116 protein-coding genes, 1 tRNA gene, 1 other RNA gene and 1 riboswitch (2 of these 119 cut by a window edge) are annotated in these 115,343 nt (G+C 39.7%); of the genes, 35 read left to right on the forward strand and 83 right to left on the reverse strand.

Annotated features, from left to right (window positions below):
- The 3 genes in view from MKY07_RS16045 to MKY07_RS16055 are tightly spaced (each overlapping or abutting the next) and all read right to left on the reverse strand, a layout consistent with a single transcriptional unit that may run on beyond the window.
- A protein-coding gene (locus MKY07_RS16045; protein ID WP_339263128.1) for a type I restriction endonuclease subunit R crosses the window boundary here: on the reverse strand, positions 1-613 show its 5' end (the start). The gene continues 2,489 nt to the left of window position 1, outside the view; 613 of the gene's 3,102 nt are visible here — the first part of the coding sequence; its start codon is at positions 611-613; the stop codon falls past the left edge of the window.
- Positions 610-1,815, reverse strand: coding sequence for a restriction endonuclease subunit S (locus tag MKY07_RS16050; protein WP_339263130.1), 1,206 nt, complete (start codon positions 1,813-1,815; stop codon positions 610-612). The genes MKY07_RS16045 and MKY07_RS16050 overlap by 4 nt, the downstream gene beginning before the upstream one ends.
- Positions 1,805-3,325 carry a class I SAM-dependent DNA methyltransferase gene (locus MKY07_RS16055; RefSeq protein ID WP_339263131.1) on the reverse strand — a complete coding sequence of 507 codons (1,521 nt, stop codon included), beginning with the start codon at positions 3,323-3,325 and terminating at the stop codon, positions 1,805-1,807. The genes MKY07_RS16050 and MKY07_RS16055 overlap by 11 nt, the downstream gene beginning before the upstream one ends.
- A gap of 119 nt (positions 3,326-3,444) precedes the next feature.
- On the opposite strand from MKY07_RS16055, the gene MKY07_RS16060 reads away from it, so the two are divergent.
- Positions 3,445-4,332, forward strand: a complete 888-nt coding sequence (locus MKY07_RS16060; protein ID WP_339263133.1) for an ATP-binding protein — start codon at positions 3,445-3,447, stop codon at positions 4,330-4,332.
- Positions 4,333-4,390: 58 nt separating this feature from the next.
- Here the strand turns inward: MKY07_RS16060 and MKY07_RS16065 are convergent, their stop codons facing one another.
- From MKY07_RS16065 to MKY07_RS16075, 3 genes are all read right to left on the reverse strand, one after another.
- The gene (locus MKY07_RS16065; RefSeq protein WP_339263135.1) at positions 4,391-5,230 is read right to left on the reverse strand and encodes a GIY-YIG nuclease family protein; all 840 of its coding nucleotides are present in this window, start codon (positions 5,228-5,230) and stop codon (positions 4,391-4,393) included.
- 18 nt (positions 5,231-5,248) lie between these two features.
- Positions 5,249-6,637: a reverse transcriptase domain-containing protein gene (locus MKY07_RS16070; RefSeq protein ID WP_339263137.1), complete on the reverse strand. Its 1,389-nt coding sequence runs from the start codon at positions 6,635-6,637 to the stop codon at positions 5,249-5,251.
- Between the two features lie 378 nt (positions 6,638-7,015).
- Positions 7,016-7,900, reverse strand: a complete 885-nt coding sequence (locus MKY07_RS16075; protein ID WP_339263139.1) for an HNH endonuclease — start codon at positions 7,898-7,900, stop codon at positions 7,016-7,018.
- 299 nt (positions 7,901-8,199) lie between these two features.
- Here MKY07_RS16075 and MKY07_RS16080 point away from each other — a divergent pair, with 299 nt between their 5' ends.
- From MKY07_RS16080 to MKY07_RS16110, 7 genes are all read left to right on the forward strand, one after another.
- On the forward strand, positions 8,200-9,555 hold the full coding sequence (locus tag MKY07_RS16080) for a helix-turn-helix transcriptional regulator (protein WP_339263141.1): 1,356 nt from the start codon (positions 8,200-8,202) through the stop codon (positions 9,553-9,555).
- A gap of 251 nt (positions 9,556-9,806) precedes the next feature.
- On the forward strand, positions 9,807-10,124 hold the full coding sequence (locus tag MKY07_RS16085; protein WP_339263143.1) for a hypothetical protein: 318 nt from the start codon (positions 9,807-9,809) through the stop codon (positions 10,122-10,124).
- Positions 10,124-11,194 carry a cell division protein FtsK gene (locus MKY07_RS16090; protein ID WP_339263145.1) on the forward strand — a complete coding sequence of 357 codons (1,071 nt, stop codon included), beginning with the start codon at positions 10,124-10,126 and terminating at the stop codon, positions 11,192-11,194. The genes MKY07_RS16085 and MKY07_RS16090 overlap by 1 nt, the downstream gene beginning before the upstream one ends.
- Entirely contained in the window at positions 11,191-11,799 is a 609-nt protein-coding gene (locus MKY07_RS16095) for a hypothetical protein (protein WP_339263147.1), read from the forward strand. The genes MKY07_RS16090 and MKY07_RS16095 overlap by 4 nt, the downstream gene beginning before the upstream one ends.
- 292 nt (positions 11,800-12,091) lie before the next feature.
- A complete protein-coding gene (locus MKY07_RS16100) occupies positions 12,092-13,240 on the forward strand; it encodes a Rep family protein (protein ID WP_339263149.1) in 1,149 nt (382 codons plus the stop codon).
- A 40-nt stretch (positions 13,241-13,280) separates the two neighbouring features.
- Positions 13,281-13,472, forward strand: a complete 192-nt coding sequence (locus MKY07_RS16105; protein ID WP_038188781.1) for a hypothetical protein — start codon at positions 13,281-13,283, stop codon at positions 13,470-13,472.
- A 106-nt stretch (positions 13,473-13,578) separates the two neighbouring features.
- A complete protein-coding gene (locus tag MKY07_RS16110) occupies positions 13,579-14,745 on the forward strand; it encodes a site-specific integrase (RefSeq protein WP_339263152.1) in 1,167 nt (388 codons plus the stop codon).
- A gap of 134 nt (positions 14,746-14,879) precedes the next feature.
- Here the strand turns inward: MKY07_RS16110 and ssrA are convergent.
- The 9 genes from ssrA to MKY07_RS16155 form a co-directional block, all read right to left on the reverse strand.
- Positions 14,880-15,236, reverse strand: a transfer-messenger RNA (tmRNA) gene (gene ssrA / locus MKY07_RS16115).
- Between the two features lie 159 nt (positions 15,237-15,395).
- Entirely contained in the window at positions 15,396-15,740 is a 345-nt protein-coding gene (locus MKY07_RS16120) for an AraC family transcriptional regulator (RefSeq protein WP_339263154.1), read from the reverse strand.
- A 224-nt stretch (positions 15,741-15,964) separates the two neighbouring features.
- Entirely contained in the window at positions 15,965-16,429 is a 465-nt protein-coding gene (smpB, locus tag MKY07_RS16125; protein ID WP_339263156.1) for an SsrA-binding protein SmpB, read from the reverse strand.
- A gap of 69 nt (positions 16,430-16,498) precedes the next feature.
- Complete coding sequence (gene rnr, locus MKY07_RS16130) at positions 16,499-18,907, reverse strand: ribonuclease R (RefSeq protein ID WP_339263157.1); 2,409 nt, start codon at positions 18,905-18,907, stop codon at positions 16,499-16,501.
- Positions 18,908-19,138: 231 nt separating this feature from the next.
- A complete protein-coding gene (locus MKY07_RS16135) occupies positions 19,139-19,885 on the reverse strand; it encodes a carboxylesterase (RefSeq protein ID WP_339263159.1) in 747 nt (248 codons plus the stop codon).
- Between the two features lie 321 nt (positions 19,886-20,206).
- Positions 20,207-20,869: a hypothetical protein gene (locus MKY07_RS16140; RefSeq protein ID WP_339263161.1), complete on the reverse strand. Its 663-nt coding sequence runs from the start codon at positions 20,867-20,869 to the stop codon at positions 20,207-20,209.
- Between the two features lie 27 nt (positions 20,870-20,896).
- Positions 20,897-21,511: a signal peptidase I gene (locus MKY07_RS16145; protein WP_339263162.1), complete on the reverse strand. Its 615-nt coding sequence runs from the start codon at positions 21,509-21,511 to the stop codon at positions 20,897-20,899.
- A 108-nt stretch (positions 21,512-21,619) separates the two neighbouring features.
- On the reverse strand, positions 21,620-22,339 hold the full coding sequence (locus MKY07_RS16150) for a hypothetical protein (RefSeq protein ID WP_339263163.1): 720 nt from the start codon (positions 22,337-22,339) through the stop codon (positions 21,620-21,622).
- Positions 22,340-22,608: 269 nt separating this feature from the next.
- Entirely contained in the window at positions 22,609-23,211 is a 603-nt protein-coding gene (locus MKY07_RS16155; protein WP_339263164.1) for a TasA family protein, read from the reverse strand.
- A 760-nt stretch (positions 23,212-23,971) separates the two neighbouring features.
- A riboswitch (cyclic di-GMP riboswitch) is annotated at positions 23,972-24,054 on the forward strand.
- Between the two features lie 55 nt (positions 24,055-24,109).
- Between MKY07_RS16155 and MKY07_RS16160 the strand changes: the two genes are divergently transcribed.
- A complete protein-coding gene (locus MKY07_RS16160) occupies positions 24,110-24,763 on the forward strand; it encodes a response regulator transcription factor (protein WP_339263165.1) in 654 nt (217 codons plus the stop codon).
- 157 nt (positions 24,764-24,920) lie between these two features.
- Here the strand turns inward: MKY07_RS16160 and secG are convergent, their stop codons facing one another.
- The 4 genes from secG to MKY07_RS16180 form a co-directional block, all read right to left on the reverse strand.
- On the reverse strand, positions 24,921-25,148 hold the full coding sequence (gene secG / locus MKY07_RS16165) for a preprotein translocase subunit SecG (protein ID WP_008408959.1): 228 nt from the start codon (positions 25,146-25,148) through the stop codon (positions 24,921-24,923).
- Between the two features lie 114 nt (positions 25,149-25,262).
- Positions 25,263-26,108, reverse strand: a complete 846-nt coding sequence (locus MKY07_RS16170) for an ABC transporter ATP-binding protein (RefSeq protein WP_339263166.1) — start codon at positions 26,106-26,108, stop codon at positions 25,263-25,265.
- Entirely contained in the window at positions 26,105-27,106 is a 1,002-nt protein-coding gene (locus tag MKY07_RS16175; protein ID WP_339263167.1) for an iron ABC transporter permease, read from the reverse strand. The genes MKY07_RS16170 and MKY07_RS16175 overlap by 4 nt, the downstream gene beginning before the upstream one ends.
- A 14-nt stretch (positions 27,107-27,120) precedes the next feature.
- Positions 27,121-28,251, reverse strand: a complete 1,131-nt coding sequence (locus MKY07_RS16180; RefSeq protein ID WP_339263168.1) for an ABC transporter substrate-binding protein — start codon at positions 28,249-28,251, stop codon at positions 27,121-27,123.
- A gap of 178 nt (positions 28,252-28,429) precedes the next feature.
- Between MKY07_RS16180 and MKY07_RS16185 the strand changes: the two genes are divergently transcribed.
- Positions 28,430-29,074: a phosphate starvation-inducible protein PhoH gene (locus MKY07_RS16185; RefSeq protein ID WP_339263169.1), complete on the forward strand. Its 645-nt coding sequence runs from the start codon at positions 28,430-28,432 to the stop codon at positions 29,072-29,074.
- Positions 29,071-29,682: a hypothetical protein gene (locus tag MKY07_RS16190; RefSeq protein WP_339263170.1), complete on the forward strand. Its 612-nt coding sequence runs from the start codon at positions 29,071-29,073 to the stop codon at positions 29,680-29,682. Before MKY07_RS16185 ends, MKY07_RS16190 begins: the two co-directional genes overlap by 4 nt.
- A gap of 58 nt (positions 29,683-29,740) precedes the next feature.
- Here MKY07_RS16190 and MKY07_RS16195 read toward each other — a convergent pair whose 3' ends face one another.
- The gene (locus tag MKY07_RS16195) at positions 29,741-29,962 is read right to left on the reverse strand and encodes a hypothetical protein (RefSeq protein WP_339263171.1); all 222 of its coding nucleotides are present in this window, start codon (positions 29,960-29,962) and stop codon (positions 29,741-29,743) included.
- A 188-nt stretch (positions 29,963-30,150) separates the two neighbouring features.
- Here MKY07_RS16195 and MKY07_RS16200 point away from each other — a divergent pair, with 188 nt between their 5' ends.
- The 6 genes from MKY07_RS16200 to MKY07_RS16225 all read left to right on the forward strand — a co-directional run bounded on the left by MKY07_RS16200 (position 30,151) and on the right by MKY07_RS16225 (position 34,382).
- The gene (locus MKY07_RS16200) at positions 30,151-31,080 is read left to right on the forward strand and encodes a nuclease-related domain-containing protein (protein ID WP_339263172.1); all 930 of its coding nucleotides are present in this window, start codon (positions 30,151-30,153) and stop codon (positions 31,078-31,080) included.
- A 25-nt stretch (positions 31,081-31,105) separates the two neighbouring features.
- The gene (locus tag MKY07_RS16205) at positions 31,106-31,396 is read left to right on the forward strand and encodes a transposase (RefSeq protein WP_339263173.1); all 291 of its coding nucleotides are present in this window, start codon (positions 31,106-31,108) and stop codon (positions 31,394-31,396) included.
- A 274-nt stretch (positions 31,397-31,670) separates the two neighbouring features.
- Entirely contained in the window at positions 31,671-31,973 is a 303-nt protein-coding gene (locus MKY07_RS16210) for a transposase (protein WP_065217046.1), read from the forward strand.
- The gene (locus MKY07_RS16215) at positions 31,970-32,860 is read left to right on the forward strand and encodes an IS3 family transposase (protein WP_156732622.1); all 891 of its coding nucleotides are present in this window, start codon (positions 31,970-31,972) and stop codon (positions 32,858-32,860) included. Before MKY07_RS16210 ends, MKY07_RS16215 begins: the two co-directional genes overlap by 4 nt.
- Before the next feature lie 332 nt (positions 32,861-33,192).
- A complete protein-coding gene (locus MKY07_RS16220; protein ID WP_065217046.1) occupies positions 33,193-33,495 on the forward strand; it encodes a transposase in 303 nt (100 codons plus the stop codon).
- Positions 33,492-34,382 (forward strand): IS3 family transposase, encoded by an 891-nt coding sequence (locus MKY07_RS16225; RefSeq protein WP_156732622.1) that lies wholly within the window; start codon positions 33,492-33,494, stop codon positions 34,380-34,382. The genes MKY07_RS16220 and MKY07_RS16225 overlap by 4 nt, the downstream gene beginning before the upstream one ends.
- Before the next feature lie 299 nt (positions 34,383-34,681).
- Here the strand turns inward: MKY07_RS16225 and MKY07_RS16230 are convergent, their stop codons facing one another.
- From MKY07_RS16230 to MKY07_RS16280, 11 genes are all read right to left on the reverse strand, one after another.
- On the reverse strand, positions 34,682-36,097 hold the full coding sequence (locus MKY07_RS16230) for a DHA2 family efflux MFS transporter permease subunit (RefSeq protein WP_339263174.1): 1,416 nt from the start codon (positions 36,095-36,097) through the stop codon (positions 34,682-34,684).
- A gap of 463 nt (positions 36,098-36,560) precedes the next feature.
- A complete protein-coding gene (locus MKY07_RS16235; protein WP_014822799.1) occupies positions 36,561-37,145 on the reverse strand; it encodes a TetR/AcrR family transcriptional regulator in 585 nt (194 codons plus the stop codon).
- Between the two features lie 569 nt (positions 37,146-37,714).
- The gene (gene eno, locus MKY07_RS16240; RefSeq protein WP_339263175.1) at positions 37,715-39,007 is read right to left on the reverse strand and encodes a phosphopyruvate hydratase; all 1,293 of its coding nucleotides are present in this window, start codon (positions 39,005-39,007) and stop codon (positions 37,715-37,717) included.
- A 76-nt stretch (positions 39,008-39,083) separates the two neighbouring features.
- Complete coding sequence (gpmI, locus tag MKY07_RS16245; RefSeq protein ID WP_339263176.1) at positions 39,084-40,625, reverse strand: 2,3-bisphosphoglycerate-independent phosphoglycerate mutase; 1,542 nt, start codon at positions 40,623-40,625, stop codon at positions 39,084-39,086.
- On the reverse strand, positions 40,618-41,379 hold the full coding sequence (gene tpiA, locus MKY07_RS16250; protein WP_339263177.1) for a triose-phosphate isomerase: 762 nt from the start codon (positions 41,377-41,379) through the stop codon (positions 40,618-40,620). Before tpiA ends, gpmI begins: the two co-directional genes overlap by 8 nt.
- A 185-nt stretch (positions 41,380-41,564) precedes the next feature.
- On the reverse strand, positions 41,565-42,749 hold the full coding sequence (locus tag MKY07_RS16255; RefSeq protein WP_087618268.1) for a phosphoglycerate kinase: 1,185 nt from the start codon (positions 42,747-42,749) through the stop codon (positions 41,565-41,567).
- A gap of 285 nt (positions 42,750-43,034) precedes the next feature.
- Positions 43,035-44,048: a type I glyceraldehyde-3-phosphate dehydrogenase gene (gap, locus tag MKY07_RS16260; protein WP_014822795.1), complete on the reverse strand. Its 1,014-nt coding sequence runs from the start codon at positions 44,046-44,048 to the stop codon at positions 43,035-43,037.
- Between the two features lie 66 nt (positions 44,049-44,114).
- Positions 44,115-45,176 carry a sugar-binding domain-containing protein gene (locus tag MKY07_RS16265; protein ID WP_339263178.1) on the reverse strand — a complete coding sequence of 354 codons (1,062 nt, stop codon included), beginning with the start codon at positions 45,174-45,176 and terminating at the stop codon, positions 44,115-44,117.
- A gap of 138 nt (positions 45,177-45,314) precedes the next feature.
- On the reverse strand, positions 45,315-45,548 hold the full coding sequence (locus tag MKY07_RS16270) for a glutaredoxin family protein (protein WP_014822793.1): 234 nt from the start codon (positions 45,546-45,548) through the stop codon (positions 45,315-45,317).
- Between the two features lie 406 nt (positions 45,549-45,954).
- Positions 45,955-46,716, reverse strand: coding sequence for a TPM domain-containing protein (locus MKY07_RS16275; protein WP_339264664.1), 762 nt, complete (start codon positions 46,714-46,716; stop codon positions 45,955-45,957).
- A gap of 69 nt (positions 46,717-46,785) precedes the next feature.
- Complete coding sequence (locus MKY07_RS16280) at positions 46,786-47,376, reverse strand: LemA family protein (protein ID WP_014822790.1); 591 nt, start codon at positions 47,374-47,376, stop codon at positions 46,786-46,788.
- A gap of 97 nt (positions 47,377-47,473) precedes the next feature.
- On the opposite strand from MKY07_RS16280, the gene MKY07_RS16285 reads away from it, so the two are divergent.
- From MKY07_RS16285 to MKY07_RS16295, 3 genes are all read left to right on the forward strand, one after another.
- Positions 47,474-48,085 (forward strand): spore coat protein, encoded by a 612-nt coding sequence (locus tag MKY07_RS16285; RefSeq protein WP_008406368.1) that lies wholly within the window; start codon positions 47,474-47,476, stop codon positions 48,083-48,085.
- A gap of 146 nt (positions 48,086-48,231) precedes the next feature.
- Complete coding sequence (locus MKY07_RS16290; RefSeq protein WP_008406370.1) at positions 48,232-48,408, forward strand: hypothetical protein; 177 nt, start codon at positions 48,232-48,234, stop codon at positions 48,406-48,408.
- Positions 48,409-48,595: 187 nt separating this feature from the next.
- Positions 48,596-49,282 carry an HAD family hydrolase gene (locus tag MKY07_RS16295; protein ID WP_339263179.1) on the forward strand — a complete coding sequence of 229 codons (687 nt, stop codon included), beginning with the start codon at positions 48,596-48,598 and terminating at the stop codon, positions 49,280-49,282.
- 277 nt (positions 49,283-49,559) lie between these two features.
- Here the strand turns inward: MKY07_RS16295 and MKY07_RS16300 are convergent, their stop codons facing one another.
- The 9 genes from MKY07_RS16300 to MKY07_RS16340 form a co-directional block, all read right to left on the reverse strand.
- A complete protein-coding gene (locus tag MKY07_RS16300) occupies positions 49,560-50,015 on the reverse strand; it encodes a hypothetical protein (protein WP_008406374.1) in 456 nt (151 codons plus the stop codon).
- A gap of 234 nt (positions 50,016-50,249) precedes the next feature.
- Positions 50,250-50,462 (reverse strand): hypothetical protein, encoded by a 213-nt coding sequence (locus tag MKY07_RS16305; RefSeq protein WP_008406375.1) that lies wholly within the window; start codon positions 50,460-50,462, stop codon positions 50,250-50,252.
- 20 nt (positions 50,463-50,482) lie between these two features.
- Positions 50,483-51,964: an NCS1 family transporter gene (locus MKY07_RS16310; RefSeq protein ID WP_065216741.1), complete on the reverse strand. Its 1,482-nt coding sequence runs from the start codon at positions 51,962-51,964 to the stop codon at positions 50,483-50,485.
- Between the two features lie 125 nt (positions 51,965-52,089).
- A complete protein-coding gene (preA, locus tag MKY07_RS16315) occupies positions 52,090-53,373 on the reverse strand; it encodes an NAD-dependent dihydropyrimidine dehydrogenase subunit PreA (protein ID WP_065216740.1) in 1,284 nt (427 codons plus the stop codon).
- An 11-nt stretch (positions 53,374-53,384) separates the two neighbouring features.
- On the reverse strand, positions 53,385-54,722 hold the full coding sequence (locus tag MKY07_RS16320) for an NAD(P)-dependent oxidoreductase (RefSeq protein ID WP_008406380.1): 1,338 nt from the start codon (positions 54,720-54,722) through the stop codon (positions 53,385-53,387).
- A 267-nt stretch (positions 54,723-54,989) separates the two neighbouring features.
- Positions 54,990-56,387 (reverse strand): dihydropyrimidinase, encoded by a 1,398-nt coding sequence (gene hydA, locus MKY07_RS16325; RefSeq protein WP_065216739.1) that lies wholly within the window; start codon positions 56,385-56,387, stop codon positions 54,990-54,992.
- An 824-nt stretch (positions 56,388-57,211) separates the two neighbouring features.
- A complete protein-coding gene (locus MKY07_RS16330) occupies positions 57,212-58,729 on the reverse strand; it encodes a CoA-acylating methylmalonate-semialdehyde dehydrogenase (protein ID WP_339263180.1) in 1,518 nt (505 codons plus the stop codon).
- A gap of 15 nt (positions 58,730-58,744) precedes the next feature.
- Positions 58,745-60,100, reverse strand: coding sequence for an aspartate aminotransferase family protein (locus MKY07_RS16335; protein ID WP_065216737.1), 1,356 nt, complete (start codon positions 60,098-60,100; stop codon positions 58,745-58,747).
- 198 nt (positions 60,101-60,298) lie between these two features.
- Complete coding sequence (locus MKY07_RS16340) at positions 60,299-61,837, reverse strand: PucR family transcriptional regulator ligand-binding domain-containing protein (protein WP_339263181.1); 1,539 nt, start codon at positions 61,835-61,837, stop codon at positions 60,299-60,301.
- 124 nt (positions 61,838-61,961) lie between these two features.
- Between MKY07_RS16340 and MKY07_RS16345 the strand changes: the two genes are divergently transcribed.
- Both MKY07_RS16345 and MKY07_RS16350 read left to right on the forward strand, forming a co-directional pair.
- Complete coding sequence (locus tag MKY07_RS16345; RefSeq protein ID WP_339263182.1) at positions 61,962-63,209, forward strand: Zn-dependent hydrolase; 1,248 nt, start codon at positions 61,962-61,964, stop codon at positions 63,207-63,209.
- An 88-nt stretch (positions 63,210-63,297) separates the two neighbouring features.
- The gene (locus MKY07_RS16350; RefSeq protein ID WP_306341334.1) at positions 63,298-63,558 is read left to right on the forward strand and encodes a phospholipase A2 family protein; all 261 of its coding nucleotides are present in this window, start codon (positions 63,298-63,300) and stop codon (positions 63,556-63,558) included.
- A gap of 290 nt (positions 63,559-63,848) precedes the next feature.
- Here MKY07_RS16350 and MKY07_RS16355 read toward each other — a convergent pair whose 3' ends face one another.
- The 5 genes from MKY07_RS16355 to MKY07_RS16375 all read right to left on the reverse strand — a co-directional run bounded on the left by MKY07_RS16355 (position 63,849) and on the right by MKY07_RS16375 (position 68,039).
- Complete coding sequence (locus tag MKY07_RS16355) at positions 63,849-64,643, reverse strand: basic amino acid ABC transporter substrate-binding protein (RefSeq protein WP_339263183.1); 795 nt, start codon at positions 64,641-64,643, stop codon at positions 63,849-63,851.
- A gap of 346 nt (positions 64,644-64,989) precedes the next feature.
- Positions 64,990-65,712 carry an amino acid ABC transporter ATP-binding protein gene (locus tag MKY07_RS16360; protein WP_339263184.1) on the reverse strand — a complete coding sequence of 241 codons (723 nt, stop codon included), beginning with the start codon at positions 65,710-65,712 and terminating at the stop codon, positions 64,990-64,992.
- Complete coding sequence (locus MKY07_RS16365) at positions 65,713-66,414, reverse strand: amino acid ABC transporter permease (RefSeq protein WP_008406394.1); 702 nt, start codon at positions 66,412-66,414, stop codon at positions 65,713-65,715.
- A gap of 30 nt (positions 66,415-66,444) precedes the next feature.
- Positions 66,445-67,224: a basic amino acid ABC transporter substrate-binding protein gene (locus MKY07_RS16370; protein WP_065216733.1), complete on the reverse strand. Its 780-nt coding sequence runs from the start codon at positions 67,222-67,224 to the stop codon at positions 66,445-66,447.
- Positions 67,225-67,967: 743 nt separating this feature from the next.
- Positions 67,968-68,039, reverse strand: a tRNA-Arg gene (locus MKY07_RS16375).
- A 187-nt stretch (positions 68,040-68,226) separates the two neighbouring features.
- Between MKY07_RS16375 and clpP the strand changes: the two genes are divergently transcribed.
- Positions 68,227-68,817, forward strand: a complete 591-nt coding sequence (gene clpP / locus MKY07_RS16380) for an ATP-dependent Clp endopeptidase proteolytic subunit ClpP (protein ID WP_008406397.1) — start codon at positions 68,227-68,229, stop codon at positions 68,815-68,817.
- Between the two features lie 101 nt (positions 68,818-68,918).
- Here the strand turns inward: clpP and MKY07_RS16385 are convergent, their stop codons facing one another.
- The 21 genes from MKY07_RS16385 to MKY07_RS16485 all read right to left on the reverse strand — a co-directional run bounded on the left by MKY07_RS16385 (position 68,919) and on the right by MKY07_RS16485 (position 87,889).
- The gene (locus tag MKY07_RS16385; RefSeq protein WP_008406398.1) at positions 68,919-69,176 is read right to left on the reverse strand and encodes an HPr family phosphocarrier protein; all 258 of its coding nucleotides are present in this window, start codon (positions 69,174-69,176) and stop codon (positions 68,919-68,921) included.
- Positions 69,177-69,330: 154 nt separating this feature from the next.
- A complete protein-coding gene (gene whiA / locus MKY07_RS16390; protein WP_008406400.1) occupies positions 69,331-70,272 on the reverse strand; it encodes a DNA-binding protein WhiA in 942 nt (313 codons plus the stop codon).
- Positions 70,273-70,322: 50 nt separating this feature from the next.
- On the reverse strand, positions 70,323-71,300 hold the full coding sequence (locus tag MKY07_RS16395) for a YvcK family protein (protein ID WP_339263185.1): 978 nt from the start codon (positions 71,298-71,300) through the stop codon (positions 70,323-70,325).
- A 4-nt stretch (positions 71,301-71,304) separates the two neighbouring features.
- A complete protein-coding gene (gene rapZ, locus MKY07_RS16400) occupies positions 71,305-72,186 on the reverse strand; it encodes an RNase adapter RapZ (protein WP_008406403.1) in 882 nt (293 codons plus the stop codon).
- Between the two features lie 14 nt (positions 72,187-72,200).
- Positions 72,201-72,671 carry an 8-oxo-dGTP diphosphatase gene (locus MKY07_RS16405; RefSeq protein ID WP_008406405.1) on the reverse strand — a complete coding sequence of 157 codons (471 nt, stop codon included), beginning with the start codon at positions 72,669-72,671 and terminating at the stop codon, positions 72,201-72,203.
- Positions 72,672-73,001: 330 nt separating this feature from the next.
- Entirely contained in the window at positions 73,002-73,946 is a 945-nt protein-coding gene (gene trxB / locus MKY07_RS16410) for a thioredoxin-disulfide reductase (protein ID WP_339263186.1), read from the reverse strand.
- A 76-nt stretch (positions 73,947-74,022) separates the two neighbouring features.
- Entirely contained in the window at positions 74,023-75,549 is a 1,527-nt protein-coding gene (locus MKY07_RS16415; protein WP_339263187.1) for a tetratricopeptide repeat protein, read from the reverse strand.
- A gap of 185 nt (positions 75,550-75,734) precedes the next feature.
- The gene (gene hisIE / locus MKY07_RS16420; RefSeq protein WP_008406412.1) at positions 75,735-76,352 is read right to left on the reverse strand and encodes a bifunctional phosphoribosyl-AMP cyclohydrolase/phosphoribosyl-ATP diphosphatase HisIE; all 618 of its coding nucleotides are present in this window, start codon (positions 76,350-76,352) and stop codon (positions 75,735-75,737) included.
- Positions 76,349-77,107 carry an imidazole glycerol phosphate synthase subunit HisF gene (gene hisF / locus MKY07_RS16425; RefSeq protein ID WP_065216730.1) on the reverse strand — a complete coding sequence of 253 codons (759 nt, stop codon included), beginning with the start codon at positions 77,105-77,107 and terminating at the stop codon, positions 76,349-76,351. The genes hisIE and hisF overlap by 4 nt, the downstream gene beginning before the upstream one ends.
- Positions 77,101-77,721 (reverse strand): imidazole glycerol phosphate synthase subunit HisH, encoded by a 621-nt coding sequence (gene hisH, locus MKY07_RS16430; protein WP_008406415.1) that lies wholly within the window; start codon positions 77,719-77,721, stop codon positions 77,101-77,103. Before hisH ends, hisF begins: the two co-directional genes overlap by 7 nt.
- Positions 77,718-78,311 carry an imidazoleglycerol-phosphate dehydratase HisB gene (gene hisB, locus MKY07_RS16435; protein WP_008406417.1) on the reverse strand — a complete coding sequence of 198 codons (594 nt, stop codon included), beginning with the start codon at positions 78,309-78,311 and terminating at the stop codon, positions 77,718-77,720. The genes hisH and hisB overlap by 4 nt, the downstream gene beginning before the upstream one ends.
- On the reverse strand, positions 78,311-79,591 hold the full coding sequence (gene hisD, locus MKY07_RS16440; RefSeq protein WP_339263188.1) for a histidinol dehydrogenase: 1,281 nt from the start codon (positions 79,589-79,591) through the stop codon (positions 78,311-78,313). The genes hisB and hisD overlap by 1 nt, the downstream gene beginning before the upstream one ends.
- Positions 79,592-79,605: 14 nt before the next feature.
- Positions 79,606-80,229, reverse strand: a complete 624-nt coding sequence (gene hisG / locus MKY07_RS16445) for an ATP phosphoribosyltransferase (protein WP_008406420.1) — start codon at positions 80,227-80,229, stop codon at positions 79,606-79,608.
- A gap of 4 nt (positions 80,230-80,233) precedes the next feature.
- Entirely contained in the window at positions 80,234-81,394 is a 1,161-nt protein-coding gene (locus MKY07_RS16450) for an ATP phosphoribosyltransferase regulatory subunit (RefSeq protein ID WP_339263189.1), read from the reverse strand.
- A gap of 566 nt (positions 81,395-81,960) precedes the next feature.
- A complete protein-coding gene (locus MKY07_RS16455) occupies positions 81,961-82,491 on the reverse strand; it encodes an acyltransferase (protein ID WP_087618296.1) in 531 nt (176 codons plus the stop codon).
- Between the two features lie 2 nt (positions 82,492-82,493).
- A complete protein-coding gene (ppaX, locus tag MKY07_RS16460) occupies positions 82,494-83,135 on the reverse strand; it encodes a pyrophosphatase PpaX (protein WP_014822764.1) in 642 nt (213 codons plus the stop codon).
- Between the two features lie 182 nt (positions 83,136-83,317).
- A complete protein-coding gene (lgt, locus tag MKY07_RS16465; protein WP_339263190.1) occupies positions 83,318-84,199 on the reverse strand; it encodes a prolipoprotein diacylglyceryl transferase in 882 nt (293 codons plus the stop codon).
- A gap of 23 nt (positions 84,200-84,222) precedes the next feature.
- Positions 84,223-85,161, reverse strand: a complete 939-nt coding sequence (hprK, locus tag MKY07_RS16470) for an HPr(Ser) kinase/phosphatase (protein WP_008406426.1) — start codon at positions 85,159-85,161, stop codon at positions 84,223-84,225.
- Between the two features lie 172 nt (positions 85,162-85,333).
- Complete coding sequence (gene cccB / locus MKY07_RS16475) at positions 85,334-85,645, reverse strand: cytochrome c551 (RefSeq protein WP_014822762.1); 312 nt, start codon at positions 85,643-85,645, stop codon at positions 85,334-85,336.
- Positions 85,646-85,696: 51 nt separating this feature from the next.
- Entirely contained in the window at positions 85,697-86,551 is an 855-nt protein-coding gene (locus MKY07_RS16480) for a YitT family protein (protein ID WP_014822761.1), read from the reverse strand.
- 99 nt (positions 86,552-86,650) lie between these two features.
- Complete coding sequence (locus MKY07_RS16485) at positions 86,651-87,889, reverse strand: HDOD domain-containing protein (protein ID WP_339263191.1); 1,239 nt, start codon at positions 87,887-87,889, stop codon at positions 86,651-86,653.
- 119 nt (positions 87,890-88,008) lie between these two features.
- Between MKY07_RS16485 and MKY07_RS16490 the strand changes: the two genes are divergently transcribed.
- Complete coding sequence (locus tag MKY07_RS16490) at positions 88,009-88,785, forward strand: enoyl-CoA hydratase-related protein (protein WP_339263192.1); 777 nt, start codon at positions 88,009-88,011, stop codon at positions 88,783-88,785.
- Between the two features lie 50 nt (positions 88,786-88,835).
- Here MKY07_RS16490 and MKY07_RS16495 read toward each other — a convergent pair whose 3' ends face one another.
- The 7 genes from MKY07_RS16495 to MKY07_RS16525 form a co-directional block, all read right to left on the reverse strand.
- Positions 88,836-90,809: a S9 family peptidase gene (locus MKY07_RS16495; RefSeq protein WP_339263193.1), complete on the reverse strand. Its 1,974-nt coding sequence runs from the start codon at positions 90,807-90,809 to the stop codon at positions 88,836-88,838.
- Between the two features lie 491 nt (positions 90,810-91,300).
- Complete coding sequence (locus MKY07_RS16500; protein ID WP_339263194.1) at positions 91,301-92,851, reverse strand: fatty acid--CoA ligase family protein; 1,551 nt, start codon at positions 92,849-92,851, stop codon at positions 91,301-91,303.
- Positions 92,852-92,989: 138 nt separating this feature from the next.
- Entirely contained in the window at positions 92,990-94,924 is a 1,935-nt protein-coding gene (locus tag MKY07_RS16505) for an ABC transporter permease (protein WP_014822756.1), read from the reverse strand.
- The gene (locus MKY07_RS16510) at positions 94,896-95,669 is read right to left on the reverse strand and encodes an ABC transporter ATP-binding protein (RefSeq protein ID WP_014822755.1); all 774 of its coding nucleotides are present in this window, start codon (positions 95,667-95,669) and stop codon (positions 94,896-94,898) included. Before MKY07_RS16510 ends, MKY07_RS16505 begins: the two co-directional genes overlap by 29 nt.
- Positions 95,670-95,717: 48 nt before the next feature.
- Entirely contained in the window at positions 95,718-96,701 is a 984-nt protein-coding gene (locus MKY07_RS16515) for a sensor histidine kinase (protein ID WP_008406437.1), read from the reverse strand.
- On the reverse strand, positions 96,701-97,405 hold the full coding sequence (locus MKY07_RS16520; RefSeq protein ID WP_008406439.1) for a response regulator transcription factor: 705 nt from the start codon (positions 97,403-97,405) through the stop codon (positions 96,701-96,703). Before MKY07_RS16520 ends, MKY07_RS16515 begins: the two co-directional genes overlap by 1 nt.
- 157 nt (positions 97,406-97,562) lie before the next feature.
- Entirely contained in the window at positions 97,563-98,555 is a 993-nt protein-coding gene (locus MKY07_RS16525; RefSeq protein ID WP_339263195.1) for a lipoate--protein ligase, read from the reverse strand.
- A 139-nt stretch (positions 98,556-98,694) separates the two neighbouring features.
- Between MKY07_RS16525 and yhfH the strand changes: the two genes are divergently transcribed.
- A complete protein-coding gene (yhfH, locus tag MKY07_RS16530; RefSeq protein WP_008406441.1) occupies positions 98,695-98,820 on the forward strand; it encodes a protein YhfH in 126 nt (41 codons plus the stop codon).
- A gap of 303 nt (positions 98,821-99,123) precedes the next feature.
- On the opposite strand, the gene MKY07_RS16535 is transcribed toward yhfH, so the two are convergent.
- The 6 genes from MKY07_RS16535 to hemE form a co-directional block, all read right to left on the reverse strand.
- The gene (locus MKY07_RS16535; protein ID WP_339263196.1) at positions 99,124-101,310 is read right to left on the reverse strand and encodes a YhgE/Pip domain-containing protein; all 2,187 of its coding nucleotides are present in this window, start codon (positions 101,308-101,310) and stop codon (positions 99,124-99,126) included.
- A gap of 88 nt (positions 101,311-101,398) precedes the next feature.
- The gene (locus MKY07_RS16540) at positions 101,399-101,974 is read right to left on the reverse strand and encodes a TetR/AcrR family transcriptional regulator (RefSeq protein WP_339263197.1); all 576 of its coding nucleotides are present in this window, start codon (positions 101,972-101,974) and stop codon (positions 101,399-101,401) included.
- Positions 101,975-102,060: 86 nt separating this feature from the next.
- On the reverse strand, positions 102,061-102,543 hold the full coding sequence (locus MKY07_RS16545) for a FixH family protein (RefSeq protein WP_339263198.1): 483 nt from the start codon (positions 102,541-102,543) through the stop codon (positions 102,061-102,063).
- 204 nt (positions 102,544-102,747) lie between these two features.
- Positions 102,748-104,181 (reverse strand): protoporphyrinogen oxidase, encoded by a 1,434-nt coding sequence (hemY, locus tag MKY07_RS16550; RefSeq protein WP_339263199.1) that lies wholly within the window; start codon positions 104,179-104,181, stop codon positions 102,748-102,750.
- A gap of 12 nt (positions 104,182-104,193) precedes the next feature.
- Positions 104,194-105,126: a ferrochelatase gene (gene hemH / locus MKY07_RS16555; protein ID WP_008406448.1), complete on the reverse strand. Its 933-nt coding sequence runs from the start codon at positions 105,124-105,126 to the stop codon at positions 104,194-104,196.
- Between the two features lie 166 nt (positions 105,127-105,292).
- On the reverse strand, positions 105,293-106,345 hold the full coding sequence (hemE, locus tag MKY07_RS16560; RefSeq protein WP_339263200.1) for a uroporphyrinogen decarboxylase: 1,053 nt from the start codon (positions 106,343-106,345) through the stop codon (positions 105,293-105,295).
- A gap of 211 nt (positions 106,346-106,556) precedes the next feature.
- On the opposite strand from hemE, the gene MKY07_RS16565 reads away from it, so the two are divergent.
- The 3 genes from MKY07_RS16565 to MKY07_RS16575 all read left to right on the forward strand — a co-directional run bounded on the left by MKY07_RS16565 (position 106,557) and on the right by MKY07_RS16575 (position 108,261).
- Entirely contained in the window at positions 106,557-107,063 is a 507-nt protein-coding gene (locus MKY07_RS16565) for a Target of RNAIII-activating protein (RefSeq protein ID WP_339263201.1), read from the forward strand.
- Positions 107,064-107,185: 122 nt separating this feature from the next.
- Complete coding sequence (locus tag MKY07_RS16570) at positions 107,186-107,737, forward strand: chromate transporter (RefSeq protein ID WP_014822747.1); 552 nt, start codon at positions 107,186-107,188, stop codon at positions 107,735-107,737.
- Positions 107,734-108,261: a chromate transporter gene (locus MKY07_RS16575; RefSeq protein WP_014822746.1), complete on the forward strand. Its 528-nt coding sequence runs from the start codon at positions 107,734-107,736 to the stop codon at positions 108,259-108,261. The genes MKY07_RS16570 and MKY07_RS16575 overlap by 4 nt, the downstream gene beginning before the upstream one ends.
- Before the next feature lie 64 nt (positions 108,262-108,325).
- On the opposite strand, the gene MKY07_RS16580 is transcribed toward MKY07_RS16575, so the two are convergent.
- Together MKY07_RS16580 and MKY07_RS16585 are read right to left on the reverse strand one after the other, a co-directional pair.
- Positions 108,326-109,504 carry an ABC transporter permease gene (locus tag MKY07_RS16580; RefSeq protein WP_339263202.1) on the reverse strand — a complete coding sequence of 393 codons (1,179 nt, stop codon included), beginning with the start codon at positions 109,502-109,504 and terminating at the stop codon, positions 108,326-108,328.
- Positions 109,488-110,237, reverse strand: a complete 750-nt coding sequence (locus MKY07_RS16585; RefSeq protein WP_339263203.1) for an ABC transporter ATP-binding protein — start codon at positions 110,235-110,237, stop codon at positions 109,488-109,490. Before MKY07_RS16585 ends, MKY07_RS16580 begins: the two co-directional genes overlap by 17 nt.
- A gap of 357 nt (positions 110,238-110,594) precedes the next feature.
- Between MKY07_RS16585 and MKY07_RS16590 the strand changes: the two genes are divergently transcribed.
- From MKY07_RS16590 to MKY07_RS16610, 5 genes are all read left to right on the forward strand, one after another.
- Complete coding sequence (locus tag MKY07_RS16590; RefSeq protein ID WP_148271492.1) at positions 110,595-111,053, forward strand: HIT family protein; 459 nt, start codon at positions 110,595-110,597, stop codon at positions 111,051-111,053.
- Positions 111,054-111,233: 180 nt separating this feature from the next.
- Positions 111,234-111,602, forward strand: coding sequence for a YtxH domain-containing protein (locus MKY07_RS16595; protein WP_008406460.1), 369 nt, complete (start codon positions 111,234-111,236; stop codon positions 111,600-111,602).
- A gap of 184 nt (positions 111,603-111,786) precedes the next feature.
- Positions 111,787-112,350 (forward strand): HTH-type transcriptional regulator Hpr, encoded by a 564-nt coding sequence (locus tag MKY07_RS16600; RefSeq protein ID WP_173364531.1) that lies wholly within the window; start codon positions 111,787-111,789, stop codon positions 112,348-112,350.
- Between the two features lie 139 nt (positions 112,351-112,489).
- Complete coding sequence (locus MKY07_RS16605; protein WP_008406463.1) at positions 112,490-113,029, forward strand: DUF3267 domain-containing protein; 540 nt, start codon at positions 112,490-112,492, stop codon at positions 113,027-113,029.
- Between the two features lie 33 nt (positions 113,030-113,062).
- Positions 113,063-113,248, forward strand: coding sequence for a hypothetical protein (locus MKY07_RS16610; RefSeq protein WP_008406465.1), 186 nt, complete (start codon positions 113,063-113,065; stop codon positions 113,246-113,248).
- Between the two features lie 93 nt (positions 113,249-113,341).
- Here the strand turns inward: MKY07_RS16610 and MKY07_RS16615 are convergent, their stop codons facing one another.
- Positions 113,342-113,446 carry a YjcZ family sporulation protein gene (locus MKY07_RS16615; RefSeq protein WP_081483416.1) on the reverse strand — a complete coding sequence of 35 codons (105 nt, stop codon included), beginning with the start codon at positions 113,444-113,446 and terminating at the stop codon, positions 113,342-113,344.
- 147 nt (positions 113,447-113,593) lie between these two features.
- Between MKY07_RS16615 and MKY07_RS16620 the strand changes: the two genes are divergently transcribed.
- Entirely contained in the window at positions 113,594-114,442 is an 849-nt protein-coding gene (locus tag MKY07_RS16620) for a peptidylprolyl isomerase (RefSeq protein ID WP_014822742.1), read from the forward strand.
- 195 nt (positions 114,443-114,637) lie between these two features.
- Here MKY07_RS16620 and MKY07_RS16625 read toward each other — a convergent pair whose 3' ends face one another.
- Positions 114,638-114,973: a zinc ribbon domain-containing protein YjdM gene (locus MKY07_RS16625; protein WP_065216708.1), complete on the reverse strand. Its 336-nt coding sequence runs from the start codon at positions 114,971-114,973 to the stop codon at positions 114,638-114,640.
- A gap of 250 nt (positions 114,974-115,223) precedes the next feature.
- On the opposite strand from MKY07_RS16625, the gene serC reads away from it, so the two are divergent.
- Positions 115,224-115,343 carry the start of a 3-phosphoserine/phosphohydroxythreonine transaminase gene (gene serC / locus MKY07_RS16630; protein ID WP_339263204.1) on the forward strand. 978 nt of this gene lie beyond the right edge of the window, so the window shows 120 of its 1,098 coding nt (coding positions 1-120); its start codon is at positions 115,224-115,226; its stop codon lies off the right edge, out of view.

The raw sequence follows: 115,343 nt of genomic DNA on the forward strand, positions 1-115,343 counted from the left end.
CACGCGCATTCACACCATCGCTCGTTACTAAAAATGCATTGTAGCGGAACAGTGTTGGAATTGTTTGCTTGTACGTTTGTAGTTGGTTATAGCCTTCTGAAATACCTGTATTTTCATTTGTAGCATTCTTTAGCTCAATAACGACTATAGGTAAACCATTAACAAAGACCAATACATCCGGTCGCTTATTTTGATTGCCTTGTATAACAGTAAACTGATTCACCGCTACAAAATCATTATTATTGTAATTTTCAAAATCAAAAATCCATACTTTGACCGTGGGATTGTAGCCATCCTTACCTTGTAGCTGAATGTCTACACCATCCGTCACCATTTGATGAAACTTTTGATTGTTTACAACTAAATCAGGCGATTCATTTGCTTCAATACGTTGTACAGCTAAATCAATTGCTTCGCGCGGTACTCCCTTATTAATACGAATCAAAGACTCACGTAAACGCTCTGTTAACACCACATCATGGTAACTATCACGCTCTGGATAGTCTCCGTCATGCGCAATATCTGGTCCAGCCAAGATGGAATAATCCATCTCAGCCAGCCATTCAAGTGTAGCTTCTTCTAAATCCGATTCTAAATATTTAAATTCACTCATGAAGGCTCAACCACACTTTCATCTGGGATTTCGATTTCGCCTGATAGGAGCCTTGGGAGTAGCGAGTCTCTTAGTGAAACTAGATTTCCTATCTCTAACTCTAAATTTTTAATTTGTTCAAATAGGGGAAGAGCTATATCATGAAATCTATCGACTATTTCATTTTCAGGTAAAATTATTTGAATAGCCTTTAAACCACTTCCCGAAATTTCTTTAAATGTAGAACCACCAGCATTCGCTTCGATTATTGGTAAAATTTCTTTTAATTTAAAGTAAATAAAGTATTCCGAATAGCTTTTGTTAGGAACAATGGATTTAAATCCTTGATTCGTAGTCACATCAGTACCAGCGAAAGCAATGTATCCAATTGGCGCTCTAGAACTTAATAACACAGTTCCCTTTTGCATCAATTTCGCACTACTTTTAGCTAGTCCTAATTGAGAAATGTCCAGATTTCCTTTATAAATGAATTTTGATTTATTTGAAGATAAATCTTTCGGTGTAATCCATGGAATCCCATCAACCATGTAATATTCCTCTTGTTTTTTAGATGGTGTTCCTCCACCAACTATTTCACCTAGTTCATTTACCGTAGCTACAGACCATCCTTTAGGAATCTCTCCTAACTCACTTTCAACCATTTCACCACCACTTGAACGATATGGTAAGCCTTGGTCATTTGGGAATCCAAAGTCGATAAACCATCTTTTAAAAAGAATCGACATCTGTTCTTCTAAATTTCTAATAATAGAATTATTATTATCAATTTTAGACTCAAATAAATCTAAAGTTGAAACAATTTTGTTTTGAATATTTAATGGAGGTACTATGCTTTCTAAACTATAAAAATCTTCTCTACTTGTTGAAGGTATTGCCGAGCCACTATCCATTGAATTAATATCTTTTTGTAAAAGTTCATAAAAAGCCCACTTCAAGTTCATTTTTACCTTAGGTACTAAATAAAATGCAGTATCTATTACATAAAAAGGGTCTTTTGTAAAGTGTACACCTCTATAAGCACCCTTTCTTCCAATAATCACAGATGGACCTTCAGCTAAAGCTTTGTTAGTATATCCAATCGGACCATTAGTTCCAAATACTCTTATACCTGTTAATTGTTCTTTATATCCTTTGAGAGCCTTTCCATATTTCAATTCTGAAATTTCTCCCCAACTACATTTTTGCCATTTATCAGATACCATATCCAATCCCCCCAAGTGCTTGGCGAATTTGGTCTTCTAGCTCTTTTGATTTTTCAAATTGCTCAGCTAGTTCAGTAGTTAAGCGTGTCATTTTTTCTTCAAATGGTTCCGCGTCTTCTTCTACTTCCTCTAAGCCTACATAGCGTCCCGGTGTTAAAATGTAATCATTTTTTCGTACTTCATCTAAAGTTGCTGCTTTACAGAAGCCTAGAACATCTTCGTATTCACCTTCAGCAGTTCCTCGCCATGTATGGAACGCATGTGTAATTTGTTGAATATCTAGATCAGAGAATTCTTTATGCGTACGGTCTGCCATAAAACCTAATTTGCGTGCATCGATAAAGAGAATTTCGTTTTTACGATCACGTTTACCTGTTTTAGATTTATCCCTCGACATAAACCAAATACATACAGGAATTTGCGTTGAGTAGAAGAGTTGTCCCGGTAACGTAACGATACATTCAACTAAATCTGCTTCAATTAAATTTTTACGGATTTCGCCTTCATTATTTGCATTAGAAGACATTGAACCATTTGCTAAAACAAAGCCTGCTGTTCCTGCTGGAGCAAGTTTTGAAACCATATGTTGAATCCAAGCATAGTTGGCATTACTTTCTGGTGGAGTACCATATTGCCAACGCATATCATCTTTTAAACGGTCGCCACCCCATGATTTAATATTGAATGGAGGGTTTGCCATGATAAAATCCGCTTTTAATCCCTTATGTAAATCGTTATGGAATGTATCTGCATTTTGCGCCCCTAAGTTTCCATCAATCCCGCGAATCGCTAAGTTCATTTTACAAAGCTTCCATGTTGTTGGGTTAGATTCCTGACCGTATACAGCAATATCTCCAAGTTTCCCTTGATGCTCTTCAACGAATTTTTCGGATTGTACAAACATACCGCCCGAACCACATGCTGGGTCATAAATACGCCCTTTATAAGGCTGTAGCATTTCGACGATTAAATTTACAACAGAATTGGGTGTATAGAATTCTCCCCCACCCTTACCTTCTGAAGCAGCAAATTTCGTTAAGAAGTATTCATAGACACGACCTAAAATATCCTTCGAACGGCTTTCTTTATCGCCGACTTTAAATGAGAAGAGGTCAATCGTTTCACCTAAGCGTGTTTTATCTAATTCTGGGCGTGCATAGTTCTTAGGTAAAACGCCTGTTAATGAAGGGTTTTCCTTTTCAATCGCAATCATTGCTTTATCGATGTATTGACCGATTTCTGGTTTCTTTGCGTTATCTTTAATGAACGACCAACGTGCTTCTTGTGGTACGAAGAAAATATTTTCCGCTGCGTATTCATCACGGTCTTCTTCATCTGCCCATTCATCTTCTTTTAATTGTGAATAAAGCTCCTCAAATGCGTCCGATACGTATTTTAAGAAAAGTAGTCCTAACACTACGTTTTTATATTCACCTGAATCCATCGAGCCACGCAGACGGTCTGCCATTTGCCATAGCTTTTCTTCAAAGCCTAAGTTTGCTGTTGCCATATAATCACTCCCGATAATAGTTGCCTAATATTTACAATCCATATTTATTTTTATTATACTTCATATTATATAGGAAAAACGGATTATATCTAATATTATTTAGGAAGTGAGTGGTAGTAATGAATAGTAAAATATTCGAGGAATTAATACATTTGGTTGAGGGAGAAACTATAGATTTCAAATCGACTTTTTATCATCCAAATGATTTCAAAAGTTTGCTTATTGATGTAATATCTTTCGCAAATAGTCATACAAAAGGGCCTAAATATATAATTTGTGGTGTTAAGGAAGAAAACAGTACAAAAAAATTAATTGGTCTCGAATCATATATAGATCAATCCAACATCGAGCAATTGATTTTTGAAAATATTGAACCCGTATTAAATATTAAATTGCACTCAGTTTTCTATCAGGAAAAGAAATTCCAATTATTAGAAATCATCCCAAATAGCAGGCCATATTTATTAAAAAAGAAATATAAAAATACATTAGAAAAGGGTTTTATGAAAATTCGTAGAGGCGCTACAAATGATTTCATTACCCGAGCCGATTTAGATAAAATGTATAACGCTGGATTAGTTGAACTAAAAATTTTGGATGGAGAACTTTATGCTACTAAACCTTCAACTGGATGTGCTCAAATTAGATGCAAACTAAGTAATTATTCAAATAAACCACTCACGATTACATGGGGCTGTTTAGAGATTTATGAAGAGGATCAATTACTCACCTCACATCGTCTATTCGGAACAGAAGGAAATATTGTAGGTGCCGATTATCAATTAAAGATTCCAGCTAATGATGAAATAATAACTTACTTCGAATTCAGTTTCACATCGTCTCAGTGTTTTACTTTAGGTGTCGATGAAGATGGTATAACAAAAAAGAAACTTATATATAAACTTACTTTTTCCGATGCTAATGATAATGAATACAACTCATCATATGACAATGGATTTTTACTTGTACAAGGGGATTACCTTTGGAAGGTAAAACTTAAAAAGTAAAACTTAAAAGTAAAACTCAATAAAAACAGCCCAGGTGAACAGGGCTGTTAATTTTTTTTTATGGTAAATCTTTTAATGTCCTGCCATTTCTATCCTTCCACTCCGTCAAACCATTTGCACTTCTCCCCATTACAATTGCAGCTGCTAATGATGGACTAGAAAATAATAAATCTGCCATTACCTCATACTCTCCATATATTAATTGAACTTTCATTGAATTTATTAAATCTTCTCGTTTTACATTTAATCGATCAGAAAAAGAGTCTACAGTGCTATTGGCAATTTTTGAACCTTTTAGAACTACAAATCCTTCTTGTGTTTGAATCCCTTTCGCTTTTGCACCACGAGCTGCATTTATATACCAAACCTCACTATTAGTTGAATCCAAGTTATCTTTAATCAGTTCAAATAATTTATGACCTAATGTATTTACCATCATTACAAGGTTACTAATAAACTCATCCATTTCTGCGCGATCTGCTTCTGATATAGAAGGCATCGGTGGGATGTTACCGTTCAATACGTCATAACGATTTGCAGCTTTAGCTTTTTCATATAATTTATTTTCAATATACTTTATATGAGCTTTATTTAAGTTCTCATCCTTACTAATAAACACAATGACTTCATTCCAAAAATCCTTTTCACGCAAATGACTCTGTAGGCGGGTATATACTTCTTCCGCTTCCCCAATATATACAGCTTCTTTATCATCATCATTTCTACCGAATAGCATATAGACGCCAGTAGAATTTAGGTTAGGTCGATCACCACATTTTTTCACTTCAGTTCTAGGAATTCTATATGCTAATCCTGTCCAGTTAGACAATTCACATGTTAGTCTACCGCTTGGATCTCCATCTATTAGAAACATCTTAATTGTTTTTCCGAAAGTCATTTTCTTTCTCCTTTTACATTATTCATCTAGTCTCTTATGTATCTTCCGCCAATGCCGCTTAGTCTGCTTTTTTATATTAGATTTACAAGGCAGCTTACCCATCATGTTATGTGCGTTTTTTGCATATGTGTAAAAATTTCCATAGCCCTTATATTTATGACCTAAGTGCGTATATAAATCATAAAGTTTTCTTTTAGGTCCAGGACGTTTTGTAGCATAAGCTACTCGATTACTTGTCTTCACCTTTTTATATGCACGAGAATAGTATTTAAATAAACTTTTTTCTCGTAAATTAATTACATTTTTATGTACGACAAACCCTAAATATTCTAGTGCGCTAATCTCCATGTTTTCATTAAAAATTGTTTGATCTTTATACAAGCGTAATTCCGTCTTCTTATTCTGAATAATTAGGCCATCTGCTTTATAACGATCAATCCGGTTCATTAATTCATTCGTTAATTCCTCTAATAACTCTACGGTAGCGTTAGCTGTTGGAATGACAATAATAAGATCATCACAATATCTTCTATATAAAGCATCTGGAAGTTTATCTTTTGTCCATTCTAGTACCTCTTTATCAAAATCAATTAAATGTACGTTTGAACAAACTGCACTCATTCCAGATCCTTGAGGTATACCATACGATTTCTCATTCACTTTAATTTTTCCTTGTTTAAATTGCCTAAATTCAGCTGGTTCCATAAGTTGAGGCAATCGAGAGCGGATTTTTTTCAGTTTCTTTTTACCGTACTTATCAAGTAAAAATTCTTCAATATCCTCTTTCTCTACATAAGAGTAACGAGTGATATTTTTATAAATTTTGTACCAATCTTTCGGCAATTCTTCTACATTTAATACACGCTTAATTTTTTGCTTGAGTGTTTTATGGTCGATATTATCAAAAAAGCTGGTAAAGTCTAAAGCTATCACTATTGCTTGATCTTGCTGCAAAAGAAAATCAAACACCTCATAAGCAAAATCAATATTATTTTTACCGCGCTTATTATTTCGATAGGCAACGGCTATATCATTAATACCATTCTCTGAAGCATAATTGTTATAAGCATTATTCAGTAAATTTCCATAATACTTATAAATGTAACTATCTTTATGAGCAGCGTAATAAATTTCACGTTCCTTCTTCACTTTTTCCTTTACATTTTTCCCAACCGGTGTTTTTTCCGTTACATATTTTTTAAATTCAATTATAAAATGAATAGACGGCAAAAAAGCATACGAAGCTACCCAAGTCGGATCTTGGATTTTAGCTTGCATATGCTCATTATTTTTAATATCTACACATTTATCAAAATGTAGATATTTCTTTTTTTTATATTTTGACCAATTAATTTCAGAAGAGCTAGAGAGGCCATGTAATCCTCGTGGTCCATTACTTCTGTTCATAACAGATCAACCTCCTAGCATAATTTTTTCGGGGTTCATCCAGATGGAAAAAGTGCCCTTTGACCACTAGTCCCTTTATAGGACTTCTTAAACATTTGGTATAATTACCGTAAGGAGGCAATTGTAACCATGATTAGTTTATTCAATGTGGAAGGCCAAGCTTTAGTAGCGTTGATCCTCGACATCTGGTGGTTTAGCCAGTTTATGAACGATCAGAAACTTGCTAAACATCGAAACTAATTGCTCTCACAACCAATTTTGGAGACAAGTTAATTGTAATTAAAACCTCAGAAAAATGCAAATATAAGGAATTTAAATGGGTATATTACTACATTTAATTCAGATTAAAGCTATAGTTTAAATGAAAAAACTATTAATTTAATTTAATTTTTGGTAATGCTCCTTCATATAACCTAATTGCTTTTTATTCAACTTAACTCGCAACCCTTCATGAATATTCAAAAACACTCGAGCTGTTTCAGCTAATGTTTGCGATATCACAATCTTTCCTTGTATATCAAACGAAATTAAATGTTTATCAAATAATGCATCATGATTTGGACAAAGTAATAACCCATTATTCACGTCAAGACGCTCCTCATTTGTAGAAGTGCTCCATGGTTTAATATGACTAGCTATCAAAACTCGTGGATCAGTTACACCACATAAGGCACATTTACATTCACGATCCAAAAGTATTTTTTTAAACTTCCCCTGACCTATGCGCCCTTTGATTAGGCGTTCTTTTTCAGTTTGCTGTATTGGTAGATTTTCAAATTGCTGAATTTCATTAAATTCTTCTTCTAGTTCTAGCTTATCATTCCTAGCAGATGGTAATTTTGTAAACTTTGCTTTACTATCCTTTAAGCTCAGTGGGAAAATCCATACAAGACGCTGCCTTCCATCTTGATCCTTTTGCTGCCCTTGATAAGGCTCGCCCGCAAGCTCTACCTGTCCTCGATATGTATATTCTCTTGGCTTCATTACCTCAAAAAAATGAACCTCAACGGCATTAATGTCTGATTCAGCTAATGTTAAGTTTTGCCCGCTCATTTTCTGATCACCAATCTGTCCCATACCCGTGTAGTGATAAATATCTCCCACAACCTTATCATCATACAGTTTCGTCTTATCCGATATAAGCGTCAACGTATTCGTACGATTCGACTTACGCATTCCCCCCTGTGGCGCACATAAAAACACCTCACAAAGTTGCTGATTATTTACAACTTCATTGATTACTAACTGACGAGTCAATGTCATAGAATTACCTCCCAAAATATTATTTATTGTTATTATTAAATTCATTGTACTATGATGGTAAACATAGAACCAAGGTGTCAGATGATAAGTCTCCCTAACTGCGCAGGACAAAATAACCCAATATAAACCATTAATAACATTCAATGTTAAGATATATTTATTTCAAGTATAATTAATCAACTAGGAATAGATCCAGATTTAAAGATTGATAAAGAGAAATCACTTCGTCCAGCTAGTGATGACATCAAGCTTACTGAGTTGTGGAGTAGCGTATAAATTATTAGAAAGTTGGTATAAATTTGATTGATTTGGAAGCATATTTAGTTCCTAAAATTGCAGAGCGATGCAAAAAATTAAGAGTAGATTTAGGTCTTCCTATGGAAAGAATATCTGACAGAAGTACGATAAGTCGTATCGAAAGAGGTAAAGTTCGTGGTAATTTCATCACAGAAACAGTTCTTTTAGACTATACTAATGTTTTTGATAAAGCTCCAGAAGAGATTATTTTCGGAAATTCAGATGAATTTGAAGAAACTTTAGAATGGCTTTTTACAAATTTGTTTAAACTAATTAATCATAAAGATTTAACTACTGATTTAGACTTGTATGAAGATAAAGATAATATTGATATCGAGTCTCAAAAAGCTATGTTATCAATGGCAGAAACTTTTGCTGAATATAATATAAAGCGATATAACTTTCTAAAATCTGATGAGATTTATATGGATAATGTAAGTAAAAAGTTTGATTATCCGTTATGGATAGGTGGGAAATTCGTCAATATCGAGAGAGATTTTAGAATAAATCCAATAAATGAAGAAACTGTAATCGATCTTTTTGATATGAGAGACAAAATGTGGTTGATGTGTAGAAAGAAGCTTATAAGTTCATTCAGAGCTGAGATAATTGATAAAATTTTCATTAAATTTGACTATTCTAAGATTAATTCTGAAGTTAGACAGTGGATTTTGGGGCAATTTAATAAAGGTATTATTCCTGATGTTGTAGCAAAATTAAAGAGTAATACGATTTTCAAAATCGGATTCATGGTGAAAAATTTAATTGATGAATTCCTAGATGAAGATTTAGCAATATCATTTCAAAATACGATTCCATTGCAGATGACAAAAGCTGAACACTACAAAATAAACATTAGTAGTGTTGATTTAAGAGGATTATCGGAAGCTGAAAGAATTGAAAGAGCTGAAATAATATCAGTAGTTATGAAAACATTACAAAAAGGAGATATTCCAGATGCTAAGTTATTACTCTATGGCATTACCTTTAGTGAAGTACCTGAAACTATTTCAATTAAAGAAGTCGAAATTGATGATGTTATAAATCGTGCAGTTAATAACAGGGGTATTGGAAGGACTCTTAAGAATCCACGGATGTTTGAAGAAAGTCCTATTTTTGAGACATCAGATTATAATTCTCAGGAAGAGGTGATGGCTGCTATGGAGGATTGGTATAATGATAAACACTTTAAAAATCAAAACATTCCAGGGTATTTGACTAATAATAGCCAAATAGTTCAACGCTTGCAAGAACGTATGAATAAAGATATTCATGAATCAATTGATAGATTTATCGATATTCAAAATAATCTTTTGAAACTGTTGACTGATGAGGAACTAATACATTTTTCTAAATAAGTGATTATTAAGAGCAGAAAAAATTCTGCTCTTTTTTTATTGAATATTTTGTTGGTAGTCATGTTGGCAAAATAATATGAAAATACCCACATAACTGCAACCTAATAAGAAGAAAACTTTTATAAGATTGAATCTATCAAAGTTCAGCAAAGCTTTGATAGTTTGAATATCTAAACAAGTTGCAAATTGTTTAGATAGCAGAGGAAGAAGTTGCTGCTTCTTAACCCTATTTTATAAAGGAGGTTTTCATAATGAAAACAGGATTTATTCAATCGAATCAGTATACAGAATCAGTAGCTCGCAAATTTATTGCAACAAATGTCCCGACGAAATGTGCAACAACTTTTATTGAAACGCAGTACGAATACGTGGATAAGCAACGAACAGAAAATATTAAAGGTTACAAGTTATGGTTTGTACAAGATGGACTCAATCCTTTCACAGTCAAATTCACGAAAAAACCTGACTTACCACCGTTTCTTTCAATAATAGAATTCGAAAATCTTCAAGGCATTGAAATTCGTTCAAATGTGTATTTTAAAGCAGATGGCTTGAAAGTAGTTAAATGATGGATAAGCCTTACATTGAAAAGTATTTGAATCAGAGTTTAAATATGGCTCTTGCGATGAATGGAGAATCAACATACACTAATTCATTTTATGTAGAAGTTCGGGAGGACGGATTTTTATTCGTCCCTCGTACTCCTGCGGGTTATCTAATTGATGATGATTTATACCAAAAGATTTTTATTATTGCAAATGCGAGTCTTTATCCAAGGTATACACTTTTAAAACAAAATTCAGCTTATTTTATTCCTCTAGATACGGATGATATTCATGTACAGCGTGCATTGTTCTTCCCTTGGTTTATAGGGATTAGTGAAAGATTAGTTTTATCAGATTTGATGAGGTTGTTGAAAGAAAATAAATCTAACCAAATTCCAATTATGAAAAATCTAAAAATAAATTTCAACAAAGTGACTGGGATAATTATTTCAGGAAATTCGGGGAGTGGTAAGTCATATTTTTTAACTTATTTACTTGAGATACTGAACGAAATGTCTGAACTAATAATTATTGATCCAAAGTTTGATACCCCATCCAGATGGGCTAGAAATCATAATATCGCGGTAATTCACCCTGAAAATAACCGTTCGAAAAGTGATTTTGTTAGTCAAGTCAATGAATCTCTAAGTTCTGTGCTAAACATTATTTATCAGCGACAAGAAATATTATACGAAAACCCTGCATATGAGTTTGAACATTTGACCGTAGTTATTGATGAAGTTTTAGCATTATCAGAAGGAGTGAACAAACAAATTAAAGATTCCTTTATGTCATTGCTTAGTTCTATTGCCTTACTAGGGCGTTCAACACGGTGTCATTTAATATTAGTATCGCAGCGTTTTGATTTTAATGCGGTTCCTGTAAGTGTACGAGAACAAGCAAATGTTCTAGTTCAGATTGGTAATATTAGCAGCAAGACAACCCAATTCTTGTTTCCGGATTTAAATCCTGAGGGTATTGTAATTCCCATAGGGAAAGGAACGGGATTAATACAAGTCATTGATGATGAACATCCTTATCAAGTTTTACCGCTGCTCACACCTACTTTTTATACGGAAAGAGGTATTTTGTGATGAAAAAATCATACTTGATGAAAATCTATAACTTAATACAGTTTCTAGGGACTTTCTTCCTCTTGAGTATTATATTTACGTTAATAATTAAACTCTTACGAAAAAATTTAATTAACTTAGGCGAAAGTTTACCATTACCCGATCAAATTTTCCAATTCATTGAACAAATTTTAAGGATACTAAATATAACTAACTTCTTGATCCCTAGTTTAATATTTGTTCTTCTTCTACAAGAAATTTCCCTAAGATTGATTAATGATTCATTAATCAATCTAGGAAAATCAATTATAGGTACATTTAGGTTTAGGAAATTCTTAAAACAATACCAAAAAGCTCCGGTGAATGATTCAGATAACTATATGTTACCCAAAAATGAAGTTATTTTAAAGTTCAATAAAGCGGTAAGAAAATCCGTAATTGATTTAACTAATAAACAGTTGAAACTATTAATAAAAATTCCTAAAGAGGCACAGTCTCAAAAAATTCTTAAAGAGTATGAGGGGCAAATAAAAGAGCATATTTCAAGTTTGTACCCTGAGTACATTATTTCAACTTTTGAACGTAATAAATTAAGTTTATGGCTCATTGGTACAAAAAGAAAATAAATTCGTGGTGCTTTGGCTCGGAACGAAAAGCCAAAAAAGCACCACAAAAGATAAATTATCAAATTTAATAGCCAAATATATAAAGAAATCTATATTTAACGCGGTGGTAGGGCTTGTTATACCACCGCTTAGTAGATAGCCAAAAATTCTAGCAAAACCAATGATGTCGGCAATTCACAGTCTTTTTATTCATATTTAATGATAGCTAAAATTTATCAAGAAGTGTTATTTAATCTGACAAAATAACATTTAAGGGAGGTAGTCAAATGGGTAGCCCAAAGCAATTAATGTAATGTATCAGCAACAACTTTCACATTTGCCATCGTCTATTAAACGGAAGACACTAAATAGTATAGTAAAAACTTTGGTGGAACGTTTGGAACCTTTAAAAATTGCTGCAATTATACATGATAAAGATGTGAATGAAGAAGGCGACTCGATTGAAAAACACGTTCATGTAGTTTTACAGTTTGAAAACCAAAGGAGTTTAGAAAGACTTGCAAAGGTTTTAAACGAACCACAAATATCATCCTTTCAACAGTGGAGAGGAAATGTTAACAATGCTTACTCTTACCTTGTTCATCAAACAAAAGAAGCAAAAGGAAAATATCAATATCAGCTAGAGGAAGTAAAAGCTAATTTTGATTATCCTGCATTGATGAGTGATATAACCAAAAAAATTGAACAGAAAAATAAAATGAAAGATAGTGAAATTATTAAAAGTTTGCTTGATCAATTAGGAGCTGGCGAACTATCAAAAGATGAAGCTATCTTAAATTTGACAGGTTCACAATTTGCTAAGGCAAAAAAGCAGATCAATGATGTCTATCAGCAGGTACAAGAACAAAAATCTAAAGTTTGGTTAGAAGAGCAGAAAAGTAAAAATGAACCGATAACGGTTATATGGATATATGGTAGTTCTGGAACTGGAAAAACAGCTCTAGCTAAAAAATATGCAGATGAACAAAATGTAAAATATTTCATTACAGGTTCATCCAGGGATAGTTTTCAACATTATGATGGCGAACATCTTGTGATTTTGGATGAGTTGAGACCAACTACTTTTAATTATGATGATTTATTGAAAATGCTTGATCCTTTTGGAGAAAACCCCAAAGCTCCAAGCCGTTTTTTTGATAAATCTCTAATGATTGATATATTCATCATCACTTCTCCATATAGCCCAAAACAATTTTATGATGAAATTTTCAGACATAAAAAAACGGTTGATTCATTTGGACAACTTCAGAGAAGAATTACTTTCGTTCAATTTATCACTCAAGATTATTTTGAAATGCAAAATTATAATGACTTAGAGAAAAAATATATTTCTGTTGAAGATACTATACAAAAAAATTATTTACTTGAAAAACTTAAAAAGAAATACAATACCAATGGTAGACAAACTTATGACAAATTCAATCAGTTATTAACTAAATAGTACCTAAAATACTATAAATTAAACGCTAGGAGTGGACTAATTGAATCAAGGATATGAATTCACCTTTCCAAAGGAATGGTTCTCGTTAAAAGAAGCAGCTATTTACGCTGGCGTCTCATACAATACATTCAAAAAATTTCGTTTACTTGGCTTAAAAGTATGCGAAATTGAGGGCATAAAACGAGTAGCAAAAAAAGAAATCGATCGCTTTTTAGAAGAATACAGCTCTTAATCAAGTTCTACAAGAGGATTTTTCCCCAGTTAAATTATATATTATAACTGTGAGGATTAATCCTCTCTTTTTATCTTGCCCCCGCAACGATATTAGGAGGATCAATATGAAAAAAAATAATTCTTCACCTATCAAAAGTTATCAAAATAAAGATGGTAAAACATTATATATGTTTCGCGTATTTTTAGGAACAGATGAACTAACAGGAAAAGCTAAAAACACTACACGCCGTGGTTTTAAAACAAAAAAAGAAGCAGAGCTCGCTTTAGCACGTATTAAACTTCAAGTATCTGAAGGAACATTCAAACAAAAGAGCGCAGAAACCTACCAGGAAGTTTACGATCTTTGGATTAACCAATATGAAAAAACTGTAGAAGAAAGTACGTTTGTAAAAACAGCTGGCTACTTCAAAAATCATATCTTACCTGCTATGGGCAATTATCGTATCGAAAAAATCACAATTGCTATTTGCCAAAAACACTACAATGAATGGGCTGCAAAGGTTCAAAAGGCGCGTACAATTAAATCCTACGCAAAAAAAGTTTTAGACTTTGCTATTGTACATGGCTTTATTCAAACGAACCCATTTACTCATGTTGAGACCAAAGTAAAGAAAGCCTTTACTGAAAGTGTAGAAGAAGGCAGCGAAAACTTTTATATAAAAGAAGAGCTAATTACATTTCTGGATAAGGCGAACGAGCATCTTAATTTCAAAGCATATGCTCTACTACGTTTGATTGCATATACCGGGATGCGAAAAAGCGAAGCATTAGCATTAACATGGAATGATGTAAACTTTGTAGAAAGTGAGCTTACAGTTAATAAAGCTATCGGGCGTGGCAAACAAACAAAGCTTTATTTGAAAACAACTAAAACTGGCAAGCCACGTACAATTAAACTAGATGAAACAACTTTATCGATCTTGAAAGAATGGAATAAGCTCCAAAAGCAGCAATATATTCAACTAGGTATTAATACACTGAAGAAAAATCAGTTGATGTTTAGTAATACAAAAAATGAATTTATCCAACCAGTACAAGTTCAAAAATGGATGTATAGCGTTCAAAATAAATATACGTTAAAGCATGTATCGCCACATGGCCTACGCCATACGCACTGCTCACTTCTATTCGAAGCTGGTGCAAGTATTAAAGAAGTTCAAGATCGACTTGGCCATACTGATGTAAAGACTACTTTAGACATTTATACACATGTCACAAAGAAAGCGAAAGAAGGCGCTATACAAAAGTTCGTGGATTATTTAGAAGGTTGAGTCACTGACTATTTTTTGACTATAAATTGACTATTTTTAAATGACATTCAATGAAATCCATTGACACTAAAAAAGTGCCAAAACCCTTAGTATTAAAGGATTTTGACACTTATTGAAATCGTTTGATTTCTAAAAAATGGAGACGGTGGGAGTCGAACCCACGTCCAGAAGCTCCAATACGCCGGCTTCTACGCGTGTAGTTTGTCTACTTGCAATTCGCGAGTTCTTATGCCGACAAACAGGCGTCCGAATCGCTAACCTGGGAATCTCTTACCGTTGACTCAGGTGGTGCCAACGATCGTATCCCACTTAAGTTGAACCCAGCGTAGTCTACATGGGCGATAGACAGGCTGAGTGCTACGCGCTATTAAGCTGCGAAAGCGAAGTTTTGTTGTTTGCCAGTTATTATATAACTTCCGTTGTTGACGAAGACGAGACCTCCGACGCGCGACCAGAGCTTGAACCACCCCTGTCGAATCCGTAACGTCCCCGAGTAGTAGTAAACCCGAGTTAAGTTCGGAAAAGAGCGAAATGCTCTTTAAAACGTGTACCGTATGAGTAGATACACACTGGCTAGTACAGTCAATTATATGACAAACTGGCTGAGCTTGCAAGTAATTCTGCTTCTCTCGTACACTGCCAATATTTTCTTAACCTTGTTTATGCAGCTGGTTGCGGTAGTCTACCGGTGTGACACCGTGGAATCGCTTGAACAGTTGGGTAAATTCAAAGTAACCGTTCATGCCGATCATTTTTGAAATTTCCTTGAAGTCCATTTCCGTATCTTCCAGTAACCCTTCCGCTTTGTGTAAACGAACCTTCGTAATATATTCATTTACCGGCATGCCGACTTGCTGCTGGAAAATCATATTATAATTCGGATACTCGTCGGCAATTACTTCTTCGACTAATGCTAAACATTGCCCATGTACACTATACTTTTCAACTAAAATAACAACTTTATCAACTAATTCTGCGTTGCGTAATCCATTCACTTGTGGAAATCCCCCTACGTATGCTATTGCCATTGACTAAAACACCCCAAATTCTGTTATCTCAACCTTACGTCTACATCATCTTACATTTGTACCCCCATTTTTTAGATTGAAAACCACTATTTTTGCCCGAAAAAAAGAGATGTGTTAAAAAATAAACAAATTCGTTTAACACATCTCTTTTGGTTAATTTATTAATGCCGCTTAAAACAACGGATTTCCGGTTATTGCTGGCGTTCCTTGAAAGCACGTTCCATGTCACGCTTCGCTTCTTTTTTCTTCATATCATGACGTTTATCGTAATCTTTCTTACCTTTTGCAAGACCGATTAGTAACTTCGCATAGCCGTCCTTAATATACATTTTCAGCGGAACAATTGTATAGCCGTCACGCTTTACGGCACCGACTAATTCACTGATTTGCTTTTTATGTAAGAGCAGCTTGCGTTCGCGTAATGGGTCATGATTGTAGCGGTTCCCTTGGTCGAATGGCGAAATATGCATATTTTTTACCCATGCTTCTCCGCCCATCACACTAATATACGCTTCCTTCAGCTGGACACGGGCACCACGTACGGATTTAATCTCCGTTCCTGTCAGTACCAACCCGGCTTCAATTGTTTCTTCTATGAAGTAGTCATGGCTCGCTTTTTTGTTTTGAGCTAAAACTTTACCTGCGCCTTTTGCCATTCGCTTTACACCTCTATTTTAAAGGTTAAGAGCTATGATGCCGAAATTGCATCATAGCTTCACACCTTACTATTTCTTTTTACTTTTTTTCTTTTTGCCTTTTGCAATGCCTTCGTAAAACTTCGGCTTATCGCCCGATTTACCTTCTTTACGGCGCCCGCGTGGATCACGGTCAGATGTGCCTGAACGTTTTGCTTTTTCAGGGCGTTCCTTGCTTCCACCACGTGATTTGCGGTCACGTTTTTCGCCTGTACGCTCATCATCTTTTTTACGGCCTTCTCGGCGACCTGCATGAATCACTTTCGATGTTTGACGACGAGCTGGACGTGGACTGCTCACCATATCGACGATTTCAAAATCAACCGAAGATTCCTCGATCACGACATTCGCCACACGGATTTTCACTTCATCCCCGATGCGGAACTGGCGACCAGTACGCTCACCGATCATCATCATATGACGGTCTTCAAAGCGGTAGTAGTCGTCCGTCATATTCGAAATATGCACAAGACCTTCCACCGTATTTTCAAGCTCTACGAAAATACCGAAGTTCGTAATCGATGACACGATCCCTTCGAACTCTTCCCCGATTTTATCGGACATAAACTGCGCTTTTTTCAGTGCATCTGTATCACGCTCTGCTTCAACGGCACGACGCTCACGGCCAGATGTATGATCCGCAATTTCATCCATTACCGCGCTCCACTGTACAACCGTTTCCTTCGATGTATCGCCATTCACTAAATACGTACGAATTAAACGATGGACGATTAAATCCGGATAACGACGGATCGGTGATGTAAAGTGTGTATAAAACTCTGTCGATAAACCGAAGTGGCCTAACGACTCGGCGTAATATTTCGCCTGTTGCATCGAACGCAGCAACATCGTTGAAATAACCGGCTCTTCCGGCAAGCCTTCAATCGAACGAATGACTTCCTGCAATGCTTTCGGATGTACCGAATTTCCAGTACCTTTGATCATAATACCAAAATTTGTAACAAATTCAAAGAAGCGTTGTAATTTTTCAGGCTTCGGATCTTCGTGAATACGGTAGATGAACGGCAGCTCCATCCAGTGGAAATGCTCGGCAATCGTTTCGTTCGCTGCAAGCATGAACTCCTCGATCAGACGCTCCGCAACTGTACGTTCGCGTAACACGATGTCAGTCGGCCAACCGTCTTCATTCACTAATACTTTCGATTCCTTGAAGTCAAAGTCAATCGCACCGCGCGCCATACGTTTGTTGCGTAGGATTTGCGCTAAATCGGCCATATCTCTGAACATCGGCACTAAATTTTCATAGCGCTCCATTAATTCCGGGTTTTCGTCCGGATTTTCTAAAATGTTATAAACATCCGAATACGTCATACGCTCCGTCGTTTTAATCACACTTTGGAAAATTTCATGCTTCACAACGTGCCCAGCCTGGTCAATCGTCATTTCACATGACAATGTTAAACGGTCCACCTGTGGATTCAATGAGCAGATTCCGTTTGATAAACGGTGCGGAATCATCGGAATTACGCGGTCCGTTAAGTAAACAGATGTCGCGCGTTCATACGCTTCCTGATCGAGTACAGAGCCTTGTGTCACATAATAACTAACATCGGCAATGTGTACACCTAGTTTGTATGTGCCATTGTCATTTTTGACAACGTTAACAGCATCATCCAAGTCTTTCGCATCGGCACCATCGATTGTCACAATGACTTCATTGCGTAGGTCACGACGACCGACTAAGTCCTGTTCGGTAATTTCATCCGGTACGTCGATTGCCGCTTGGACAACCTCTTCCGGGAATTCTGGCGGAATATCGTATTTATACAGGATCGATAAAATGTCCACACCCGGATCATTTTTATGACCTAAAATTTTCGTGATCATCCCTGTCGCAGATTTCGTTGCATCTGGCCAGTGCGTTACTTCTACAACGACTTTATGTCCGTCGACCGCACCCAGTGCATCCTCTTTTGCGATAAAGATATCCATATTCAATTTCTTATCATCTGTAACGACAAAACCAAAACCGCGATTCGCCTGGTATGTACCGACAAATGATGTTTTGCTGCGTTCGACGATTTTAACAACCGTCCCTTCACGGCGGTCACCTGATTGTTCCTTTAATACACGTACGAGCACGGTATCTTCATTTAAAGCACCATTAACTTCGTGTGCCGGGATGAAAATATCGTCCATGCCTTGTTCTTCCGGTGCGACGAACCCGAATCCTTTCGCGTTTCCGATAAAGCGGCCGCGCAGTAAGTTCATGCGTTCCGGTAAACCGTAGCGATTTGAACGGGAGCGCACGATTTGTCCCTGTGCTTCCATTTTTACGAGTGTTTTGACTAATTCACGGAAATCATCCGCTTCTTCTAATTCTAGTGCATCTTCAATTTCCGATACGGTCATCGGTTTATAGCCATCGTCCTTCATCATATCGAGGACGCGCTGTTGTAATTCATTTTGTTGTGTCATGTATTATTTCCCTCCTTTGAACAGAAAATAAAGTTTCTTACGATCTTGGCTCTTGGAATTAACTTTTCGTTTAGCGATTTCCGTTTCGGCGGACGCTTTCCGGGGGCGTGGCCTTACACGAACGTCTCAGGCGTCACGCTTATCCCCCAGGAGTGGCCGCCTACACTCCAATCCACTAGAAATTAATCCAATTTACAATGTTTCGTAAAAAACAAAAATTTATTCACACCATTAGACTATCCAATCTAACGAATTTAAAAACGTGAGAACTTCTTCATGAAGCTGGTCTTTTTCTTTGTCGAGTGTGATGACGTGGCCCGAATGCTCATACCAGCTGATTTTTTTGTCGATCGATTCGACGGTATCATAAATAATATTGGCTGAATCGGGGTTGATGACTTTGTCGTTGCGCGATTGGATCACCAAAATCGGCGCATACAGTAAGTCGATCGTCTCTCGTACATCGTAAATTAATTGCTGCAGTTCTGGCAGTGATGCCATTCCCTGCTGCTTGATTGCTTCAATCTCTAATTTAATTTCCTGTTCATTTTTACCTTGTTGTTTTTTATATTGTTTTGCATATTCAAGTACGCCTTCAAACATAATGTCTGTCGTGCGCATCGTCATCGGCGAGCACATTGTGACAACGCCTTTCACCGGATGACTTGTCGCAAGCTTGAGTGAAAATACGCCACCGAGCGATAGTCCTGCAACGGCGATTTCTTCATAGCCTGCCTCTTTTAATTGAGTATACCCGTTTTTTACATCTTGCCACCATTCTTCGGGATTTGAGACAATGAGTTCTTCTGGCGGAACACCATGTCCTTTATAATGTGGGGCAAGCGATGTGTAGCCGTGCTTTTCCAAAAAGCGTCCAAGCATCCGCACATCTGCCGAACTTCCTGTAAAACCATGTAATAATAGTACCGCTCTCGGCCCTGCCTGAAAGAAGAACGGTGAAGACAAAGCTGATTTCATACTGATTGCTCCCGTCTTGTTCCATAATATGAAAGATCCGATTCAATCACACCATTGAATCGTGGAAAACTTTTCATTTCTTTCTTCTATTATACTGTGTTTGGGCCCACACTAAAAGAAAAAGCCCAACCTAGCATTAAATGCTTGGTTAGGCGTTTAATTTCAATCCATTAGAATTTCGTAATAGCGAGCGGTACCCCATAGAAAATAACAAAAAGAGCTATTCTTTTCACATTTAGATGACCTACTTTAAAAAGCGAAAAAGCCACTAAGGTAATAATATCACTCCTCAGCAGCTTTTCAAAACTCTAATGTATATAATTATTGGACAAATCTCATCTTTCTGTAATAAATGGTGATGACCATGACAATCCCGCCTACTACAAGAGCCCCGCAGAGCAATATATAATATATTAGGTTTGTCGTACCATCAGGCAAACCTGGACCTCCTGACATTGGACTTCCTAAGCTGGAAATCTGCCCTATAATTTCTTCCTGAACCGGCTCGCTTTCATCTCCTTCAGCTGTAAAAGTGAAAGCAAATGAAGATTGAAGTGCTTGAAATTCATTTCCGAGATGTTCCGGAAAGCGAATCGTTACTTCCAGATTTTCTTCGTTGCCAGTTGTCAGTTTTCTGATCGGCAATGATTTAAAGTTAGCTAATTTATCTTGATACAGTTCTTCGTTACCAGCTTTGATCTCCAGCAGCAGTTCATTAAACAGCTTTTCATCTCCGCTATTTTGTAACTGCATTTGATAGTCGAAGTCTTTATTTCCGATATTCTTTACTGTAATTGTCCTAGGCGCCCAATCACCCGGCTTCATATTACTAACTTCAAATAGAGTATCTGTCGGTGTGATACTGATGTCTATTTCTTTAACTTCCGTAACATCTTCACCCTCTGCATATACGCTAGTTACGGGAGACAACGATACCCAACTAAACAGTAAAAGAAGCGGTAAAATTTGAAACAGTTTTTTCATAAAATGCCTCCATATCCTTGCATCGATTCAAGATGTACTTTTCCCAGTATCTTCTGCAATTACCTCAGCTTGTTTTCTTTGAGGGATTTCGATTAAAGATATAGCTTTCCAAAGTGTAAATGCTGAGTATAAAAGTAAAAGTAGGCCTGGAACGATCAATAAAAATGCACCGTTTTTCGAAGAAGCAAAGTTATTGAAGTACCCTACATACGGCATTGTGAAGCCAGTGTATTGAGCCACAACATTCTCCGCCATAACCGGATTCATATCTTCCGCATTGTTGTTATCGCCTTTTGTACGGTAAAGTACAGAGTCTCCATTTTTAACTACTTCCGTAATGCGGTGAGTAATTAACATATCTTCTGCTTCCTGGAAAGTGATGACATCGCCTTCTTTATAGTTAGTTTTATCTTCCGCAATTTTAACAGCGATAATGGAACCTGTTTGAATTCCTGGTTCCATGGATCCCGAAAGTACTGTTTTTAATTGGTACCCGAAAAATTGTGGTTCTCCACCCGATGCTTTTGAAACAACTACGATGAAAGCTAAGCTAATTAGTAACGTCATTAAAATAGCTGTAATAATATTATTTACCCATTTCATTATTTTCCCATTTGCTGTTTTTTTCTTTGTACTTCTCACTCGTACCACCCTTTTCATTATATTTGTTATTTAATATTTCACTATCGCTGTTTTAGTCGACACCAATTTTTACAGTTCTAGCATTTAGGAACTCTCATCGGATTTGTTCTAATCGTTGCTTTTCGGTGGATTTGGACCTTCAATGTTCGGTTTCTGCCCTTCATTCTCTTTACTTTCATCCGCACCTGTCTTAGCCCCGACTTCTTTATTCACTGCTTTTTCTTCAGTGATTGATTCGTTTTGCGGTTTGGCTTCCTTTTCTTTTTCAGTAGCCGGTGTTTCTGTGTTTTCCGGTGCGTTTTCTATTTCATTTTCTTTTTCTTTTTCAGTAGCCGGTGTTTTTACTTCTTCGGCTGTTTTTTCTTTTTCTGCCTTTTCTTTATCAACAGCAGGCTCTTTAATATCCTCTGCTGCCTTTTCCTCTTTATCTTTTTCAGTTGCTGGTACTTCCGCATCTTCTGCAGCTTTTTCTTCATCTTCATCTTTACAATCGATTGTTACTTTTTCAGTTGATTCAGGTGCATCTATTTTCTTACAATCCACTTCTTTAGATTTATCTGTTTCAACTTCTCCCTCTGTTGCATCACTTAAATCTCCGCAATCAACCTCAACTTCCTCACCGGTTACTGGATCTTTCACAGTAACTACTGTAGCATCGGTAGCTTTAACCTCAGAAGTTGGCGAAGATTCCTCGCCCGGTACTTTAGCAGTCGAATCTTCCATACCGCAGGCAATCACCGGAATTTCGGGAATCTCCCAGATGTCGGCAGTAATGGTTCCTGTAAGTACAGACTGGCTACTGAAATTCGCGGAGGTGTCGGACGACATATAAGCGACACCAAAAATAGCTAAATAACAAATGAGTGTAATTTTTAAATAGAGGATAAGATCACGCTTTTTTTTCTTATATCTGCCTCTAGGTCTAGGGTTCAATCCGATACCGCCTTTCTGATTTCTAAGATTGGAATTTCCTTAAATATATTCCTCAAAACACAAAAACAATTTATACGTTGAGAAATATATATAAGGAAAAGTCCCGACGGATTGTTACATAAAATAAGGGAGGAGAAGGGTCTCCTCCCTAGAATCTATTTCTATTATTTTAAAGTTCCAGCTGTTTGTTTTGCATCAAATGTCCATTCAAGTTGTAAAGAATCGCCTTGGAAGACATTTTGATCTGCGCCATTGTCAACAAATTCGAACTTGACAGTAAGTGTATCAGTAGTACCTGCCTTTAGACCGCTATTTTCTGCACCAAAAATCCACGCCAATAAATCTCTCTCAGTAGCATCATATTCTTTAAGTTGTTTTAAAGTAGTATTTTTAATAACTTCATTCCCTTTATCATTATTTACAAGGAATTGAACTTTAATATGCTCACCTAAGTCTGCTCCTGCATTATTATTATTTGCATCATTAGTTGTATATTCTGAAGTTAATAACACTTTCGATACATCAAGGCTACCAGTGTTATTAAGTTTAAATGTACGTATCATTGTATCACCAGGTTTAATATTAGTTACATCGATGATTGCGTTAGCTGCATTTGTACCTGCTACATTAATATCTAATGTACCTGCAGCGAATTTACTAACATTTGTTTCTACATCATTGAAATATGCATAAGTTCCCCCGCCGATCATGCTTACAGCTAGTGCTCCAGTTGCGATACCCATTGCTAGTTTCTTTTTGATACTCATTTTAAATTCCTCCAATTAGTTTTTAGTTTTTTTTTGCCTCTTCCCTGGATCGTATAAGAAAGTCATCTTTCTCGACGTTGGGTACGAGTTTTCTTACAGATTGATAAATTGCACCAAATTCATAGTATTGCAACTAAATGAATGTCTTCCCCCTTTGTACTTCACTTTTCGACTATGAAAGTGGAACTAGCTTCAGTATAGACAGAACCAAAAATTTCCTCTCCCCTCCAACGGGTGATTTTTGGCAATTTGGCATTCTACTTTCGAACTTATCCCATGGTATACTTTCGTGTTATTCCATATACTACCAATTGGTTATGTAACTACTATAACCATTGAAATAACAACGATTCTTTATGGTCATATGTAAAAATATTGCTTTGAATCTGTCACTCTCATTCATAACTTGGCATCCTGTCACTTATATTTTAAGCTTCTTGTAATTTGACACATAGTCCATATGACTTGCTCCCCACTATATCTTTTTACAGTTAATTCCAACAAAAACAGATATGAAACGACGAAATAAACAATAAGATTCCAAAGAAAGTGCTTATGTACAATTACAATTTGACAAAAAATACCTTTAATTCAAAGTATAATTAAAATTAGTTTTTTACATTTTATATTTGGATTCAGGGTCACTTTGAAATTAATTTCAAATATTTTATCCGTAGTAAATTCCACAGAAAAAAATTTGAGAATCCCACCATCTGATTATCCTTCTAATAGACACACTACTTAATTACTGAAAAACGTTTTACTATGGGAGACTTTGAAGTACATCCTTTAATTGGGCACCTTGGATGTATGGAGTCAGTGGTGCAACCGGCCTCACAACATTTGAAAACATTTGTTAAGAGCACTCTTTTTATTTGAGTGAGGAGGCAGTTTATTGATGAAAATTTTATTAGTAGATGATCAAGCAATCATCCGTAGAGGATTAATTTCCATTTTATCGTCGGATGATAAATCGGAAATTATCGGAGAAGCCAGCAATACACAAGAAGCTCTTGAATTGCTTCAAAAAGAAACGCCGGATTTGGCTATTATTGATTTTCAAATAGGAGACGAATGTGGATTAACATTGATTAATGAAGCAAGGAGATTAGGTTGCACTAGCAAATTCGCGATTCTTACCTTTTCAAAAGATTACGAATTATTTCAACGTGCAATGGCAATGGATGTGGTTGGATACATTTCACTTAATTCACACCCCGAAGAACTTATTTATGCCATTCAAATTATTAAAAAGGGACGGAAATATTATGATCCCGACTTAATAGATAAGCTCATACAAACACAAAAGGAGTCTTCAATAGATGATAGCCGTCTTGCGCTCCTCACGACTAAGGAAAAAGAAGTAATGCAAAAACTGGGGATGGGCTATTCTAATAAACAAATTGCTCACAGTCTTTATATTTCGGAAAATACCGTAAAAAAACATGTAAGCCAAGTATTATCAAAATTGGAGCTCGGTGATCGTACGCAAGTTGCGCTCTTTGCAAACGAAACAGGAATGGTTCAATTTAAACAAAATGTTTTAGTTTAAATTTTTGACCTAATTGATTAATATAGCATTTCTTATTAATTACTGAAATTTCAAATACTCTAAAATTCCACTATGTAAAAAAACTGACAAATTATTGGTCCAAAAGAAAAAGCCTAACCTCGCACTATGCTTGGTTAGGCGTTTAATTTTCGTTCAATTAGAATTTCGTAATCGCTAAAGCTAATACGAAGAATGCAACAGAAAGAACGATTGTTGTGCGGTGAAGGACTAGATCCATTCCGCGAGCTTTCTGCTTACCGAATAGTTGCTCAGCTCCACCAGAGATGGCACCTGATAAACCAGCGCTTTTACCTGATTGTAATAATACAACAACGATTAAGGCTATCGCTACGATAATAAGTAATACTGTAAATAACGTATGCATTTGCTCCACCTCCTAAGTATGGACGTCACAATACAAATTAGTATATCAAAATGAGGGAGCCATTACAATATTTCTTGGAAATGAACATCATATTTTATCCAACATTCCCCATTCTTATTCAAAACTGTTAAAGCGGCATTCGCTTATATCTCGTTTTGCTGCCAATGCAAGTGGTACCATCGTTTCAAATAGAAGATCCTCTTCTTCAAAGATCAATTTGCGCAGGTCTATATTGAAGTATTCCTTCATCCGCGATTCGGTCATCACTTCATGAACCGCACCGATGACCGCCTTTTTCTCCTTCGCGATCATCAATACTTGATCCGCCAAATAAAACGCATGGTTCGGATAGTGCGTGTTGATAATACATGAAATCCTATGCTCTTTCGCCAGGCGTTTTAATGTTTCCAAAATGACAACCTGCTTTTGCACATCCAAATGCGATTCCGGTTCATCCAGTATTAAAATTTCCGGATTTGATACAAGCGTTCTTGCGATTAACGCCAACTGCAGTTCCCCGCCGCTCACTTCATTGCACGACTTTTTCGCCAAGTGCACAATGCCGACTTCATTTAATGCTTCGTGCGCCTTTTCGTAATCTTCCTTGCGCGGCTTTGACAATGAACCGATATACGGCGCACGTCCCATCACCACCAAGTCTTCAATCGAAAAGCCGAATACCATTTTATGCGCCTGCGGAACATAGCCGATTTTCTTCCAAAGCTCTTTTTGCGAAACTTTTGCAAGCGGTACATTATCGATCAACGTTTCGCCGACACGCCAGTCCTGCAAGCCGGTAATGCATTTTAACAGCGTTGTTTTTCCTGCGCCGTTCGGACCGAGAATCGCCATAATCTGGCCTGGTTCCAGTGTAAAGCTAATATTCGATTCATAAATGAACGGCTTTACTTCCTTCTTTTTCGCATAGCAGAAGTTGCCTTCTCGTACTTCTATTTTCATGACCAGCTACCTCCTGTACGACGTAAAAGATATGCAATGAACGGTGCTCCGACAATTGCCGTCAAGATCGACAACGGGATTTCCGCTGCTGTTATCGAACGGGCCAATGTATCGATAATAAGTAAATACGCGCCGCCCAGTGCAATCGACATCGGCAGTACGCGTTCATTGTTGCTGCCGACAAACATCCTTGCGATATGCGGGATGATTAAGCCGACCCAGCCGACAATCCCTGCAACTGCAACGGCTGCCGCTGTACAAAGTGTCGCCCCTGCAATGACAAGCCACTTCATGCGCACAACATTAATTCCTAATGACTTCGCCTCATCATCCGGCAATGTTAGTAAATTGATACGCCAGCGCAGTGCCAGCAAAATGAGCATTCCGACTAGAATAATTGGTCCCGCTGTCCATAAGTCGCGATAAGAGGCCGTTCCCAAACTTCCCATTAGCCAATACGTAATCGCAGGTAGTTTTTCTTCCGGGTCGGCCACAAATTTCGTTAACGAGATCAGCGCATTAAACAATGCACTCGTCACTACCCCTGCGAGAACAAGCATAAAGATCGGCATATTGCGTCCAGAACCGCCGATCATATACGTAAATGCGATGGCCGCTAATCCAAAGACCAGTGCAAAACCTTGTGTCACATAACCATTGCCAAACAGTAAAATTCCGATAGAAGCACCAAAACCGGCACCCGCGGCGACCCCTAAAATATCCGCGCTTACTAAAGGATTGGCGAACATCCCCTGGAATGCAGCACCTGAAATGGAAAGCCCCGCACCGATCAATAGCGCGAGGATAATACGCGGCAGTCGGACGGTCATGACTACGTTATATTCCATTTGTGTCCACGTTTCTGCTATCGGAAAAATATGCGAACCGAGGATTTTGACCACTGTTACAAAATCGACTTCAAACCGGCCGATGCCAAGCGAAGCGATCGCAAGTACAAGCGGCAATACCCACAGTAAAATACTTTTCCACTTTTTCATGACAGTCCCTCGTTCTAATACTTCGCAGCGTCAGAAGATGGGTGTAGAATTTGCTCTACTTCTTCGTCCGTTACGTCATATCCGTAAAAGTCTTTGTAGTAATTTTTAATCTCAGCATTCATATCATAGTCGAATAGCTCAGGCTGGTTGTTGCTTGCCAGCCATTTCAGCATTAGCGGTGCATCGCCACTTGGCGGGAACCAGCGATAAATCCCCAGTGGAATTTTGTACACTTGCTTATTTTTCACCGCTTCCACTTCACTCCAGTCCTGACCTGGAATCGTGTTGTTATATAAATCTTCCGGCTGGATTTCCGTAAAGTTCGTTAAGTAGATGATTTCCGGATTCCAATTGTAGATTTGCTCCATGTTCACATCTTTGCGTCCTGTCACATCGTTTTCCGCAACGTCATTTGCTCCCGTTGCGTTCAGCCATTGATTGCCGAAGAAGTTTTTGCCGCCTACCGTAATCGCCTGCTCGGATAACTGATACATCATTAATGCATTCGGCTTTTGTTCTTTCGTTAGGCCGTCGATCTTTTCGTAAATTTCGTTTTGCACAGCTGTACCGATTTCAATGAATTTGTCCGCACGCCCTGTTGTGCTCGCAATTTCCCCCGTCAGCTTTAGCCAGCTGTTGAATGTCGCAAGGGGCTCTGCTGCCGCTGCGTCGATTGCTTTAATCGCGACTGTGTTGATCCCCGCATTACGTGCCTGCTCAATTGATTTTTCATCCGTTGCAATTTCAAAGAACACATCCGGGTTGATTTTCATTAATTCCTCGACGTTCATTTCCCCATTTTGGACGAATGACGTATCCGCGTTCAAAATGTCCGGTGCCATTTTCGATAAAATCGAGTTTTCCGCAGCATTGTAAGAGTTCGGATGCATTCCCACGATTTCTTTTGCTGAATTTGTTGCGACATACCATGTATGGAAGTACGGTAAAATCCCGCCCGATACAATCGAGTTCACTTCAGCGGGAATCGTTACTTCTGTACCTGCCTGATCGATGACAATTTTCTCTTCTGCAGTCGTTTGTACTTCTCCGCCTGAAGTTGAAGTTGTTGCCTCTTTATCTGAACATGCTGCTAGCGCCATTGCTGCGAGTGCCAGCGTTGTCAAAATTGCCTTACGTCCTGCCATTGTTTTCTCTCCTTAGATATCATCCGTTTTCACGAAATTATTATTTTAATAAAATATTATTTGATTTCTCAACAAGATTGAGTATAATTGATAATGATTTTCAATGTCAATGAGAATTCGGTTCTCAAATGAGAATTTGTATCAATTAATTAAATTTACAGGATTAAAGGAGATTTTTATGTCTGAATATAAAATTGTAAAACTAGACGGTGGACATGCATTCAGCCTAGAGGGACGTGCCATGAACGTCTCTAATGAACCAATAGACCATGTAACATTCCTCGACCAGTATGAAATTTCGACTGCCGACCTTTCCGAGTACAATGTGATGGTCGTAACGGACTTTATCGATCAAGAACATCTTTATGAGAACAAACAAGTCATTGAAAACTTCTTGAATGAAGGGAAAATTATTATTTCCAACACACATATTTTCCGTCCTTGGCTGCCAGGTGCCGGTCTGTTTATGCCAAAGGAAATTAAGTCACATGCTGATTATGTAATGGAGCCTGCAGCGGAAGGTACATTTTATGACGGGGTTGATATGATGGAGCTTACATACCGTAAAGGCGTTTCCGGCTTCTATGCACGCGGGTCTCATCCGGTTGTCAACAAGGAATCGGAAATCGTGCTGCAATATAAGGACGGCACACCAATCGTCTTCATCGACCGCACGGCAACAAAAGGAACGGTTGTCGCAGCATCTTGCCGTGATTTCCTGACATACGCAACAGGTGAAAACTCGACACAGCTGATCGCACCGCAGTTTTTATCTTGGCTCAATCAAGAATTACTACGTTTGAAAGAAGGATCTGAAGCATGAGAAAAATAGCTGTTTTATATAGTGGTCACGCACCTCATTACGTGACATTCAATACACCGAAATTCAAGCAGTATTTCGAGAAAATCATCTATTTACCGCGCTTTGTCGAAGAAGATTTAGAAGATATGGACGTACTGATCGTGCCTTCTCAATTGCACAACAAATTATTGTTGGAAGCAGCACCGGCAATCCGACGCTTTGCGGATAACGGCGGTGTTGTCGTAGCATTCGGGCCTCAGCCATGGCAATGGATTCCAGGGCAAAACTGGGAAACACGCCCGACAAACTTCTGGTGGTGGCTTGAAAAGGATGCGGACAGCGGTTTACGCATGGTCGCACCGGAGTACCCGTTATTCCGTGACGGTTTCCTGGATGAAGCGGCATGTACATGGCATCAGCACGGCGTCTTCCACTTACAGGACGGCATGCAGTCACTGATTGATATGAAGGATGGAGGTTCATTACTGTATGTCGACAAAGTCAGCTCAAAAGGAACTTGGATTGTAACAACACTTGATCCGGACTTCCATTTCGGGTCGTACTTCATGCCGGCAACGGAGAAATTCATGGACGGCTTCTTCCCCTGGTTAGCCTTCGGGGAAATCTGAGGAATTGAAAAAAGCATGGCACCCGCAATTGAATGCGTGCACCATGCTTTTTTATTTATTAGTCGTTGCTGTTGTCATCTTTGTTGTCGTCTGTATTGTCATCTAAGTTGTCATCAGTGTTGTCGTTGTCGTCGCCGTCAACGTCTAACTCGACATTTGTATCGTCATTGTTGTCTTCCATTAGACCGTCATCCGTACCGTCGTCAACATTGTTGTCGATGTTCGTATCATCTTCATCATTACAAGCTGCAAGTGATAATGATAGTAACAACGTCATCATCAGAGTAGGTGTCTTTTTAAGTTTCATAAGTTTCATATTGTAATAGCCTCCTTTGGTGTATGCTTTATGATTCCCCGATTTATAAAAGAAAAACATTTTTAGTAATTTTCTTCGCAAAAAGATATTTTTAGGCATTGTATTTTCTTCTCGATTTACATTCGCTATAGTAAAATGAGGAGGTGAAAATCGTGCAGCAATCAAGGCATTATTTATTCGTCAAAACATTGTTGAATCGCATGAAAATGGATGATTTGGATGCACCGGCAATCGAGCAGGAATTTTACCGATTGGAAGCCGGCTTATCAGGAGAACAAAAGCTGAAACGACTGCTCTCGGACTATTATTTTAAATCCGCTTCCCATATTTTTTATAATTTCGAGTGCATTAATTCAAAAGGTTTTACCCATCAAATGGACGCTTTGCTCATTACGCCGCATTTTGTCGTCGTCATGGAAGTAAAACAAATCTCCGATACCCTTTTCTACAAACCGGTCCTCCATGAATTTTCCCGTGTTCAGGAGAATGTCAGCGAAAACTTCCCCAACCCGTTTGACCAAGCATATCGTCACCAGCTTTTTTTGGAGCATCAATTTAAAGCGTGGCAACTTTCCATCCCCGTTCACCACATCGTCGTACTCGCCAATCACCGCGCCACACTTGACCATTCGCTCACCAATTTCCCGATTATGCATATGAGCGGCATCCCGAGATTCATCGAAAAACTGTATAGACAGCACCCGAATCCCCGTGCGAATATTACTTTTCTGCAAAACCATTTAGAACAGCTTTACGAACAGCTTCCCCCTCGCCGTACGATTGAAAGACACCGGTTACGCAATGGCGTTCTCTGTAAGGCATGCGATTATGTCAATGAAATGCATTATCGGCAAGGCTATTTTATTTGTCTGGTGTGCGGAGGGAAAAGTAAAAAAGCGTTGTACGAAACTTTTCTGCAATATCGTATTTTAGTCGGCCCCCGCATAACGAATAAAGAGTTCCGGGAGTTTTTTAATATTCCGTGTATCCATATAGCTTCGAAACTGTTGGCGAAAGCCGGCCTGGAAAAGCACGGGGTGAATAAAGGAGCGTATTATTTGATTCCGGAGAAGTTTGAGTAAATACTTATAAAAGGATGGGACACATATGAATGAAAAACAAAATCGTAAGCGTGTAGATGCACAAACAAAAGAGATCATTATTAAATCTGTTACAGAAGATGGCGCAAAAGTAGCTGATATTGCCGGTCGATATGATGTAGGCCCTTCCACGATTCATCGGTGGGTGAAAGAACACCGCGAGTCACTGACAGGCTTGGTTTCCGAGAGTGAAGCAGAAAAGATAAAAGCAGCATATGAAAAGAAAATACGTGCGCTGGAAGAAGAGAATGAGATTTTGAGGAAAGCGATCCATGTATTTTCGGATATTGAACGATGAGTTACGAGAGGCAGCCCCCACATTCGTTGCGTGGATGTGGGGGGCTTGTGTAATTTTCTAATATATCCGAATAAGTTCTAATATAAATTTATTTGTTCTAATAAATGGCTGATTTTCTAATAAGTGTTCTAGATGTTCAAATAAAGTATCTGCATCTTCTAATATCCCGCCGCCATTTTCTAATAAGCCACTCGATTGTGAGGTTAGTATAAAAAATGGACACGTCTTAAGAGACACTTTAAGATTAAGATATCTAAAAAAGGACGTGGAACCGATGAAAGAAAAACAAACTCGTAAACGATTAGACACACAAACAAAAGAATACATTTTAAAGTCTGTTTTAGAAGATGGCGCAAAAGTTTCAGATCTGGCATTTAAGTTTGAAATTGGATCTTCAACGATCCATAAATGGATTAAAGATTATCGTGAATCGAAAAATCAGGATGTCACACGTTACTTTACTTCTAGCGAAGTAGATAAGTTGCAGGCAGCGTTTGATAAGAAGTTACGTGATTTGGAAGAAGAGAATGAAATTCTAAAAAAGGCTATGCACATCTTCGCGAAAAACCCCGAGTGATTTATGCATTCATTGAAAAGCATAAAAACGACTTTGGCATTGCGATGATGTGTAAAGTATTGATGGTTTCAAAAAGCGGTTATTATGATTGGCGTAAAAAACAGATACAGCCCTTATCGGAAAAAGAAGTACGTGATACAGAAATTGCCCATCAGATTCATCGATCGTATGCGAGGAGTTTTGGTACATACGGTAGCCCTCGAATTGCGCAAGACTTAGCGAGTTTAGGGTATGTCTGTTCGCAAAAGAAAATTGCGAATATGATGCGAAACCTTGGGTTAAGTGCCGTAATCCCGAAAACTGTTCAACGAACAACGGATTCCAATCACCATCAATTTATTTATCCGAATCTAGTCAAACGCCAATTTCAAGTAAAAGAGAAAAATAAAGTATGGGTCGCAGATATAACTTATATCCGAACACTGGAGGGGTGGGTGTATCTTGCGTCAATCATGGATTTATATTCTCGTAAAATCGTCGGCTGGGCCATCGCAGATCATATGGAAGAAACATTAGTAGATCAAGCCTTGAAGCATGCTTTAGCAGTTCGAAAACCCGAAAAAGGATTAGTTCATCATTCAGATCGAGGTGCACAATATTGTGCCACAAGCTATACAAGAACTTTAAAAGAACATGGGATTAAAATTAGCATGAGTCGTAAAGGAGATCCCTATGACAATGCGTGTATTGAATCCTTCCACGCCACAATCAAAAAAGAATGGATCTATCGTCACCGTTTCGAATCCAAAAAAGAAGCAAGAAAGAGCGTGGAGTCATATATCGTAAACTTTTACAATGAACGACGACGTCATTCAACAATCGGTTATTTATCACCAAACCAATTTGAGAGAAATCAACAGGAGCCCGTTTGTCAAAATGCCTCATAAAGTTCTCTTACAGGGTTTTCATCCCTCCATGCCCAGGTCTGGGCATGGAGGGATGAAAAGCAGAGCAACCGAAGGGCGGTAGCAAAAAAAGTCTCTTAACGTTTGTCCGAAATATTGACGGAAGACCAATTGTTCTAATAAAATCAAATCTGCCTTTCTCCCCGCCTATTGCCACCGACAATTCACCCTCTCCTACACCTCAAATTCAAGGAACTTCTAATATCCATCCCACTTGTTCTAATATCCCCCGGCTTTCTGAGGTTAGTATAAAAAATGGACACGTCTTAAGAGACACTTTAAGATTAAGATATCTAAAAAAGGACGTGGAACCGATGAAAGAAAAACAAACTCGTAAACGATTAGACACACAAACAAAAGAATACATTTTAAAGTCTGTTTTAGAAGATGGCGCAAAAGTTTCAGATCTGGCATTTAAGTTTGAAATTGGATCTTCAACGATCCATAAATGGATTAAAGATTATCGTGAATCGAAAAATCAGGATGTCACACGTTACTTTACTTCTAGCGAAGTAGATAAGTTGCAGGCAGCGTTTGATAAGAAGTTACGTGATTTGGAAGAAGAGAATGAAATTCTAAAAAAGGCTATGCACATCTTCGCGAAAAACCCCGAGTGATTTATGCATTCATTGAAAAGCATAAAAACGACTTTGGCATTGCGATGATGTGTAAAGTATTGATGGTTTCAAAAAGCGGTTATTATGATTGGCGTAAAAAACAGATACAGCCCTTATCGGAAAAAGAAGTACGTGATACAGAAATTGCCCATCAGATTCATCGATCGTATGCGAGGAGTTTTGGTACATACGGTAGCCCTCGAATTGCGCAAGACTTAGCGAGTTTAGGGTATGTCTGTTCGCAAAAGAAAATTGCGAATATGATGCGAAACCTTGGGTTAAGTGCCGTAATCCCGAAAACTGTTCAACGAACAACGGATTCCAATCACCATCAATTTATTTATCCGAATCTAGTCAAACGCCAATTTCAAGTAAAAGAGAAAAATAAAGTATGGGTCGCAGATATAACTTATATCCGAACACTGGAGGGGTGGGTGTATCTTGCGTCAATCATGGATTTATATTCTCGTAAAATCGTCGGCTGGGCCATCGCAGATCATATGGAAGAAACATTAGTAGATCAAGCCTTGAAGCATGCTTTAGCAGTTCGAAAACCCGAAAAAGGATTAGTTCATCATTCAGATCGAGGTGCACAATATTGTGCCACAAGCTATACAAGAACTTTAAAAGAACATGGGATTAAAATTAGCATGAGTCGTAAAGGAGATCCCTATGACAATGCGTGTATTGAATCCTTCCACGCCACAATCAAAAAAGAATGGATCTATCGTCACCGTTTCGAATCCAAAAAAGAAGCAAGAAAGAGCGTGGAGTCATATATCGTAAACTTTTACAATGAACGACGACGTCATTCAACAATCGGTTATTTATCACCAAACCAATTTGAGAGAAATCAACAGGAGCCCGTTTGTCAAAATGCCTCATAAAGTTCTCTTACAGGGTTTTCATCCCTCCATGCCCAGGTCTGGGCATGGAGGGATGAAAAGCAGAGCAACCGAAGGGCGGTAGCAAAAAAAGTCTCTTAACGTTTGTCCGAAATATTGACGGAAGACCATTTCTTCTAATAACCGGCTACATTGTTCTAATAAAATGCAGGCACGTCACGAAAATTCTACTATCAGCGTCCTCCAGCTCCGCCCAAACAAAAAAACAGCACCGGCAATTCCCGATGCTGTCCCATAAACGATTCACTACAAATGTGAGCAGTTCATTCGTAGCTATTAAATTAATTCCCAACCGGCTTGCTGTTCTTCACGAAGAATGAACCAACCAGACCTAATACTGCAACGACGGTCACGACGATGAACGCTGAGTGTACACCGTGTGCTAAAAATTCTGCCGGTAAGGCGTTGCTGAATTTTTCGATGTAGTTTTGCTGACCGATTGTGAACATTGTAATGGCAACCGCAGTACCTGAAGCACCCGCGATTTGCGTTAGGGTGTTCAATGCCGCTGAACCGTCAGCAAATTTATGTGGTGCCAACGAGTTCATCGCATTTGTTTGTGCCGGCATGATTGTCATCGATACCCCGACAAAGAATACACATAAGTTAACGATAATGATCCAAGTTGCTGTTGTTGCCGAAATCGTCGTTAAGAACACGATCATTGACACTAAAATCAGTGTAAAGCCGATCCGTGTGAAGATTTTTGCTCCGACTTTATCGAAGTTTGTCCCAACGATCGGTGACATGATGATATTTAAGATATTACCTGGCAACATACATAAACCTGCAGTTAAAGCTGCGAAACCTAATACTGTTTTCAGGAACATCGGCACTAAGATCGCCACTGAAAGAATCATGAACATTGTCGCAACCATCAATGCGACACCTAAAGAGAACATTGGTGATTTGAATACCGATAAGTCGATCATTGGCTCATCCATTTTTGTTTGGCGAATGCCGAAGACGACTAATAATACGAAACCAACGACAAGTGGTACCCAAACGATTGGTTTTGTAATCGATTGCTCCGCTAACGTTGCCAACGCGAATACAACACCACCGAAACCGAATGTAGAAGCGATTAATGATAGTAAATCAATTTTTGGACGTGTTACGTTGGATACATTGTCCACTTTAGAAAGTGCTAAAACGATTACAACGGCATACACAACGACCATGATCCAGAAAATATATCTCCAGCTTAATGAAGATACGATCAAACCTGCAATTGATGGGCCTAATGCCGGACCTGCCGTTAAAATAATCCCGACGATTCCCATGACGGCACCGCGCTTTTGCACCGGGAAAATCAGCATTACAACACTGAACATTAACGGTAGAATAATCCCTGTTGCAAGTGCTTGTACGAAACGACCTGCCAGTAATACCGCAAAGTTCGGTGCTATCGCGCCTAATAACGAACCGATTACTGCGAATACAACGGCGGCCACTACTAACTGACGTGTTGTAAACCAGCGTACTAAATAAGATGATAATGGAACTAATACGGCCAATACTAATAAGTAACCCGTTGTTAACCATGCCGCTGATGCTGCTGATACACCGAAGTCATCCATAATATTTGTTAACGCCATGTTTAATGCCGTTTCACCAAATAAACCAACGAATGTACTAATCATCAGAACAGCTGCCATGCCTTTTGGGCTTTTCACATTGAATATAGGTGCTTCCATTTTTTTCTTCCTCCAATTTTATAAGACTCATTTATGAAAGATGATAATTGCTGCGTATCATGCATTTTGCTGTTATAGAACGATTCTTCAAACAGCACGCTTTAAAATATATCAAATTTTTTCATGGAAATTCAATCACTCAAGAGAAAAATATTAGACCGGTCATTATAATTGTGAACATCAATTATCCATTTTTAACCTAAACTGGGCCTATCTTTCGTAGACATTTTTTAACAAATTTTTATGAAAACGATTGCACTTTTTTCAATAAATTATAGAGAGATACAACAAGAACGTTGCTACATCAACATTTGCAAGCAATTTCAACTCCATTGCTATGAAAAACAATAAATTTGCAAGAGTTTTCCACACACTTATATCGAAAATCAGGCTAATTGTGAACAACTTTTATTTGCGACAACAACAAAAAGGCCTGTCCAGAAATCCTATTCCGGACAAGCCTTTACTTATACTGTGCAAGCAACGCAGGGATGACTTTGCTTATATTTAATAACGGTTCATTCGATCGCTGGGACAATGACAGTGTAACCGCCCCTTCTATCATCGCACTTACCGCTTTACTAAGTGTGACTGCCGCTTCATCACTAAACCCGTTGGCAATCAATTTTGTATAGTAGATTGATTCCCAGTACTTATACGTATCGCCACAAACTTTCCGCAAACGCTCATTCATAAAGGCCGATTCCGCCGCAAGCAGCCCGAATGGCATCATCGTATAGGAATGCTCCTCCAGTCCATTTTCCACATCAAATAAGTCGGCCATCGCCAAAATATGGGCATTCAGTGCTGCTCCTACATCCACGAACTCATTCATATAATGCTGAATAACCGCGCCGATCCGCCGTTTTGACAGTACGATCGCTTCTTCCGCAAGCTGCTCTTTCCCCTCAGGAAAATAGTGATAAAGCGACCCTTTTGGTGATCCCGATTCGCTTATAATCTGATTCAAGCCGGTCCCATGGAAACCTTGAAAGTAAAACAACCGCGTAGCTGTTTCCAAAATCTTTTCCTTCGTTTGATTAGACATATCGTTCTCCCACCTTCTATAACAACTGGTCTAATTGATACCGGTCAAATTTGAATAGCTTAAACATATCACAAATTCTACCGCTTATATAATAACCTGATGCCAACGTTCACAAATTTTCAATAACTCCAAGGAATGTGTTGCCCCCGGATCTTCTAATATATCCTAAAATATTCTAATATAAATTTATTTGTTCTAATATGTTGCCGATTTTCTAATATAAGTGCCCAATGTGCTAATAAGTCCTCCGAAAGTTCTAATAAAGCTTCTACATGTTCTAATATCCCATCAACACTTTCCAATAAACCACTCAATTGTTCTAATAAAATCAAAGCTCGGCTTCTTCTCCGCGAATTTTAACTTCCTACACCGGCAAATTCAGCTTCCCTCCCCCTCCAATTCACAGAACTTCTAATATCCGAACCGTTTCTTCTAATATCAACTAAAAATCTTCTAATAACCCACCCTAATTTTCTAATAAAACCCACGCCCCTACCCGCTATCCCAGTAACACCACCCACTACACAAAAAAGCACCCGCCAAAAAGCGAGTGCTCGATCATCAAACAGTTATTTAATATTGTAGAAAGATTTTAGCCCTTCAAAACGGCTAGTTGCGCCTAATTGGTCTTCGATGCGTAGTAATTGGTTGTACTTCGCAACGCGGTCCGTACGAGATGGTGCACCTGTTTTGATTTGGCCTGCATTTGTTGCAACAGCAATGTCAGCGATTGTGTTGTCTTCTGATTCGCCTGAACGGTGAGAGATTACTGCTGTGTAGCCAGCGCGTTTCGCCATTTCAATTGCTTCAAATGTTTCTGTTAAAGTACCGATTTGGTTTACTTTGATTAAGATTGAGTTGCCAACGCCTTCTTCAATCCCGCGAGATAATTTCGTTGTGTTTGTTACGAATAGATCGTCACCAACTAATTGTACGCGGTCACCGATACGCTCTGTTAATAGCTTGTGGCCAGCCCAGTCGTTTTCATCTAAACCGTCTTCGATTGAGATGATTGGGTATTTAGAAGTTAACTCTTCGTACCAAGCAACCATTTCTTCAGACGTTTTTTCTACGCCTTCACCAGCTAAAACGTATTTGCCTGTTTCTTTGTTGTAAAGCTCTGAAGACGCAACGTCCATTGCTAAGCGGATTTCTTCGCCCATTTTGTAGCCGGCTTTTTCAACTGCTTCGATGATCACCGTGATTGCTTCTTCGTTTGAACCTAAGTTTGGAGCGAATCCGCCTTCGTCACCTACAGCTGTGTTGTGGCCTTTTTCTTTCAATACTGTTTTTAAGTTATGGAAGATTTCTGCACCCATACGTAATGCTTCTTTGAATGATTTAGCACCTACTGGCATTACCATGAATTCTTGAATGTCCACGTTGTTGTCCGCGTGTGCACCACCGTTTAAGATGTTCATCATTGGTACTGGTAATTGCTTCGAATTGAAGCCTCCTAAGTATTGGTATAAAGGAATGTCTAAGTAGTCAGCTGCTGCGTGCGCTACTGCCATTGACACACCTAAAATTGCGTTTGCACCTAATTTACCTTTGTTTTCTGTTCCATCAAGTTCGATTAACGCTTGGTCGATCACAACTTGGTCCAATACAGAATATTGACCTTCAAGTTCTTCCGCGATAATTGTGTTGACGTTTTCTACCGCTTTTTCAACACCTTTACCTAAGTAACGGCCTTTGTCTCCATCGCGTAATTCCACTGCTTCATATTCACCAGTTGAAGCACCAGATGGCACGATAGCACGGCCGAATGCGCCTGATTCTGTGAATACTTCTACTTCTACTGTTGGGTTACCGCGAGAATCTAATACTTCACGAGCATATACTTGAGTAATGAATGGCATAATAAAAAACTCCTCTATTGATAAATTTAGTAGGTGCTTGCACAAGGACAAGCTATATAATTAACCGCGCGATCAATTACTGTTCGCTTGGCATAACTAACGATTTCCCTGTCATCTCTGCAGGCTGGGCAATATTAAGTAATTCAAGCATTGTCGGTGCTAAATCGGCTAGGATGCCGTCTTCATACAGCATGACACCAGGCTTTGTGACAATCACCGGCACCGGGTTTGTCGTATGTGCTGTCATCGGCTTGTCATCCAGTGTCACCACTTCATCCGAGTTGCCATGGTCAGCTGTAATGATCGCATAACCGCCTTTAGCAGTAATTGCATCAACGACTTTACCTAGGCACTCATCCACTGTTTCGATTGCTTTAATTGTTGGTTCAAGCATTCCGGAATGTCCGACCATATCCGGGTTTGCAAAGTTTAAAATAATCGCATCGAACTTTTCTCCTGCAATAGCTTCCAATAAAGAATCGGTCACTTCATACGCACTCATTTCAGGCTTCAAGTCGTAAGTCGCCACTTTTGGAGAGGCGATTAATATACGCTCCTCGCCAGCAAATGTCTCTTCACGGCCACCGCTCATAAAGAACGTGACATGCGGATATTTTTCCGTTTCCGCAATGCGAAGCTGTGTTTTGCCAGCCTTTGAAATAACCTCACCGACCGTATTGACTAAATTGTCATTTTCGTATGCTACATCTGCTACGACATCATCACTGTAATGTGTAAACGTAACAAATTTCAGATTCGTCGGATGATTTTCAGAGCGTGGCATAGCGTCAAATTTTTCATTCGTCATTAAAGACGATAATTGAATCGCACGGTCCGGACGGAAGTTGAAGAAAATGACCGCATCGTTCGTGCTGATCGTTGCGGCAGGTCGTCCTTCTTCAGTCACGACAAACGGCACAACGAATTCATCAGTCAATTCACGTTCATAAGAAGACTCAACACCTGCTGTTGCGGAAGAGGCAGTTTGTCCAATTCCGTCAACTAATGCATTGTACGTTAAACCGACACGTTCCCAGCGACGGTCACGGTCCATTGCATAGTAACGGCCATGAATCGATGCGAACTTCCCAATCCCGATTTCTTTCATCTGTTTTTCTGTTTCCAAAATATATTCAAGTGCTGTCGTTGGACCGACATCGCGGCCATCCAGGAAGCCGTGAACATATACTTGTTCAAGACCATTTGCTTTAGCCAATTTCAATAAGGCAAATAGATGCTCATAGTGACTATGAACACCGCCATCTGATAGAAGACCCATCAAATGGAGCTTCGAACCATGTGCTTTTGCATGTTCAACAGCCGCAAGAAACGATTCATTGCGGAAGAAATCCCCATCACGAATCGATTTGTGAATACGTGTCAGGGACTGGTATACAATGCGTCCAGCCCCGATATTCAAGTGTCCAACTTCAGAGTTCCCCATTTGGCCTTCCGGTAGACCTACTGCTTCACCACTTGCTATTAAAGTTGCATGTGGGTAGGCTTGCCAGTAACGGTCGAAATTCGGTTTATTTGCTTGTGCTACGGCATTACCTTTTACTTCATCACGAAAGGCAAAGCCGTCTAAAATAATTAATGCTACGGGTTGTTTAGGCATTTGCTGCCGCCTCCAATAATTTCATGAATGATGCTGGTTGTAGGCTTGCTCCTCCTACTAATGCGCCATCGATATGTTCTTGTGATAAAAGCTCTTCAATGTTCTCAGGCTTTACACTGCCACCGTATTGAATGCGCACTTTTTCAGCTGTATCTTTTCCGTATAATGTTTCAACCGCCAGACGGATTGCACAGCATACTGTATTCGCATCTTCTGCAGTAGCTGTTTTCCCTGTTCCGATTGCCCAGATTGGTTCATACGCAATGACCATATGCTCAACTTCAATTGGAGCAAAGTCTTTTAACGCTTTTGTAATTTGGCGTGCTACTTTTGCTTCGGTTTGACCCGCTTCACGCTCTTCCAATGTTTCGCCGCAGCAAATAATCGGTACAATACCGTAATTAAGAGCAGCACGGACTTTTTTGTTGATCGCTTCGTCTGTTTCGTTGAATAGCTCACGACGCTCCGAATGCCCTAAAATGACATAATCGACATTGACATTCGAAAGCATTTTCGGGCTGATCTCGCCTGTAAATGCTCCTTCGTCTTCAAAGTGCATGTTTTGCGCGCCAATTGCCAGGTTTGAATCTTCTGCCCCTACGACAAGTGTCGGTAAATATAATGCAGGTGCACAGATGACCGCATCGACTTTATCCGGAGAAGGAACCTCTTGTTGGATTTCTTCGATAAAATCAACTGCCTCATCAAAGGACTTATACATTTTCCAGTTTCCTGCTATGATCGGTTTTCTCATTCAAAACCCTCCGTTTTTAAAAGATTCTGTTCAATCGTGCCGTTGTTTTCCGCTACGGCGGACGCTTTCCCCGGGCGCGGCTCAAGCCTATAGTCTCGAGCATCGCGCCTTTCCCGGTGGAGTCGCCGCCTTCGCTCCAAACAACTAACATCCTGTAGTCACAGATAATTTATCCTATTAATGATTTATTTATCGTTTAACGCAACAATTCCCGGTAATTCTTTACCCTCCATTAACTCTAATGAAGCACCGCCGCCTGTTGAAATATGGTCCATTTTCGAAGCGACTTCGAATTTTTCTACCGCTGCAGCTGAGTCACCGCCGCCGATAATTGTGTAGCCGTCTGTTGTTGCCATTGCATCCGCTACTGTTTTCGTACCGTTTGCGAATTTTTCCATTTCGAATACACCCATTGGTCCGTTCCAAATGATTAATTTTGATTGCTTAATTACTTCTGCATAGTTTTCAGCCGTTTTCGGTCCGATATCCAGTCCCATCCAATCAGATGGAATTGCATCGATTGCCACAACTTGAGTTTCCGCATCTTTAGAAAACTCGTTTGCTACGACAGCATCGACCGGCATATGCAGCTGTACACCTTTTTCTTTCGCTTGTTCGATAAAGCCTTTTGCCAGCTCGATTTTATCTTCTTCCAGCAATGACTTCCCGATATCATGACCCATCGCTTTTACGAACGTAAATACTAAACCGCCGCCGATAATCAGGTGATCCACTTTATCCAACAGGTTTTCAATAACCCCGATTTTATCTTTAACTTTCGCTCCACCAATAATCGCTGTGAACGGGCGCTCCGGATTGGATAAAGCTTTCCCTAATACGTCCAGTTCTTTTTCCATTAATAGACCTGATACAGCCGGTACATGTTTTGCAATGCCCTCTGTTGAAGCATGTGCACGGTGAGCTGCACCAAACGCATCATTTACATAAAGATCCGCTAATTTCGCAAACTCTTTTGCCAATGCTTCGTCGTTTTTCTCTTCGCCTTTATGGAAACGAACATTTTCAAGCAGGATAATTTCGCCGTCTTGCATATTGTTAACCGCTGCTTCTACATCTGAACCAATTGATTCATCCAATTTTTTGACTGGCTTGTCCATTAATTCCGAAAGACGCTCGCCGACTGCTGTTAAGCGCATGTCCTCATTCACTTCGCCTTTTGGACGGCCAAGATGTGAAGCTAAAATTACTTTTGCTCCAGCGTTTACTAATTGTTCAATTGTTGGAATAGCTGCACGAATACGCGTTTCGTCGGTAATGCGGCCCTCATCCATCGGCACATTAAAATCGACACGCACAAATACGCGTTTTCCTTTTACATCTACATCGTTCATTGATTTCTTTAAAAACATACTGAACATCCTCCTTCATACTCGTTCGTCAATTATTGTGGATTGTATACTCGTTAGTTAAGATAGTAACAAAATTCGATAAGGCTGTCTTGGTATCGCCTCTGTTTTGTAAATTTTCCTTATATCCGAAAAAAGAGCGGTCCGGGTGAGTCCCTGCCGCTCTTTTACCCTTATTTATTATAAGGTTTACCTGTATTAAAGGCTATACTTTTTATGCCCATTTCCTTTTAATATGTCACACTTTTTCTTTAATTTCGAAAAAGTATGTCACATTTTATCGAAATATTATGCTTTTTCGATTCCTTGTTTAGCGATATATAAAGCTAAATCCATTAAACGAGTAGAGTAGCCGATTTCGTTATCATACCAAGAAACAACTTTCGCCATACGACCTTCCATTACCATTGTTGATAAACCATCAATTGTAGATGAAGCCGGGTTACCATTGTAGTCGATAGATACTAACGGTAATTCGTTGTATGCAAGAATGCCTTTTAAATCGCCTTCAGATGCTTCTTTTAATGCTGCGTTAATTGAATCTGTTGTTACGTCTTTATCCAATTCAACAACTAAGTCAACACATGAAACGTTTGGTGTTGGAACACGCATTGAGAAACCGTCCAGTTTGCCTTTTAATTGTGGCAATACTTTCGATACTGCGATTGCTGCACCTGTAGTTGTCGGAATCATTGATACCGCGCCTGCACGTGCACGACGTGGGTCAGAGTGCGGGAAGTCAAGGATACGTTGGTCATTTGTATATGAGTGAATTGTTGTCATCATACCGCGTTTGATGCCGAACTTTTCATCCAACACTTTTGCAAGTGGTGCTAAACAGTTTGTCGTACAAGAAGCATTTGAAATAACATCTTGTGCTGGGTCGTAATCTTCGTGGTTAACGCCCATTACATATGTTGGCATATCGCCTTTTGCTGGTGCAGAAAGGATTGCTTTTTTCGCGCCGGCTTCGATATGTTTCGATACTTCTTCCATTGAACGCCATCTACCTGTACATTCTAAAACTACATCTACACCAAGTTCACCCCATGGTAATTGTGCAGGATCTTTTTCTGATAGCACTTGAATGCGTTTGCCGTTTACGATAAATGCATCTTCTTCCGCTTGAACGTCTGCATCATACACTCCATGTACTGAGTCGTATTTTAATAAATGTGCAAGTTGTTTCGCATCAGTTAAATCATTTACTGCAACTACTTCAAATTCCTCGTGCTTCATTGCTTCACGGAATACTAAACGTCCGATTCGTCCAAAACCATTGATTGCTAATTGTAATGCCATGTGTAATTCCTCCAATAACTTTATTATTAAAATAGTATGGGTAAAATCATACTTTTAAAAACATATTTAATTTTTAAGGATTGTACTTGCAGTTTGCTCATCTGTAATCAAAATCGTTTGCGGTGCAGCGTTTTTAAAATACGCCTGAATCGCTGCAGCCTTATTTCTGCCTGCCGCAATGGCAAGAACATGTTGCGCTTTGTTAACTTGATGACGCTGAATTCCAATTGTCCTCAGATGATGGACAATGTCGCCATCTGCATTGAAATAGTAGCCAAATGCTTCGGCAACCGCGCCTTTTTCTTCAAGTATTTGCTGCTCCTGCTGTGAGCTTTTACGACGAAGTGCCATTTCCTGTGCTGCACCGATTCCGTGAATCACGATATCCACCTGTTCATAAAGTGTAATCATCTCCCGGATAATCGGTTCATCCTTCATCGCTTCATATGCCTGCTCACTTAAATGCTCCGGCAAAAACAATGTGCGGTATGTTGCCCCGCATCTTTTTGAAAACTTCGAAACAATTGTATTCGCCTGGAATGTCATCTCATCGCCCATACCACCGCGTGCCGCAATAAAGTTTGCGTCGCTCAGTACCAGGACATCCGATAAATATTCCTTCATCGAAGCAACACTGCTGCCGCCTGTCACCGCAATTTTCGCTTTTGCAGGTGCAATCTGCTGTAGTACTTGTGCCGCAACTTTACCGAGCTGCTGCTTTACCGTTTCATCCTGTTCGGCATCACCTGGCACAATGATGACACGTGCGATGCCAAAGATGTTTGTAAGCTGCTGTTCCATTGCTACAATACCGGAAAGCTCACGATACAGTTCGTAAAGCTGCTCTATTACTTCATACCCTTTTGGCGTGCAAATCATGCCTTTTTTTTGAATCAAGATCAATTGCTGCTCGCTCAGGACCGTTGTTTCATTACGGATATCACGCTCTGTCATCTGAAGCTGTTCTCCTAAAGCACGTCTGCCAATCGGGCTAAATGTCGCAATTGCTTGTAAAACTCGAAACCTCTTTTGAAAAAGAGCATCAATTTCAGGCATTAGTTTACGCTCAGCTGCAAAAAATGAAATATCCGTCAAAAAACCACCTACCTGATTTATCTTGTTGGACAATATATGTCCCACATAAATATTTTATGTCCCACATGGGGTAAAAAAAAGAATTTCTGATTTCATTATAGATCGTCTCGGAGTGATTTGCAACTTTTATGACGGAATTATTCGCAAAAAATAGCGAACAGGCACCGATGGCTAGTCCACCAGTGCCTCATACAATGTCGCATAATCGAGCTGTCCGTATTGCACAACATCCCCGTTATACTCAACAACAGGAATCATGAGCATATACTTTTCATGCGCTTCATCATCTTCTTCTATATTATAATGCTCAATCGTAAAGTCGATGTCTTCCTGCACAATTTTTAACGTATGGAGTCCTTCAATGCAAAGTCCGCAGTCCGGTTTTGAATAAAATTTGATGATCATTGGCAGTTCCTCCCTTTTTTTATTATTATAGCTGATGATGGTGGGGATGGCGGGGATTTTATTAGAAGATTTTTTGATTTATTGGAACATCCGGGTGGCATATTAGAAGTTCTCGCTTACTTAATTAGAAAATGCGGACCTCTTTTTCATCGCCTACTTTTATTAGAACTTCCCCAGCTATATTAGAACATCTGACAACTTATTAGAAGTTCTTGAATGCTTATTAGAAGATCCAGACCACTTATTTGAACATCGGCCACTTATATTAGAAGTTTCGTGTTTTATTAGAACTTTTACTGGTTTATTAGAACATCGCGCCAACTTATTAGAAGTTCTCGCTTACTTAATTGCACCAAAAAAGCATCCCACCCGCAAAGAGTGAGATGCCTGATGCCTTGCCTTAAACCTAGAACTTCCTGCCCGCGCCTCCGCCGAACGAGCCGCCTCCACCGAAGCCGCCAAAGCCGCCCGATGAACCGCCGCCACCGCCGAAGCCACCTCCAAAACCACCGAAACCGCCACTACGGTATACCCTGCGTGCTGTGCGTCGGCGTCCACCTGGGCCACCGCCACCACCAAACTTCGTAATGATGAAGTAAATAATAATGATCATTATAATGAAACCGATTGAAATCCCATCATCATCATTTGATGCAACAGGCTGTACTAGATCCGCGCCGCCTGCTTCACCACCCATTTCTTCATAAAACGCGGAGAAGATACTGGCAAACGCATTCGTATAATCACCTTCAGCTAGATATGGAAGCATATACGTATCGATCATGCCGCCGAGCTTTCCGTCCGGATATTCTCCTTCCAGTCCACCACCGACCGTAATCCACACATCATTTTGCCCCGGCCCTTGCTCAGTTGTTGCAAAAATAAGCATGCCGTTATCAAGCGCTTCATCACCGATTCCCCAGCTGCGCATCGTTTCCGTACCAAACTCAAACGCATCCATTCCATCGATCGTATCAATCGTCATCATAACAATGACATTTCCCGTTGAACCTTCGAGCGCTTTTGCCGATTGAATCAAGTTTTGTTCCACATCATCGGACAAAACGTTGGCGTAATCATAAACGTAAGAATTGTAGGCCGGTTTATCCGGTATGGCTGCCATCGCCTGGATTGGTACGAGCATTACCCATATTAAAAGCGATACCATTAGTCTCACATACAGTCCCCCTTTTCAGAAGCTTCGGTCATGCCGAAAAGCTCCTCATGACTCCCATCTTTAATCGCCAAAATCGACAGCCGGTGCTTCTTCCACACCTTCTTTAATTTCGAAGTAGTCTTTTTGTTCAAAGCTGAACATACCCGCGATTAAGTTTCCTGGAAAGCGGCGAACATCATTATTAAACTGCTGAACCGTGTCATTATAATCTTTCCGCGCTACCGTTAGACGATTTTCCGTCCCTGCCAATTCATCCATTAACCTCGTAAATTGTACATCCGCTTTTAAATTCGGATAGTTTTCAACTACAACGAGTAAACGGGACAATGCAGAAGATAGCTCATTATTAGCATCCGCCGTTTCTTCTACTGTATTGGCATTCCCGTATTGTGTTCGGGCATCTGCAATCTGTGTGAAAATTTCTTCCTCATGTTCGGCATAGCCTTTAACCGTATTTACTAAGTTCGGCACTAAATCAAATCGACGCTGCAGCTGGTTTTCGACTTGCGCCCATGCTGCGTCCACCGTTTCTTCACCTGTTACCAGTTTATTGTATTTTGGCACGACAAGCATTGCCGCAATGACGATCAATGCAACAATTGCAATAAGGGCGACCAATACCGCACTGCCTCGTTCATTTTTTTTAAACATTTGCCCCATCCTCTCTTTTTTAAAATTAGCGTATAAAATTACGGTTCGTTTCCACAATAAGAGCGTACGAAATTTCTTACTATGGAGGTTTTTATTAATGTATACCCAATCATCTCAATCTCAAGACAATCAAATGCCCCTTTCAACAAATCATGGTGCCCATGAACTTCTGGATGTTCATGAAGTACTAAGCGCTATGATCGGCGGATTAAACCAATATGTTTTACTTCGCGACCAAGTTCAAGATAGCGAGCTTCTATCTATTATGGATCGCCAGTATGCGTTTATGCTTGATGAGTATAATATTACTGTGGAGGCCTTTAAAACAGGTCATGATCCAAAACATCCTACACGCACCTACAATATGAATATGGGCAACGATACTATTTACGGCTTAAAACCAGGTGAGCCGAAAAAGCCGATCACTTCGGCAAGTGAAATTAATGATGGCATTATTTCAGGTTTCTTGCTCAGCTGCCATAAAGCTGGGGCTACAGGAAAAACAGGTGCTGCTTTAGAAAGCACAAACCCGGTAGTACGTCGCGTGCTACAAGATTCAGTACCAAACTGCATTGAAATGGCCTATGAAATTTCATTGTACCAAAACAAAAAAGGCTATTATCAAGTGCCACAACTATCTCCACAGGACATGAGCGCAATGCTCAATATGTATGGCAAAGCAGATCAAGCGAAAAACATGCCTAACTAGTATGCCCAATAAACTATACGAACGAATCATTGTATAGTTTCAATTTTTAAATAATTCATCCAATATTTACAACAAATATTTCAGGTGGATATACAAACAATAAGAACGGTGCTCGTTTCACCTACTACGATGAAGGAGGGGCTTTTATGAAAAATATTCGTGAAGGTTTAATTCCGACTGTACTTGGATCAGCTGTCACTGCAACGGGGTACGCAATGAAACAAAAAATCGGTACGAACAAGATGCTTGCCAATACCATTTTCGGTTTCGGCCTTGCCCATATTGTATTAGGAGCAATTGACCTTGTAGAACATCGTAAGTAAGAGCAGGATATCCTGCTTAGAAAAAAGCTGGCTTAAAGAATCTTTACGGTTCTTTATGGCCGGCTTTTTTACTTTTTTCTCTCCCTTTATTGAATTCCGCAACATACGAAGATACTTTCATTCAATCGTGATATTATTTACATAAATTGTTTTGCGCGTAGAAATCTACCTAAGGGGGAACTGTAAAATGTTTAAAGCTGCATTATTTGATTTAGATGGAACGTTATTGAATCGTGATCAATCGGTTGAGCTTTTTATAAACGAGCAATATGAAAGATTGTATGAGTTACTTTCTCATATCCCAAAAGAGCAATATATTTCAAGGTTTATTGAATTAGACAATCATGGATATGTTTGGAAGGATAAAGTATACCAACAACTGATCGATGAATTTAAAATATCTTCAATAACTTGGAAAGAACTTCTCGAAGATTATATTGGAGAATTCAATCATCATTGTGTAGCATTTCCTCATATTCATGAAATGTTGGAGGAGCTAAAAAACAATAAAATCGCTTTAGGCATGATTACAAATGGATACGGTCAGTTCCAGATGGCTAACATGAAAGCTTTGGACATCGAGAAATATTTTGACGTAATATTAGTATCCGAGTGGGAAGGTATTAAGAAGCCTAATCCCCAAATCTTTATGAATGCATTAAAAAAATTAAACGTGGACCCTTCAGAAAGTGTATTTATTGGTGACCACCCTGAAAATGATGTGAAAGCTGCCCAAAACGTAGGAATGAAGGGAATTTGGAAAAAAGATAATCAATGGACTTGTGTAGAAGCAGATGCAATAATTGAAGATTATTTAGAACTTCCTTTGATGTTGAAGAAACTAGATTTTAGCATACATAGTCATACAAAATAACATCCCTTAACAAATGCTTGAAAACATACTAAAAAAAGCACAAACGCTGTTATATCAGTGTTTGTGCTAAATGTTATTAAATCTTATTAATTCACCTTTTATTTAATCCGCGCTAAGGCGGGATTTCCATCGAAATTTCCAAGAGAACTCGCTCTATACACCCCAGTATATTTTCTATAATCGCTCCTTTTCAAGTGATATATAGTAAAATAGAAATCACTGTTCGCCAGCACACCCCCTGAATGTTAAGCTAAAGGTCAACCCCCTTCAGCCCGATTTAATCCATGTTATAACCACACTCCTCGCAAAACTTTTTCGGTTCATCGTAGCATTCATTGCAGTTGGCGCAATTATATATATATGACGCCGTAATATCATCAATCGTTTGCTTTGCTTTATAGTCGGGCACTAATTCCTCCTCTTCGACACCCGCTAATTTACTAAGTTCATTTAATTCTTCAATATCTTTTTCCAGCTGCGCAATCGCGTTTTCTTTCGCCTCAATTTGTGCGAGCTGATAATTCACCATGCTGACCGAAAACAGGCTGTTGCGGTTCAAATTGACGATTTCCCCGATTTGCTGTTTCAGTATTTTGATTTCTTCTTCAATTCCATTGATTTGTTTTCGCAGTTTGGACCGGTCGACCGCAAAAGACGTTTTACTGCTAAGCGTTGTCACCTTCTTGTTGACTTTCTTCCTCCATTTCTGAAATGTGCCTTTCCCTTCACCCATAAAAACCCTCCACTTCAATCAGAAATTTTTCTGGATTCAACTGGTGCATCCACTTGTTCTTCTTCACAATATGTATTTCCATGTCGAAATATGCCTTTGTTATAAAATGAAATTTCAGTCAGTGTGGATTTTTGATCCCCCACGGAGTAGAAGGAACTCAAGCTAACTACCCGTTCCCCGTAAAATAATAAAAGGCGCATCCCGTAAAGAAATGCGCCCGCCTGATTCAAATTTTCAACTGCTTATTTGTTCCAATAATTTACTGGAGAAATATTTCCGCGTATCTGCCATTTTAATATGCAGTAAACGCTCTTCAAGGCTTACCGGATGGATAAACGTAACGAAAGCCCCTTCCAGATTTTCATCGATCGTTTTAATCATATAATTTTCAGCAAGCAGTTCATCAATTTGCTGAATTTCTTTTTCTACAAACTGAAATTCTGACATGATTGCACCTCGTTTACAATTTAATCTGTGGAAGCTGTTTGTTGAACACCAATCGGTTCTGGAACAGCGTCAATTTCCCAGCTGCGTCCTGCTGTAATACCTAAATATTCATCATCGCTCGGATTCACGATTTCAGCTTGCGGATACTTTTTGAACCACCAGTATTTCGCCAGCACATAATAGATTGCCGCCCCTACAAAGAAGCCGACGAGCGAAGAAAATGAAGGCCAAATATTCGCGATCAGACCGCCAAGCACCCAAGCAATAATACCCGCTACATTGACACCTTTTAAATAGCGATATTGCCCTTCCACCTCATAAAGGTCCTTTACATTTACTCGTCGCTTACGGAGCAAGTAATAGTCAGCAAATAAAATACCGACAATGGAAGAAAGGATTCCGCCGACAACGAGCAGAACGCTATTTAAAATATCGAACAAACTCCACGGCTGTACAATCGTGCCGACAATACCGGCAATGACTACACCAATCCAGAACGGTACTTTCGGTCCGCCGATATTCGAGAAAATCGTTGCGGCCGGAATAACGTTGGCGGACGTATTTGTCGACCACTGTGCAAGTACGATCATCGATAACAGCATCACTAGGACAATACCGCCCGCCGCTTGCTGTAGTGCGTTGATTGGATCACCTGAGCCAGTCGCCATATAACATACCGCACCAATGACGATCATCAGTGTATTGAAAATTGGCTGAACGACAAGGGAACCAAGTAACTGTGTTTTATTTCGTTTGAACCAGTTACGCTCATTTTTCGGTGCTTTGAAGTGACGGGAAAGCGTTGGCATATCCGCAGCAAGCGTTGCCCAGAAGCCCATAATTGCCGTAGCAACTACCATGAATGCCGTAAACTGTTCAAAACCAGTTTGTGGTGCTTCCACCCAAGACCATACCGCTTTTCCTTGCTCTTTCGCTTCAGCAGATAATTGCAAATACATCCAAATTGAAATAAAGATAATAATCGGTGCAGCGAAATCTGCGAAACGTTCAATCGATTTAATCCCTAGAGACACATTGAACAATTGCAATGTCGCAAATACAAGGAAGCAAATAAACCAGTTATCAAAGCCGAACATAACATTCAGAATGCCGTTAATCGCCAAAGCCCCGAAATACGTGTTAATCCCGAACCAGCACGACGCTGTAAACGCACGGGCAAATGACGGAAAGTGCGTACCGATCGTTCCGAATGGGGCACGCATATAAACAGGAAACGATAATCCGTGTTCAACACCGATATCCCCGATGACGACCATGAAAATCCCGATTAAAATCGAGCCAACCAGTGTCGCCAGGATGAGCATCGGCATACTTAAATTAACAATCCCTCCTGCACCAATCGCAAATGCGGCGAGTACGATGGCCATCCCTACCCAGATGACGCCAAAGCCCATCATACTAATACTGCGATTCTCATATGTGACAGGAAGTAAGTCTGGTGATTTTAAATAGTTACTACTTGTGCTTTTTCTGTCTGACATCGCTACACCTCTCTTTATTCAATTTTTGGTCCTACAGGAAATGGGTCAGTCAGCCGTTGTCGCAAGATGCGACGCTGTTAGGCTGACATCCATTCCTTTAAAAATCAGTGATATCCGCCAAAACCCTACCTCGCAATACTTGAACTGCTTGGAGCAAAACCTGCAATTAATGTCTGTCTTTCATTCCACGTCATCGGCGGCTGTGTAGGAATAAGTTCCTTCATCGTAATCGCACCTTCAGCCGGACAAACGATCGAACATAAATTACAGCCAACGCAGTCTTCCTCACGCACTTTCAGCATTGGACGGCCATCTTCTGTATACAGATCGATACATTGATGGGACGTATCTTCACAGGCAATATGGCATTTATTACAGTTAATGCAAACATCATTATTGATCTCTGCAACAACTTTATAATTTAAGTCCAAATCTCCCCAATCCGAATATTTCGGTACTGTTTTCCCAACAAGATCCATGACCGATGCTAAGCCTTTATCGTCTAAATAGTTGTTTAAACCATCAATCATATCTTCAACAATGCCAAAGCCATGATGCATTGCCGCTGTACAAACTTGCACACTCGTCGACCCCATTAAGATGAACTCAGCAGCGTCCTGCCAGTTCGAAATACCGCCGATTCCGGAAATCGGTAAATTGATATACGGACTTCTTGCACATTCACCAACCATGTTCAGAGCAATTGGCTTAACGGCCGGTCCGCAATAACCGCCGTGCGCCCCTTTATTGCCAACATGCGGAATCGTGTTCCAAGAGTTCAGATCAACACCAGCCAAACTATTGATCGTGTTGATCATACTAATCGCATCAGCACCGCCGCGCACTGCCGCTTCAGCCGTTACAGTAATATCCGTAATATTCGGTGTCAGTTTGACGATGACTGGTACTTCAGCATATTCTTTCGCCCAATAAGTCTGCTTTTCCACCAGTTCAGGCACTTGACCCGAAGCGGCTCCCATGCCACGTTCCGCCATACCATGTGGGCAGCCGAAGTTTAATTCGAAGCCATCTACCCCAACATCCTGTACTCTTTTCACAATTTCATGCCATTTTTCTGCTTTCGGCTCCACCATTAACGATGCGATGATCGTATGATTCGGGAACCGCTTTTTCGTTTCATAAATTTCCTGTAAGTTCACTTCGAGCGGTCGGTCAGTGATGAGCTCAATATTGTTGAAACCCGCCACCTTTTGCCCATTGAAACTGACAGCAGCAAAACGTGAAGAAACGTTTAAAATAGGATCCCCCAACGTTTTCCACACAGCGCCGCCCCACCCCGCTTCAAATGCACGCTGCACTTGATAGCCGGAGTTTGTCGGTGGTGCCGATGCCAACCAAAAAGGATTCGGTGACTTAATACCAGCAAAATCTATTCGTAAATCTGCCATTTCAATTCCCCCTATGCAATTTCTGAATTTGCGTTTAGTTCATAATGAATCGCGTAAGCCGAATCTTTGCCTTGCTGCGCCGCTGATACAACTGTCGCCTCACCGTATCCGTTGCCGTAAATCGCATCACCGCAAGCGTAAATTTTCGGGTTCGATGTCTTCAGGCTATTATGATCTACATCAATCACACCACGTGTATTTGCCAACCCTAAATGCTCAATCAGCTCATACTGTTTCGTTTGACCAATCGCCCGAATCACCGCATCCGCCTCAATGACAAATTCAGAACCAGGAATCTCCATTAATGTCCCTTTTCCATTTTCGATGTCCGTCAGTTTCATTTTGATGCATTCCATTCCGATCACTTTCCCATTATCATCGCCAATAATGCGCTTCGGTAATGTCAGCCATCTGAATTCAACACCGTCCTGTTTCGCAAAATCAAACTCAAAATCGTACGCCGTCATTTCGTTTGATGTACGACGGTAAACGATTTGTACTTGTTCAGCACCCAATCTTACAGAACATGTCGCTGCATCAATCGCCGTATTACCGGCACCGATAACTAGCACTTTTTTGCCTAGCACCCGATCTGTGAATGAAGATTTTGATTCCTTCACAAAATCAATTGCATCATACACGCCGTCCAAGTTTTCGCCCTCAACGCCAAGCATCGGTACTTTGCCCATACCAACCGCCACAATGATGCGGTCATAATTTGCAAGCAGTTCATCTACCAGTACATCTTCGCCGATTTTCGTGCTCGTTTTAATTTCAACGCCGAGGTTTTGTACTTGCTGCACTTCCCACTCCACAACATCCTGCGGTAAGCGGAATGAAACGATCCCGTAATAATTCAGGCCGCCTGCTTTTTCATCTGCTTCGTAAATCGTCACACCGTACCCAAGCAATGCCAGTTCACGAGCAGCAGATAACCCTGCCGGCCCGCTTCCGATAATCGCGACTTTCTTGCCGTTTGCCGGTTGTGGTGTAAACAGATTGACATTCGATTCGCGCAGCCAATCCGTTGCATAGCGCTGTAGATGACCAATTTGAATCGGTTTTTCCTCACTGTTCAACACGCAAGCCCCCTCACAAAGCTCAATCGTTGGACAAACACGTGCACAGCTTGCGCCTACGGGATTTGACTCCATAATGACACGAGCTGAACCTTTCATATTATTCGAAGCAATCTTCTTAATAAAGCTTGGAATATTAATGCTCGTTGGACATGCCTTCACACAAGGTGGATCGTAGCAATACAAACAACGATTCGCTTCAACAGTTGCCGCGTATGTTGTTAAGCCACCAAATATTTCTTCAAAGTTTTTCGCTAAACTATTGCTCATTTCATAACAACCCTCTCCAGTTTGATTTGTTATTACTTTTAGCTATATCTTCGTTAACCTTTACAGATGATTTGAACGCTTGTTTTATTAAATTCAGCCGATGCCCCAACCACCTGCTGAATGAAGATAAGCCCCGGCGGATATCACAGATTTTTTAATGGAATGGATGTCAGCCTTAAAACGTCGCATTGTGCAACAAAGGCTGACTGACCCACGTCCTGTGGGCCTAAAATCTGGACGCAATTACGCAAAAGCGAATTGATTGTGTTATGAAGTTACTTTAGTGGAACCCTTTACTTCACGACGGATATACTGGCCGCTTCCAAGCTGTCCGACGAATTTTTTATCTTGAATAACATATTCACCGCGCACAAGCACACTTGTCGGCTCACCCGTCACTTCAAGCCCTTCAAATGCGTTGTAGTCCACATTCATATGATGCGTTTCTGCTGAGATCGTACGTTTTACTGTTGGATCGAATAATACGATATCCGCATCCGAACCGACCGCGATCGTTCCTTTTTTAGGGAATAGCCCAAAAATTTTCGCAGACTGCGTCGAAATCATATCAACAAACTCATTTTCTGTAATGCGGCCTTTCGCAACACCTTCCGAATACAGTACAGAGAAACGGTCTTCGATAAACGGCCCGCCATTCGGGATTTTCGAGAAGTCATCTTTCCCTAATGTTTTCTTGCCGTTGAAGCTGAATGAACATTGGTCTGAACCAATCGTTTGAAGCTGCTTCGCTTTCAGTGCATTCCACAATACTTCCTGATGCTCTACCGGACGTAACGGTGGTGACCATACATATTTCGCGCCTTCAAAATTCGGCTTTTCCAATGCTGTCTGGTCAAGCACTAAATATGGCGGACAAGTTTCCCCTAACACGTTGTAGCCTTTATTACGTGCCGAAATGATTTCATCGACCGCTTCTTTACACGTTACATGCACAACATATAACTGCGCTCCCGCTAAGTTCGCCAGCTCAATCGCACGCTTCGTCGCTTCCCCTTCTACTTCAGGCGGACGAGTAAGCGCATGATAAATCGGCTCCGTCTGTCCATTCGCTTTCGCTTCTTCTACTAATTCATCGATAACCGATCCGTTTTCGCAATGGACCATAACCGTCGCGCCAAGCTTCTTCCCGACTTTAAACGCCTGGAATAACGTACGATCTGTCGCCTGGAACTCCTTCGCATAAGCAAGAAACACTTTGATCGAGCTGATACCGCCTCTTTCCAATGCTTCCGGTAATTCCTGCAGGCGCTGCTCATTCAAATCACCGATCATTAAGTGGAAGCCATAGTCAATTACGGCCTTATCTTGTGCCTTGCCATGCCACGTATCAATCGCATCCATCAATGTTGGCGAGCCCGCACTAATACAGAAATCGATAATCGTCGTTGTTCCACCGTATGCTGCAGCAATTGTTCCAGATTGCCAGTCATCATCAGTTACCGTATTGTTGAACGGCATATCAAGATGGGTATGAGGGTCAATACCACCCGGGAATAAAAGCTTTCCTGTTGCATCAATAATTTCCGCTTCCGCATCTTCTATTTTTGCTGCAATTTGAGTGATGATCCCGTCCTCAATCAGCACATCCCCTTTAAACGTATCCGCAGCAGTAACAATTGTTCCCCCAGTAATAATCTTTTTCATATGAACCCTCCTAGTTTTCTAGTAATTTCTATTGAAAAAATGAAAAACCAAAGCGCAGATTAATTTCGATTCTAGTACTATTAACTTTTGAGAATATTTACTAGTTTTTAAGCATATAATTTAATATATAGTATTATATGTAACAATTAGTAACATAATATCTAATTAACGGAAAAAATTAAAATAAATATTTTCTGTTAATAAAACCCTTGTAAATTCTTCATATACATAACTTTACTGAATATTTAGAATAAAATTAATATACAAAAGGTAATTTTTTCCGTAAATATTTTAGACAAAAGGTTAAAGGTTGTAAGGAAATATACTGTATTTATGTAAGTTTTTCTAACATAATTTATTGTTTTTGTCGGGTATCTAGTAGGAGGAAGCTTCGGTGAAGAGTTTTCTAATATGTTATGGGGTTGTTCTAATATATTTTTATTTGTTCTAATAAAGTTTGGATTTTCTAATATATCCTTCTCTTGTTCTAATATGTGACCGCCATGTTCTAATTTCTCCCCGCAATCTTCAAATAAACATTCTGTTTCTTCTAATATCCGCCGGCAATGTTCTAATAAAACTATAAACCCGTATATTCACCCGTCCAAATCAGTACTCGCAGACACCATTACCGCCCAATCTTCTAATAAACACCCCAACTTTTATAATAACCGGTCCACTTCTTCTAATAACCGCTCTCATTGTTCTAATAAAACTATAAACCCGCCTTCACCAAGCCCAAATCAGTATCCACCCACCCCATCATCCCAACAAAAAAACAACCTAACCCCATATCGGGAATTAGGCTGTTATTTGCATATATTTTAGTTGTTGCTAGGGAAAGCGAATGTCGATGCTGTCGTTTCTGTTGTGTCTGGCCAGCGTTCCGATACCGTTTTCGTTTTTGTAAAGAATCGGGCCTGATCCGGACCAAACATATGCCCTTCACCAAAGCGCGAACCTTTAAAGCCGGCAAAGTTATGATAGCCGACAGGGATTGGAATCGGCACATTGACGCCGACCATGCCTACATCAATCTCCGTTGTAAACTTGCGCGCTGCCGCCCCATCATTTGTGAAGATCGTAACCCCATTCGCCAGATCCTGACCATTAATGAAATCAATCGCTTCCGCAAGTGAACCCACGCGCACAACATTACGAGCCGGACCGAAAACTTCCTCATCGAAAATCTCCATCTCCTTCGTAATATGATCCAGTAATGTCGGACCAACGAAGAAGCCTTCCGCGTTTTTCACGATATCCAGTTCACGGCCGTCAACTACAACCGTCGCCCCTTGACGTTCCGCTAAATCGATTGCTTTCAAAATATTCTCTTTCGACTCTTTCGAAATGACCGGACCAAAATCCGTGCCTTCCTCTTTATAGCTGCCCACTTTTAAGTTGCTGATTTTCTCTTTTAAAATCGCCACAAGTCGATCAGCCGTTTCTTCGCCAACCGGCATAATTGTAGAAATCGCCATACAACGTTGGGAAGCCGCGCCATATGCAGCACCGATAAACGCGTTCGCCACTTGCTCTAAATCAGCGTCCGGCATAACAACCATATTATTTTTCCCGCCGCCTAATGCCGTAACGCGCTTACCGTATTTCGAACCCGTTTCGTAAATATATTTCGCAACAGGTGTCGAACCGACAAATGAAATCGCTTGAACAGTCGGATTTTCCAGCAGCTCATTAACCGCATCTTTACTGCCGTTTACCACTGTCCAGATCCCGTCCGGCAATCCTGCCTTTTTCCATAACTCACTGACAAACAGCGAAGTCATCGGCACCTTTTCGGATGCTTTTAAAATAACCGCGTTCCCTACAGCGACTGCCATCGATGTTTGAGCTAACGGCACCATGATTGGGAAATTGAATGGCGAGATAGCCGCTACAACACCTAAAGGGTACTTCGCAGAGTAGGCATTAATTTGACCACCTACATTTACCGAATATTCCCCTTTCACAAGATGAGGCGCACCGATTGCCAAGTCAACCGACTCCAGTGCACGTGTCACTTCACCGCGCGCGTCCTCCAACGTTTTCCCGCTCTCCGTACAAATAATATCCAATAGCTGATCCATATTTTCTGTCAGTAAAAATCGGAAACGCATCAATACCTCCGCACGCTTCGCAACAGACAGATCACGCCATGCCGGGAAAGCCGCTTTTGCTGCTGCAATGGCTTCACGTGTTTCTTCAGCTGTCGCAATCGGAACTTCGGCAATTACTTCGCCTGTCGTCGGGTTATATACTTTCGAATAGTTGTTGCTCTTCCCTTCGACCAATTCACCATTGATAAAATGTGTTAACTTTTTTACCGAAACTGCTTCTGTCATTATGAAGATCCCCCTTTATTTAATACTGTTTACTGCTTCAATCACTGTATTGGCAATCAGGTCCTTTTCTTCCACTGAAATTGAAAGCGGTGGTGACAGCGTTAATATATTGTTGAAGTTCGCGACCGTTACACCGTTTTTCCCGATAATGACGCCCTTTTTCTTACAGTAGCCAATCACTGCATTCACGCGCTCAACATCAAGCGGTGCCTTCGTTTCTTTATTTTCCACAAGCTCAATACCGATCAATAATCCTTTTCCTCGAATATCGCCTACGAATGGATGTTCATTTAAATTTTCTTGCAATGTGCGCTTAAGCGATTCGCCAAGGACGACGGATTGCTCAAATAAATTTTCGCGCTCCATAATTTCAATGTTTTTCAATGCGACAGCACATGCGACCGGTGAACCGCCAAATGTATTAATATGACGGAAAAACTCATAGTCCCCGTTCGCGACAAACTGCTCGTAAATTTCACGGCGGATTGCAGTTGCTGATAATGGCATGTAGGCACTTGTTAACCCTTTTGCCATCGTCACAATATCCGGCTTAATGCCATAGTTCTGGAAGCCGAACGCTGTACCTGTACGTCCGAAGCCACAGATTACTTCGTCAACGATTAACAGCGCACCATGTTTCTCGCACACCTCTTTTACGCCTTTCAAGTAATCTTCGTTCGGTACGATGACACCGCCACCTGTAATGATCGGTTCCATAATAACCGCGGCGATCGTTTCGGACATTTCCCAAGTCATTACTTGATCAATGTTTTTCACACTAGGCAATGTTGTAGCATCGCCGTTTTCCGCTTGTTCCGGATTCCGGTATTGATCAGGTGGTGCCACATGTAAAAAGCCAGGTGCAAGCGGCTCGTATTTATATTTGCGTTGCGCTTGGCCTGTTGCTGCTAAAGCGCCCATTGAACTCCCATGATAAGCACGGTAGCGGGAAATGATTTTATAACGGGTCGTATCACCTTTTTGCTGATGATATTGTCTTGCCACTTTAAATGCGACTTCATTTGCTTCCGATCCGCTGTTTGAATAGAAGACAACATATTCGTCCCCAAGCAGCTCACTGATCTTCTGGCTCAGTAAAATTGCCGGCGTGTGCCCATTCGTCAGCGGTGTATAAGAATTTTTAAGCATTTGCTCGTAAGCTGTGTCGGCAATTTCCTTACGACCATAACCAATATTCGTACACCAAAGCCCTGCCATTGCATCCAAATATTTATTGCCATCGATGTCTGTCAGCCAAGCCCCTTCCGCGCGTTCAACAATAAATGTTGCTTCCGGGTTATACGGCTTCATCGAGTGCCATACATGTTTTTCGTCATTTGCTTTCCAGTTATACTCTACATATTGGCTCATGCATTTCCCTCCTACATTCCTAAACTCTATTTCTATTTTCGCTTATTGGAAGATTAAGGGCATTATACATAGTGTCAAATGGATGTTTGCCTTGATTTCACATTTAGCACATGAGGATATCCTGATCAGGCAAGGGGGTTGATTTCCATTCCAATCAACGCATTTGATATTTAATTGCATCATCTTCAATCATGGCACCTACACCTTCACACCCTCATAATAGTTATGCTTCGTCATGAGCAGCATGATTTCCAGGCAGAGCCGGTTTTCGTACTTCATAAAGTCACTGCCGATGATCTGTTCCACTTTTTCCAGGCGGTGATAAAGAGTTTGACGGACGATAAACAGTTTTTCGGCAGTTTCCTTTTTTAGTCCATTACACTGAAAATAAACATCGAGTGTTTGAATTAAATTCGCGTTGTGCTTGCTGTCATACTGGCTGAGTTTTTCGATTTTTTCCATTGCCGCCTGCATAAGACTACTGTTGTTTTGCAGAACTTTCACCATATGGTACAACACCAGTTCATCGTAAAAATACGAAAGCTCTGTATGTTTCATCCGGATTTGTAGGGTTTCCTGCGCTGTTTGATAGCTTTCTTTCAATTCATTGTAATGCGTAACATATTTTCCAACAGCAACAAGCATGTCCTGTTTACTTTGATGGATCATCTCATTCATTACGCGGTTCATCCGCTCTTTATACGTAGCTCCCTGCGCCAAATCGTTAATGATAAAAATTAAATATTGGGACTGCTCGACAATAAATGTGTAAAACCCTTCTTTCTGCAGCGCCTGGCGAAGATTGATTTTATAATTCGTTAAATCCTTTATGGCATTCTTTCTTCTAAGCTGATGAATCATGACCATCCAGCCATTGTGCTTCAGTTTTTGATCGAACTCTTCGATAAAATAAAGCAATTCATCATCGCTGTTTTCACCTTCGAGCCATTTTTCAAAAAACTTCCGGTTTTCACTTTCCAATTTTTCTTCAATATATAAATCTCTTAAAATAAACTGAGACAGCGTAACTACAGTGCGGTCCAAAATAAGTAAATCCAATTCCGTCATTTCTCTTTTTTCGGAGTATATATAGACCGTCCCGTACAACTGATCAAATAAATTCACTTCAATCTTTGCTTTATGTTTACTACTTAAAAGATTGATATATTTTTTGCAATTTTCAATCTTTTTATCCGGGATTGCGAGACTTGTTCCTTTGTTCACATCAAAATAAATATCCACGTTTAAATACTTTTGCATATACTGCAAAATCTTCACTTTATCGTTCACTTTCAAAACATAGTTGTTGATCTTCTGGGAATAATCTTCGAGCTGCCTTAAAATATCGTACTGCTGATGAATGATCGCTGTATGCAAATCTTGCGTAATGCCGACAAACGGGACAATTTCCTGAAAAACGATGAGCGGAAAATCCAGTTGATCCGCCAGTTTAATGACACTTTCCGGAATCGTTTGAATGTACATACCTAACTCAATACACAGCCCGGCTACATTTAAATCATTAAGTTGCCTCACAAAATTCAGAAAGCCTTGTTCATTATCTTTTAAAATGACGCCCGTTGTCAGAATGAGCTCATTTCCTTTTATCAGCTGCTTCACATCGGTAACTTCCAATATATGAATCCATTTGATCGCATGGCTTAAGCCGGTTTGACCTGCGACGACCTTCGCCGATTCAAAGTATTTTCGATTTAGAACTTCTTTTACGGTTAACATAAGCAGCCCCCTATCATTAACAATTCGTCCATACAATTATTGTATCATTTTACATTAAGTATATATTAATTTGTTATATGCTAGTGCTAATGTTTATATATTATTGAATTTAAGGGGGAATTTTATGTTAAAAACAAACCGCGAACGACTTCAAAACACTATTGATTTATTTAGCCAATTTGGGGCAACAGAAAATAATGGTGTCACACGTTTAAGCCTATCTCCCGAAGATATTCTCGCCCGCAACAAGTTCAAGGAAATTTGTGAACAGCTTGGCATGACGGTAACGGTTGACGATATGGGCACTATGTACGCAACACTGCCATCCAACTCCGATAACTTGCCGATTGTCATCGGCTCACACTTAGATTCTGTCATAAAGGGAGGACGCTTTGATGGGGTACTCGGTGTTTTAACTGCCCTGGAAGCTGTTCAAACTATTATTGATGAAGAACTCGAACTAAATCACCCTATAACTATCGTAAACTTCACAAACGAAGAAGGGGCACGTTTTGAACCGTCCTTAATGGCTTCAGGTGTTCTTTCAGGGAAATTCGATAAGGAAAAGATGCTCGCTTCGACGGATCGAAAAGGGGTAACATTTGAACAAGCCTTGAAAGAAAGCGGCTATGAAGGCGATATCGCAAACCGTCTAACCGAAGCGCATGCCTATTTGGAGCTTCATATTGAGCAAGGTCCAGTTTTGGAGCATTATAAAAAAGAAATCGGAGTCGTAGAAGGCGTTCTTGGCATGGTTTGCTATGACATTACATTAACCGGTGAATCGAACCATGCGGGCACTACCCCTATTTCCATGCGTAAAGACAGTATGTTTGCCGCGATGCAGATCATTTCCATCCTGCAAAATAAATTAAAACAACTTCCTGAAGATCTTGTTTATACAATCGGACGTATCAATGCCTACCCGAATATTCATACGGTCATCCCGAGTAATGTAACTTTCTCGTTGGAGTCCCGCCACCAAGACCCTACAGTCATCCAGCAAGTGGAACAAATTATTTTTGACCTTCCTAAAGAAATCGAAAACTGCGAACTGAGCTACCAAAAACTATGGAGCCGGGATACGGTCTATTTCGCACCGGAAGTTGTCCATGCTGTAGCAGCAAGTACAGATGAACTGGGCTATTCACGCCATCATATGTTCAGCGGTGCCGGCCACGATGCTCAATTTATCGCAGGATATATTCCTTCTACAATGATTTTTGTTCCAAGTGCGAAAGGCTATAGTCACCGGGAAGATGAATATACTTCCTACGAAGAATGTTCAAAGGGTGCCGATGTCCTTGTTAATGCAATATTGAAGGTAGCCGAATCTTCGGTTTCACCCGTTAAGTCTGCTAGTGTAAAGTAAAGGTTTTTATGATGAAATCAATAGGTTTGCCCTCCTCTTCTTATTAGGTGAACATACTATATGGTATCTAGTAGAAGGAGGTGGGATCATGAGACGTCCTGCAATGGGGTTCTGCTTCCCTGGTTACCGTTACTGTGGACCTGGTTGCAGCGGACCTGGTGCACCAACGAATGCAGTCGATAATTGCTGTCTGCACCACGATGCTTGTTATGCAAGTGGCTACGATAAAAGATATTGTGACGCAATTTTTCAACAATGTTTAAATCAATACAAAAACCCCTCAACGAAAATGGGGAGGGACGCAAATTTATTTTCCAGAGCGATACGGTTAAAGAATTTTCTAATATAGTCCTTATAAACTTGAACAAAACGAAACACCTCAATTTTCTCTGGGAGAAAATTGAGGTGTTTCTGCTTACCCTAGAATTGATTTCCGTTCCGGGGACGCTTTCCAGGGGCGTGGCGTGAGACCAACACGATGTTGGTCACAATAGCGTTGCCACAGGACGTGGCGCTCTAAGCTTTTGTTCCTAAGTCTCAGGCGTCACGCTATTTCCCTAGGAGTCGCCCCTGCACTCCAATCAATTCATAAAGTTTAAGTTTCAAAATACCGGGTTTATCATATTTTTCACTTATAAATTAATCGATCTTCTGCCCTGTAATTTCTTCTAACTTACCGTTTTCTTTAATCTTCGCTAGGCCTTCATTTAAACGGTTCAGTAACTCAGTGTTCCCCTTTTTCACCATGAAGCCGTAATATTCTTTTTCAAACTGATCCGATTCAATCGCTTTTAGTCCTGAATCCGGATTGTTCTTTAAGTACTCGATAACAACCGCATTATCGCCAAACGCCGCTGCTGTTGCACCATTGATTACTTCCTGGAATGCTATCGGCTGGTTTTCATACGCTAAAATTTTTGAACTTGATTTTCCTTGCAGGTTTTGTGCTGCAATATGCCCTGTTGTATTAATTTGAACAGATACTTTTTGATCTTTCAATTCATCCAATGTTTTGATTGGTGAATCTTCTTTCACAACAATCATTAATGATGCTTCATAATATGGATCTGTGAAATCATACGTCTCTTTACGCTCATCTGTAATGGTAATGCCTGATGCACCTAAGTCCAGTTCACCGTTCGTAATTTGCTGGAATACCGGCTCCCAACCGACATTTCGGAATTCTACTTCTGAACCGATTTCTTCTCCGATAGCCTTCATAATATCTACATCGATTCCAACAATTTCACCTTTGTCATTCATTGATTCAAATGGGGCAAATGTTGCTTCCGTTCCTACTAACAGCTTTTTACCGCCACCTTCTCCGGATGTTGCGCTTCCTGATGTTTCATCATCCGCTGTACCGCATGCGGCTAAAATGATTGTTAATGCCATTAGCAGCATCGTTATGAAAAACTTCTTTGTTTTGAACATTATAAAACCCCCTCTATTTTTGTTAAGATTATACATTTTTTAGTAGTGCCACACAATATGTAATTCTAAATATTCTGATAGTTTAGGTTATAAAGATCCCTAAACAATTTATGCTACTAAAATCTCCACTACTCATATAGTGTTGATTTCCATTTCGGGTCGGACGCTTTCCGCGGGCACGGCTCGAGCCTGTAGTCTCTCGCTCGTGCTGTTCCCGCAGGAGTCGCCTCCCCTACATTCCAATCAACGCGTTTTAAATATATGTGCATTCTTCTCAATTTAGTAAGACGCAATATAAAAAACTACCTTCTACTACGCATCATAATAGAAGATAGTTTACCTACATTTATAATACTTTTCCTAAAAAGGCTTTTGTACGTTCGTTTTGCGGGTTGCCGAATACTTCATCCGGGTGGCCCTGCTCTACGATATAGCCGCCATCCATAAACAGGACACGGTCACCTACTTCACGTGCGAAGCCCATTTCATGTGTTACGACAACCATTGTCATGCCTTCTTTAGCAAGGTTTTTCATTACTTCCAAAACCTCTTTTACCATTTCGGGGTCAAGGGCTGACGTTGGTTCATCAAACAGCATTACTTTCGGCTTCATCGCTAATGCGCGGGCAATCGCGACACGCTGCTGCTGACCGCCTGATAATTGCTGCGGATAGTTATCTGCTTTTTCACGCAAACCGACCTTATCCAATAGCTCGAGTGCCAATTTTTCGGCATCGGCTTTGTTCAGTTGGCGAATTTGCATTGGCGCCATTGTAATATTATTGATGACCGACATATGCGGGAATAGGTTGAACTGTTGGAACACCATCCCCACTTCTGTACGGATATCGTTAATGTTTGTTTTCGGATCATTGATTTTGACACCTTGAATATAAATCGCACCATCCGTTACTTCCTCCAGCAAATTCATGCAGCGAAGAAACGTTGATTTCCCAGAACCAGATGGCCCGATGACACAAACTACTTCCTTTTCATGTACTTCATAATCGATTCCTTTTAACACTTCGAGCTTGCCAAAATGCTTGTGTAAGTTTTCTACTTTAATCATTTACGCGCGCTCCTTTTTCTTACGTGGGTTGTAATTAATATCAACTCGTTTTTCGATAAATGCAATAAGCTTCGTTACAGCATACGTCAATACAAGGTATAGGAACGCTGCGAATAAATAAGGCTCCCAGAAACGCTGATACGTTCCGGCTACTACTTTACTTACATATAAAATCTCGGCCCCGGCGATTACCGTTACAAGTGAAGAATCCTTTAACAATGCGATAAATTCATTCCCTAATGGCGGAATCATACGACGGAACGCCTGCGGTAAAATAACTTTGCGCATCGCCTGGCCCTGTGTTAACCCTAATGATCTTGCAGCTTCCATTTGCCCTTTGTCAATCGACTGGATCCCTGCACGGAAAATTTCTGCATTGTATGCGGCACTGTTTAAAATCAGACCGACAATACCCGATACCCACCAACCTTGCGATGTTCCAAAAATAGTTGGAATAACAGCTAAGTGAATTAATAATAATTGTACGAGCATTGGCGTACCACGGAATACGTCGACATAAATTTTAGCCGGCCAGTAAATCCATTTTTTTGTTGAAACTTGGCCTAATCCTAAAACTAGACCGAATATGATACCACCAATATAACCACATGCTGTTAAAACAATAGTCGCCCAAAGTCCTTTTGCATATAGTTCACGGTAGTTCCAGATTATATCCCAACGGAAAAAATCAAAAAAATCCATCTGAAACCCTCCAATAAATTAAAATAAAGCTTATTCGATTTCCGTACCTGTAATTTCAGCTAACTTGCCATTGTCTTTAATTTTTTGAAGTCCTTCATTTAAAATGTCCAATAGCTCTTTATTGCCCTTTTTCACCATAAAGCCGAAGTAGTCTTTCTCAAATGAAGTATCCTCTACCGCTCTTAAGCCTGAATCAGGATTGTTTTCAAGGTAATCTAAAATTACTGCATTATCACCGATTGCGGCATCAGCAGCACCTGTCAGCACTTCTGTTAACGCAACAGAGAAGTTTTCATATGCTAAAATTTTTGAGCTTGCAACGCCTTGCAATTCCTGTGCTGCGATGTGGCCTGTTGTATTAATCTGTACTGCAATTTTTTTGTCTTTAATATCTTCCAGCGATGCAACTGTCGATCCTTCTTTTGTCACGATCAGTAAAGTCGCTTCATAGTAAGGATCTGTAAAGTCATATGATTCTTTACGCTCATCTGTAATTGTAATAGCCGCTGCGCCCATATCCACTTCACCAGTTGTTACTTGGCTCATCATTGAGTCCCAGCCTACATTTTTCACTTCTGTTTCAATGCCCATCTCTTCGCCGATCGCTGCTAAAATCTCTGAATCTAAGCCGACAACATTTCCTTTATCATCTAAGTATTCAAATGGTGCATATGTAGCTTCCGTACCTGCAACAATTTTCTTATATTCTTTATCCCCTGTAGATGTCGATTCGTCCGCTCCACATGCTGTTAAAATCATTGAAGCTGCAGCTAAAGGTGCTGCCCATTTAAATAGTTTTCTAGTACTCATTATGAATATCCTCCTGGATGTAGTAGTTTTTTTGTTAATAACATGTTCAATTATATTAATTCCGCAATTAATATACAACATTTAATTTTTAAAAAATTGATTATTATTGCAGTATGATGAATTATTATAACAAAATTAACGGTATATTTGCATATATTTTAATATTTATTCACTCTATTACTATTTCATTATTGTATTTCCCTCTTCAAAAGGACTCTAATTCCATTACATATATTCCCTGTTATTTAAAATATATGTCAATTAGATAGGTAATTTTTATTCAAAACAAAAAAGACTGCACAAGAGGAACTCCCTCTGATGCAGCCTTGAATTATTATTTTTAGGTAGAGAACGAATGAAGGATAAAAAGAACCGGTACAGTGATTCTTTTTATCCTAATAAAACTTCATTCTCTATTGCAAAAAAACCTCAGATGATTTTTTGCAATTGATATTGAAACGTATATTAAAACAGTAAAATGGTGCCCCCTAAAGGACATGATAATATAGTCTATCTAACTAGTTTTGTGAAAACACAACATTTAATAATGTACTAATTTTTCACATATAATTCAAGTATAAATTGTGATTTTTAATAAAGAATTTTATTTTTTATAGGAAGAGCGTTTAAATTAGAATGGTTTAGGAAATTTATAGTGTAGCGCCAAAAATAAACTGTAGAAAAATGGAAGAGAAAGATTATTTTAACTCTATATAGATCAGTAATAATCTTTAAAAAGAAAGCGCCCTCGGAGGGAATCGAACCCCCAGCCTCAGAACCGGAATCTGAAGTGTTATCCATTACACCACGAGGACATATAAATAATAATATGTGCAACTTTTTTCATTATACAGATGGAACACCTTATTTTCAACTGTAAAAATCAGAGTTTATATTTGACCATAACTGACTAATACGTGTATGATAGGTTTACAGCTGAAATATTTGTCATTTTCAGCAAAAGTAATCGAATATAAGCTTTAACAAAGGGAGGATTTTTCAATGAACTTAATTCCTACAGTTATTGAACAAACAAACCGCGGCGAGCGTGCATATGACATTTATTCACGTTTACTTAAAGACCGCATCATTTTATTAGGTAGTGGGATTGACGACAATGTTGCGAACTCAATCGTAGCACAGCTATTATTTTTAGAAGCTGAAGATCCAGATAAAGATATCTACCTATATATCAACTCACCAGGTGGCTCTATCACTTCAGGTATGGCGATCTACGATACGATGAACTTCATCAAACCTGATGTATCAACAATCTGTATCGGTATGGCTGCATCAATGGGTGCATTCCTGCTTTCTGCTGGTGCAAAAGGCAAACGTGTTTCTTTACCAAACGCAGAAGTAATGATTCACCAACCACTTGGCGGTGCACAAGGTCAAGCAACAGAAATCGAAATCGCTGCAAAACGTATTTTACACTTACGTGAAAAACTAAACCGCATCATGGCTGAAAACAGTGGCCAAGATTACGAAACGTTAGCACGCGACACAGATCGTGACAACTTCATGTCTGCAGAGCAAGCATTGGAATACGGTCTTATCGATAAAATTTATGAGCGTAACCAATTAAAATAATCGATCCATTCGAGCATACAAGATTCATCTTGTATGCTTTTTTGTATTTTAAAAAATAAGGCACAGCCGTTCATATAAACTGAACTGGCTGTGCTTTTGTCTTAATCCGCTTTTTCAATAAGTAGTTGTAATGCGTTGATTGCTTTTTCTTCGTCATGGCCGTCTGCCCATAATGTGACAACCGTGCCTTTTGCAACGGCAAGGCTCATAATGCCCATGATCGACTTCGCATTCACTTTTTTCGTATCCTTTTGTAAATAGACGTCTGCTTTATAACGATTCGCCTCTTGGACGAACAAAGCCGCCTGTCTTGCTTGTAAGCCCGATTTTAACTTTACTTCTACTTGTTTTTCAATCATCTTGAAATACTCCCTTTCACAACCGTTCATCGCTTCTATGTTTATCTTAACGAAATTGTCCGAAAAGAACAACAATTGGAAACATCTTTTATGAAATCGTTACCAATTTTTTCTATTACGCCATGACGTATGTGCTCCATAAGCGCAAGTGGATTTAAATATTCTCTCCACGACGGAGCGCATCCGCGATTTCATCGATTTTGCGCAGACGATGATTGACACCTGATTTACTGACAACGCCAGTTGAAACCATTTCACCGAGCTCTTTTAATGTCACGTCCTGATATTCTACACGAAGACGTGCAATTTCCCTCAGTTTTTCCGGCAGCTGATCAAGCCCTACCGCATTATCGATATAGCGGATATTTTCCACTTGCCTCAATGCAGCGCCAATTGTTTTATTTAAGTTGGCCGTTTCACAGTTTACGATACGGTTTACACTGTTCCGCATATCCCTAATAATCCGAACATCTTCAAACTTCAGCATCGCCTGAACAGCACCGACTAAATTCATAAAATCCGAAATCTTCTCAGCTTCTTTTAAATACGTGACAAAGCCTTTTTTCCGTTCAATTGTTTTCGCATTTAGATCATAGCGGTTCATGAGCTCTGCCAACGCTTCCCCGTGCTCCTTATATAAAGAATAAATCTCCAAATGGTAGGAAGAGGTTTCCGGATTGTTAACCGATCCTCCTGCCAAAAAGGCTCCACGTAAATAGGCACGGCGTTCATTTTCTTTCGGTATGATTGATTTGGCGATTGTATGATTAAACTCAAATGAATTTGAGACAATTTCTAAATCCGCAAGAATTTCCCGCGCACCTTCCCGTACACGGCATATATACACATTGTTCTTTTTAAGACGCATCTTCTTTCGAACAAGCAACTCTACATTATATGGATAAAGCTTTTTTACAATTGTATAAAGCCGACGTGCGATTGCCGCATTTTCTGTCTGTACGTCTAAGCTTAATTGGCGATTCGCAAAACTTAACGAACCGTTCATCCGTATAAGAGCAGAAACTTCTGCCTTTAAACTACTATCACCTGCTTCTACTTGCGTCAGTTCTTTCTTTGTTTCAGATGCAAATGACATGGATTCGCTCCCCCTTTCCTAGCAACCTATGTAGTGTTTGTTTCATACTACTATTCTTGCATCGTTTGTCTTTTCTTTACTGTATATTCAAAAAGCCATTCAGCGAGATTTACCGCATCATGACGTACTGTTCCATTTTCAATAAGCGCAATCTCTTTTGGAATGATATTAATGCCCATTTCTTGCAATCTTTCAATATCAAACTTAACAGGCTCAGCATTTTCCTCCCGATAATTTTCGTAAATCGAAGGAGGTAGCTCCTTTTCATTGATCAGTACCGATTCGATAAATGCTTCTCCCACATGCTCATGGATTGCTTCTATATGCTGTGAGGCAGTAAAGCTTCTCGTTTCGCCTTGCTGTGTCATTAAATTGGCAATATAGATTTTTTCGCCTTTCGCACGAATAACCGCCTGCCCAATTCCTTTAACCAATAAATTCGGAATAATGCTCGTATAAAGGCTGCCAGGTCCAATCAAAATAAAATCTGCTCGTTCAATCGCATGAACTGCAGCAGGTAATGGTTTGAGGTTACTAGGCTCCAAGTATACCCGTTTAATCGGTGCATGGCCTGATGGAATTTTCGACTCGCCGATAATGTCCGACCCATCCGCTAATTCGGCATGTAATGTAACCTTTTTATTGGCTGCCGGGATAACCTTTCCGTGCACATTGAGTACTTTGCTCATCTCAGCAATCGCATGGTTAAAATCACCTGTAATTTCCGTTAAAGCGGTCAACATCAAATTCCCGAGCGAATGTCCGCCTAAATCATTTGATTGGGAAAAGCGATATTGAAACATCTGCTCCACTAACGGCTCTACATCAGAAAGCGCGGCAATTACATTTCGCACATCTCCGGGCGGCGGGATATCATAGTCATCCCGCAAACGTCCGGAAGAGCCACCGTCATCTGCAACCGTAACGATGGCCGTAATATCAAAAGGATGCTGCTTTAAACCGCGTAATATTGTAGAAAGGCCTGTCCCCCCGCCAATTACGACGATTCTTGTTCTCTTTTTTTTCATCTCATCAATCCTTCCTATGATTGATATCTCTATGTGTAACGATGACTTGATCATTTTTTGCCAATAGCTTCCCGAAGTATTCAGCAAGTGTAACGGAGCGATGTTGCCCGCCCGTACAGCCGAAAGCGATGACAAGCTGTGATTTGCCTTCATTACGGTAATGAGGAATCATGAATGTGAACAAGTCAGTCAGTTTGGCAATTAGCTGTTGTGTTTCTTCTGTTGCTAGTACGTAAGAGGATACTTCTGTTTGTAGCCCTGTTTTATGTCGCAATTCTTCAACATAGTAAGGATTTTTCAAAAAGCGAACATCGAATACTAAATCTGCATCAATCGGCAGCCCATGCTTAAATCCAAATGACATAATGTTTAACGAAAACGTAGGACTGCTCATATTGCTGAATTCCTGGGCGATACGTTCACGTAATTCCCGTGGTTTTAACTGGGAAGTATTGACGATCGATTTGGCACGCCCTTTTACTTCAGAGAGCAGTTCGCGCTCCATTTGAATCCCTTCCAGCGGTAATCCCTGAGGTGCAAGCGGATGTGATCGGCGTGATTCTTTATAGCGCCGAACTAATGTGGCATCATCGGATTCCAAAAATAAAATACGGAGTAAAATATCTTCTTCGTCCAGTAGTGCGTCGAGCGATTCGATCAATGAGCCAAAAAATTCTCTCCCACGTAAATCCATAACAACTGCCATACGTGAAATCTTTTTTTCGGAATCCTTCATTAGCGCTAAAAAAGTAGTTAAAAGCTCCGGAGGTAAGTTATCTACACAGTAATAACCTAAATCCTCAAAACTTTGAACTGCAACCGTTTTGCCCGCCCCTGACATTCCTGTAATAATCACTAACTCATGTGTATAGCTCGAACTAGCCACTTATTTCATCTCCTCTAGTTTTGTTCCGTCGAGTTTTGAATTTTTTCGCTGATTAGCTCAAAATCCTCTGTATATTCAAATGTACCATATTGCGTACCTTGATTTAATGCTGCAAATAATAAATTCGTACGGTCACCTGCCGCCATCGGAAGATCCTTTAAACGTTCAATTTCATACCAGCTTAAAATGCCTTCCCGCGTTTCGACAAATGGTGTTCCTTCAACATCAGTTGCGATAAATGTGTACAGCATCCACTCATCGACGACTGTATCCCCATTTTTGATAACCATTGTGTATACACCTTTTAAATGAACGTCTTTTGGTGTTAGATTTGTCTCTTCCTGAAATTCGCGTATAGCGGAGTCATAGATGGACTCTCCTGGCTCCATTTTCCCACCTGGTGCCACAAACCAGCCTCTTCTCGGTTTTTGCAGCAGTAACACTTGACCATCTTTAATAGCGAGTAAATTTGTAATACGTTGCATACACAACACCTCAACTTTTTCATTTAATGGGATAAGTGAATAACTAATATTTCACGAATTCCACATAAGTAAAGACACAATTTCGCTATATGCAGCGAATTGTGTTTTTCTAAAGCTTATTTCTATTATACCTTGTCCTATGCATTCCGTAAAAGCAAGCGTTTCATTTATAAAGTCAACATTTGTGCCGGAAAGCCACAAAAAAAGAGGTTGCTTCAGCGTAAGCACGCTTGAAACAACCTTAGGATAAAAAAATAAGGGGGTTAAAACAAATTCCACTTTTAGTATACCCTTATTTTGTAACGATATGATTACATTTATATTAAAGAATTATTGATTTATCTTTTCTTTTATTTCTTCCACGTAATGTTGCGCTGATTGTGCTGCAATACTGCCGTCACCTGTAGCTGTTACAATTTGACGCAGCATTTTATCACGAACATCGCCCGCTGCATAAATACCCGGAATTGATGTTTCCATTTTCTCGTTTGTTACAATATAGCCTGCTTCATTTAAAATATTCAAAGAAGCAAATGGCGCTGTTAATGGAAGCATGCCGACATATACGAATACGCCATCTGCAGCCTCTTCCGTTTCAGTACCGTCAACTGTTGAAACTAACGTCACTTTCCCTACTTTACCGTCAACTTCATGAATTTCTTTTACTGTTGTGTTCCAGATGAAGTCAATTTTTTCATTGGCAAATGCACGGTCCTGAATAATCTTTTGTGCGCGAAGTTTATCGCGACGGTGTACGATTGTTACTTTATCCGCAAAACGTGTTAAGTAAATACCTTCTTCAACTGCAGAGTCGCCCCCGCCGATTACGATCAGTTTCTTTTGTTTGAAGAATGCGCCATCACATACAGCACAATAACTTACACCGCGGCCGCCAAGCTCTGTTTCGCCAGGAATGCCTAGTTTTTTGTATTCTGCACCTGTTGTAATAATAATCGTGCGTGTTTTATATTGTTTTTTACCAGAAACGATAATTTTATATTCTTCACCATCAATGATTTCATTTACATCACCGTAAGCATATTCAGCACCGAATTTTTTCGCATGCTCAAACATTTTTGTCGATAATTCCGGCCCTAAAATTGTATCAAAGCCTGGATAGTTTTCCACTGCTTCTGTATTAGCCATTTGTCCGCCGGGAATCCCACGTTCAATCATTAATGTTGATAAGTTCGCGCGTGATGCATATACCGCAGCTGTCATACCTGCTGGACCTGCTCCGATAATGACTACATCATAAATTTTTTCTTCTGACATGAAGATCCTCCTCTTGCGTATACCTTTTCTATATTTTTATCGTATAAGATTGCTTGTATAAATACAAATATACTGCCTATTCAAAGTCCGACGGTACAAATTCATATAATTCATCATTGTATTTCGATAATGTTGCAGTTGAAATATTATATTTGCCCGCTACTGCTTTTTTCGTCACTTTGTTTTCCAGCGCTACATGGAATGAATATTCAACAGCAGCAGCCAGAGCCGCGCTGTTTTTAAACGAATAGCCTTGTTCGAATGCAATTTCCCCAAGTGCAAACCATGTACTTAACACTTGCGCGACCTCTAAAGAAATCGAATCATTTACTTCTGTAATCTGCTCAGCTACTTCCATAAAACGCAGGAATTGCTTTTCTTCCTTGCTGCCGTTACTGAAGTCATAGTCCAGTGCATATGCCAGGCAAAGTTTTTCGATAGCCGTAAAATTTGAGACATTTAAAATAGAAGGGTGCGCGACAATTTCCTGTTTATGTGCCGAACGCTTCAATAAAAACATGCCAAATAATCGGCTTGACTGGTGCTCATCTGTTAGTTGACGAATGATGAAGTCACGATGATTTTCCGCGGAATTTCGTAAAATAGAGCCTTCCCCATTTGCCCACGGTTCCATCCCTTCTTTTGATGGATCCAACTGTATGAGCATTTTCCACGCTTCTTTAGCAATCGTTTCATGTCCTGAGAAGTAGGCTGACTGGGCAAGCCAGAAATAAAAGCCAGGCTCTCCATCATAACCTTTCTTACTCATAGAGCGCAGCCATTTATAGGCCTCTTCATACTGCCCGATTAACGCAAATGTCGCACCGAGCTTATAACGGTTTTCCCAATCGAACGGTTGGATTTTCTTCAATAAACCGACCAGTTCATTCAGCTCTTCACTGCTTTTTTCGTAATATGCAAAGACGGCCAAGTTGCAAAGTGCGTGAAGATTGCCTTGGTTTTCACGCAGCACTCGATATAGAAGTGCGCGTGCCTGTTCTGCCTCACCGACATAAAAATAGGCTAACGCCAGATTATTATACGCATTCCAAAGGTCTGGATACTCTTCAATGATTTGCTCCAGCATTTCGATTGCTGTTTTAAAATCGCCCTGCTCCATATGGCGGCGGGCCTTTTCCTGTGCCACATGCTTCGCCCCATCAAATTCATCCATGTCATCCATATCTTCGCCCACATAGTCGACAAACTCCAATATTTCGGAGGCGTCTTCCGTATATGTGCCATTAGGTTCCATGTCTAAATATTGGGCTGCGTATTTTTGGGCATCAGCAATATGACCCATACAGCCCGACACTTCCGCCATCATAAAGATGATTTCGGATTCATTCGGCTCTAAACTATAGGCTGTGTGAATCAACTCATATGCATGCTCGAAATTTTGCAGTTCCATTTCAAGAATTCCGTACTGTAATAACACATGCGCGTCATCCGGACTTAAATCCGCCGCGCGCTTAATAAATTTATATGCTTTATCCATTTCGTCTCGTTCAATTGCCTTTAAAGCTTTATTGTAATAATAATCACCATTCGGAACAAACGACACGACATTAGTAACTTTTGTTTTTAAACGTTTATTTTCCAATAATATTCCTCCGAGTCATTCCGTTCAATACATTCTATATCATCAAATACGCAGGTCATTTGTTTGTAAACAAAGAAATAAGGAACGCACAGGTGTGGTCCCTTAATCAATTCTAACTATTATAGCATATCCGGCACATATGTACTAAAAACACGTCTGACATAGCGGTGTTATTTTTCCAGTAGTTACTGCTTCTTTCCTTCATGGCGTTTTTGCAATACATCCAGCACTTCATAAACATCGACTTTTTGCTCTTGAAGAAGAACTAATAAGTGATAAAGAAGATCTGCCGATTCCCATTTCACTTCTTCTGCGTCACGGTTTTTCGCACCGATGACAACTTCTGTAGCTTCTTCGCCGACTTTTTTACAGATTTTATCGATTCCTTTATCGAATAAATATGTTGTGTACGCCCCTTCAGGCATATCGATTTCACGCTGTTTAATCACTTCTACTAGCTGCGGAAGAATCGCGACAGAACCTGGACGTTCGTTTTCTACCAAGCTTTCAGTAAAGCATGAAGTCGTTCCGTTATGACAAGCCGGGCCAGCTGGAATCACTTCAATAACGAGCGCATCCTTGTCACAGTCTGTTTTAATCGAAACTACTTTTTGCGTGTTGCCACTCGTTTCCCCTTTATGCCAAAGCTCCTGACGAGAACGTGAATAGAACCATGTTTCATTCGTTTCAATCGTTTTTTGGAGTGACTCTTCGTTCATATAAGCTACTGTTAATACTTCTTTTGACTGTGCATCTTGTACTACGGCTGTAATTAAGCCTTGATCATTAAATTTTACGTTCATCGTACACGAACCCCTTTTTCTTTTAAGTAGCTTTTCACTTCTGCTACGCTTGTTTCTTTATAGTGGAAAATACTCGCTGCCAATGCGGCATCTGTATCAACATCTTGCAATACTGCACGGAAGTGTTCGGCATTCCCTGCTCCGCCGCTAGCGATGACAGGTACAGTTACCGCATCACGTACCGCTTTCGTTAATTCCAGGTCAAAGCCGGATTTCTCGCCGTCCTGATTCATCGATGTAAGAAGAATTTCTCCGGCACCTAGTCGTACCGCTTCTTTCGCCCAATCGACTGCTGTCCATGTCGTTTTATTTCGGCCGCCATGAGTATATACCATCCATGTGCCGTCTTCTTCGCTGTACCTCGCATCGATTGCACAAACGATACATTGTGCCCCGAAGTAATCCGCACCTTCTTTTATGAGCTGCGGGCGTTCCAGTGCAGATGTGTTGACCGATACTTTATCGGCACCTGCACGTAAAATACGCTTCATATCATCGATCGTTCGGATTCCGCCGCCTACTGTAAATGGAATCGCCAATGTTGCTGCCGTTTGACGGACAACATCGACCATCGTTTCCCGTCCTTCATGTGAAGCGGAAATATCGAGAAATACGAGCTCATCGGCGCCTTGCTCATCATAAAATTTAGCTAACTCGACAGGATCGCCTGCATCACGCAACTCTACAAACTGTACCCCTTTTACAACTCGTCCTTCTTTAACGTCAAGACATGGAATAATTCGTTTTGTTAACATACGCCCTCTTTCACTCCCTGTGTCCAAGCCGTCAATAAATACACACCAAACGGCCCTGACTTTTCTGGATGGAACTGCATACCTGTAAAATTATCTTTTGCCACGATGCCCGGTACTTGTACATGCTCATAATCGGCTGAGGCGATCAGCTCCATCTCATCGATGCCGCTCGCATAGTACGAGTGAACAAAGTAGACATGGCGTTCTTGCGGCAAGTCTTCTTTATCTAACCATTCTGGTGTTTGCTTTAATTTCAGCTCATTCCAGCCCATATGCGGAATGCGGGTAACATCAGTAAAGCGCTGAATACGTCCTTTGAAAATGCCAAGACCTTTCGTTTGCTCCACCTCATCACTTTCCTCAAACAATAGCTGCATCCCAAGGCAAATGCCAAGCAGCGGCTTTTTCGTCTTTTTAATGAAATCGATGAACCCCGTTTCTTCCAGGCGCTTCATCGCATCCGGAAATGCACCTACACCCGGCAGTACATAAGCATCCGCCGCTTCCAGCTGTTCAATATTACTTGAAACAATTACTTGTACATCCAATCGCTTTAATGCCTGCTCGACACTAAACAGATTGCCCATTCCATAATCAATTACACCTATTTTCACGTTAACAGCCCCTTTGTTGATGGCACACCTTTTACACGTGGGTCGATTTCTACCGCTGCATCCAATGCACGTGCCGTTGCTTTAAAAATCGCTTCAATAATATGGTGTGTATTATGGCCATAAGGAACGATGACATGCAGATTAATGCGGGCTTCCAGTGCAAACTTCCATAAAAATTCATGGACAAGCTCTGTATCAAAGTTCCCTACTTTCGCATTGAGCTCCGGTGTAACGCGGTATTCCAAATGCGGACGGTTTGAGCAGTCAACGACAACTTGCGCTAATGCGTCATCCATCGGTACAAATGCAGTACCGTAGCGTTTAATTCCTTTTTTATCGCCTAACGCTTCACGGAATGCTTGTCCTAACACAATTCCGATATCTTCTGTCGTATGGTGATCATCAATCCATGTATCCCCATCGGCCAGTATTTTACCGTCAAACAATCCATGCTTTATAAATAAATCGAGCATATGGTCCATAAAGCCAACACCTGTTTTAATGTCGGCTTGACCTGTACCGTCCAAGTTGAGCTCTACTTTAATTTTTGTTTCATTTGTATCGCGTTCGATTTTTGAAAAACGTGTCATTATTCTTCTCCTTTATCCCAGCCGCGCGATTCTACCGCTCTTGCATGTCCTTCCAACCCTTCCAGTCGTGCAAGACGCGCAATCTTCGGCGCATTTTGTTGCCAAGTTTTTTCGCTATAATAAACAACGCTCGTGCGTTTAATAAAATCATCGACATTTAAGCCACTTGCAAAGCGTGCTGTTGAGTTTGTCGGTAATACATGGTTCGTGCCTGCAAAGTAATCCCCTACCGGCTCCGAACTATAGCGGCCGATAAAAATCGCACCCGCATGCGTAATCATTCCCGAAACCTTTTCAGCATTTTCTGTAATGACTTCCAAATGTTCAGGTGCCAATGAATTGACAGCACGTACAGCATCCTTCATAGATTCTGCAACGTAAATATGACCGAAGTTTTCAATCGATTTTCGCGCAATCGCCTGTCGCGGTAATTTTGACAATTGAATCTCGACTTGATCTGCCACTGCATCTGCCAAGTCATCGCTTGTTGTGATCAGGACAGCACATGCTAATGTGTCATGCTCTGCCTGTGATAGAAGATCTGCAGCAATTTCATCGGCATAGGCGCTTTCATCCGCTAAAATACAAATTTCAGATGGGCCGGCAATCATATCAATGGCCACCTCACCGAATACTTCACGCTTTGCCAATGCTACAAATATATTTCCCGGACCTGTAATTTTATCGACCGGAGCAATCGTTTCCGTTCCGTAAGCTAGTGCTGCAATTGCCTGTGCACCGCCTACTTTATAAATTTCCGTCACACCTAAAATATGGGCCGCAACAAGTACAGCGTCCGGCAATTTCCCGTCATTTCCTGCAGGTGAAGTAATGACAATGCGTTTCACTCCCGCAACTTGTGCCGGGATGACATTCATTAATACAGAAGATGGATAAGCTGCTGATCCGCCAGGTACATATAACCCTACTGCATCAAGCGGTGTAATTCGTTGCCCTAAATACGAACCGTCTTCTAACGGCAACTGGAAGCCCGTACGTTTTTGTTCATTATGATAACGATAAATATTATCTGCTGCTTCTTGTAAATCGCCGTATAATTGCGGATCAAAACTTTTAACCGCTTCGATGATTTCACATTCGGCTACGCGTAAGTTTTCAGGCGCAAAACCGTCCCATTTTTCACTATAATATTTAATCGCCGCATCACCTTTCGTACGTACATCCTGAATGACTTCACGTACCGTTTGCAGCTGTTGTTCATTGCCTTGCTCGAGTTGGCGTTTTAAAGAAATATCGTTATCCAAAATTGTTATTTTCATCTCATCGGCCCCTCTTATTTCACACATTTTTTCAAGCGTGTCACTAAATCTTGAATGCGGTCACTTTTCATGCGATAGCTTACAGGATTGGCGATTAAACGGGATGAAACTTCGGCAATATGCTCATATTCCACTAAGCCGTTTTCCTTCAATGTACGTCCCGTTGAAACGATGTCGACAATGCGATCCGCAAGACCGATCATCGGTGCCAGTTCAATCGATCCGTTCAGCTCAATAATCTCAACCTGCTCGCCGATTCCTTTATAATACTTCATCGCAATATTCGGATATTTCGTCGCAATGCGCGGCGCAATCTCGTTAATTGTTGTATTCGGTAAACCCGCTGAAGCAATATAGCATTCGCTAATTTTTAAATCGAGCAGCTCATGGACAGTTCGGCGCTGCTCCAGTAAAACATCTTTACCCGCAATTCCGATATCCGCAACCCCATGCTCGACATAAACCGGTACGTCCATCGGTTTCGCTAAAATAAAGCTAATGTTTTCCTCAGGTATTTCAATCATGAGTTTACGCGACATTTCCACTTCTTCAGGAAGGTTAAAGCCAGCCTCAAGCAACATTTCATAAGCTTCTTCAAAAATACGGCCTTTTGGCATCGCAATTGTTAGCTGTGTCATTTGTTTATGCCTCCCTGCTATTGTATTCATTAATTATTTTAAAGTGTGCTTTTAATGCCTCGATATTTTCGATGCCTTCATAGGATTGGAATGTCACTTGCTTTCCTTGTGTGCGCAACTGTTGTACTGCCTCCAGTGCTTCAGCAAAACGCTCTGCCGTGAACAATACAAGTACTTCATCTTTTTCAACTTTGATTTTTGGCATTGCTTCAAAGACACGGTCAACGCGTAAACCAAAGCCTGTTGCCCCAACTTGTGAGCCAAAGTGCTGCATTAAGCCGTCATAACGTCCGCCATTTCCTAACGGGAACCCACTGCCTGAAGCAAACACTTCAAATAACATTCCTGTGTAATAACTCATATGGCTTGATAATGTAAAATCAAATGCGATGTACTCTTCATAACCGGCAGCATCCAAAATTCTTGCCAAGTTCCGCATATATTCCAGCGCATCATTTTTGCGCACATATTTTTCAATTGCTTCAATAGAAGGTAGGCTGATTGCATCTGCAATATAAGCTAACAGCGCATCGGATTTTGTTTTCGGTAAATCAAATGCCAGTACGGCTTCTTCAAACCCGACAAAATTTCGTTGAACGAGAAGATCATTTAAATCATCTCCCTGTGCATCACTTTCTGTATAGTCCTTTAAAATGCAGCTCAATACACCTGCATGTCCAATTGTTACTTTGAAATCTGTAATTTGATACGCCTTTACTAAATCGATTGCCGTCATGATCACTTCCGCATCGGCATACACAGAATTGTCGCCGATCAGTTCGATTCCCATTTGATCAAATTCAGCCGGGCGTCCCCCTTCACGCTGCTGCGCACGGAATACATTGGCAAAATAGGCAAGCCGTTGCGGTATTTTCTCTTTCAGTAATTTCGAAGTCGCAACACGGGCAATCGGTGTTGTCATATCAGGTCGTAGTACAAGCGTATTCCCTTGGCTGTCCACCAATTTAAAAAGTCGGGCATCGGAAATTGCAGATGCTTTCCCGACCGTATCATAATATTCTACAGATGGTGTTTTAATTAATTCATAGCCGCGTTCACGCAGCAGTGCTCGTCCTGTCGAGCGGATTAATTCTAGTTTTTCATAGATTTCCGGTAATGTATCACGCATTCCAAGTGGCTTTTCAAACATTTTAATCGATGACATTTTCACACATCCTAATTTTTATACTTGGTAAAAGTCTGTATACTACACTTTAGTATACTAGAGTGTTAAATCACTAGTGTATGAAAGTATTTTACTGCTACTTATGTTTGTAGTCAATGGATTCATACAAATATTTAGTTAATTTAATTTTCTGATATATTTTTATATTATACATCATATTTTGGCAATTTAAGTTTACTGGCGGAAAAGACATAAAAAAATGAGCGTAAGCACATAACCAAAAAATGCTACTTTTCTTTGAAAAGAAAAATAGCATTTTTTCTGAGCGTTAAAAATTGATTTCCATTCCGGGACGCTTTCCGCGGGCGTGAGGCCAACAGGATGTTGGTCACAAAAGCATTGCCACAGGACGTGGCGTTCTTAGCTTTTGTTCCTAGTCTCAGGCGTCACGCTATTCCCGCAGGAAGCTTGCTTGTAGCGAAAGGCATAGCCGTCAGCTACACTCGCCCTTCATTCCAACCAATTTTATAAAATATCCATTTCTTAATAAGGGTTTTCTTCTTAATAAACGGTATTTCTACTTCTGTCCCAACCTCATTCTGCATTCAATTTTGCCAAACCGGCTTGTCATTCATTTTTCGTTCTGCCATTTGTTCCGCGGTAAAAATAATGCGCATCGGGTTGCCGCCTGCCATTGCGCCTGCTGGTACGTCTTTATGAACCAATGTCGCGGCAGAAACGATTGCCCCGTCTCCAATTTTCACACCCGGTAAAATGGTGGAATTTGCACCAACCATCACATTGCTGCCAATTTCGACATCACCTAACCGGTATTCTTCGATTAAATATTCATGTGCTAAAATGGTCGTATTAAAGCCAATGATCGAATTATCACCAACTGAAATGCGTTCAGGAAACATGGAATCAGGCATTACCATCAATGCTAAGGATGTCTGCTTGCCGATTTTCATTTTTAAAAACGAGCGGTACAGCCAGTTTTTCCAGGCCATAACCGGAGTAACCCGTCCAATTTGAATAACAATAAAACATTTCATTACTTTCCAAAAGGAAACGGTATTATAAACTTTCCATAATGAATTCGCACCTTGAACTTTGTAGCGTTCTGTTCTGCGCATGCCTACTCCCCTTTCACAATTTCCAATAAATCACGCATATGATGAAGCATATAGGTTGGCTCATAGGACATTAAATAATCGACACCTTTAGCAGACCACGCAACCCCCGCTGTTCGGACACCTGCATTTTGTCCGCCCTCAATATCATGTGAATTGTCGCCAATCATGATCGCTTCCTCTTTTTCAATACCTAGCTTTTGCAATGCTAAAAGAACCGGTTCCGGATGTGGTTTCACATGCTCCACGTCATCTAACCCGACGATAACATCAAAGAACTGTTCCGCACAAAGTACTTTTAAACCACGAGCAAGACTTTCTCTGCTCTTCGTTGAAACAATCGCCATTTTGACCCCTAATTTATGGAGCTCTTCCAATGTTTCGACTACTGCATCATAGCTTGTTACTAAACGGTCATGGTTGATGGCGTTCCACTCTTTATATTTCCCGATCATAACATCGGTTTCACCAGGTGTTAATTCGTCAAACGTTTGTTTTAATGACGGACCAATGAATCTTAGGCAGTCTTCTGTCGAATATTGCCCGGGAAATTTTTCGTCAAAAATATACATGAATGTCTGGATGATTAAATCGTTTGTATTTAATAATGTGCCGTCAAAATCAAACAGCAATGCTTTTGTTTTCATATTGAAGAATGCTCCCTTTTAAAAAACCGCTCGCACTAATGCAAACGGTGTTAAGAATATTTATTTTCCCTATTAGAGGGGTTGATTTCAAGGAAGGACGCTTTCTGCAGGTGTCGCCTCCCTCTATTCCAATCAACCAGTTTTAATATTTTTCGTTCTACTTATTTAACTTCACAGCAGAATTATTTTTTCTTGCTCTTCACTTTATTAGTAGTATTATTTTTCTTTTTAGTCGCAGCAGGTTTTTCCTCATCTAAATAGTGGATAACCGGTTTTACTTTCATACGGCGATAAACAATGGCAATAATACCGACTGTAATACCGATGATCGAAACAACTTGAGCAGAGCGCAAATCGCCCACTAAGTATAAGCTATCTGTACGTAAGCCTTCGATGTAGAAACGTCCGATTGAATACCAGATTAAATAGAAGAAAAACATTTCGCCGCGTCGCCAGTTTAATTTGCGGGCAAACAGCAAAATGACTAAACCGACTACATTCCATAATGATTCATACAAGAAAGTCGGATGTACATAGTTCCCATCTTCACTAATGTACATTTGTTCGATCAGCCAATTCGGTAAAAACAAGCCTTCCAAAAATTCTCGTGATACAGGGCCGCCATAAGCTTCCTGATTCACGAAATTGCCCCATCGCCCAATAATTTGACCAACGAGAATACTTGGTGCCGCAATATCGGCCAGTTTCAAGAAGCTCACTTTACGCTTTTTCGTAAATATGTATGCTGTAATAAACGCACCGATTAATGCACCATGGATTGCAATACCGCCATTCCAAATTTGAATGATACTACCCGGATGTTGACTATAGTAGTCCCACTTCATCACAACGTAATACACGCGGGCTGAAAGGATTGAAATCGGAATCGCCCAAATGAGCAGATCGGCGAAAAACTCCGGATCTAATCCACGGCGGACCGACTCTTTTTGTGCGAGAAAATAGGCAACGACAATACCGAGCCCGATAATGATTCCGTACCAGTTCACCGGTATTGGTCCTAAGTGGAATGCCACCGGATTAATTGCTAATAAATTTGTAACCATAAACTTCTCCCTTCAACTACATATTAATAATCGTCTATTTCATCATTCGGTACAAGCATATCGTCCAGACGACGTGAAAATTCCTCAGCTGCATTGACTCCCATTTTCTTCAGACGGTAATTCATCGCAGCTACTTCAATAATTACAGATACATTTCGACCAGGCTGTACTGGAATTGTCAGCTTCGTTACTTCTGAATCAATAATTTTCATTTTCTCCTCATCCAAACCTAGACGATCATAAAACTTATCCGGATCCCAATTTTCAAGCTCTATTATCAAAGTAATACGTTTGTAAGGACGCACCGCACTTGCACCGAACAATGTCATAATATCGATAATGCCGATACCGCGAATTTCCAGCAGATGTTCCAATAATGGAGGCGGGAATCCAACAAGCATGTTTTCGCCTTCCTGACGAATTTCCACACTATCATCTGCCACTAATCGATGCCCTTTTTTCACAAGCTCGAGTGCCGTCTCACTTTTCCCGACACCACTTTTACCAATGATAAGTACACCAATTCCATAAACATCAACGAGAACCCCGTGAATGGCAGTTGTTGGCGCAAGCTTGCTTTCCAAAAAGTTTGTCAACCGGCTTGAAAATCTAGTCGTCGTCAGCTTTGTCACGAGCACAGGGACATGATTTTCATTCGATGCATCAATCAGTTCCTGAGGCACGTCCAAATCGCGCGAAATAATAATCGCTGGTGTTTCATCCGAACAAAGCTGCTTCATCCGGCTTCTTTTTTCCTCTTCAGGCAACATTTCGAAAAATGAGAGCTCTGTTTTACCTAACAGCTGAACACGATCAGCTGGATAATGTGTAAAATAGCCGGCCATTTCCAAACCTGGGCGGGATATATCACTCGTCGTTATGTATCGCCCAACTCCGGCTTCCCCACTGACTAGCTCCAAATTAAACTTTTCCATAACATCTTTCGCAATTACTTGAATCATAAATTTGGTACGCTCCTATCTTCTAGCATCTCCACTGTATTTTATCATGTCTATCCCATTTCCAATATATAACGCGCTTAGTTTTTTAAATTATCAATCACATTATTTAGCAATTCGCTGAAAAGGTAAAAAAAGATGAAGCAAAAAAAGCTCCATCTTTTTTATGTACACATTACTTTAATGTTGATAAATACTCTGCAGCTGCTTCCGCCTTTTCGCCTTTAACAATTCCACCAGGCATACGGTCTTTACCATTTAAAATAATATCCAAAATCTCTTCTTCCGAATATTTTGCCCCTAATTGATTCAACGCTGGCGCATTGCCGCCTTGTAATTGACCGCCATGGCATGTTGCGCATGATTGCTGAACAACACTTTTCCCGTCGATTTCAGCTGTTTCGCCGTTTGAAGCCGAATCATCTCCACCGCATGCAGCAAGGAAAATTGCTGAACCGAAAACTAATGTAAGTAAACTCTTTTTCATTCTGAACCCCTCCAAAAATGAACTTTTATTCCACTACTGATTATAACAAACTTATACTTTTTTGAAACCTTCGCCTAGCACTTCATAGGCGTCCGAAACGATGACAAATGCTTGAGGATCAACGGTTTTCAATACTTGTTTCAACCTTGTGAACTCTGTTTGATAAACAACGACCATTAAAACCGGGCGCTCCTCACCTGTATACCCGCCAAATGCCGGAAGCCTTGTAATCCCGCGATTGATCTCTTTATAAATCGCATCGCGCACATCCGTTTCTTTTTGTGTAATAATGTAAACCATTTTCGATTGGCTAAAACCTAGCTGCACAATATCAATCGTTTTTGTCGTGACATATAGGCCGATTAACGCATACAATCCTTTTTCAAGGTCAAACACAATTGCTGCACTTACCGCAATGAGGCCATCGATTAACAGTACGCTTGTCCCTAATGTTAAGCCTGTATACTTCGTAATAATTTGGGCAAGCAAATCCGTACCACCAGTTGAAGCATTCCCTTTAAAAACAAGACCTATCCCTAAACCGACAACAATCCCGCCAAAAATAGCCCCTAATAATGGATTCAGCGTCCAAGGATCCCAGCTCTCCGTTAATATAACGAAAAAAGGAAGGGTGATTGTACCAATAAAGGATTTAATCCCGAATTTTTTTCCTAATACAAGCACGCCAGCTATAAATAAAGGAATATTGAATGCATATTGAACAATCCCGGCATTCCATCCGAACATTCCATGCAAGATCGTACTGATCCCGCTTACTCCGCCGGATGCGACTTGGTTTGGAAATAGAAACACATTAAAGCCAAACGCAATAATTGCTGCGCCAACAATGACAAATACATATTCCATTACACTGTTTTTCAGTGAACTCTGTGAGCTATATGTCATACAAATCCTCGCTTCTTTTGTAAATTCCATTGAATAAATGAGAACTTCATCAAACTAAAGGAAAAGCGCCCTACAAAAGGACGCCTTCTTTATTACTTTTTATTGGATTATTAGTGCCTCATCTACCCATGCTTTCACTTCTTCATACATCGGCAATAGCCCTTCGACCGGTATGTTTAATTTACGAGATAATGGAATAATACTTTCCCAGTCCAATTTGCTTAAAGCCGTCCCAAATTGTAAATACGGCGTCATTTCCGTATGTTCACCTGAGATTGTTTCCAAAATCGTTTCCGATAGCGGCAACTGCGAAACAATTGCATTCATAGGCCGTTTTAATAAAGAATCAATCAATGAAAACAGACCAACTAAAAAATATTCCGAGAAATTCTTTTTGTAGTTACGACGTGCAACTTTTTCACAGACTTTTGCTCTGAACAACGATGCATACATTAACTCCTGAAACACATCATTATTTCGATTCACGTCCGATTCCCGCATCGCCAGTAAATAAATCCATCTCCGCAACTCCGTTAAACCTAGTAATAATATAGCCTGTTTAATCGAGCGGACTTTCGTTTTCGAACGTCTTGATGAACCATTGATTAATTTGAGCAACCGGTACGATAATGAAATTTCCCGTTCAATATGATTCGCCAATACATCGATATTGGCCTCATCATCCCGCAACAACGAGATAATCTGAAAATATTGAAACAGATTTGCCGGTATGTCTGTCGCTGTCAGTATTTGCGGCTTTTCAAAAAAATAGCCTTGAAATAAAGAATAGCCCGATTGTTTAGCAATATTATACTGCTCACGCGTCTCTACTTTTTCTGCCAATAGCTTAATATGAGAAAATTTCGATTTAATTGTATTTTCAATTGCAGTTCTCTCATGTTCACCACTATGTAAAAAATCGATTTTTATATAATCGATTTGCGGAAAGAGTTCATCATAGATCAAAACTTCATCATTAATGACAAAATCATCAAGCGCAATTTTATTTCCCGCATTTTTTAATTGTTTGAGCCGTTCGATCAATTCCATTGTAATCGGAATATTTTCCAATATTTCAATGACAATTTGTTCGGGTTCAATAACGTCTATTGAATCCTGCATAATCAGGTTTTCCGTAAAGTTAATGAAAGATGGCTTTCCATTGGCCAGCTCCTTAATGCCAATCGAAAGAAATGAATTGATGATCAGCTCAACGGTTGCTTTATCTGCATCAATATTCGGAAACTGGTTGGTGTAATTATTTCGATACAACAACTCATATGCTACGATTTCTTCATGTTTGTTAAATATAGGTTGTCGCCCAACAAATACTTCCATTTTGTAATTTCCCCAATACTCGTTTATTTTCTCTCTATTTATTATGGAAATTGCTGTTATTTTACAATCTTCCAATGTACTATAAAACTAGATTAACAAAATTCAAGGAGGCAGTAAATGTGAACACTGTAAAATATGAGCAAAAAGACTTTATTGCATATGTAACACTTAATCGCCCCGATATGTTAAACGCCTTTAATTATGAAATGCTGGAACAATTACGCAATGTCATGGAATCCATACAAATTCATCCTGACATTCGTCTTGTCATCATTACAGGTTCCGGTGATAAAGCCTTTTCAGTTGGTGCGGATTTAAAAGAACGTAAAACATTGCCGGATACACTTGTAAAACGCAACTTAAATCGATTCGGGGAAGTATTTACGCTCATTGAGCAATTACCACAACCGACAATTTGTGTATTAAACGGCTATGCCTTTGGCGGCGGACTTGAGCTTGCGCTTGCCTGTGATTTTCGTATTGCTGCTGATACAGTTTCACTTGGCTTAACGGAAACAGGCTTAGGCATCATCCCGGGTGCAGGCGGAACACAGCGACTGCCGCGCTTAATCGGTGAAGCGAAAGCATTGGAGCTTATTTTGACAGCAAAACGAATGACTGCGCATGAAGCACTTGACTATGGTGTCGTTACGAAAGTGGCACCGGTCGAAAGTTTACATGAAGTGACGGCCGACTTTGCCGCACTTATTTTACGCAATGCGCCGATTGCGATCCAGCAGGCTAAATTTGCTGTAAAACAAGGGATGAAAACAGATATTCAAACAGGTCTTCAAATTGAACGAAAAGCCTATGAACTGACGATTCCAACCGAAGACCGCATTGAAGCTCTGAATGCCTTTGCTGAAAAAAGGCCACCTCAGTTTAAAGGTAGATAAACCCACTCATATAAATAGGGTGCCCGCCAATGGGACACCCTGTTTGTATTTTATAAATATTTCTCAAACCAGCCTGTAATTTGCTCAAGTCGTTCTAATCGTAAGTTCGGGATACCTGTACGTGATAAGTTGTGGTCACATTCAGGGAAACGGACGAAACCGACCTCTTTGCCCATGCTCTTAAGCGTAATATAAAGTTGCTCAGCCTGCTCAATCGGGCAGCGGAAATCACGTTCACTGTGTAAAATAAGCAGCGGTGTTTCCACATTAGCCGCATATTTTAATGGTGAATGGTGCCACAGTTTTTCCACATCATTCATATCTGCGAGCATTTGCCATTCCGAGAAATAATAACCGATATCCGATACGCCGTAGAAGCTGATCCAATTTGAGATTGAACGTTGGGTAACAGCTGCTTTAAAGCGGTTCGTATGACCAACAACCCAGTTCGTCATAAAGCCGCCATAGCTTCCGCCAGTAATCCCTAAACGCGACTCATCAATCCATGAATAATTTTCCAGTGCATAATCAACACCAGCCATTATATCTTCATAGTCTCCATCACCATAATTACCGCGCACACCATCAACAAATTCCTGGCTGTAGCCATGACTGCCTCGTGGGTTCACATAAAGCACACCATACCCTTTCGCCGCCAATAGCTGCATCTCATGGAAAAACGTATTCGCATATAAAGTATGCGGTCCGCCGTGTACTTCAACAATTAATGGATATTTTTCTCCTTCTGTATACTGTGCAGGCTTCATAATCCAGCCATGTACAGTCAAACCGTCTTTTGATGTATACAAAATCGCTTCCGGTTCTGACAGCGTAGTCTCATTTAAAAACTTTTCGTTAAATGTTGTTAACTGCTTGCGCTCACCTGTTGTAATATCAAAGTCAAACAGCTCCCCAGGGAATGTTCCATTGGATACCGTCAATAATGCACGGTTGCCGTTTTTAAAGATTGCATAGCCATATACATGCTCATTTTCAGGTGACGCAGGATAAAGTGCGCCCTCTAACGTTGCATAATATAAGCGAATATCCCCTTGTGTAGATACTTGGAAATACAAATCATTGTTTTCCGTCCACATTACAGATGGAGCCGATACACCTTGCTGAATGTCTGCAACACCATAATCACCAACCGGCAAGTCCAGCATCTCTGTCAGCTTTTGTGTTGTTTTAGTTTCTGTATCATAAATATAAACATGGCCATGTGTTGCATTTCTGAATGTATGATCCGAACCGCCAAATGCAATATAACGGTCATCAAATGAAAACTCAGCACCACCAAAGTAGCCATCTTCCTCAATTAGTACCGTTTCTTCTTTCGTATCTACATCTACTAGGTAAAGCGGTGTACGGAATACATTATCCGTATTTTCTTCACGATTCACACCGATCACCAATGTTTTCCCGTCATGTGAAATGCCTTGTAGACTATGTGAATAATTTCCTTCTGTAAAAGTATTCACTTCTTTTGATGCCAAGTCTACAGCAGCAATTTGTGAATAGCGGTCCTGCTTCAATAACCCGACACTATCTGCTTTGTATTTCATTTTGTCGACGACATAGGCTTTCGGGAATTTCGTATCTTCTTTTTCTTCCTCTTTCGTAATGTCCAACCCTTTTTTAACTGTGCTTGTGATCCAAACTTTCTCACCACAAGGACTCCATAAAAATGAATTGACGCCATTTGGAAGTGTCGTAATTTCCTGTGCTTCCCCGCCACGACGGTTTAATATGTATAGTTGCTGTTTTTCATTGCGTTTTACTAAAAATGCGACTTGTTTGCCGTCTGTTGACCACTGTGGGCTTGAGACACGTTCATTACCGTAAGTCCATTGCGTTATTTCCCCTGATTCCAGGTCGATATGGAACAGATGGGCATTGTAGTTATTCTCTTTTTCATTAATAAGTGTACGAATAAATACCGCCTCTTGCTCATTTGGCGCAAGTACCGGATTTGCAATGGATTGAATTTCGAATAAGCTTTCTTTTGTCATATACTTTGTCATTAAAACACCTCTTCATTTATTTCGATTTCCGTAATAACAATGTACCATCTTTTATTTGAAATTTCAAAATATAATTCAAAAAATGTATTAAGATATTGCTTTATCTATACAACGTTATAAGTCCAATAGTTTTTAATAGAAAAATTAACTTTGTGCGTAGAAACGGCGCCTACCATGTAAGCGCCGACTATAGAGCGTAACGGTTTAGAGATGGCACTTTTGATTTGGCGGGAGTCCCAAGCCGCAATAATAGCAGCAGTAAAGGTGCGACGTTTACGGCGTGCCTTTACTGCTACTATGCGGCCCCCGCCAAAAACAACCCAGAACATTATAAGAAGCTTTATGAGAACAATCACTAAACTAATAACTATCCCCCTTATAAGAAGACATATACCAATGAGTATGTAAGACCCATTGCAAAGGGACGGCGCCTTCTTTTATTTTCCTAATTTTAAAAACACCCGCCACAAAGCATGGCAGGTGTAGGAATGTTATGTTCTTGCTATTTCTTTTAAAGAACGGCGCAGTATCTTACCAGTAGTGTTTTTTGGCAGCTCGTCCAAAATTTCGATGACAGTCGGTACTTTGTATTTCACAATACGGTCTGCACAAAATTCGCGAATTGCTTCTACTGTTAATGAAGGATTCTTCAAAACAACATAGGCATGTACCGCTTCACCAAAGTCCAAATCCGGGAAGCCTACTACTGCCGCTTCCACAATCCCTTCATGTGAGAACAATACTTCTTCTACTTCACGTGGGTAAACATTGTAACCGCCTACAATTATCATATCCTTTTTGCGATCGACGATGTAGAAGTAACCTTCCTCGTCTTTTCTTGCCAAGTCACCTGTATATAACCAGCCGTCGCGAATCGCTACAGCAGTTTCTTCCGGCATGTTGTAATAGCCTTTCATGACATTCGGTCCGCGTACGATCAGCTCGCCTACTTCCCCAACGCCCACTTCATCCCCATTTTCATCGACCACTTTATTTTCAACATTGCTAATCGATTGTCCGATTGAGCCTGGTTTACGCTCACGGTCTGTAGGGTTGAAACAAGTAACAGGTGAAGCTTCAGATAATCCGTATCCTTCAGAAATTCGTACATTGAACTTTTGCTCAAAGTTATGTAGCAATGATACAGGTAATGAAGCGCCACCTGAAATCGCTAAACGAATTGTTGAGAATGCAGCAACATTCGCTTTGTCATATTGATAAAGGAAATTGTACATTGTCGGAACACCCGCAAATACTGTTGCTTTATACGTCGAAATTAACTCGAAAATTTCTCCCGGACTAAAGCGTGGCGCTAATAAGATCGTTGCACCTCTTGTTAACGGTGAATTGACAACGACCGTTAATGCAAAGACGTGGAAAACCGGCAATGTTGCCACTATACGATCTTCTGATGTCATTTTTAAGTAATCGCCAATATCTCTTGCATTGGAGAATAAATTATTATGTGTCAGCATGGCACCTTTCGGATGACCCGTCGTACCGGAAGTATATAAAATTATCGCCGTATCATCAGGCGCTACTTCTACTGGATCCGTTGTACGTGCTGTTGTTGCTAATACTTGTGAAAACAGCTTCGTTTTTTCTTTCGCCCCATCTGAAAGCGCGGCATACTTTTCACCGATGTCTTCAGACGTTTCGCAAATGATATATTGTTCTACTTGTGGGAATCTATGCACCCCTGCCTCCACAAGCGGTAATAGTAAATCAAGTGCGATAACAACTTTTACATCACCATTTTGTATGATGTATGAAATTTCATCTGCTGTATAGATTGGATTAATCGGAATTGCCACAGCACCAATACGCATTGACGCGTATAAACTGATGATGAAATGCGGTGTATTCCCTAATAGAAACGCGATATGATCGCCTTTTTTTACACCTAAATCTTCCAAAGCAGCTGCAAATCGTGCAACAGATTGCTCCAATTCACCGTAAGATGTGCCTTTACCTAAAAAGTAGTACGCTGTTTTTTCTGGTTGTTCGAAAGCTTGTTGTCTTACCTTTTCAACTAAATTCAATACACCCATCCCCCTATTGCGTAAAATGAAAAAATATTCACTCTATTAGCATTATAGAATAAGTATATTAATAAAACAATATGAAAATCTCGCTTATTCACAAATATTGTACTAAAATCATTTTTTCTCTATTTAAACTCATCCGCGCACATGTGAAATATAACGCCAGCGAATTAAGAAAAAGTAAACAATTTGAATAAGGGCAAACATTGTAAATGAAAATACGACCTCTTTTACAATCGATAAATTCATTACATCATTCAATACGGTTTGCACAACATAGAACGCAAATGCACTATGTACAAAGGCTAAACCCCACGGCAGGAAAAATTGAATCATTAAATTTCTCGTAATAAGGCGTTTCAGTTCTTTTCCGCTCAACCCTACTTTAACGAGCATATCAAACTGTTTTTTCTCACGGTCCAAGTTGGCATAGATTTTGAAATAAACGAAACTTCCGGACGCAAGTAGAAATACAGCTACTACTAATATACCGATGAGTGTTAATAAAGAATACGTAGCTAATATATAAGAATAATTTAATCCGGCATTTTCAAAATAAAACGGTAACGTATATTCTTTGTTGATCAGATAATCGCGGGCGACCATCTGCTGAATATCGATTCCGATATTTTCCGTTTCGGTCCAGTTAGGGATATCAAATGTAAATAAATGATAGCCAGGCTCAACATATGGCGACATTTCAAACTCATTTGTCAGTTTTTCAAAGTCTTCATCACTAATGATAATGGAGTTGCTGCTAATAATAGCCGTCGGGAAAAACATTTTCGGATATACACTGTTAATCGTCAGGTCCACATTATTTTCCTTTAGCACCGTCTTTACTTCCGTTTTCTCCAGCTTTTCAATCGAATCTTCCGAATAAGGGATGAACATTGCTTCCCCGCTTTTTAAATTCACAAGCGGGTATTTATACGAAAACAGCAGATGGTTAATATCTGTTTCCCGGAAAACTTCCACCGGATTCGATGTATACGATGATGTTTGGCGCATGACCGTAAAGCGTGTCATATGGTAACTGATTCCATTAAATTCAAGCTCATCAATGACGGATAAAATATGCTCAATTTCATAAGGATTATCCATTTCCCCTTTATAGAGGAGACCGATTGGATTGATCTTGTCATATTGTGAAGTATAGGAAGACATCGCCGATAAAACACCGACCGTTAAAAAGGCAAGTGTCGAGACGAGTGTCACAATGAAAAACATGCGTGAGTTGAAACGTAAAATCTGCACTTGTTCAGCAATCGCCAGCATGCGTGCCTTTTTCCAGTAAAACTGCTTTCGCCCCTTCAACCGGTCAATAATATAAAGCGTTGTATCCGTAAAGAAATAATAAGTTCCCAATGTCACGAAAACAGGGATCAATAATGTATACGAAAAAATAGATGACTTCGTTGTAATAAGTGCAAGACCGTATCCGCATAAAATAAGGATGATTCCTAAAATGGCATTACGTTTTGAATAGGTCACAGCAGCATCGACAAACTTCGGGCCTCTTATAAAGTTCCGTATTTTAATGTCCGGAGTAAACAGGGTACTCAACGTCGAGATGACAACAAATGCGCTTAAATAAACGAATAATGTCAGCACAAACGGCTCCCATGATAAATAGAGCGGCAATGCATTTAAGTTTAAAATTTCACGGACAATCATAAAGAAAAATTTCGAAAATGCAAATCCGAACACAATACCGGAAATACAGGAGAAAATGCCAATTGTCATTGTTTCGATGATGATCAGTTTTCCAAGCTGATTCCGGTCCATGCCAAGATGAAGCAATATCGCAAACTCTTTAGAGCGCGCTTCCAAAAAGGCACGCATCGAGTAAAAAATAAAAAACCATGAAAACAGCACAAGAACGATTTCAGCAAAAACCATTCCGGCTATCGATACTTCCCCTAAAAAACCGCGTTCGATTTCAGGATGGAACATGAGCATCGAATAAATAAAGAATACAAAAACACTAAAAAAGCTGGCCATAAAAAAGGCGGCATAGTTACGGAAATTCCGGAAAACGTTACGGTAAGCGAATTGAAGAAAAGTCACCTACATGTCCCCCTAATAAACTTAATACATTTAAAATGCGCTGGAAAAATGTTTGGCGACGATCGTCTGTATAAATTTCATTGAAAAACTCGCCGTCTTTAATAAATATAACTCGATCGCAATAACTCGCCGCAATCGGATCATGTGTCACCATCAAAATCGTCGTATCGTTTTCTTTATTCATTCTTGCCAGAAGCTCCAACACTTCACGTGATGCATTCGAATCCAGATTTCCTGTCGGCTCATCGGCTAAAACGAGCATCGGATGGTGGATTAGTGCACGTGCAATAGCTGTTCTTTGGGCTTGTCCCCCTGAAATTTCATACGGTCGTTTCATTAAAATTGACGTTAAATCGAGCAGCTCACTTAAAGATTGCAGACGTTCCTCCATGACAGATATCGGCTGTTCATCAATTGTCAGCGGCAAAATAACATTCTCCTCGACCGTCAATGTCGGCAGCAAATTAAAATCCTGAAAGACGAAACCGAGCTGACGGCGTCTGAAATAAGCAAGTTCCTCACTATTAAGCTTTTGCGGTTTCATCCCGTTAAAGATAATTTCGCCGGATGTCAGCGTATCAATCATGGATACCATATTCAACAACGTCGTTTTTCCGCTGCCGGATGGACCCATAATTGCGACAAACTCACCCTTTTCCACTTCAAAACTTAGCTGGTTGAGCGCTCGCTTCGTTACTTTTCCTTCATATACTTTCGTTGCATCTTGTATTTGTAAAATAGACATAGTAACTCCTTTTAACCAAGTCTGTTTCTTTCAGTCAATAGTAATACCTCATGACTGAAAAATCACTTCAATTTGTGTACCTTTCCCAACTTCCGATGTAATCAAAAGCTGGTGTCCGAGCTTATCACAAATCTCCTTTGCGATATAGAGTCCCATGCCGGTAGATTCTCCAGTTTTCCGGCCGTTTTCACCGGTAAAGAATGGCTTCATTACACGGGGTAAATCAGATTTAGGAATGCCGACTCCTTCATCACGAATGAATAAATGGACATGCTGTTCTTTTTGCACCGCCGTAATATACAATTTCTTATTCGGCTCAAATGTATATTTCACTGCATTTGTAATGAACTGTCCAATTAAGAAATTCAGCCATTTTATATCGCTCATTACGATTAAATCCTCATCAATCTTCACTTCCGGAAATACCCGGTTGGCGATAAACAGACGTTTATTGTCATTCACATTAGACATAATCGCCGATTTCAGCGGTACTTTTCCGATTTGCATATCATCCGAAAAGTTTTCCAAACGTGCATTCACTAAAACCATTTCAAGACCGCGCTTCAAACGTTCGACTTCTTCCTGCACACTTTTTTTATCAAGCTCTTCTTCCTGCTGCAGCAAAAGCTCCAAAACCGAGACCGGTGTTTTCATCTGATGTACCCACTGGTTCATAAACTTATATTGTCTGGACTGGGTCGCATAAAGCGCCTGTACTTCATGCTGATACAATTTGTACAGCTCATGCAAATAGCGCTCAGTCTCCATATATTCCATTGTTTTCGCATTCTTTTGAAGCGCATCTTCCATCGTTTGCGGCAACGTGGAAATCTTCGCCAAATAGCGGCGTCTCAACATATAGCGCAAGACTAAAAATGAAATAATTAACAGAAGGCTGATCGCTATCGCATAAATGGCGGTCGTGACACTGCGAAATCCATCTAGCCAAAACAAAGAAAGTAAAAATAATGTTAAGACGATTTGAAAAATCAGGTAGGAAAGATGCTCCTTCACAAATAATTTGACCGCCATTACATTTCCTCCGAGCTCAATAAAAAGCGATACCCTGCTCCGCGCACTGTTTCAATAACAGATGAAATGCCATAATCGGCCAGCTTCTTTCGAACACGCGTCATATTTACATTTAACGTGTTTTCATCAACAAATGCCTGATCATCCCACAATTCCTCCAACAGCTGTTCACGTGATACGACTTTTGGCGCTTGTCCCATTAATAATCCTAAAATGACACATTCCTTCTTCTGAAGCGGAACGACGAGCTCCTTCAATTGAAGTTCCATCCGTTCCAAATACAATGTTAGCTGTCCTTGTACAATTTTCCGCTCTTCCTGTCTTGCAGAATATTCTCCATATGTACGACGCAAATGGCTGCGAATTTTAGCAAGTACAATTTCATAGTTAAACGGCTTCGTAATAAAGTCATCTCCGCCGTTTTCCAATGCAAATATTTGATCCATCTCACCCGAGCGAGCCGAAATAAATAAAATCGGACATTTCGTAAATTGTCTCAACTCACGGCACCAATAGTACCCATCATAGGAAGGTAAATTAATATCCAGTAAAATTATATGAGGCGAAAACGCTAAGCATTGTTCCATTAATGAATCAAAGTCTTTAATCGTTTCGACTTCGTATTGGTATTTTCTCAATGTGTCTGCAAGTAGTGCAGCTATTTTAGGATCATCCTCAACGATGAAAATTCGATGTTTTTCCATCTGAATGACCTCCTTTTCAATAGGTTTTAAAACTAAATTATCCCTACATAAGTTATTTGTTCATATTGTTCCATTGTATCAAAAAAAGGGGGCTCCCGAAAACAGGAGCCTCCCTTTTCATACTCTCTATTACGTTCATGATGATTGACAGCAGCTGCTAGTAAATTAGATGAAGGAAATCCTCTTCCGTGATCCCGCCAAAGTATACCGGGATTTCAATATCTTTCAGCTTTTCTGTAATTGCGGCACGGTCATATTTCGTCCCGACCAATAATTGCGCGACCTCATCTACATCACCGACACCAAAGAAATCACCGAAAATTTTCGCCCCTTCAATAACACCTTTATTCACTTCTAAACGAATATCCAGGCTTCCTGAAGGGTAACGCTTCGTTTTTTGAATGTTAAAGCGCGGTGATTTTCCGTAATTCCACTCCCATAACTGGTAACGGTTTTTTGAAATTTCATGAATGTTTTCCCAATCTTCTTCGGTAAGCTCGTAGTATTGAATATTTTCCTCGCCACCGAAAATAGATTTTAAAATTTCCATACGGAACTCTTCTACTGTAATTTTTTCTGGAAGGAAATCAATGATGTTCGCAACACGCGAGCGAACTGATTTAATTCCTTTTGATTCGATCTTGTCCTGTTTTACTTTAAGTGAGTTCACGACAGCATCAATATCCAGATTGAACATTAGTGTCCCATGACTGAACATGCGGCCGCGCGTTGAATATTGGGCATTGCCCGAAACCTTTTTCCCTTCAGCCAAAATATCATTACGGCCTGAAAGCTCTGAATTAACCCCCAGTTTTGCAAGTGCATCTACAACAGGCTGGGTGAATTTTTTATAGTTGCTGAAGCTGTTGCCGTCATCTTTTGTCAGGAAGCTGAAATTCAAATTGTTCAAATCATGGTAAACTGCACCACCGCCGGAAAGGCGACGTACGACAAGGATTCCATTTTCTTCAACGTAATCTGTGTTGATTTCTTCAATCGTGTTTTGATTTTTTCCGATGATAATCGAAGGCTGATTAATATAAAACAGTAAAAAATCATCCTTTTCGATATCCATGTTTTTCAGTATATACTCTTCTATTGCCAGGTTAATACGCGGATCTGTAATTCCTTTATTATCGATAAAATACAAGAGGCTCACTCCTTCAAAAATCGTCCATTTATATTTTAACTTAAATTAGGCATTTTGTGTTGACGAATTAAATCTGTTATAATACAATACAATATATAAACAGAAGTAGTATAACAGAAACTTAAAGGAGGCATGCACAATGTTAGAAAACGTAGTGGAATTTTTCAAGAATTTACCTGATAAAATTTGCGTTCAATGCGGTGATAAAATCGAAGAACAAAGCGAGTGCTACAGCAACAATTGTGATAAATGTAACTCTCTTTAATTCTTTACACACTGTTTAATTCGTATTACTGACAACCTTCATCTTAGGACTAGGATGAACCTATAATAGCTTACATTTTTATTGTAAACCCCGCTCAATGTTTACAATAAAAAATACGATTCGCTAAATAGCGAATCGTTTTTTTATGGTTACAACTATAAAGATTTAGCTTCCTGTACTTTTGAATAACGGCATCTGTATAGAAGCGCACAGAACGCGAACGAGATTGCTCAATGGCCGTGGTTTTTTCTGTATAAAAAAGCATGGATTCAGGGGGAAAACCCGGATCCATGCTTTTTCATTTTATAGTTCTGTATGTTGTTTTGAATAACGTTTTTTATAAAGCAATGCAAAGTAACCGAACGTGATTGCTAAGCATGATATCATAAACGCACCTAAAATCGACCAGTTGAACATTAGGAATGATGTATCACCAGTTGAAATGGCTGCTTTGAAGCCTTGTACAGAGAATGTCATCGGTAAAATTTTATTGAAGAAATGCAATTGCTCTGGTACTAGCTCAATCGGGAATGTCCCTGCACTTGTTGTTAATTGAAGAATCAACACGACGATGGCAATAAATCGTCCTGGATCACCAAACACAGACACAAGCAATTGAACCATAGCTAAAAATGTAAAGCTAGTTATAATTGTTGTCAGAATGAACTGCGGCATATTATTTACCTCAAGTCCAAGCCCCCAAACGACAATTGCAATCGTTATAAATGATTGCACCAATCCAACACCGATTAATACAGTTACTTTACTTACAAACCAGCTTGCACTGTTTTTCGGGATAACGGCTGGTTCAACAAATGGGAATACAATCGAAATTAATAATGCCCCAACGAATAATCCTAAAGAAATAAAGTATGGTGCAAAACCTGTACCATAATTCGGTACATGGTTTACTGAATCTTTTTCGACTTCCACTGGAGAACCGACCATATTGTACGTATCTTCAGTCGGATTTACAGCGGCTTTTTCGCCAGCTTCCGTCAACTTTTCAGATAAAGTTGTCGTACCATCCTTCAACTCTTTCGTACCATCCGCCAAAGTAGTAGAACCTTGTGCTAACTCACCTGACTTTTCTGCCAACAAGCTCGTACCGTCATATAATTTATTCGAACCATCCACTAATGTGTTCAAACCTTGTGCTAATGTGTTGGCGCCAGTTGCCGCACTTGATGCACCTGCCGTTAGTTCATTTAGTTTTCCGGCGATTGTCGTATTGCCTTGTGCTAATGAATTGGCACCCTCTATTAGCTGTGCTGAATTTTGCTGCAATTGTGCAACACCTGAAGTTACTTGTTGTTGCCCTGCATTTAATTTACTTGCACCTTCACTGATTGCCGCGATTTTATCGTCCAATCCATTTGTTCCTGCATGCAGCTGACTTAAACCGCCACTTACTTGTTTACTGCCTTCTTGCAGCTGCCCTAGTGCGGCTTTTAAAGCTGTTTGATTTTCTTCAGGCAGCATAGGTAAAATCGCTTCCAGTTGGCTTGCCAACTGATCCATACCGCCCGCTACATTAGCTGAACCATCTGCCAGCGCTTTTACTTTGTCATCGATATTCGCTGTACCTTGTGTTAATAATTTCAGGTTTTCAGCTAAGCTCGCCTGACCGGATGTAAGGTCCTTTTGTCCGTTTGCTACTTGTGCAACACCATCAGTATAGCTTTCAATACCTTGCTGCAATTTATTGGCGCCATCTGCTGCAGATTTTGCTCCTGTTTCAAGTTGGCCGCTGCCATCCGCAATTTTTGCTACACCTGCCGCCAGATCACCAGCACCTTTTGCAGCATTTTTAGCACCGGCAACTAAAGTGTCAGTACCATCGGATAATTTAACAGAGCTTGATGCCAATTGTTCTAAATAGCCTTTCAACTCATCAGCGCCATCCGCCAACTTCGCGGCACCTTTATCTAGCTCCCCTGCTCCATCTGCCGCCTCGGCAAAACCGTCACCAAGTTGTGTAATGGAATCAAATAATTTTTCGGCATATGTTGCTGAAACCTGTGTATTTACTTCTGCTTTAATGCGATCCATTGCAGTTTCACCAATTTGTGCGCCTAAAAAGTTGAAGCCTTCATTTGGAATATAATCAATAACCAACTTTTGTGGTTCGTCATCTAATAATGTAGTTGCATGCTCAGAAAAGTTTTCCGGAATTTTAATTAAGATATAATACTTTTGATCCAATAATTTTTGGTCCGCTTCCTTTGCATCAACTTCCTCAAACTGGAATTGCTCGCTATCTATCAGCTTATCGACCAATGTCTGACCGAGCTCCATTGTTTCGTCATCCATCATAGCCCCTTTGTCTTCATTGACAACGGCAACCGGCAAGCTCTTTAAATTGGCATATGGATCCCAAAATGCCCATAAGAACATCCCGCTGTACATAACAGGAACAAAAAGAACGGCAATAACTGAAATAAGCATTTTTTTTGTTTTAAAAATCTTCAGCCATTCTGCTTTTATCACACTAATTTCCTCCTTTAAAACTATATGACCAATATCGTCAATTGGTCATTTCATGGTAAAAAGAAACCACTTCACCAGGAAGTGACTACTACTTTTTCTTTGCCAAACCACGGAAAATGGTTTCGCTGAATAATGTCAGAATTTCTTGTTCGTTGAGTGGTTCATTATGTGTCAACTGCCAGTCTACAATAAAAGCCAAATACGATTTAAACAATAAAAAGGCTACATGCTCAGGATTACATTCAATGACCTCACCCTTTGCAATGCCGTTACGAATGCGCATCGAGACGTATGAAATGATTTCCGACTCGATTTTCAACAGCATTTGCTGTACTTCAGGAGTGCCCAGTGCTCTTTCCTCATCTATTAGTTTGGCAAACAGTAAATGACGTTCACGGAACTGCAGCATTTTCATTAATGCTGTATGGGCATTTTGCATAAAGCTCGCATTTACATCGATTAGCTGATCTGTTTCGCGTTTCATTTCACCGATTAAATGGAATACAACTTCCTGAAACAGCTCTTCTTTATTTTTAAAAAAAGTATAAATAGTCCCTTTTCCTACATTTGCAATTTTTGCAACTTGTTCAATCGTTGTTGCTTTATAGCCAAATAATGTAAAGGATTTTGTTGCAGCTATTAAAATTTCATGTCGACGATCCATAAATCCACCTCCTCAAAAAAAGTGACCAAAAGACCACTTCGGTCATCCAGTCACTATTATACACCGTTCTTCTCATATTGCAATATTTAATGGTTATGATCTTCTTCTTTATTTTCTTCGTCATGTTCCATCGAATTAGAGCTTGTATCTTCCAGCACTTTGCTCATATCAGGGTTGCCGACGATCAGTTCCTGCTTTGGCATCACGTGCATTCCGCGCGCCGTCGTATGGGCAAACATATAATATACGCCATCATGGTCAAATGTATAGTCAGCGACATAGATTCCGTCTTCTGTCAGTTCTCCGTCCAACATCTCCCCTTCATCACGAAGTCCTGATTCCCATACTTCAAACTTCACTTCTTTCGCATCATTTACCGCTTCTTCTTCTTGAGTAACACGTGCCGATAGCTGTATCGTTTCCCCTACGTTTAACTGTTCTGCTGTTTGAATATCTACTTCGACGATTGCCGGCACCTCGGCAGTATCAAGTGTTTCCACTTCGGGGTCATCGCCACATGCTGCCAATAAAAAAGGGACTGCTACTAAACTGTAAAACCATTTTTTCATCATTAAATCTCCCATCCTTGTTAACTATTATGTATTTTAATGCAATCTTTCCCCATCCTTACTAGCGTACTAAAAAATACGTACAGATGCATAGGATAATTAAGATAAATTTGTGAACCATTGAAAAATTATCCAAATAAAAATGCTGCACTAAAAGCGGTTCACCTTTAATACAGCATTCTGTTCAATTAGTCTATTGAATTATTACATTGCTACTTTTGACTCGGCAAACTGGCTGAGTAATTGCTCGGCAGTATTTCTCCCTTGCAATACACAGTCCGGAATACTAATTCCCTCATAGGAGCTTCCTGTTAATAAGACATTCGGAAACTCTTGATAAAATTGTTCTTTCATAGTAGACATGCGCAATTCATGACCAATTGTATATTGAGGCATTGCTTCTTTCCAGCGGGCTACTGTTGTCAGTAGCGGCTGGGCATTCAATCCCACTGCCCGCTCTAAATCTTGCAATACAATTTTTTCAATTTCACTGTCGGGCAGCTCTACAATCGATTCGTCCCCTACACGGCCAATGTACACTCTAAGTAGTTCCTGGCCATCCGGTGACACATTATCCCATTTCCGGTGACTCCACGTACAGCTTGTAATTGCAAAATGACTATTGCGTGAAACGAAGAAGTTAAGTGCATCTTCATATTTCTGCATTGAACCTTTTTCAAATGCCATCGTAACGGTGGCAATTGTGGCATAATTCATATCCGGAACTTTCAACATTGTCGTTGAGTCCGGGAAGATTTTTTTCGTTACATTAAACGATGTCGTCACGACGATTTTATCTGCTTGAATCGACGTCCCATCATTCAATTCTACAAGATGGGTATCATCATTATTTTTTTCAATGGAATTCACTTTCAATCCTTTTAAAATCGTTACATCGGTTAAAGCATTTTCCAATGATTCAATTAAGGATTCCAATCCATTTTCAAATGATTCGTAATGTAGTTCACCTGGAGTATCCACGAGTGCGTAAATACCTTTTCCGGTTTTTTTCATACCGAGCAATAGGCTGCGATATTCTTTTTCCAACTGATAAAACTGCGGGAACATCGATTGCATGCTAAGATGGTCGACATCACCTGCAAAAGTACCCGCCAACACCGGTTCAACTAAATTTTCGACCACTTCTTTACCAAAGCGCCGATTGAAAAATTCACTAATCGGTTCGTCTGCAGCATGCGGTAATTTCGGCAACAACAAATCTCCTGCTGCACGGAATTTCCCCATTAAAGATAGAACATTCGATGTCATAAACGGGAGGATTTTAGGTGACCCTCCGAGCAGAATATTACTCGGAATTTGGTGTAACTTGCTACCAACTGCGATAAATGTTCGACCATAATTATTTTGAATCATCTCATGTTCGATATTTAAATCACGTGCCAACTTTCGGACACTGCTACCTGTATCAAAAAACGATTCAGGCCCACGTTCGATAATATATCCATTTTGACGTACAGTATGGATTTTACCACCTAAACGTAGTGACGCTTCGATCAACACGATATCTATCGGTAAATTATGCGCCTTCGTTTTTTGCTGTAAATAGTATGCCGTCGTTAAACCAGTGATCCCACCGCCAACGATAACAACCTTCTTCCTTTTTAAAGTCACCCTCATCATCACTCTCTACTATTCCGCTAATTTTTTATTGATAGCATCTACCATTGCATCAATGAATAAAGGATGTGTATTTGGCATTGTCGGGCGATAATAGCTTGCACCGATTTCGTCACATACAACTTTACACTCAATATCATTATCATAGAGCACTTCTAAATGCTCCGTTACAAATCCTACTGGTGTATAGATGAATGCTTTATAACCTTTTTGCTCAAATAATTCCTTTGTTAAATCCTGTACATCCGGTCCTAGCCATGGCTCGGGTGTTTGTCCAGCTGACTGCCAGCCTACTTCAACGTTTACAATATCAGAAGCCTCTTCAATTAAACGTGCTGTTTCAACTAACTGTTCTTCATACGGATCGCCTGCAAGTTTAATTTTTTCCGGCAATGAGTGGTTTGATACGATTAAGCAAGCATTTGCGCGCTCTTCTTCTGTCATTTTTGCCAGCTCGCCATTCACGGCATCTTTCCAGAATTCAATAAATTTCGGTTCGTCATACCATGCTTCAACAGAAGTGATATTTAACGTACCACCTAACTTTTCAGCTGCTTCTTTCGCTCGTCCATTGTACGATTTAATTGAGAAAGTTGAGAAGTGTGGTGCTAAAACGATCGATACCGCTTCAGTAATACCTTCTTTCACCATTGCTTCTACTGCATCTTCAACGAATGGTTCAATATGCTTTAAGCCGATAAATACTTTATATTCCACTTCGTCCTGCACTTCGTTTAAACGCGCACATAATGCATGGGCTTGTGCTTCCGTCATTTTCGCAAGCGGAGAAATACCGCCGATTGCACGGTAACGTTCAGTTAAATCGTCCAAATGTTCCTGGCTTGGTTTACGGCCATGACGAATATGTGTGTAATAACGTTCAATATCTTCTTCTTTATATGGCGTACCATAAGCCATTACTAATAAACCGCGTACTTCTTTCATGTAAGTTCACCTCTGCATGTTTTTTAACACGTTTCTTTTTTAATTAGTTATTAAAGGTTTTTCATCCCATTAACTTGTTGTTTTTTGGGTGCTCTCCAGTCAACCTTCATCTATCTAGTTTTCTCACCTTCACCGGTGAATAATCATATTTATATTAGTATTTGTATTATGAACGTTTTGCGATTTGTTCGCGGCTGTATTCGTGTACAAATGTAGTTAGTCGTTTTAATACAGCTGGATCTACTTCCGGGAAGACGCCGTGGCCTAAGTTGAAAATATGTCCGCCTGTATGCGCTAAACCTTGATCGACAATATCTTTCGCTCGTGCTTCGATTACGTTCCAGTCTGCCAGTAATAATGTAGGATCCAAGTTCCCTTGTACCGCTTTTGTTACGCCGCGTGCTTCTGCTTCACGAATCGGTAAACGCCAGTCCAACCCTACTACATCGACTGGCAGGTCATGCCATTCATTTATTAAATGCGATGCACCTACACCAAACTGGATTAGCGGCACATTCAATGCGCGCAATTCAGCAAAAATGCGTGTCATCGTCGGTTTGATAAAAATACGGTAATCTTCAACATTCAATGCTCCAACCCAAGAATCGAAAATTTGGATTGCTTTTGCACCGGCTTCTACTTGTGCTGTAATATCCACAATAATCATATCAGCCAGTTTTTCCATTAAAGCAAACCATGCTTTTGGCTGCGAAACCATGAATGATTTAGTTTTAGCGTAGTTTTTGCTTGGGCCGCCTTCAATCATATAGCTCGCAAGCGTAAACGGCGCACCGCCAAAACCGATTAACGGAACATTTAGCTGTTCTGTTGTTAACATTTTAATTGTCTCTAGCACGTAAGGTGTATGCTCCTGTGCATTGAACTCACGTAAGTTTTCCACATCAGCAGCTGAACGGATCGGATTTGAAATAACCGGACCAATCCCTGCCTTTATTTTTACATCAATTCCCATTCCTGGTAAAGGGGTAACGATATCTTTATAAAGAATCGCTGCATCTACATTGTATTGCTCAACAGGTAAATGCGTTACATAAGCACATAACTCCGGCTGCATTGTAATCTCTTCTAATGAATATTTTTCTTTTATTTCACGATATTCTGGCTGTGAACGGCCTGCCTGGCGCATAAACCAAACTGGTGTATGTTCTACTTGCTCACCGCGAGCAGCACGTAATAATGTGTCATTAAATTTCATCATTTTTGATTTCTACCCCTTAAAGTAAATTCTTTTTTGTTCTATACCTCAAAAACGTCATTGATATCCATCATCGACTATAAACTTTTCATAAATATTTGTATAGATTTCTTGAATAAATGTCATAAATTTGTCTCTTCTGCTACAGAACTTTTTGACAAATGGCTTGAACATCTTTATAAATGGAAATAATAGTGTAAAGGAGGTCAGTCATATGAATTTTTATGTAACTTCAGGAACACCTGACTATATGGAAAATTTAATTGCAAAAAATCCACAGCACCCTTTAATTTTATTACACGGAAATGGTAATTCAGTGGTGTTGCATGAAACAGAGAACAAATCTATTTTCGCAGTACCCCGCAAGTTTGAAGTCATTGCTCAAGATGGACAGTTTACACAAAAGGGCTATTATACTTTTTTCAATATGCCCATTATGTCAGATGAGCGCCCGGTTTTCGAGAAAAAAGCTCTCGATGTCATCCCTGCTTTGAACTCCAATGACGCTGTAATTGCCTATCGTTTACTGCGTCCGATTAAAGCAGAAACCTATTTATTTATTATTCAATGGGGCGGGCCTGCTTCTTATGAAGTTTGGAAAGGCAGCAATGAGTATAAGACTTCATTTGCCCCTATCTTTGAAGGCACGACACAAGTGTTACAGTCGATGTTTAACTCATCATCCTATATTACGACATATAGTGCAGCTTCAAAAGAATAATGCTTTTATCAAAAATGCTACGATTGTGTTTCGTAGCATTTTTATATAAAATAATACATATTTAGAAAATCTTTCGTTTTCCGAACTATTCTGCTTCTCACTAAACAAAAGGCGGTTATTATGTGAAAATACAAATTCAGTTGTTTAAAGCTTTCTTTGTTTCAGGAATTCTTGGATTCGGGGGAGGTCCGACAATCATTCCATTGCTTCATAAAGAAGTGGTTGAAAAATATAAACTTATGACAGATGATGATTTTTCTGATGTGTTATCGATTGGAAACACATTGCCTGGTCCAATTGCGACAAAGATGGCAGGCTACATTGGTTACCGTATAGGCGGTTTTCTCGGATTAATTAACGCTCTGTTTGCTTCGGTTATGCCTACTGTACTTTTAATTATTTTATTATTAAATTCATTAAACCAATTCAGTAACTCTGACTTTATCAACAACATGTCTAAAGGTGTCATACCCATTGTGACAGTGATGATGGGGATTTATGCATTTGACTTTTTAAAGAAATCGCATAAAGCTTTAGGTCTAAAAATCAGCGCAATTATTTTCGTATTCAGTTTTATAACGATTGTTGTATTCGATCTCCACCCTGGGATTATCATCGGTTCCCTCTTAATATTGGCGCTGGCATTGCCCAATAAAGGAGGAAAAGAACAATGATATTTTGGGAGCTTTTTATTGCATTTTTAATACCGAACCTTTTGGCATACGGAGGCGGGCCTGCTTCAATCCCGTTAATTGAACATGAAGTGGTAGACAGGTATGAGTGGATGACGCAAAGTGAATTCAGTGAGTTTCTTGCTTTGGCAAATTCACTGCCCGGTCCTATCGCAACGAAGATGGCGGGTTATATCGGCTTTGAAGTTGGTGGTATTTTAGGGAGTATTATAGCGTTATTTGCGACAGTAGCCCCTACCCTGATTTTGATGATCACACTTTTGAATCTTCTACAAAAATATAGAGATTCGCCTAAAGTAATGCGGTTATCAAGCTTTGTATTACCTGCAATTGCCGTATTATTAATTACATTAACATTCGATTTCGCCAAGTCTTCCTATGAATCAAATAAATTAATTCCAACGATTTTAATGATTGTCGGCAGCTATATTGCTCTGGAAAAATTCAAAGTTCCTTCTATTATAGTAATCGCCGCCGGATTATTAATTGGCGGATTTCTATTGTAAATTAACTTGGTTAATAAAAAAATCGCTAACCTCTACTTAACTCATACGTAGGGTTAGCGATTTTTTATTTTGACATTCTCATCGTCAATTCACTGACTGCAATAATGACAATCGGAATGAAATAAAACTGTGGCTGCATTACTGCACACAGTGTCACAATAATAGCCTGTACAATGCTCAATTGACGAAGCAGTTTTGCAACAGCCTGCTTTCTCGTATCACGGGGAATCGGGTAAAGCATGTCCATTCGGAAATCCCCTGCTGACATAAGTGCATACTTAAGCTGAAGCGTTGTCGCAAATGCCAGAGCACCGACAACAATCCAAGTTACAAACGGAATTGTAATAAACATGGCTACAACAGCTGAAATTGCTGTTAACCGCACCCATAAATAAAAATGGTCGTCTGTACGGATAAACGTACGGTAAATTAAATAGGCTTGCGTGTTTTCCTTTTTATAGCTGATCGCTTTATACGCAATATCCAACCAAGCACGACGTTTTACAGAGCCCTTTAAATGCGGAACGTCTGTGAAGTAGTTGGCAAAGCGGTAAAAACGCATCATTCGGTTTTGCTCGAGCTTAATGAAATGTTCGTAAGGTACTGGATTATCCTGTACTTTTTTCTTCAATGTAACTGTATAATAAGCCATCATAACGAGAAATACGACGCCAATCAAACCGTCTGCCAATGTCATTTGAATTCCGATAATCGACACGGTTGCCCGTACGAAACGGTCCATTAGTACGGCATTCCCACGATTCGCATAACGGTAATTGAATTCGGCGCGCACATTAATAAATTTCAGCACCGCGATAAATAGAGCTGTCAGCCAAATTTCAGCTACGCTAAGTGTCGTAACTTCTTTCAATAACGGAATCGTTATAATATACAGAACGACCGGCAACAATAGCTGTGACCAAAACGTCCAGTTCATCGCCTTTTTGAAATAGTTCGGCATTTGGCTTTCTAGCGGCAATAAGTATACTTGATCGGGTTCTTTCAGCAATGTGACAGGTCTACTTAATGCAACTAAGAACCCGATCACAAGGGCAATGAGCCATTCTGCCGGAAAATCAGGCTGCACGACCTTCAGCCATTCACTATACTGATATCCCCCTGCCCCTGCGATAAAGACAAGGACAATCGCAATATGCCCTGTAAAGACGAAGCGCATATACTTCATCACTTCGCCGATGTAATGCTCGAAGCGCTTAGCCCATACACTATGCATGCTGTTCATTGTCCTGCTCCTTTGTCATTGCAATATACAAATCATCCAGTGTCGCAGTCGGCATATTGAACGCTTTGCGCAAATCATTCATTGTTCCTTGTGCACGAACACGTCCTTCATGAAGTAAGATGATGCGGTCACAATGTTTTTCTGCAGTCGATAAAATATGTGTCGACATTAAAATCGATGCACCTGCACGTTTTTTATCGTCCATTTGGTCAAGCAATGACTGGATGCCGAGCGGGTCTAAACCGACAAACGGCTCATCGATAATATACAGAGTTGGATCGACTAGAAATGCGCACATAATCATTACCTTCTGGCGCATTCCCTTTGAAAAGTGCGACGGAAACCAATTTAATCGCTTCTCCATACGGAATTCCTTCAATAAAACTTCAGAACGCTCATTCAATGTTTTTTCATCTAAACCATATGCCATTGCCGTTAATTGTAAATGTTCTTTTAATGTTAATTCTTCATATAGTACGGGTGTTTCCGGAATATAAGAGAAGCTTGACCGGTACTTGTCCAAATTCTCTTTTAACGTCACACCGTTTAAACGGATTTCACCAGAGCGTGGTAAGAGCGTGCCAATAATATGCTTGATCGTCGTACTTTTCCCCGCACCGTTTAAGCCGATTAATCCAACGAGCTCTCCTTTGTTAATTTCAAATGATAGATCTTGAATCACAGGTTTTCTCGTATAACCACCTGTTACATTTTGCAGTTGTAAAATTGTCACAGTCGTCACTCCTCTTTTCTAAAATTTAGTTTATCAAAAGCGAATAAAATTGAACACTGAATGCAACACTCAATTCAAAGAACATAATGTGAAACTTCATTCAGCCGGGATTTTTTACGGGAAATGCTGACTCCGCCGCCACGCTTTCAAGGACCCGTTAACACGGGTTTAAAAGTAATTCTTTCATATAAGAAAGTAGTTTTCCAAATAATCTATGATAGAATAAAGAAAAATAATAGTATGTTCACCATAAATTGGGGTTGTACAGTTGATGTTCATTGCTGGCGCACACTTTCCGACGGATTCTGACCCACTGTATACCTTTCAACTTACAATAACATTATTTTCTAACTTCTTATGGTGAAAATCAAAAATAAAAAAGGAGCGATAAATAAGATGAGTGATTGCTTATTTTGCAAAATAATTGCCGGTGAAATTCCAAGTATTAAGGTTTATGAGGATGAGCATACTTTTGCCTTCATGGACATTGCCCCGTTGACAAAGGGTCATACACTATTAATTCCGAAAACACATTGTAAAGATCTATTTGAAATGTCTGAAGATGTGGCACGTAATTTATATGCCGCTGCCCCAAAAGTTGCTAATGCCATTAAAGCTGCTTTTAACCCGGCTGGTATGAATACGATTAATAATAATGGTGCTGAAGCAGGTCAAACCGTTTTCCATTACCACCTGCATCTCGTTCCGCGCTATGACGAAAAAGATGGATTAGTGGTCAACTGGAATGGTCGTTCACAGGAATTCCCGCCAGATGTGCTTTCAACACTTTCTGAGGAAATTAAATCACACTTATAATTGCTCCACTCAGTTATGTCTACATAATTGTATGAGGAGACGATGGCCAGCATCTTTTTCATAAGTGAAAATGCTGGTTTTTCTTTTAGTACATTTTCCCACAATCTTTCCAATGTTTATCGGAAGATGGATTTGGAAAAAGATTTGGATAACAAATATAAATAAAGCGAGGTTAACAATATGAAAGCAAAATCATTTTTACTAGGTATTACAACAGGTATCGTTAGCGGTGCAGCTGTCATTTTATTTACAGCACCACAATCCGGGACGGCTTTACGACAAAACCTGTTGGAAAATACGAAAAACGTCAAATCCAAACTTCAAGATGTTCAATACGAACTAAATAATGTAAAGCAATCGATCACAACTTTAAAGGCAGAAGTCCAAAATAGTATGCCTAGTATAGTAAATGAATTAAAGGATAATTTCGCAAATTTCAAAACTCAGATAGAACCGGAAGCAATAAACTTAAAACAAGAAATAGAGAAATTACAGAATTCTATAAGTGAAATCGAGAAAAATATCCCTTCAACTAGAAATAACGAGTAATGAATACAAATTCATCACTATAACTTTAGAATCATAAAAAATAACAAAAACAGTCAATTCAATCCCAAATTTATCTTTTTATAGCATAAATCAACCAATGTTGAATTATTCCATTTTTCTAACTTTAAACTCTTTTCTTTTATTGCTATAATAATTTTAAAATGTTAAATGAAAGAAGAAGGTGATTGCTTTGACAGAAGATTTATACTCGCAAAGAGAGGCTATGTTATTTAGCCAAAGAGTCGCACAACTTTCGAAAGCACTATGGAAAGCTATCGAAAAAGATTGGCAAACATGGATTAAACCTTTTGATTTAAATATTAATGAACATCATATTTTATGGATTTCATATCATTTGAAAGGTGCTTCCATTTCAGATGTAGCTAAATTTGGTGTCATGCATGTATCTACCGCTTTCAACTTTTCAAAAAAATTAGAAGAACGTGGATTACTTACTTTCTCAAAACGTGATGAAGACAAACGTAATACATATGTGGAGTTAACTGATAAAGGCGCAGAACTCATTTTACGTATGTATGATCATTATCACGATACAGAACATACGATTTTAACAGGTGCATTGCCATTAAAAGAACTATACGGTAGATTCCCTGAGTTTTTAGATGTAATGGCCGTTATACGAAATATTTACGGGGATGATTTCATCGAAATATTCGAACGTTCATTCTTTAACTTCAAAGAAACAATTGATGACAAGGGAAAGCCATCAATCACAACAACTTCATAAAATTTGTAGAAGAAATGTCGCCAATTTTAATTGATGACATTTCTTTTTTTATTGATTATAGTTAGTTTTATGTTTAATATTGTTTCGTTAATGGAAAAGCATAATACATCCTTTTCCATAATGTTTTAGGAGGGCTCACATGCATTGTTGGAAAACGATCAACATTGAGCGCGAATACGGTACGGGAAGACTTGTACTATTGGCAATTACTCTTTTCGTCCTTGTATTTTGCTTTTCATATATTGCATTTAGTTTTAATTTTAACGGTAAGCATATCGATCGCCATTTATGGTTAGTTTTATTAGTAATACCTTTTATTTATCCTATGCACAAATTATTACATTATTTCGCTCTGCTTCAGCATAGAAAATCACTGGTCATTCGTTTTAAGATTCAACATTTCATGCCAGTTGTCCGGATGCGCCTGCAAAACGGTATTCCGAAAAAATCTTATATTTTCGCACTTGTGACACCTTTTATTGTTATTAATTCAGCATTGATTGCCGGGGGCATTTATTTCCCTGAATATGCGCATTATTTTAGTGGTTTGCTCGCTTTTCACTCTTGTATTTGTCTAATGGATTTTTTATATGTGAAAAATTTAATGTATGCACCAAACAATGCTATAATTGAAGAAACACCAAGAGGTTATGAAATTTTAGTTCCTATTGATATTTAGGTTTTAATGATGCTTTAGAGGGGAGGAATAAATTTGTTACTACTTATTGTAATCTTATTCTCAGTAATATACTTATTCCAAATAAATCGAATGACTGCCGCATTATGCAGTCGACGTGAAATTCCAGAAGAAAAACAACCAAAAATTTTCCGTACGATTAATGTACTAATTACGATTTTACTTGTGAGCATGTATGTCGAAGTACTGCTAGCCGTTTAAAAAATTTTTTATGTAAATAGATTTTTATCCATACTTCAATAATTGGAAAAGGTGTGTTAAAAGCCGTAAAGACTTTTAACACACCTTGCTTTCTTAGTAGATGAAAGCTGCACCAACAATAATCAATAAGATAAACAATACAACTAATAGAGCAAAGCCAGAGCCGTAGCCGCCGCCATTGTAACCTCCGCCACCCATATTGCCACCTCCCTTCTCTCTTTCTCTCAATATCGTATGCGCCTGTTGTTACAAAACTTAGGCACTATACACATGCAACCATTTTGTTTTTAAATCGTTTATGTTATAGTTACAATTGCATTAAAGTTAAGTTAGGAGCGTATTCAAATGAAAAAGACCATTTTTGCATTAACAGTTGCTGCTTCAATCGGTTTAGCTGCATGCAGTAATCCAGGCGATGAAGTTGTAGTATCAACAAGCGTTGGCGATATCACTCAAGAAGAATTTTATAATTCAATGAAGGACATCGCTGGTGATCAATTACTGCAACAAGTAGTAGTTGAACAGATTTTAAACGATAAATATAAAGTAACAGATGAGGAAATCGAAGAAGAATTAAAAGGTGTAAAAGAGCAGTATGGTGAAAGCTATGAAGCTGTTTTAGCACAAAGCAATTTAACGGAAGAAACGTTAAAAACAAATATTCGATTCACATTGTTACAAGAAAAAGCATTAAAAGATGTTGAAGTAACAGACGAGGAAATCGAAAAGTACTATAACCAAGCATCTCAAGAATTAAACGCTCGTCACATTTTAGTGGAAGATGAAGAGACTGCAAAAGAAATCAAAGCTAAATTAGATGCCGGTGAAGATTTTGCGAAATTAGCAAAAGAATTCTCAACTGACCCAGGTTCTGGTGCACAAGGCGGAGATTTAGGTTGGTTTACAGTTGGGACAATGGTGCCTGAATTCAACGATGCTGCATATGCATTGGAAATCGATGAAATCAGTGAGCCTGTACAATCTGAGCACGGTTTCCACATCATTCAAGTGACTGAGAAACGTGATGTTAAAGATTACGGTAAACTTGAAGACAAAAAAGAAGAAATCCGTGAATCAATTGCAGCTACAAAAGCTGATTGGAACACAAAAATGGCAGAGTTAATTAAAGAAGCCGATGTAAAAGTAAAAGACAAAGATTTAAAAGACGCATTTTCAGGCATTAAAGCTGAATAATCGTTGATATATAAAGTGAAAATTCAATCCGTGGGGTTCTTCATCCCCACGGATTTGTTAGTTGATCCAATCGGGCTTTTACGGGGAGTCGATCTCCTGCCTGACATTTTCGCCTTGCTTAAGTTTAGAGGCGCGAGATTTACTACTTGTTAATACGGGACAAAATGCGAGACCCACAAATGGGCCTCGCATTTTTTAGTTTTTCTTTACGAATTCCGATTTCAGCTTCATTGCACCGAAACCGTCAATTTTACAATCAATATTGTGGTCGCCTTCTACAAGTCGAATGTTTTTAACACGTGTTCCGATTTTTAATGTAGAGGAGCTTCCCTTTACTTTTAAATCCTTAACAACTGTTACGGTATCCCCATCAGCTAGCAGATTGCCGTTTGCATCGCGCACGACTAATCCTTCTTCCACTGTTTCCTCCGTTTGAGACCATTCATGTGCACATTCCGGGCACACATAATTCTGACCATCTTCATACGTATACTCAGACCCGCATTCCGGGCATTTCGGTAATTGTTCCATTTTTATATACCCCCTGTCTATCATCCCCTCTATACTCGCACAGATCCTTATTTTAAACAAGGTTATACAAGTAAATGGCTCTAAACACGAACATTCCTATTTCCTTAGTGACAAAAATCTATAAATTTTCTATAGGTTCTTCTCTTTTATGTTTATTAGAAAAATAATTTCAAGAATTTTCACATATTTGTTCCGAAAGGGTATATTATCAATTTATATATTCTAATATTAAAATTCAGGAGTGATTGCATTGACAGTAACGACAAAACGCGCATTTAACTTTAATGCTGGCCCATCAGCATTACCATTGGAAGTTTTACAAAAAGCACAGGCAGAACTAGTAGATTTTAAAGGTACTGGTATGTCTGTA

The sequence above is a fragment of the Solibacillus sp. FSL W7-1472 genome (genome assembly GCF_037969775.1).
Classification (GTDB): Bacteria; Bacillota; Bacilli; order Bacillales_A; family Planococcaceae; genus Solibacillus; species Solibacillus silvestris.

Excerpts from the sequence above, each read along its gene's own strand:
- MKY07_RS16485 (WP_339263191.1), bottom strand. The coding sequence starts at position 87,889 with ATGGAAGTATTTGTTGGGCGACAACCTATATTTAACAAACATGAAGAA.
- hisD (WP_339263188.1), bottom strand. The coding sequence starts at position 79,591 with ATGAAAATAACAATTTTGGATAACGATATTTCTTTAAAACGCCAACTC.
- MKY07_RS16170 (WP_339263166.1), bottom strand. The coding sequence starts at position 26,108 with ATGAAAATAGAAGTACGAGAAGGCAACTTCTGCTATGCGAAAAAGAAG.
- MKY07_RS16285 (WP_008406368.1), top strand. The coding sequence starts at position 47,474 with ATGTATACCCAATCATCTCAATCTCAAGACAATCAAATGCCCCTTTCA.
- MKY07_RS16270 (WP_014822793.1), bottom strand. The coding sequence starts at position 45,548 with ATGATCATCAAATTTTATTCAAAACCGGACTGCGGACTTTGCATTGAA.
- MKY07_RS16235 (WP_014822799.1), bottom strand. The coding sequence starts at position 37,145 with ATGTCTAATCAAACGAAGGAAAAGATTTTGGAAACAGCTACGCGGTTG.
- MKY07_RS16230 (WP_339263174.1), bottom strand. The coding sequence starts at position 36,097 with ATGGAAGCACCTATATTCAATGTGAAAAGCCCAAAAGGCATGGCAGCT.
- MKY07_RS16275 (WP_339264664.1), bottom strand. The coding sequence starts at position 46,716 with ATGGTATCGCTTTTAATATGGGTAATGCTCGTACCAATCCAGGCGATG.
- MKY07_RS16510 (WP_014822755.1), bottom strand. The coding sequence starts at position 95,669 with ATGTCTATTTTACAAATACAAGATGCAACGAAAGTATATGAAGGAAAA.
- MKY07_RS16150 (WP_339263163.1), bottom strand. The coding sequence starts at position 22,339 with ATGTCGTCCGACACCTCCGCGAATTTCAGTAGCCAGTCTGTACTTACA.
- hisIE (WP_008406412.1), bottom strand. The coding sequence starts at position 76,352 with ATGAACGTAAAATTTAATGATCAAGGCTTAATTACAGCCGTAGTACAA.
- MKY07_RS16155 (WP_339263164.1), bottom strand. The coding sequence starts at position 23,211 with ATGAGTATCAAAAAGAAACTAGCAATGGGTATCGCAACTGGAGCACTA.
- MKY07_RS16335 (WP_065216737.1), bottom strand. The coding sequence starts at position 60,100 with ATGAGCCAATATGTAGAGTATAACTGGAAAGCAAATGACGAAAAACAT.
- MKY07_RS16520 (WP_008406439.1), bottom strand. The coding sequence starts at position 97,405 with ATGGAAAAACATCGAATTTTCATCGTTGAGGATGATCCTAAAATAGCT.
- MKY07_RS16595 (WP_008406460.1), top strand. The coding sequence starts at position 111,234 with ATGAAAGCAAAATCATTTTTACTAGGTATTACAACAGGTATCGTTAGC.
- MKY07_RS16615 (WP_081483416.1), bottom strand. The coding sequence starts at position 113,446 with ATGGGTGGCGGAGGTTACAATGGCGGCGGCTACGGCTCTGGCTTTGCT.
- MKY07_RS16290 (WP_008406370.1), top strand. The coding sequence starts at position 48,232 with ATGAAAAATATTCGTGAAGGTTTAATTCCGACTGTACTTGGATCAGCT.
- MKY07_RS16070 (WP_339263137.1), bottom strand. The coding sequence starts at position 6,637 with ATGAACAGAAGTAATGGACCACGAGGATTACATGGCCTCTCTAGCTCT.
- MKY07_RS16480 (WP_014822761.1), bottom strand. The coding sequence starts at position 86,551 with ATGACATATAGCTCACAGAGTTCACTGAAAAACAGTGTAATGGAATAT.
- hemE (WP_339263200.1), bottom strand. The coding sequence starts at position 106,345 with ATGATGAAATTTAATGACACATTATTACGTGCTGCTCGCGGTGAGCAA.
- smpB (WP_339263156.1), bottom strand. The coding sequence starts at position 16,429 with ATGGCAAAAGGCGCAGGTAAAGTTTTAGCTCAAAACAAAAAAGCGAGC.
- clpP (WP_008406397.1), top strand. The coding sequence starts at position 68,227 with ATGAACTTAATTCCTACAGTTATTGAACAAACAAACCGCGGCGAGCGT.
- secG (WP_008408959.1), bottom strand. The coding sequence starts at position 25,148 with ATGCATACGTTATTTACAGTATTACTTATTATCGTAGCGATAGCCTTA.
- MKY07_RS16160 (WP_339263165.1), top strand. The coding sequence starts at position 24,110 with ATGAAAATTTTATTAGTAGATGATCAAGCAATCATCCGTAGAGGATTA.
- MKY07_RS16180 (WP_339263168.1), bottom strand. The coding sequence starts at position 28,251 with ATGGCAGGACGTAAGGCAATTTTGACAACGCTGGCACTCGCAGCAATG.
- MKY07_RS16060 (WP_339263133.1), top strand. The coding sequence starts at position 3,445 with ATGAATAGTAAAATATTCGAGGAATTAATACATTTGGTTGAGGGAGAA.
- MKY07_RS16295 (WP_339263179.1), top strand. The coding sequence starts at position 48,596 with ATGTTTAAAGCTGCATTATTTGATTTAGATGGAACGTTATTGAATCGT.
- hemH (WP_008406448.1), bottom strand. The coding sequence starts at position 105,126 with ATGAAAGAAGTACGCGGTTTATTAGTAATGGCTTATGGTACGCCATAT.
- MKY07_RS16540 (WP_339263197.1), bottom strand. The coding sequence starts at position 101,974 with ATGGATCGTCGACATGAAATTTTAATAGCTGCAACAAAATCCTTTACA.
- MKY07_RS16210 (WP_065217046.1), top strand. The coding sequence starts at position 31,671 with ATGAAAGAAAAACAAACTCGTAAACGATTAGACACACAAACAAAAGAA.
- MKY07_RS16350 (WP_306341334.1), top strand. The coding sequence starts at position 63,298 with ATGAGACGTCCTGCAATGGGGTTCTGCTTCCCTGGTTACCGTTACTGT.
- cccB (WP_014822762.1), bottom strand. The coding sequence starts at position 85,645 with ATGAAAAAGAGTTTACTTACATTAGTTTTCGGTTCAGCAATTTTCCTT.
- MKY07_RS16340 (WP_339263181.1), bottom strand. The coding sequence starts at position 61,837 with ATGTTAACCGTAAAAGAAGTTCTAAATCGAAAATACTTTGAATCGGCG.
- MKY07_RS16300 (WP_008406374.1), bottom strand. The coding sequence starts at position 50,015 with ATGGGTGAAGGGAAAGGCACATTTCAGAAATGGAGGAAGAAAGTCAAC.
- MKY07_RS16190 (WP_339263170.1), top strand. The coding sequence starts at position 29,071 with ATGAGAAAAATAGCTGTTTTATATAGTGGTCACGCACCTCATTACGTG.
- hprK (WP_008406426.1), bottom strand. The coding sequence starts at position 85,161 with ATGATTCAAGTAATTGCGAAAGATGTTATGGAAAAGTTTAATTTGGAG.
- MKY07_RS16545 (WP_339263198.1), bottom strand. The coding sequence starts at position 102,543 with ATGAAAAAATGGTTTTACAGTTTAGTAGCAGTCCCTTTTTTATTGGCA.
- gap (WP_014822795.1), bottom strand. The coding sequence starts at position 44,048 with ATGGCATTACAATTAGCAATCAATGGTTTTGGACGAATCGGACGTTTA.
- MKY07_RS16195 (WP_339263171.1), bottom strand. The coding sequence starts at position 29,962 with ATGATGACGTTGTTACTATCATTATCACTTGCAGCTTGTAATGATGAA.
- MKY07_RS16255 (WP_087618268.1), bottom strand. The coding sequence starts at position 42,749 with ATGTTTTTAAAGAAATCAATGAACGATGTAGATGTAAAAGGAAAACGC.
- MKY07_RS16050 (WP_339263130.1), bottom strand. The coding sequence starts at position 1,815 with ATGGTATCTGATAAATGGCAAAAATGTAGTTGGGGAGAAATTTCAGAA.
- ppaX (WP_014822764.1), bottom strand. The coding sequence starts at position 83,135 with ATGAAAACAAAAGCATTGCTGTTTGATTTTGACGGCACATTATTAAAT.
- MKY07_RS16305 (WP_008406375.1), bottom strand. The coding sequence starts at position 50,462 with ATGTCAGAATTTCAGTTTGTAGAAAAAGAAATTCAGCAAATTGATGAA.
- trxB (WP_339263186.1), bottom strand. The coding sequence starts at position 73,946 with ATGTCAGAAGAAAAAATTTATGATGTAGTCATTATCGGAGCAGGTCCA.
- preA (WP_065216740.1), bottom strand. The coding sequence starts at position 53,373 with ATGGCAGATTTACGAATAGATTTTGCTGGTATTAAGTCACCGAATCCT.
- MKY07_RS16280 (WP_014822790.1), bottom strand. The coding sequence starts at position 47,376 with ATGTTTAAAAAAAATGAACGAGGCAGTGCGGTATTGGTCGCCCTTATT.
- MKY07_RS16355 (WP_339263183.1), bottom strand. The coding sequence starts at position 64,643 with ATGTTCAAAACAAAGAAGTTTTTCATAACGATGCTGCTAATGGCATTA.
- MKY07_RS16625 (WP_065216708.1), bottom strand. The coding sequence starts at position 114,973 with ATGGAACAATTACCGAAATGCCCGGAATGCGGGTCTGAGTATACGTAT.
- MKY07_RS16320 (WP_008406380.1), bottom strand. The coding sequence starts at position 54,722 with ATGAGCAATAGTTTAGCGAAAAACTTTGAAGAAATATTTGGTGGCTTA.
- hemY (WP_339263199.1), bottom strand. The coding sequence starts at position 104,181 with ATGAGGGTGACTTTAAAAAGGAAGAAGGTTGTTATCGTTGGCGGTGGG.
- MKY07_RS16055 (WP_339263131.1), bottom strand. The coding sequence starts at position 3,325 with ATGGCAACAGCAAACTTAGGCTTTGAAGAAAAGCTATGGCAAATGGCA.
- MKY07_RS16110 (WP_339263152.1), top strand. The coding sequence starts at position 13,579 with ATGAAAAAAAATAATTCTTCACCTATCAAAAGTTATCAAAATAAAGAT.
- MKY07_RS16360 (WP_339263184.1), bottom strand. The coding sequence starts at position 65,712 with ATGATTAAAGTAGAAAACTTACACAAGCATTTTGGCAAGCTCGAAGTG.
- MKY07_RS16135 (WP_339263159.1), bottom strand. The coding sequence starts at position 19,885 with ATGAAATCAGCTTTGTCTTCACCGTTCTTCTTTCAGGCAGGGCCGAGA.
- MKY07_RS16220 (WP_065217046.1), top strand. The coding sequence starts at position 33,193 with ATGAAAGAAAAACAAACTCGTAAACGATTAGACACACAAACAAAAGAA.
- MKY07_RS16590 (WP_148271492.1), top strand. The coding sequence starts at position 110,595 with ATGGTGAAAATCAAAAATAAAAAAGGAGCGATAAATAAGATGAGTGAT.
- MKY07_RS16405 (WP_008406405.1), bottom strand. The coding sequence starts at position 72,671 with ATGCAACGTATTACAAATTTACTCGCTATTAAAGATGGTCAAGTGTTA.
- MKY07_RS16090 (WP_339263145.1), top strand. The coding sequence starts at position 10,124 with ATGGATAAGCCTTACATTGAAAAGTATTTGAATCAGAGTTTAAATATG.
- MKY07_RS16075 (WP_339263139.1), bottom strand. The coding sequence starts at position 7,900 with ATGACATTGACTCGTCAGTTAGTAATCAATGAAGTTGTAAATAATCAG.
- MKY07_RS16310 (WP_065216741.1), bottom strand. The coding sequence starts at position 51,964 with ATGTCAGACAGAAAAAGCACAAGTAGTAACTATTTAAAATCACCAGAC.
- MKY07_RS16345 (WP_339263182.1), top strand. The coding sequence starts at position 61,962 with ATGTTAAAAACAAACCGCGAACGACTTCAAAACACTATTGATTTATTT.
- MKY07_RS16565 (WP_339263201.1), top strand. The coding sequence starts at position 106,557 with ATGAATTTTTATGTAACTTCAGGAACACCTGACTATATGGAAAATTTA.
- MKY07_RS16175 (WP_339263167.1), bottom strand. The coding sequence starts at position 27,106 with ATGAAAAAGTGGAAAAGTATTTTACTGTGGGTATTGCCGCTTGTACTT.
- MKY07_RS16385 (WP_008406398.1), bottom strand. The coding sequence starts at position 69,176 with ATGATTGAAAAACAAGTAGAAGTAAAGTTAAAATCGGGCTTACAAGCA.
- hisF (WP_065216730.1), bottom strand. The coding sequence starts at position 77,107 with ATGTTAACAAAACGAATTATTCCATGTCTTGACGTTAAAGAAGGACGA.
- rnr (WP_339263157.1), bottom strand. The coding sequence starts at position 18,907 with ATGACACAACAAAATGAATTACAACAGCGCGTCCTCGATATGATGAAG.
- MKY07_RS16495 (WP_339263193.1), bottom strand. The coding sequence starts at position 90,809 with ATGACAAAGTATATGACAAAAGAAAGCTTATTCGAAATTCAATCCATT.
- hisB (WP_008406417.1), bottom strand. The coding sequence starts at position 78,311 with ATGACACGTTTTTCAAAAATCGAACGCGATACAAATGAAACAAAAATT.
- gpmI (WP_339263176.1), bottom strand. The coding sequence starts at position 40,625 with ATGCCTAAACAACCCGTAGCATTAATTATTTTAGACGGCTTTGCCTTT.
- lgt (WP_339263190.1), bottom strand. The coding sequence starts at position 84,199 with ATGGTTACAAATTTATTAGCAATTAATCCGGTGGCATTCCACTTAGGA.
- MKY07_RS16580 (WP_339263202.1), bottom strand. The coding sequence starts at position 109,504 with ATGAACAGCATGCATAGTGTATGGGCTAAGCGCTTCGAGCATTACATC.
- MKY07_RS16065 (WP_339263135.1), bottom strand. The coding sequence starts at position 5,230 with ATGACTTTCGGAAAAACAATTAAGATGTTTCTAATAGATGGAGATCCA.
- tpiA (WP_339263177.1), bottom strand. The coding sequence starts at position 41,379 with ATGAGAAAACCGATCATAGCAGGAAACTGGAAAATGTATAAGTCCTTT.
- MKY07_RS16370 (WP_065216733.1), bottom strand. The coding sequence starts at position 67,224 with ATGAGTACTAGAAAACTATTTAAATGGGCAGCACCTTTAGCTGCAGCT.
- MKY07_RS16205 (WP_339263173.1), top strand. The coding sequence starts at position 31,106 with ATGAATGAAAAACAAAATCGTAAGCGTGTAGATGCACAAACAAAAGAG.
- MKY07_RS16100 (WP_339263149.1), top strand. The coding sequence starts at position 12,092 with ATGTATCAGCAACAACTTTCACATTTGCCATCGTCTATTAAACGGAAG.
- MKY07_RS16575 (WP_014822746.1), top strand. The coding sequence starts at position 107,734 with ATGATATTTTGGGAGCTTTTTATTGCATTTTTAATACCGAACCTTTTG.
- MKY07_RS16620 (WP_014822742.1), top strand. The coding sequence starts at position 113,594 with ATGAAAAAGACCATTTTTGCATTAACAGTTGCTGCTTCAATCGGTTTA.
- MKY07_RS16515 (WP_008406437.1), bottom strand. The coding sequence starts at position 96,701 with ATGGCGGTCAAATTATTTGTGAAGGAGCATCTTTCCTACCTGATTTTT.
- MKY07_RS16450 (WP_339263189.1), bottom strand. The coding sequence starts at position 81,394 with ATGTCATCGATTAAAATGTTTGAAAAGCCACTTGGAATGCGTGATACA.
- MKY07_RS16185 (WP_339263169.1), top strand. The coding sequence starts at position 28,430 with ATGTCTGAATATAAAATTGTAAAACTAGACGGTGGACATGCATTCAGC.
- MKY07_RS16395 (WP_339263185.1), bottom strand. The coding sequence starts at position 71,300 with ATGAAAAAAAAGAGAACAAGAATCGTCGTAATTGGCGGGGGGACAGGC.
- MKY07_RS16085 (WP_339263143.1), top strand. The coding sequence starts at position 9,807 with ATGAAAACAGGATTTATTCAATCGAATCAGTATACAGAATCAGTAGCT.
- hydA (WP_065216739.1), bottom strand. The coding sequence starts at position 56,387 with ATGAAAAAGATTATTACTGGGGGAACAATTGTTACTGCTGCGGATACG.
- MKY07_RS16605 (WP_008406463.1), top strand. The coding sequence starts at position 112,490 with ATGCATTGTTGGAAAACGATCAACATTGAGCGCGAATACGGTACGGGA.
- yhfH (WP_008406441.1), top strand. The coding sequence starts at position 98,695 with ATGTTAGAAAACGTAGTGGAATTTTTCAAGAATTTACCTGATAAAATT.
- MKY07_RS16455 (WP_087618296.1), bottom strand. The coding sequence starts at position 82,491 with ATGCGCAGAACAGAACGCTACAAAGTTCAAGGTGCGAATTCATTATGG.
- whiA (WP_008406400.1), bottom strand. The coding sequence starts at position 70,272 with ATGTCATTTGCATCTGAAACAAAGAAAGAACTGACGCAAGTAGAAGCA.
- MKY07_RS16140 (WP_339263161.1), bottom strand. The coding sequence starts at position 20,869 with ATGAAAAAACTGTTTCAAATTTTACCGCTTCTTTTACTGTTTAGTTGG.
- hisG (WP_008406420.1), bottom strand. The coding sequence starts at position 80,229 with ATGACACAGCTAACAATTGCGATGCCAAAAGGCCGTATTTTTGAAGAA.
- MKY07_RS16330 (WP_339263180.1), bottom strand. The coding sequence starts at position 58,729 with ATGACAGAAGCAGTTTCGGTAAAAAAGTTAACACATTTTATCAATGGT.
- MKY07_RS16365 (WP_008406394.1), bottom strand. The coding sequence starts at position 66,414 with ATGGATTTTTTTGATTTTTTCCGTTGGGATATAATCTGGAACTACCGT.
- eno (WP_339263175.1), bottom strand. The coding sequence starts at position 39,007 with ATGCCATTCATTACTCAAGTATATGCTCGTGAAGTATTAGATTCTCGC.